Below are 110455 nucleotides of genomic sequence, written 5' to 3'. Positions count from 1 at the left end.
TCGAAGGAGCCCGCACCAACGGCTGGAAACAAGCACTCGGAGCCCTCGCCCTCAACTACCCCGACCGCATCAACCCCTACCTGTAAACCCGCCACATACACAGAAATCTTGACAAGCTCTCATCGGTGCCGTTGGCTGCCGGACCGCCCGCGTCGACGGGATCGCAGGACTCGCGCGCATCGACGACATCCTGGCGCGCGACGACGTGGACTACCACGCCACCTCCGGCGGGCTTGGTGGCTGCATCGCAGTTCTCCGATTCGCAGAGGCACGGCAGTCGATCCCAGCCGAACGCCATGGCAGATAAAGCAGACCCGCGGCGTTGATCGATCGTCCTCGGATCCCGGCCACACACCGTGTGCGCCAACGCATCGGCCCGCTTGTCGATCGCCTCACCGTCGGGGGCCGGCACCGTCGCAGTCACGTAAGCCACGCCGTTGGCCGAGTCCGTGGTCACATCGACATGCGTGCCGCGGCAAGCAGATTCCGTGCGTCGCACAGCGTACGGGTCGTGCTCCAACACCAGAGCGTCAATGTCCTGCTCAGACTTCTCCCGCGATTTGGCACCCCACGTGAGCAGCAGTTCGGCCAACTCCGCGTCAACCGTTTCAAGCGCGCCGGGATCCTTCACCAGCATCGTGCGCGAGCAGATGGTATGCACCAATTTGTAGGAGATAAGACCTTGCGCGAACACCTTCGCGACCTGTGGCAGGCGTTCTCGCAGGGCTACCGCGTCGGTCAGCAGCCCGCTGGCCGCGCCACTGGTCACCTCGTGGGCCGCGCCGATCCGCGCGCACACCGAAGACCAGTTGTCGAAGCGCCACTGCTCACGCTGCGCCGACCCGGACTGCGCGTAGGCAGCCTCGAGCATGTCCGCCATGTGTCCGAGCCGAGCCGCGCAGGCGGCGTTCTCCAGCCGCGCACAGGCACGGAGCCCCTCATCAGAGGTGCGGGCCCTCGCCACAGCCGTCAGAATTTCATCGAACACACTTTCGAATCTAACTGGCCGCGTACCTGGCCGCCATGCCGTTCTGTCGACCTGGGGATGGATTCGGCTTTGTGAATAATTAGCTGCGATCCCAGGCGTGGGAGACCCGGCCGGCCGCCTGTATCGCTGTCGTGAAATCGCAGTCCGCCCAGTCGTCATCGTCGTTGTCGTCACGTCGGACCGGTTGCTCCGGTGGGCGCACCGCGCGAGCTTTCCGCACCGCCCGCGGCCCCTTCGACGGCCACCAGTTCGCATCGCCGATCAGCACGCACGCCGCAGGTACCGTCACAGTCCGCACCACGAACGTGTCCAGCAGTAACCCGACCCCGATGACGAAGCCCATCTGCACGATCGTGCTGATGCTGCTCACGGTCAGCGCCAGCATGGACGCCGCGAAGATCAGCCCTGCCGACGTGATCACGCCGCCCGTCGCGCCGACTGTCCGGATGACGCCGGTACGCACGCCCTTACCCGCCTCGTCCCTGATCCGCGAAATCAGCAGCAGGTTGTAGTCGGCACCGACGGCCACCAGGACCAGGAACGCCAATCCCGGCACACTCCAATGCAATTCCTCACCGAGGATGAACTGGAACAGGATCACGCCGATGCCGAGCGCCGAACCGTACGACAGGATCACCGTGGCCACCAGGTACAGCGGCGCGACGATCGCCCGGAGCAGCAGCGCCAGAATGACGAACACGACGACAAGCGTGGAGATCATGATGAAGCGACTGTCGGCGGAATAGTACTGCCGAACATCCGCGTTCACCGCGGAGAAGCCGACCATCGAGATCTCGGCGTTGGCCAAAGCCGTATTCGGGCGCGCACTTTCAGCAGCGGCGATGATGTCGGACACCTGATCCATCGCGTCACGGCCGAACGGATTCAGCGCGGTCTGCACCAGATACCGCACGGTGCGGCCGTCCTCTGACACGAACAGCTTGGCCGCCTTCTCGAACTCCTGCTGCGTCAGGACCTCAGGCGGAATGTAGAACCCGGACATCGGTGGTTCCGCCGCGTCGGTACGCATCGCGAGCAGGAAGGACGACGCCTGGTTCAGCCCGCCGCCCAGCTGCCGGGTCTGGTCGACGAGCAGCTGGACGCCCTCGGCGAGCTGACGGCTCGAGTCTGCAAGGGTGTTCGCACCTTCGAGCATGGTGTCCAGTTGCTTCTGCACCCCGCCCGGTTCCGCGATGCCGAGATCGCGGGCAGCTTGCGTTGCCGCAGTGAGGTTTTCACCGATGCCGCGCAGCGCCTCCGACACCGAGTCCGTACCGTCGGTGGTCTGCAGTTGGCGGGCCAGCTCGGCCATCCGGTCGAGCGCGATGTCATCGCGCGCAGCCGCCAGGCGCTGCAGCTCTGCGCGGGCCTTCACGCAGGCTGCGTCCAGGTTGCATGTCAGGCTGGTGTTGAGGCCGTTGACGACGGGCGTGGCCCAGGCATAGAGGTCTTTGACACGGGTGACGTTCTCGCTCAGCGCATCACCGAGAGAGCGCATGTTGCCGACCAGGCTGGCCGTCTTGTCGATCTCCTCAAGCGTCTTCGTGCCGCCGAATCGGGTCGACATGTCGTCGAGCGCCCCGGCCAGCCCACGCACACTGCCCAGCGCACCCACCACGCCGTTGCGGATCTCGTTGAGAACGTCGGCGAGCTGGCCTGCGCCGTCACTGAGCGTGTGCAGGTTACCGTCATTGTCGTTGATGAGCGTCGACGCCTCGCGCAGTTTCCCTCCGACCTCACCCGCCTGATACGTCGCGCGGGCCTGCTCGAGCGTCTCCCCCGACGGACGGGTGATCCCACGGACCATGTCGATGTCCGGCACCTGCGCGATGCGGCCGGCCATCTGCTCCATGTCAGCCAGCGCCTTCGGCGTGCGCAGATCCTGGTCCGGCGAATGAACCAGGATGAACTGCTGCAGCGTCGTGCTGATCGGGAAATGCCGGTTCATCGCCTCGTATCCGAGGTTGCTCTGGGCGTCGTCGGGCAGGGACTGGCGGTCGTCGAAGTTGTAGTTCATGAACACCACACACGAGGCCAGCCCGCCGAGCAGCAGCAGGCTCGCCATCAGGTGTGCGACGGGCTTGCGCACGATGTTGATGCCGGAGCGGCGCCAGAATTGGCGAGTGAGTTCCTGTTTGCGTGGCTTGATCCACCCGCGCCGGCCGGCCAGCACGATGAACGCGGGCAGCAGCGTGATCGACGCCAGGAAGCCGATCGCGATCGTGATCGCCAGCGCCGGTCCGATGGTCGAGAAGACTCCGAGGGTCGCAAAGGACAGAGCGAGGAACGTCAGCGCCACGGTTCCCGCCGACCCGGCGATCACTTCGCCGATGGATCGCAGCGCCTCCACGAGTGCGTCATCCGACTTCAAGCCCGATCTTACGAGCTCCTGATATCGGCTGAAAAGAAAGACGGCGTAGTCGATTCCGGCGCCCATCATCATGCCCGTCATCAGCACCATGGTCTGCGGGCCTAGGCCGAGACCGAGCTCGCCGAGGGCCGCCACGATCTGCTGCGCGATCACCAGGGAGACCCCGATGGTGAGCAACGGGATGATCATCGCCACCAGATTCCGGTACACGACGATGAGGATCAGCAGGACCGTGATCACCGTCGAGATCTCGATGATGATCTGGTCTCGCGCGCCGATCGCGTTGATGTCCTCGAACGTGGCCGCCGCACCGACGAGGTTCGCCGTGAGCGTGGTGTTCGCCGTGGCGTCTTTGACCAGTGTGGCGACCTGGCGGTAGGCCTCCTGACCCGACGGCGCACCCATCGATCCGGTCATGCTGACCGGGAGATTCCACGCTTTGCCGTCCTCGCTCGACATCACCTGCCGCAGTTCAGGGGTCGCGATGAAATCCTGAACGGACTCGACGTTGGCAGTGTCGGCCTTCAGATCGTCGACGACGGTGCGGTAGACGGCTTCGTCGGCAGGCGTCAGCCCGTTCTCGTTGCTGAGGATGACGACGGCGACGTTGCCGGACCCGGCTTCCCCGAACGCCGTCTCCATCTTCTGGCTCGCGATGAAGACCGGCGAGTCCTCCGGCAGGAACGGCGGCGGGTTCTTCTGTGCGACAAGGCCCAACGGTGGCACCGTGAGGAACAACAGTATCGCGACGGCAACCCAGGCTACGATCACGACGACGGGGTGGCGGACGATCGCCCGGCCCAGCGCCGGAAGGCCCCCGTGCTCAGGCACTTCGGACTCCAGGGAAGGACGACACGTGAGGTTCGCGGTGGCCGTCCACGGGACCCGGGGCGACGTCGAGCCCGCAGCCGCCGTCTCCCTCGAGTTGCTCCGCCGCGGTCACGAGGTGCGAATGGCGGTGCCGCCCAACCTCGTGTCGTTCGTCGATGGCGTCGGGCTCGGCCCCTCGGTCGCTTACGGGGTCGATTCGCAGCAGCAGCTGGAGGCGGATGTCTTCCGTGAGCCGTTCCGGATCCGGCATCCCCTCACGGCGCTGCGCGACGTCCGCGACTACATGACGGACGGCTGGACGGAGATGAGCCGAACACTTGTCGCCCTGTCTGACGACGCGGACCTGATCCTGACGGGCACCACCTATCAGGAGCTGGCCGCCAATGTCGCCGAACACCAGGGCATTCCGCTCGCCGCCCTGCACTATTTCCCGTTCCGCGCCAACACCCATGTCCTGCCGGTCCCACTGCCGGCGCCAGTGGTCCGCGCAATCTGGCCGGCGGTCGAATCCGGACACTGGCGAGTGATCCGCCCCGCCGAGGATGCCCAGCGTCACGAACTCGGTCTGCCGAAGTCCCGGGTACGGGCGATCCGCCGCATGATCGACGACGGCGCCCTCGAAATCCAGGCCTACGACCCGCAGCTCTTCCCCGGTCTCGCCGACCAATGGGCCGGGCAGAGGCCCCTCACCGGCGCGATGACGTTGAGGCTCAACACCGGCACCGACGCAGAAACGTCGGCCTGGATCGACGCCGGTTCCGCACCGATCTATTTTGGCTTCGGCAGCATGCCCGTCGAATCGCCGGCCGCTGCGGTGCAGATGATCTCGGCGGTGTGCGCGGAGCTGGGTGAGCGCGCGCTGATCTGCTCGGGCGTCTGGGATCTCGACGAGACAGCGCCCGCCGAGCATGTCAGGGTGGTGCCTGCGGTGAATCATGCGGAGGTGTTCCCACGGTGCGGTGCCGTCGTCCACCACGGTGGCGCAGGCACCACCGCAGCCGGATTACGCGCGGGCGCACCGACTTTCGTGCTGTGGATCGGCGCCGAACAGCCGGTCTGGGCGGCATGCGTCAAGCGGCTGGGGGTGGGCACCTCGCAGCGCTTCACGTCGGTGACTGCCGATTCACTGCGCGCCGGGCTTCGTAGGGTGCTGATGCCGGCGGCAGCGCAACGCGCCCGCGAGCTGGCCGCACGCATGGCGACGCCCGAGCAGAGTGTTTCCGCCGCAGCTGATCTCCTCGAAGCTTCGGCGGTGAAAGGTCGAATCCCGGTCAAAGCACCTCGCCGGTGATGCCGAACTCGGCCAGAACGGTGGCGGCCAGTTCACGCAGGCGGGGCTTCGTGTTGGTCGCACCCGGTTGGTAGGCCGTGACACCGATGACCATGTTGCCGCCGCACCGGCCCGCCACGAGCACCAGCTGCCCACCCCGCTCGATCTCCGACCGGCGGACGTTCTGGTCCACCGCCCGAAGGTAGCCGTGTTCGGCGACGGTCCCGTCGATCTGGAAACCGATCTCGGGCAGTTCGCCCACGCTGGAGCAGGACACCGGGAGGGGGCCGAACACCGTCGCGCCCATCCCCCTGACCGCCCGCTTCGGGACGAAGGGCGTCAACGGCTGCAACGCGAACGTCTCGTCGGGGTTCGTACGCAATGTGGCGACGGCGTCACGGATCGCGGCGCGCGCCTCCGTCAGGCTGGCCGCCGCACCCACCGGGTCGACGTTGACGCCGGCGAACCGCAGCGCGTTGGCCCTGGTGTCATCGAGCGTCCGGTCGGACAGTGCGAACACGAGGTCCACCGAGCCGTCCGCCCGGCAGCGTTCCATGCGGCGGGCGAGCCCGGCGGAGAAACCGGCGAACAGCGAATGACTGTTACCCCCGAGCTTTTCGGCTCCGCGATCCCACTCGTCGAGCGCGACCACCACGGAGACGGTGGGCACCACGACGATTTCTTCCGAAGAGCCCACCGAAGCCCTCCGGGACGTTCTCGGCGACGGGTTCTCTCCGGTTCGCTTGCGCGCCAGCCGGACCGCAGCCACGACGGCGCGGCCCGCCAGTTTCAGCCCGCGTAGCGCCTCACGCGCGTCCTCGGAGATGGCCTGCCGGCGCGTGCGCGCGTGTGCCGGCTGGTAGCCGAAATGGCGCACGGACCCGGTGATCGCTTCGACCAGCGTCTGCGCCAGGCCGAGGCCGTCGGTCAGACAGTGCGATGCGACGAGCGTCACGGCCGATGTGCCGTCGGCCATCGGCAGCACGCCGAGGTGCCAGCCCGGGCCCACCTCGGGATCCACCGGCACCTGTGACCGTTCGTCGAGCCAGTCGCTCAACGCCGACGGTGGCCGCTCGTCGGCGATATCGATGTCGCACGCGGGCCCGGTCGATGAGATCCACCGGTGCCGGCCGAACGGAAGCGGCGAACGCTCGATCCGCCTGCCCGCCAGTCCATAACCGAAGTTCTCGTGGAACCGCTTGAGCCCGATGTGGTCCAACGGGTGCTCGTACACCCAGGCGAGCTGCACCACCTGACCCTGCCCCGTCGCACGCAGGGACAGGTGGGTGGCCTGGTCGATGTAGGAGAGCCGGTCGGCACGCATGTCAGACGACCACGCCGGTGAGTTCGAAATCGGACAGCGTGCGCTCGACACGCTCCTGCAGCCCGGCCCTCGTGTTCGGAACTCCTGCCGCGTAGCCGACAACGGCGAGCGAGATCCGGCCGCCGACACGCGCGCTCACGATCGTGAGCAGGCCGTGCCGCTGCTCGAGTACCCGACGCGTGACGTGCTGATCGACACCGCGCATCAGCACGTACTCGGCGTCACTGCCGTCGAGCCGGGCGATGTCGGCCGACACGTCACCCATGTTGGAACAGGACACGGGATGCTCGCCGAAGCTGAACGCCATCTCGGCGCCGCGCCTGACCGCCTTCCTCGGCATGAACGGAATCAGTGGCAGCAGCTGTTCGGCGTCCTCGGGCACCTCGCCCAGAGTCGTGAGCGTTCGCCTGATCTCGGCACGCGCACCGGAGAGATCGCGGCACACCACGGCGGGATCGATGCGCACGCTGGCCAATTGCACGGCATTGGCCCGGGTGTCCTCGGCGTCGGTGCGGTCGTTGATCGGAATGATCAGCGGCACTTTCCCGTCCGCGGCGCGACGGTCCATCGCGGCGGCCAACCGAGCGCAGAAGCCGGCGAGCAGCGAATAGGTGTTGCCTCCGAGCGCTTCTGCGCGCGCATCCCAGTCGGCGAGATCGACGAAGACCGACAGCGACGGCACCGCGACATGGCGGGTGTCGTCGAATGCTTTTCCGGCGTCCCGGTTCTTCGGTCCCGACCCCGGCTGCCGGTCCCTCAAGCGCCGGCGCGCGATGCGCCCGGCGGCGGCCAGAGTGCGTTTCACCTCACCGAAGTCACTTCTGCTCTGACGCAGGTCCTCGACGACAGCGCGACGGCGCGAGCGCGAACGCGGCGGCGGGTACCCGAAGTCACGGACTTCACCGGCGATGGCGTCGAGGATCGTCGCGACGGCTCCGCCACCGTCGCTGATGCAGTGCGACATGGTCAGGCACACGGCGGTCGAACCGTCTGTCATCGGCAGTACCCCGAGATGCCAGCTGGGCCCCCACTCCGGATCGACCGGCACGACCGCCCTTTCGTCGAGCCAGTCCCCGAGATCGGCACGCGGCCTCGGCTGCGCCTCGATGTCCACATCGGCGGGAGGCCGGACCGATCCGACCCACCGGTGGCGGCCGAACGGCACGGCAGACCGCTCGATGCAGCGGCCCCACAGTCCGTTGCCGAAGTCGCGGTGAAAACGCCGCACCGCGTCGAGGTCGATCGGATGCTCGTAGAGCCATATGCATTGCATCGCCGCGGCCTGGCCGGTGGCCCGCAGACCCAGATACATGGCCTGATCGACGTAGTCGAGCACCGCCACGTCAGGTCCTCACGGACAGCGCCCGCGAATGGCCGGCGGGCCGGGTGTTCTCCGCTTCGGCGGCGATCCGGGCGTAGATCTGTTTGAGGACGTTGAGGTAGCGCTGCACCGATTCACGGGCGACGGGGTTGTCGGGGAACGCGACGGTGATGACCGTCTCCCGCTCCGTCCGGTTCACCCACATTCCGACCTGGTCGGCGGACCTGCTGTCGCAGTACACCTTTCCGTTCAGCCGCTCCCACTCCGCGATGATCGCCGGCGACAGCGGGGGCAGACCTGCGTCGAGGTAGGACACCATCTGGACGCCGGGCCCCGCGCCGCGCAGGCCGAATCGGCCGTCGGCCAGTTCGAGTACCCGGTCGAACGGCACATGCGCGAGATCGATACCGGCGTCGAAGGACGCCTGGGCGCTGCGTGCGGTGGCGCCGAAAGAGCCTGCGCCCACCGGCACTGTGAACGGCACCAGGCCGGTGAACCAACCTGTGGTCATGAACTCGGCAGGGGTGCTGCGCGTCGTCGTCGGGGTGATGCCGTAAAAGACGGGGGCCCCGGTGAACTCGTGATCGGCCAGCGCGGCGCAGGCGAGCACTCCCCCGCTGAACCGGACTCCTTCGGTGGTGCAGACCGCGTCGAAACGCCTGCTCTGCTTGGCATCGAGCAGTTGCGTCACGATCATGTCGCCGCCGCACGGGACCGACGGGTCACCCAGCGGCAGCGGGAACTGCGGCAGGGCACCGTCATTGCGCTCGGCGAAGGCGATCCAGTCCTTGACCTCGGGCGACTCCAGGGTCAGCGCGGCCGTGTAACGGCGCTGCTTGACGCAGAAGTCGTCGTAACTGCCGGGTTCCTGCAGCGCGATCGGCGCCCCGCCGTTGACGAGCGTGAGGTACATCATGTGGATCTCGACGAGCACCACGCACATGAACAACGCGTCCGTGTGCACGTGGTCGACGCTGATGTAGAACGTGAAGTGGTCCCTGCGCTGGATGATCCCGAAAGTGAAGCAGTCCCACTGCAGCGGGTCCGGGGTGTTCAGGACGTGTGAACGCCATTGCGCCGCAGTCATGTCGCCGTGGTCGTTCGGCACGAACTTCAGATCTCGCGGACTCTTCAGCGTGTGGCGGACGACCTCGTCGTCGGCGGTCAGCTCGAACCTGCTGTGGTAGGTGTCGTGGCGTCGCAGGTAGGCGTTCAGGACGTGCGACATCGCCCGCTGATCGCACTGGCCGGGCATGTCCCATGTGGGGGTGTTCAGTCGCGCCATCCCGGCGCCGGCGGCCTGCCGCCTGCGGAACGTCCGGATGTGCTGTTGCTGTTGGTAACTCACCGGAACATGGCTGACCGGCGCGTCACGCATCTTGGCGCTCGACGCGGGCGATGGATGCCAGGACACCACGCGGCCCGGTTCGCCCACCCAGTCATGAATCGACCTCAACGCCACCATCAGTGCGCACCCCCGTCCACGAGCAGTTCTTCGGTGAGCACCGATGCCAGGTTCTCGGCGAGGGCACGCACAGTGGTGATGTCTGTCGTCGCGACCCGCACACCCGTCTCGGCCTCGATCCTGGTCCGGACCTCCAGTACGCCAAGGGAATCCAGGCCGTACTCGGCGATCGGACGGTCCGGGTCGACGGTGCGGCGCAGGATGACGCCGATCTGGTCGACGATGAGGCGCCGCAGCCGTCCGCCCCACTCCTCGGGCGCCAACGTGCGCAGTTCGAGCAGGAAGGCGCTGCCCTGCGATCGGGTGTCGCCGAGCGAGCGGAACGCTTCGGCGAACTTGCTGTGCTGTGCGAATTCGGTGAGCCACGGAACACCCGCGATCGGGGCGTAACCGGTGTAGCCGCGGTTGAGCCTCAGCAGGGATTCGAGAGCGAACGCGCCGTCACGGGGCGCGATGGCCATTGCGGCGTTCTGCGCGACGGCTTGTCCCCTGCCGATCTCGGCCCAGGCGCCCCACGCGATCGTGTTGGCGGGCAGTCCGTGCGCTCGGCGCCAGTGGGCGAACGCGTCGAGCCAGCTGTTGGCCGCCGCATAGGCGCCTTGACCGGGTGAGCCCACCATCGCCGCCGCCGACGAGAACATGCAGAACCAGTCCAGCGGTTGACCCACCGTGGCGTCGTGCAGATTCCACGCCCCGGTGACCTTCGGCGCCCAGCATCGCGAGATCAGGTTGTCGGTGATGTTGGCCAGGGCGGCGTCTTCGACGACGGCCGCCGCGTGCAGCACGCCGCGCACCGGCCGCCCGCTCGACGTGGCCACGGCGACAGCACGTTCCGCCGCGTCGGCGTCGCTGATGTCACCCAGGCAGACCTCCACCTCGGCGCCGCTGCGCCGGATCCGGTCGATGGCGGCGAGCGCCTCGGCACCGGGCGCTGACCGCCCGGTCAGCACGATGCGGCCGCAGCCCAGGTCGGCGAGCTTTTCGGCGATGTACAGGCCGAGCCCGCCCATGCCGCCGCTGATGATGTAGGCACCGTCGTTGCGGAAGGCCACGGCCTGCTGCGGGGGCACCACCACGCGACTGTCGCCTTCGCGGGGCACGTCGACGACGAGCTTGCCGGTGTGTTCGGCCGCCCCCATCGCCCTGATCGCCGTCGCCGCGTCGGTCAACGGGTAGTGGGTCGTCTCCGGGAGAGGCAGATCGCCCGCTGCGATCTTGTCGAACACCGTCGCGAGGACCCGCCGCACCACGTCGGGTCTCGTCAGCGTCAGCAGAGCCAGGTCCACAGCGAAGAAAGACAGGTTGCGACGGAACGCGTAGAGCCCGATCTTGTTGTCGCCGTAGATGTCCCGTTTACCCAGCTCGACAAAGCGGCCGCCGAACGACAGCAGCTCCAGGCCTGCCTGCTGCGCGGCACCCGGAAGCGAGTTGAGCACGATGTCGACTCCGTATCCGTCGGTGTCGCGGCGGATCTGGTCGGCGAACTCGACGGATCGCGAATCGTAGACATGGTCGATTCCCATGCTGCGCAGAAGCTCTCGACGCTCCGCACTTCCCGCCGTGGCGAAGATCTGGGCGCCCGCCGCCCGCGCGATGGCGATGGCGGCCTGTCCCACACCGCCGGTCGCCGAGTGGATGAGAACCTTGTCGGCCGACGAGATCCTGGCCAGGTCGTGGAGGCTGTACCACGCGGTGGCATGGGCGCTCGGGACGGCGGCGGCGCGGTCCTCGGTCAGGCCGGCGGGCAGCGTGACGGCCAGGTCCGCGTCGCAATTGACGAAGGTGGCCCACGCGCCGTCGGCGGTGATCCCCGCAACGCGGTCGCCCATCTGATGCGTGGTGACGCCGGGTCCCACCCGCGTGACGACACCGGCGAAGTCGCCTCCGAGCTCGGGCATTCTGCCTTCGAAGCTCGGGTATCGACCGTAGGCGACGAGCACGTCGGCGAAGTTCAGGTTCGACGCCGACACGCTCACCTCGATCTGGCCCGGGCCGGGTGCGGTGCGGTCGACGGCGACGAGCTCGAGCGACTGCAGGTCGCCGGGTTTGCGGATGCGCAGGCGCATTCCGTCGGAGTCGTGCTTGACGGTGGTGACGTAGCGGTCGTCGGGACGCACCGGACTGGGGTTGAGCCTCGCCACATACCAGCCGCCGTCGCGCCAGGCGGTCTCGTCTTCGTCCGAGCCGGTCATCAATTGTGCTGCGATGAGGTCGATCTCGGTGTGATCGTCGACATCGATCTGGGTGGCCCGCAGACCGGGGTGTTCGACGCCGAGCACCCGCATCAGCCCGCGCACACCGGCCTGGTCGAGGTTCACCTCGTCGTCGGGGGTGACGGACTGCGCGTTCGAGGTGAGCGCATACATCCGGGGCGGGGCACCGGCGATGTCGGCGACGCAGCGCCCGACGTCGACCAGACGGGACACCGCCTCGGCGCCGTGGCCGGAGACGACGGCGACGACACCGGTGATCGCCTGGTGCGCAATGTCTTCCACCGGCCATGTCGCGATGCTCACGTCGGCACCACGACCACGCAGCGCCGACGCCAGGTCACCGGACCTCTCGTCGGTCGACCGCGACGTGCTGATCACGAGCCAGCGGCCGTCCCCCGCACCGTGTACGTCGGGCAGTTCCTCGCGATGCCAGTCGATGCCGAGCAGCCGGTCGTTGAAGGTCCGCTCCTGCCGAGCCGATGCCGACCTCCCGGTGCCCAACTGCAGCCCGGTCAGCGACATCAGGACGACGCCGGACTCGTCGAGGATGTCGAGGTTCGCCTCGACTCCCGACGTGGTCACGGTGGTGACAGCGATGTGGCAATAGCGCGCGGAACGCGCCGATCCCCACAACCGCACCTGGCGAACACCCAGGGGCAGCATCAGGATTCCGGTCGAGTCGGCCTGAAGGTTGGGGTGGGCGCCGACGGCCTGGAAGCAGGCGTCCAGCAGTGCCGGCTGGATGCCGTAGGCGCCCTGCTGGGACCGCAACGAGCCGGGCAACGCGACCTCGGCGAGCACCGAGGTTCCCTCGTTGCTCGTGTGGACGGCGTCCAGCCCCGCGAAGGCGGGACCGTACTGGACTCCGCGCTCGTCGAACCAGGTGCGCAACGCGGGCCCGTCGATCGTGTGCGGGTGGGCTGTCAGCAGCGCCGGGATGTCGAGCGGCGCCGGCTGGAACACGTCGCCGGCCTGCGCGAGCGTCGCGGCCGCGTGGCGCACGCGCTCTCCCTCAATGAGGGTGTGGACCGTGAACTGCGCGGCGGAGGGCGCATTGCGAACCGCCGAGGACGCAATCGTGGTGGCCCCGTCGAGCAACAGCGCGGCCTCGAAGCTGACATCGCGGACCTCGGCTGCCTCGCCGAGCACCGCACGGGCCGCCGCGACGGCCATCTCGCAGAACGCAGCCGCGGGATACGCCGCGACGTGATGGATCTGGTGATCGGCCAGCCACGGATGGCTGTCGGTGCCGACATCGGCCTGCCAGGCGTGGTGCTCGGGATCCTCGGCGATCCGGACGTGCGCTCCGAGCAGTGGGTGCGCGGCGGTGATCGCCCCGACGACCTGCCGCGGGGTTTCTCGGTCCAGCATCAGCTGCCGGTGTGTCCACACCGGCAACGGAGCGTCGACCAATCGTCCGTGTGGGTAGAGCGCCGAGAAGTCGATCGCGGCGCCGGCACCGTAGAGGTCGGCGAGCACCTCGCGCAGGCCGTGCGGCAGTTCCTGTCCGCGACGCATCGTCGCCAACGCGACCGCCGTCACGTCCAGGCTCTTGGCGTTCTGGTCGACGGCGTGGATCAGCAGCGGGTGGGGGGACAGTTCGGCGAAGACGCGATGCCCATCCTCGAGCGCGGCCTGCACCGCTGCGGCGAAGCGCACCGCATGACGCAGGTTGTCGGCCCAGTAGTAGGCGTCGTAGTCGGCCGGCTCTCGCGGATCGTAAAGCGTCGCAGAGTAATACGGGAGCAACGGCTCGGCGGGCTCCAGATCTTCGAGCGCATCGGTGAGTTCGTCGAGAATCGGATCGACCTGCGGGGAATGCGACGCGACTTCGACGGCCACCTCCCTGGCCATGATCCCGCGTGCTTCCCATTCACCGACGAGGGTGGTGATCGTCGACCGCGCGCCGCCGATCACCGCCGACTGCGGTGACGCGATGACCGAGAGCACGACGTCGCCGGCGCCGCGGGCTGCGAGCTCTGAAAGCACCTGCTGGGCAGGCAGTTCGACCGAAGCCATGGCGCCGCCGGTTTCGTCCCCGTCGGCGATTCTCTGCATCAGCCGAGACCGCCGGCAGATGACCTTGACGCCGTCTTCGAGGGTGTGGGCTCCGGAGATCACCGCGGCGGCCACCTCCCCCATGGAATGCCCGATCACCGCAGCGGGGCGAACCCCGTAGGCGGCCAACGTGCGCGCGAGCGCCACCTGCAACGCGAACACCGTGGGCTGGACGCGATCGATACCGGCGACCGCCTCGGCCGCCGACAGCGCCTCGGTCACCGAGAAACCGGACTCCGCGGCGATCAGCGGTTCGATCTCGGCGAGCGCGGCGGCGAAAACAGGTTCGGAGGCGATGAGCGCTTCACCCATCGACGCCCACTGGGAACCCTGGCCGGAGAAGACCCAGACCGGGCCACGATCGGAGCCCGGCGCCGTCGCCTGGGGCGCCGTGTCACCGGAGGCGATGCCGCGCAGGGCGGTCACGAGTTCCTCTGTCGTGCCGGCGAGCACAGCCGTGCGGACGGTGCGGTGCGCGCGTCGACGGCCCAGCGTGTAGGCGAGGTCGCGCACATCGAGGCCGCTCTGAGCGTCGACCCAGTCGGCGAGCTGAGAAGCCGTGCTGCACAGCGCTTCTGGCGATGTCGCCGACAGGGGAACGAGCCACGGGCCCGCGGCCGTCGCAACATCTTGTTCGGAAATCGCCTGCGCCGGCGCCTGTTCGAGCACGATGTGGACGTTGGTGCCGGACAGCCCGTAGGAAGACACCGCCGCCCGCCTGGGGTGATCGCCCGCCTGCGGCCACGACGTCACCTCCTGCGGGACGAATAGAGCGGTGTCGATCTGCGCGGTCTCGTCGGACAGCTTGCGGAAGTGCAGGTTCGGCGGCACCTCGCCGTGGCCGAGCGCCAGCACCGCCTTCATGAGACCGACGACGCCCGACGCGGACTGCGAATGGCCGAAGTTGGTTTTCGCGGAGCCGAGCGCACAGGGCGCCTCGGTGCCGTAGACGTCGGCGAGGCTGGCGTACTCGATGGGGTCGCCGACGGAAGTCCCCGTGCCGTGCGCCTCGACATAGCCGACTGTGGCGGGGTCGATCCCCGCCGCGTCGAGAGCCGTGCGGTAGACCGCGGTCTGCGCGGTCTGCGACGGGGTGGCGATGTTGACGGTGCGGCCGTCCTGGTTGGTCGCCGTTCCCCGCACGACGCCCAGCACCCGGTCACCGTCGCGCAGCGCGTCGGGCAGTCGCTTGAACAGCAGCATCACGGCGGCTTCGCCCGAGACGAATCCGTCGGCGTCGGCGTCGAAAGCGCGGCAGCGGCCGGTGGCCGACAACATGCCCTGCGCCGAACCGGAGGACAGCTTGCGCGGTTCGAGCAGGATGTTGACGCCGCCGGCCAGCGCGAGCGAGCTCTCGCCGTCGTGCAGGCTCCGGCAGGCCATGTGCACCGCGAGAAGTCCCGAGGAGCATGCGGAATCGACGGTGCACGCCGGGCCGTGCGCGCCCAGGTGGAAGGCGATGCGGCCGGAGGCCAGCCCGTAGTTGCTTCCGGTGAAGCCGTAGGGACCGGCGATCGCGTCCGCGTCGGCGGTGACCAGTTGGTAGTCGTTGTGTGTCATCCCGACGAAGACGCCGGTTCGGGTGCCCGCGAGCGTCGCGGGGTCGATGCCCGCATGTTCGATCGCTTCCCACGACGATTCGAGCAGCAGGCGGTGCTGCGGGTCGATCGCGGTGGCTTCGCGCTCGGAGATGCCGAAGAACTCGGCATCGAAGCCGGCGACGTCGTCGAGGAATCCGCCCCATTTGGAGACCGATCGTCCGGGCACACCGGGTTCGGGGTCGTAGTACTCGTCGGCGTCCCAGCGGTCGACGGGAACCTCGGTGACCAGGTCCGCCCCGCGGAGCAATGATTCCCACAGTCGCTGCGGCGACTCGATACCGCCAGGTAGTCGGCACCCCATCCCGATCACGGCGATGGGGGTCAAAGACCTCTCGACCACGAAGTTCCCTACCTCTTCCACGCGCTGGTTCAGGCCTCGCCCTTACGGCATCGCGAACCTACGGCAAAGTCAATTCGAGGAAAGTTAGCACAGGCTAAGCGAACATGCGAGTGGTCCGCCCATCACGGTGCGCACCACACGGGATTCTTGAATAAAATTGCGCGACAACGAGTTACGGCGAATCCGCACGACGCGTCCGACTCGGCGACATTCGCCTAACACCGTCGGTTCGCGATCCGCCGGCGGACGGTCAGCAAATCAGGCCCCCGACTGGCCCCATCGTCAAGCGCCTGCGACGCAGCACATTAACCGGTCCCGGCACTTCTGTGGGGGCTACCTTTCGCCCCGCTGATTGTCGGAGTTAGGTTAACCTACGCTAAGGTGCGTTCCGGTCGGCGGTGGTGCCGACCGTAGTCCCCAGGTCACTCGCGATAGGACGTCCCCATGCGCCGGATCACGATCGCCGGCCTCCTGGTCACCGCCGGAACCCTCGCCGTGGTCGCCGCCCGGACGCGGCGCCGCCCCGAAGACCACCCGGACGTCGGTGTGCCGGGGGTCGCGACCTCCGCGACCGTTCCTGCCGAGCGCCCCCTCGAACACGCTTCCGTGGCGGCCCACTTCGAGGCGACCGCACGCAGCCGCGCCGATCGGGTGGCGCTGCGCTTCCCTGCCCGTTCCGTCACCTACGGCGAACTGCTCGCCGCAGCGCACGACGCCGCCCGAGGGGCCACCACACCACGCAGCACGTTCCCTTGCGCGGCTCTCGTCGCCGGCTCGCTCACCCCCGCGACGGTCGCGGCGATCCTCGGCCTGTTCGCACGCGGCACGACCGTCGTGCCTCTCGACGCGGAGATGCCCGTCAACCGCATCGAGAAGATCGCCGCCATCCTCACCGAACACGGCTACCAGGCCACGCCGATGGACGTGCCGCCGGACATTCCACGTACCGCTGCGGTCGCACTCGCCGACCTTCCCGAGCTGTGCCTGGGCGCCACCGCCGATGACGTCACCAGCATCCAGTTCACGTCGGGTTCGACCGGCACGCCGAAAGCGGTGCTGCACACCAACGGTCTCTGGCTCGCCGACGCGCAACTGCTCAACGACCGGTTCGGACTCGCAGACGGTCGCACCGTCGCGTTGTGTATGCCGATCAGCTTCGCCGGCGGCCTCAACGTCCTCCTCGGTTCACTGATCGGAGGCGCCGAGATCATCGGTGTCGATCCACGCGAGTTCACCGCCGTGGAGGCGTTCGACCACATCCGCACCTCGCGTGCACAGGTCATCACGTGCACGCCGTCGTTCGTCGATGCGCTCCACCACGCGGCTGGGGGCGCGACAGCACCGCATGTCGAGCGCATCGTCACCACCGGCGAACCGATCCAGGCACGGCACGTGAAGCTCGCCAGGCAGATCGCCCCGAACGCGATCGTCACCAACTGGGTCGGATCGACGGAGACCCTGGCCATCGCCAGCCACGACATCCCGCCGGCGGCACCCTTGCCGCGAGGCATCGTCCCCGTCGGAATTCCCGCCCCGCACAAGAGGATCGAGATCAGCGGGGCCGGGACCGTGTCGATCACGTCCCGCTATCTCGGACGCGGATACCTCGACAGCTCGGCGTCGACCGCGACGTTCACCGACAACGGCGACGCCACCACGACGTACTCCGGCGGCGACGTCGGACGTTGGGACGACCACGGAAACCTGGTGTTCTCCGGCCGCGCTGACAACACCGTCAAGATCCGCGGCTATCTCGTGGAGCCGGCCGAGATCGAAGCGACGCTGGCCTCCTACGACGATGTCCGCGAAGTCGCCGTCATCGCTGCACAGAACGCGGTCGCCGCACCCGACCTCGCCGCGTACGTCGCCCCGAGTGCGACGTCGCGCACACCGTCGGTCGCCGAACTGCGTATCCGACTGCACCGGGACCTACCCCCGTGGATGGTGCCCGCCCACATCGAGATCCTGACCGCGCTGCCCCGCAACGACCGCGGCAAGGTCGACCGGATGGCCCTGCCGCAGCCCCGCCGCATTCCTTTCCAATCACCCTGCGGTGCAGATGAATCCGCGGTAGCCAAGCTGTGGGCCGACGTGCTCCGCGTCGAATCGGTAGGCCGCGACGACAGCTTCTACGCGCTCGGCGGTGATTCGCTGTCGGTGGCTCAGATGCTCGTCGAACTGCGGGCGTCGCACGGGGTCGCGCTGCAGCCGTCCGATCTCGCCGGCTCCCCCACCGTCGCCGAGTTCGCCCGACGGCTCGGGAGCGGACGGCCGACGGCAGCCGACTTCAACCCGACCACGGTCACGTTGCGCCCGACGTCGGCCGACACGGTCGGCGCGCCACTGTTCTGTTTCACCGGGGCCGGCGCATCGGCGCTGTGCTTCGTCCCGCTCGCGCAGCGGGTCGGTCCCGACACCGCGGTGTACGCGTTCGAGCCCAGCGGGCTGAACAAGGGCGCGTTCCCCGACTGGTCCATCTCGCGTGCGGTGCAACGGCACAAGGCCGATCTGCGCCGCATCCAGCCGCAGGGCCCCTACACCGTGATCGGCCATTCGCTCGGAGCTCACATCGCGCTGGAGACGGCCCGCCAACTCGAAGCCGAGGGCGAGACGGTGGAACTGGTTGTGATGCTGGACCCGTGGCTGTCCCCGCGGGTGGCGCGCGACGTCCCGGGTGCCACCGTCACGCTGCAGACCGACGACGCGAACGGGTTCAGGACGTGGTGGGAACGGCAGAAGACGGTTCCGCTGGCCGGCCTGTTCTCGTCCGATTACGACCGGAAGACCCGTGCCGTGGAGGAAGTCGGGATGATCGCCGGCTACCGCCACCGGCCTCGGCAGTGGAGCGGACGCACGTTGTTGATACTGAGCCATCTGAACACCGACGACCCGCGGTTATGGCCCCGGATCCTGACCGGCGACGTGCAGTCACAGGTGCTCGACTGCGACCACCACTCGATGGTGCGGGCACCTCACATCGACACGGTGGTCGAGTCGATCATGGGGTCTCGCGCATGTCGTCGGTGAAGACCGGCGCCCGCTTGTCCTTCCTCGCCGCGACAGCTTCCTCGAAATTGCTTGTCAGCAGCCGGATGTAGAGCTGGCCGAGGCCTTCGGCCTGCATGTGCGCCTCCAGCGAGCCCGCGTCCAGGCCGCTCCACAGTGTGCGCTTGGTCAATTCGGTGCCGGGGCGCGAGAACGCGGCGATGCGTTCGGCGATGGCGTAGCTCGCGTCCAGTAGTTCCTCGGGCGGCACGCACCGCGACACCAACCCGATGCGCTCGGCTTCGGCCGCGTCGACATCACGCCCGGTGAGCATGATCTCGAACGCGCGCGACGAGCCGATCGCCCGCGGCAGCAGGTAGCTCAGCCCCAACTCACTGGCAGTCAGGCCGTTGTTGATCCCCGCCGCACGGAAGTAGGCCTCCGTCGAGGCGACACGGATGTCGGCGGCCAGCGCCAAACAGAGGCCGCCGCCGATGGCCGCACCGTTGACCGCGGCAATGACCGGCTGATGCATCTTGCGGAACGCGAGGATGACGTCGTCGAGGACCTCCATCGACCGCAGCCCGAACGTCGGCCGGGTCAGACCGGCGACGTGAGGCACCGAGCCCGCCGATTTGTGATCGGCCCCGGACGAGAACCCGCTGCCGGCGCCGGTCAGCACGACGGCGCGTACCTCGTTGTCGTAGGTGAGCTCGTCGAGAGCTGCCTTCAGCGGCACCATGACGTCGAACGCCATCGAGTTCATCCGCTCGGGACGGTTCAACGTCACGAGTGCGACATGCGGACGAGGGCGGTCGACGAGCACAAATCCCGTGGCTTCGGTCACGGGATGCACGTTAGCCGGTCAGGACTGACCGTCCTCCTGCGACGCGATGGCCGCGTCGACGTCGAAATCCTTGACCTGCTGGATGAGGTCTTCCAAGGCCGCCGGCGGCAGCGCACCCGCCTGGTTGAACACCAGCTTGCCCTTCTTGAACGCCATCAGCGTCGGGATGGAGCGGATGTCGGCCGCGGCGGCGAGCTGCTGCTCGGCCTCGGTGTCGACCTTCGCGTAGAACACGTCGGGATGCTTCTCCGACGACGCCGAGAAGGTCGGCGCGAACGCACGACACGGACCGCACCACGACGCCCAGAAATCCACCAGAACGATGTCGTTGTCGTTGATGGTGTCGTTGAACTGTTCGGCGGTGATGTCTTGGGTAGCCACGTGTACCTCAACGCTTCGTCGGTCGGCTGTGTTCCTCTGGTTCCTGTCTACAGATCGTAGGCCTTCACCCAATCGACCTTCATCTGCGCCGAGAATGGCTTCGACGGATCCGGATCGCCGTTCCACGGGTTGCCGACCGCGACGTTGAGGATCAGATAGTGGTCCCAGGCGCCGGAGAACGGCGTCCAGTTGCCGCCGAGCGCCTCATACTGCGCCTTGGTGATCTGACCCATTTCGACGCCGTCGACGTGCCAGACGATCCGGTCGGCGTGCCAGTCGATGCCGTACTCGTGAAAGCCCTGCGACACGTCGACGCCGAGGTCGGCACCGATGTTGTGCAACTTGACGTCGACGGTGTTGTTGGCCGCCGACGGGCCGTGGATGTTGCCACTCCAGGCCCCCGCCGAGGCCGGGGTACCCAAGGTCGGGATCTCGACGATGTCGATCTCACCCTGGCGGGGCCAGTCGAATTCATGCCCGGGTTCCAGTCCGACTGACCAGAACGCCGGGAGCACACCCTTGGTGACAGGCATCTGGATGCGGGCCACGATGCGCTGGCCGACACCGAACGACTGCTTGCCCATCGTCACGATGCGGGCCGACGTGTAGTTGTTCGGCGAGCCCAAGTTGTCGGGCGTGGCTTCTCTGCGCGCATCGATGACGAGGTTGCCGTCGGCGTCGATGTAGACGTTGTCGCCATCGGTGTAGTACTGATTTTCGCCGGCCGACTGCCCCCAGCGACCAGTCTGGAAGCCCCAGTACTTCATCGCCTCGGCCATGCTGGAGAAGTTGGTCTCCCACAACAGTTTCGGACCCGACGGCTGCTCCGGCTCGTTGGGCTCCTCCGGCTCGGTCGGATTCTCGGGCTCCGGGATCACGACGTTGCGGTAGATCTCCGCGCGTCTGGTCAGCCAACGGGTTTCGGTCGACTTGGACACCTTGATGTCCAGCCAGTTGGTGCCCATCTTGCTGCTGCGAATGCCCCACGAATAGAGCATGTCGACGATCATCGAGCCGAGCGTCACCTTGGTGCTGGTGGCGGCGGCGACCAGGACCGGATCCGTCGCCGGGGCGGTAGCGGCCGCGCGCAACGCGACGGGCGCGGTGGCGATGTCGGCGGCGGGTTCCTGCTCTGACTTCGGGGTGGCCGTCTCCGTGTTCGAGGGCGTGGTGTTCGAGGGCTTGGCCGCATGACGTCCGTATAAGTCCGCCGTGTCGTCGTCGGGGTCCTCGGCAGCCTCGTCGGCGACGGTGTCTTCCTCGACACTGACTCCGTCGGTGTCCTTGTCGTCTGCCTCGGTGTCGTCCGCGGTATCGGTTTCGGTGTCGTCCGTGTCAGACGCCGACTCGGCGGCCTCGTCCTTCGTGGCGTCCTTCTCGGCATTGCGGCTGGCCTTCGTCGCCGGCGCGTCCGACGACGCCGATGTCGATGCTCCTGAGGCACCCGAATCATCGGTACTCGCCGATGCGGTCGCCGTGCCCGTCATCACCGCAGCGCCAAGCCCAGCCGCCATGACCGAACCCGCCAACCAGTGTTTGCCGCTCCCCGTGCGCTTCCCCTTGCGCCGACGCTTATGCATAACAAAGCCCATTTCTCGTACAGGTGTCTCGAAAACGAAGTCGAGAAAGAATGTGTATTCGATCGATTCGCAGCCTCCGAGCGAACCAATCGAACAGTGGGACGCGGCGCTTGATTTACCGCGCAACATGCGAGCTAGAAGCTAGTAAGACACGACCTCTGCCAACTCCCCTCGGTCGACGCGATGTGCACAGCAAACGTTAGCGAACCGCCCAGATCCGCGCGAGCCATTACTGCAAATATTTTTCGGGTAAGAATTTGCCGTTCATAAACAACATGTTCCGGACGTATTTAATGGTGCGGAGTGCGCATTTTCAGCGTAAGAAAAATTGTTCGCCAGGTGTCCACGCAGGGGGGTACAGAACCGATGAATCCCTGATGCCCCAACAGTTTTCGCGCGCAGAGGACCCGCGAGCGCGCAAGCGGAAAAATAGCCGATAGCGCGTGGAGCAACTCAGTGGCTCTGCGCGGCCGCCCGATCCGCGTTCGCCAGCAGGTCACGCTGGCGCCTCGGCCACCAGAACACCTCGACGAGCAACGCCGCGAGATAGACCGCCGAGGCGATGAGATTGCCCCACGAGCCGAAGAACCCGTCCCACACCGCGGTGCCGATTGCCACCACGAGAACGACGGCGACGACCCACCGCAGCATCCGAGAGTCCCCCGCCGCGGTGTGCAGTCCGCGCGCGTACGCCGCGACCGACTGTGCCAGACGCTCGTCGCCAACCGGTTCGCCCGACCGAGCCGCGTCGACGACCGCGACCCGCTCGCCGCCGGAAAGCTCCACCGAGTTGGGCCAGTACTTTGTCATGCGCCGCGCCATCCAGGTGCCGTAGAAGGCGCCGACGACCACCAGGACGATGACACCGGTGATCCAGAAGCCGGAATCCAGCCACGCCAGGACGCCGAGACACCCGCCCGCAGAGCCACCGAGGACCACGGCGCGGACAGCGAAGCCGTAGCGCCACACCGGTGCCGGGATCGTGACCACAGCGCGACGGTGGCTAGACGGTGAAGCCGAGCGCCCTCAACTGTTCGCGACCGTCATCGGTGATCTTGTCCGGGCCCCACGGCGGATTCCACACCCAGTTGATCTTGATGTCTTGGACCAAGCTGGCACCGACCAGGGCAGTGCGGGTCTGGTCTTCGATGACGTCGGTCAGCGGGCATGCAGCCGATGTCAGTGTCATGTCGATCAGCGCCACCTGGCCGGAGTCGCTGCTCTCCAGATTGATGCCGTAGACCAGACCGAGGTCGACGACGTTGATGCCGAGTTCAGGATCGACGACGTCGCGCATCGCCTCTTCGACATCGGCGAGCAGTTCGTCATTCGGGACTGCCGTATCACTCATCAGTTCTCCTCTGAATTCTCGGGCCCGTGGGCCTCCGCGAGCGCTGCTTTGAACGCCGTCCACCCCAGCAGCGCGCACTTCACCCGCGCCGGGTACTTCGACACTCCCGCGAAGGCGATGCCGTCGCCGAGAACGTCCTCATCTCCGTCGATCTTCCCGCGCGACGACACCATCTCCGAGAATGCCGCGACCGTCTTGAGGGCATCCCCGACCGTCTGGCCGATCACCTGATCGGTGAGCACCGATGTCGCGGCCTGACTGATGGAGCATCCCTGGCCGTCGTACGAGATGTCGGTGACCGTGTCGCCGTCGTCGGACAGCGAGACGCGCAACGTCACCTCGTCACCGCAGGTGGGGTTGACGTGGTGCACCTCGGCGGCAAACGGCTCACGCAGCCCCCGGTGATGCGGGTGCTTGTAGTGGTCCAGGATCACTTCCTGGTAGATCTGCTCCAGCCGCACTAGTCCCGCCCGAAGAACTCGACGGCGCGACGCACACCGGCGACGAGCCGGTCCACTTCCTCGACCGTGTTGTAGACCGCGAACGACGCCCGCGCGGTGGCGGCGATCCCGAACCGCCGGTGCAGCGGCCACGCGCAATGGTGGCCCACCCGCACGGCGACACCTTCGTCGTCGAGAACCTGTCCCACATCGTGGGCGTGGACACCGTCCACGACGAACGACACCGGCGAGCCACGGTGGCCCATCGAGGTCGGCCCGATGATCCGGACGCCCTCGATCTCGGACAGCCCGGCCAGCGCCGCGGCGACCAACTCCTGCTCGTGCTCTTCCACCGCAGCCATCCCGATCGCATCCAGATACCTTGCGGCAGCTGCCAATCCGACAACCTGCGACGTCATCGGGGTGCCGGCCTCGAAGCGCTGCGGGGCGGGCGCGAAGGTCGTGGCCTCCATCGTGACGGTCTCGATCATCGACCCACCGGTCAGGAACGGGGGCAGCGCGGCCAGCAATTCACGGCGCCCGTAGAGCACACCGATACCGGTCGGCCCAAGCATCTTGTGGCCCGAGAACGCCGCGAAGTCGACGTCGAGTGCATGGAAGTCCACCGGCTGGTGCGGCACGGACTGGCAGGCGTCCAGCAGCACGAGCGCGCCGACGGCTTTGGCCCTGGCGACCAACTCGGCCACCGGCGCGACTGCGCCCGTCACATTCGAATGATGGCTGAAAGCAACGACTTTCACGCGGTCATCGAGCTGGAGCGAATCGAGATCGATCCGTCCGGCTTCGGGCCCCTCGGAAACAACGCCGTACCACTTCAGCGTCGCCCCGGTACGCAGGGCGAGCTCCTGCCACGGCACCAGGTTCGCATGATGCTCGAGCTCGGTGGTGACGATGACGTCGCCCGGACCGATCGCGTTCTCGAACCGCTTGTCCCCCAGCGCATACGCCACCAGGTTGATCGCCTCGGTGGCGTTCTTGGTGAACACCAGCTCGTCGGAGTCGGCACCGACGAACGACGCGATGTCCTCGCGGCCCTGTTCGTAGGCGTCGGTCGACTCCTCCATCAGCTGATGCGCGCCACGGTGCACTGCGCCGTTGGAGTTCAGCAGGAACTCCCGCTCGGCGTCGAGCACGGCCAGCGGCTTCTGTGATGTCGCCCCGGAGTCCAGATACGCCAGCTGGTTTCCGCCGCGCATCACCCGGCTCAGAATCGGGAAGTCGGCCCTGATGGCCGTCAGGTCGAGCGTGCGTGCGGCCGTCATGTCAGGCTCCTGCGGCGGCAGCCTGCGTGAAGCGCTCGTAGCCGTTCTCTTCGAGTTCGTCGGCCAGCTCGGGGCCGCCGGATTCGATGATCCGGCCGCCGACGAACACGTGAACGAACTGCGGCTTGATGTAGCGCAGGATCCGCGTGTAGTGGGTGATCAGCAGCACGCCACCGTCTTCGGCGTCCTTGTAGCGGTTCACGCCCTCGCTGACGACACGCAGCGCGTCGACGTCCAGACCGGAGTCGGTCTCGTCGAGGATGGCGATCTTCGGCTTCAGCAGACCGAGCTGCAGGATCTCGTGGCGCTTCTTCTCACCGCCCGAGAAGCCCTCGTTGACACTGCGTTCGCCGAACGACGGGTCGATGTCCAGGTCGGTCATCGCACCCTTGACTTCTTTGACCCAGTGCCGCAGCTTGGGCGCCTCGCCGCGGACCGCGGTGGCCGCCGTGCGAAGGAAGTTCGACATCGACACGCCGGGCACCTCGACGGGGTACTGCATCGCGAGGAACAGGCCGGCGCGAGCACGCTCGTCGATGCTCATCTCCAGCACATCCTCGCCGTCAAGCGTGATCGAACCGGAGGTGACGGTGTACTTGGGATGGCCGGCGATCGCGTAGGACAGCGTCGACTTGCCGGACCCGTTGGGGCCCATGACCGCATGCGTCTCCCCCGACTTCACAGTCAGGTTCACGCCTTTGAGGATGGGCACCTCGTCACCCTCGGGGGTGAAGACGGAGGCGTGCAGGTCCTTGATTTCCAGTGTGGTCATGTCAGTGGGTTCTCGCTTCAGTGATTGCTAGTTCTCGTTCGATGGCTTCGGTGAGGCGTTCACGCACGGCGGGGACGGCGATCTTCGCGATGATCTCGTTGAAGAAGCCGCGCACCACCAGGCGTCGGGCCACATCCTCGGGGATGCCGCGTGCACGCAGATAGAAGAGTTGTTCATCGTCGAAACGCCCTGTGGCACTGGCGTGCCCGGCGCCGGCGATCTCGCCCGTCTCGATCTCAAGGTTGGGCACCGAGTCGGCGCGAGCGCCGTCGGTCAGCACCAGATTGCGGTTCACCTCGAAGGTGTCGGTACCGGTCGCCTCGGCCCGGATCAACACGTCGCCGATCCACACGGTGTGCGCATCGGGTTTCTTGGATTCCGGATCACCTTGCAGCGCACCCTTGTACAGCACATCGGACTTGCAGTTGGGCTGTGAGTGATCGACCAGCAGTCGCGCCTCGAAATGCTGTCCGTCGTCGGCGAAGTACGTGCCGAGCATCTGGGCGTCGCCGCCGGGCCCGTCGTAGCGCACCGCGGCCGTCGTGCGGACCACGTCGCCGCCGAGGGTCACGTTGACATGTCCGAGGACCGCGTCCTTGCCCAGCCTGGCGTGGTGGGAGCTGACGTGCACCGTGTCATCGGCCCAGTCGGCGATCCAGATGACGCCGACGCCGGCCGAGTCGCCGACGATGATCTCGACGTTGTCGGCGTAGATGCCGCTGCCGCGCAGGTCCACGACGATGATCGCCCGCGAGAGTTCCTCGACCCGGATCTGCAGGTGCCCGTAGGCGACCGCACCTTCACCAGGACCGTCGATGATGATCTCGATGGGTTCGGCGATCTCGGTGTCACGCGCAACGGTGACGATGGTCGCCGACTCGAATGACGAAAATGCCTGCGCAGCAACGCGGTCGGAGGGCACGCCGGCCTGTCCGAGCCGCTGGTCGCCGCGCTGCACCGTCTCAACGGTGACGCCGGGACCTTCGCTGACGGTGACGGCGGCGCTGCCACTGGGCTGTGCCGAACCGTCGTGGAGCCCACGCAGCCGCTTCAACGGGGTGAAGCGCCACAGTTCGTCGCGGCCGCCGGGCACCTCGAAGGCGTTCACGTCGAAGGACGAAAAGAGCTCGCCCTTGTTTTTGATGATCCCTTCGGCAGCCTCAGTCAAATTCGAAACCACTGTTATCCGACCGCGCCTTCCATCTGCAGCTCGATCAGCCGGTTGAGCTCCAACGCGTACTCCATCGGGAGTTCCTTGGCGATCGGCTCGACGAAGCCGCGGACCACCATGGCCATCGCCTCGTCCTCGGTCATGCCGCGGCTCATCAGATAGAACATCTGGTCCTCGCTGACCTTCGACACGGTGGCCTCGTGGCCCATCGTGACGTCGTCCTCACGGATGTCAACGTACGGGTACGTGTCGGAGCGGCTCACCGTATCGACAAGCAGCGCATCGCATTTCACGCTCGACTTGCTGCCGTGTGCACCCTTGTTGACCTGAACCAGGCCACGGTAGGACGCGCGGCCACCGCCGCGGGCCACCGACTTGGAGATGATGTTGCTCGAGGTGTTGGGCGCCAGGTGCAGCATCTTGGCGCCGGTGTCCTGGTGCTGCCCCTCGCCGGCGAACGCCACTGAGAGCACCTCGCCCTTGGCGTACTCACCGGTCATCCACACGGCCGGGTACTTCATCGTGACCTTCGAGCCGATGTTGCCGTCGACCCATTCCATCGTGGCGCCGGCTTCGGCCCGGGCACGCTTGGTGACCAGGTTGAAGACGTTGTTCGACCAGTTCTGGATCGTCGTGTAGCGGCAACGGCCGCCCGGCTTGACGATGATCTCGACGACGGCGCTGTGCAGCGAGTCGCTCTTGTAGATCGGCGCGGTGCAGCCTTCGACGTAGTGCACGTAGGCGTCCTCGTCGACGATGATCAGCGTGCGCTCGAACTGGCCCATGTTCTCGGTGTTGATCCGGAAGTAGGCCTGCAGCGGGATGTCGACGTGCACACCCTTGGGGACGTAGATGAACGACCCACCCGACCACACCGCGGTGTTGAGCGCCGAGAACTTGTTGTCGCCCGCGGGGATCACGGTGCCGAAGTACTCCTTGAACAGCTCCGGATGCTCCTTGAGCGCCGTATCAGTATCGAGGAACACGACGCCCTGAGCCTCGAGATCCTCGCGGATCGAGTGGTAGACGACCTCGGACTCGTACTGCGCGGCGACACCGGACACCAGGCGCTGCTTCTCCGCCTCGGGGATGCCCAGTTTGTCGTAGGTGTTCTTGATGTCGGCGGGCAGGTCGTCCCAGGTGGCGGCCTGCTTCTCGCTGGAGCGCACGAAGTACTTGATGTTGTCGAAATCGATGCCGTCGAGGTCGGACCCCCAGTTCGGCATCGGCTTCTTGTCGAACGTGCGCAGCGCCTTCAGACGGATGTCGAGCATCCACTCGGGCTCGCTCTTCTTCGCCGAGATGTCGCGGACCACGGCTTCGGACAGCCCCCGCTGCGCGCTGGCCCCTGCGACGTCGGAGTCAGCCCAGCCATAGCCGTACTTGCCCAGGGAGGCAATGGTCTCCTCCTGGGTCAGCGCTTCTGGCTTGACCTCCGGTGTGAGTGTCATTGCGACACACTCCTTTTGCTTTTGTGGTGGCCTCCGGCACGGGCTGTGCGCCGAAGGGTTATCGCTGTTTCGCTATCGCTCGGCCGGCACGAGCGGGACGTGGGTGGTACACGCACAGTCACCGTTGACGATGGTCGCCAGCCTTTGCACGTGGGTACCCAGTACTTCGGCCATCGCCTGCTGCTCGGCCTCGCACAATTCGGGAAACTGCTCGGCGACGTGCGACACCGGACAGTGATGCTGACAGATCTGGACACCACGGAGCGGACCGCCCACCCTGGTCGTGGTGGTGGCGTACCCCGCATCGGTGAGCGCGTCGGCGATGCGGTCGGCCGCGGCCTCGACATCATCTCCGGACGGCTCCTCGCTGACGGGTTCCACGCCGGCGAGGATGGCGTCGATACGACGACGCGCGAAGGTACGGATGGCGTCGTCGCCGCCGAGCTCACGCAGCTGTCGCATGGCAGCCGAGGCCAGGTCGTCGTAGGTGTGCTCCAGTTTGGCCCGGCCCGCAGCGGTGAGTTGGTAGCGCTTGGCGGGCCTGCCGCGGCCTTCCTGCTGCCACGCTGCGGCGGCATTGGCCTGCGCCTCACCCGCGTCGATCAGGGCGTCGAGATGCCTGCGCACGCCTGCGGCGGACAGCCCGAGGCATTCGCCGATATGGCTTGCCGTCGTCGGACCGGATTCCAGGAGCAATTGGACGATCACCTTGCGGGTGTGCCCCTGCGTGTCACCGTCGACCGCATGGGACGGCGCCGGAGACGGCGCGTCGGAGCTGTGCGAACGGATTTTCACAACACCAGTGTGACGCAATTCCACAACCGGGTCCAGCAAGGGCACCCTTAGCAGTCCCGTCGGGATAATCACACGATCGTCCACCAATTCGGGGAATAGGCGACCGCTACGCTGCCTTCGTGGCAGCCCGCCAGCACTCCCTCAGCTCGACGATCGCCGGTCTGCACGGCGACGAGCGAACGGTCGGCAGCCCCCTGCGCCCCGCCGAGCTCGTCGCGATGCACCGAACACGCCTGTTCGGGGCCACCGGGACGGTGCTGATGGCGATCGGCGCGCTGGGCGCCGGCGCCCGGCCGGTCGTCCAGGACCCGACATTCGGCGTCCGGCTTCTCAATCTGCCGTCACGGATCGCGACGGTGTCGCTGACGATGACGACGACGGGCGCGGTCATGATGGCGCTCGCGTGGCTGATGCTGGGCCGGTTCGCGCTCGGGAAGCGCAAGATGACGCGCAGCCAACTGGACCGCACGCTGCTGCTGTGGGCATTACCGCTGCTCATCGCACCGCCGATGTACAGCAAGGACGTCTACTCCTATCTGGCGCAGAGCGAGATCTCGCTGCAGGGCAACGACCCATACCTGGTCGGCCCCGCGCCGGGGCTCGGCCTTGATCATGTGTTCACGCTGTCGGTGCCGAGCATGTGGCGGGAGACGCCGGCGCCCTACGGACCGCTGTTCCTGTGGATAGGGCGCGGCATATCGCAGCTCACCGGCGAAAACATCGTCGAGGCGGTGCTGTTCCACCGGCTCGTGGTGCTGCTCGGCGTCGGGATGATCGTGTGGGCCACCCCGCGGCTCGCCCGCCGCTGCGGCGTGGCCGAGGTCAGTGCGCTGTGGCTGGGTGCCGCCAACCCACTGCTGTTCATGCACCTGGTCGCCGGCATCCACAACGAGGCCCTGATGATCGGCCTGATGCTGGTCGGCACCGAATTCGCGCTGCGTGCCATCGATGCCGCCACACCGCTGGTCCCCCGCCCGCTGGCGCGACCGCAGGACCGCGAGCGATGGGGGGGCTGGTACCCGCTGGCGATGCTCGTCACGGGCACCGTGCTCATCACGCTGTCGTCCCAGGTCAAGCTGCCGTCACTACTGGCCCTCGGGTTCGTGGCGATGGCGCTGGCCTGTCGGTGGGGCGGAACGGTCAAGGCATTCCTCATCTCCAGCCTGTCGCTCGGGTCCATCGCGCTGGCCGTCATGGCGCTCGTCGGGTGGGTCAGTGGCCTCGGCTTCGGGTGGCTGTTCACCCTCGGCACCGCCAACGTCGTCCGCAGCTGGATGTCTCTGCCGACCCTGCTGGCCCTCGGCACCGGGCAGGTCGGAATCCTGCTCGGCCTGGGCGACCACACCACCGCAGTGCTCGCACTGACCCGTGCGATCGGCGTCAGCCTCATCACGGTGATCGTGCTGTGGCTGCTCTTCGCCGTGTTGCGCGGGCGGCTGCATCCCGTCGGCGGCCTCGGCGTCGCGCTGGGCGCCACCCTGCTGCTCTTCCCCGTCGTCCAACCCTGGTACGTGCTGTGGGCGATCATCCCGCTGGCGGCATGGGCGACGCGGCCGCGCTTCCGCGCCGCAGCGATCGCCGTGACCCTCGTGGTCGGGATCTTCGGACCGACCGCCAACGGCGACAGGTTCGCGATCTTCCAGATCGCGCTGGCGACGGCCGCGAGCCTCGTCATCCTGCTGACGCTTGTGGCGATCACCTATCGCTGGCTGCCCTGGCGGCCGGTGCCCGACGAGGAGGCGGTACGACCGAGCGCGAAGCCAGACGCCTACGCTGAGTCCCCGTGACGTCCGTACCTCCAGGCAGTCCCCCGGTGTTGCTGCGTGGGGTCAGCAAACGGTACGGGTCGACGACGGCCGTCGCGGAGCTCGATCTCGACGTACAGACCGCCGAGGTGTTCGCACTGCTCGGCCCCAACGGCGCGGGCAAAACGACGACCGTCGAGATGTGCGAAGGCTTCTTCAAGCCCGATTCCGGCTCGATCCGGATCCTGGGGCTCGATCCGGTGGCCGACAACGCCGAGGTCCGTGCCCGCACCGGCGTCATGCTGCAGGGTGGCGGCGCCTATCCGGCAGCCCGGGCGGGCGAGATGCTCGACCTGGTCGCCTCCTACGCCGCCGACCCACTCGACCCGCAGTGGCTGCTGGACACGCTGGGCTTGACCGACGCCGCGCGGACCACCTACCGGCGCCTCTCCGGCGGCCAGCAGCAGCGCCTCGCGCTGGCCTGCGCCGTCGTCGGGCGTCCCGAGCTGGTGTTTCTCGACGAGCCCACCGCGGGCATGGACGCCCACGCCCGCATCGTCGTGTGGGAGCTCATCGACGCGCTGCGCCGCGACGGGGTGACAGTGGTGCTGACCACGCATCAGCTCACCGAAGCCGAGGAACTCGCCGACCGGATCCTGATCATCGACCACGGCGCGGCCGTGGCCACCGGGACGCCCGCCGAGTTGATGCGCAGCGGGGCCGAGAACCAATTGCGTTTCCGCGCACCGCGAATGCTCGATCTGTCACTGCTCGTGTCAGCGCTGCCCGAGGCCTACCGCGCGTCGGAGACGGCCCCGGGTGAATACCTCGTCGAAGGCCACATCGACCCCCAGGTCCTGGCCACGGTCACGGCGTGGTGCGCGCGCCTCGACGTGCTGGCCACCGACATGAGGGTCGAGCAGCGCAGCCTCGAGGACGTGTTCCTCGACCTGACCGGACGGGAGCTCCGCAGATGAGCACCGAGAACCGTTTCGCCCCGGGCACTTTCACGCCCGATCCGCGCCCCGCCGCGGTGTCGAAGATGCTGACCGCGCAGTTCGGCCTGGAGTTGCGTCTGCTGTTGCGCAACGGCGAACAGCTGCTGCTGACGATGTTCATCCCGATCACGCTGCTGGTCGGCCTGACGCTGCTGCCGCTGGGATCGTTCGGCCCGAACCGGGCGGCGACGTTCGTCCCCGCCATCATGGCGCTGGCCGTCATCTCGACCGCGTTCACCGGGCAGGCGATCGCCGTCGCGTTCGACCGTCGCTACGGCGCCCTCAAGCGGCTCGGAGCGACGGCGCTTCCCGTGTGGGGCATCATCGCCGGCAAGTCACTCGCGGTGGTCGCCGTCGTCTTCCTGCAGTCGATCCTGTTCGGCGCCATCGGTTTTGCGCTGGGCTGGCGTCCACCTCTGGCGGGTCTGGCTCTCGGTGCGGTGATCATCGCGCTGGGCACAGCGGTGTTCGCCGCGCTCGGACTGCTCCTCGGGGGAACCCTGCGCGCCGAGATCGTGCTCGCCGTCGCCAACCTGCTGTGGTTCGTGTTCGCTGGACTCGGCGCCCTCACGCTCGAGGGCGGGATGGTGCCGACGGCCGTGCAGTGGGTGGCACGCCTGACCCCGTCGGGGGCGCTCACCGAAGCCCTGTCGCGCGCGATGACGTTGTCAATGGACTGGTTCGGCCTCGCGACTCTGGCCGTGTGGGGTGCCGTCGCCGCCCTGGGCGCCCTGCGCTGGTTCAGGTTCACCTGAGTCATCCTGCGCACTGAGCTGCGGCAGCAGGTATTCCAGCTGACCGACTTCCTCGATGTTGTGCTTGACCCACGCGTGAGCCTTTGCGTCCGAGAACCGCCGCTGCAGGATTCGGTTGATCGGCGACAACAGAGCCGACCGCACCCCGAGATCCATCACCGTGACGTAGTGAGCGCCCTCGGCGCCCGCGGACCACGTGTGCTCAAGCTGGAAGACCGGGATGCCGGCCACCCGAAGCACCAGCCGAATGCCGGTGTCGTCGAGCTTTTCGACGCGAGCCACCTCGTCGACCGTGAATTCCGGTCGCGCACCGAATGCCTCGACCATGTGGAAGCGGGCGCCCTCCGCCGCTCCGCCTGTCGGCGCGGGCCGGGCGAGCTCCCACAGGATGTGGTCGATCGGATGCCAGGCGTGATAGCGGTCGACGACCTGGCCGCCGTACCGCATCGTGCCGCCGAGATGAGTGAACCAGTCGAGAAGCATCGCCGGCGTCACACCGGCGAGCGGGCGGTGGTCGATCGTGATGCGCCTGCGGCCGCGGGGGCACTCGGTGATCCGCACGGTCGCGGAGTCGACCGCCCGGAGCGGATACAGCACCGGCAGGGTCATTGCAGTGGTCATTTCAGCCTCCAAGATACGTTTGCGTTTCTTATACCGGAACTGTAAGAGTAGTGCGTTAAGATACGCAAGCGTTTCTTTGCGTTGAGAGAGGGATCACATGGGCAGGCGTCGCGGAGCTGAACTGGACACCGCAATCCGGGCAGCGGTGCTGGAACTGCTCGGCGAGCACGGCCCGGACGGCGTCACGATGGAAGCGGTCGCTGCCGCCGCCCGCACCAGCAAGCCGGTCCTCTACCGGCGCTGGCCGGACCGGAAGGCGCTGCTGCGCGACACCCTCATCAGTGTCGCCACCGCTTCCCTGCCCACCCCCGCCACCGGGACCTTCCGCGGCGACATGCTCGCGGTGCTGCGCGGGTGGGCCATGCTGTTCACCGGCGAAAGCGGGCCGTTGATGAAGTCCGTGATCATGGCCGTGGCGCGCGACCCCGAGCTGGAATCAACCTTCCGGACCGACGTGCTCGGCATGCGCAAGACAGAGATGACCGCGATCTTCGCGCGGGGCGTCGAACGTGGCGAGGTCCGCGAGGACGTACCGATCGAGATCGCTCGCGAGCTCTGCCAGAGCGTGCTGTGGCACCGATTGCTGATCACCGGCGACCCGATCACAGACGACCTGGTGATTCAGCTCGTCGACGACATCCTGATCCCCCTCACCCAAGCCCCTACTACGGCCGGTAGTTAACAAGCCTCTACCATCGGAAAATGCCCGTCGGACGACTATTCCTGCGGATCGTCGATCTGCTGCCCGAGCCGAGCCTCCGGGTGCAGCGCATCGTCGCGGCGGCCGTGATCCTGACCCAGGGCGGCATCGCCGTCACCGGAGCCATCGTGCGCGTCACCGCGTCCGGCCTGGGCTGCCCCACCTGGCCCCAATGCTTCCCCGGCAGCTTCACCCCCGTCCCGCACCCCGAGGTCGCGGGCATCCACCAGGCCGTCGAGTTCGGCAACCGGATGCTGACGTTCCTGGTCGTGCTCACCGCGGCAGCGGCCGTCATCGTCGTCACCCGGGCCCGCCGCCGCCGTGAGGTGATCGGCTACGCCTGGCTGATGCCCGCGTCGACGGTGGCGCAGGCCGTGATCGGCGGGATCACGGTGCTTACCGGGCTGCTGTGGTGGACGGTTGCCATCCACCTTCTGGTCTCGATGGCCATGGTGTGGCTCTCGGTGCTGCTGTACGTCAAGATCGGTGAGCCCGACAGCGGCACGCCCCGAGCCGTGGTTCCGAAAGCGCTGCGGCAGTTGACCATTCTGTCGGCCGTGACGCTCTCGGCCGTTCTGGTCACCGGAACGATGGTCACCGGCGCCGGCCCACACGCCGGCGACAAGAGCCTCGACCGGCCTGTCCCGCGGCTGCAGATCGAGATCACCACGCTGGTGCACATGCACTCGTCGCTGCTGGTCGCCTACCTGGCGCTGCTCGTCGCCCTCGGGTTCGCGTTGGTGGCGGTGCACGCGCCGCGCCCGGTCATGCGCAGGCTCGGGGTTCTCGTCGCCCTGGTCGCGGCGCAAGGCACGCTCGGCGCCATCCAGTTCTTCACCGGGGTGCCCGAGGCGCTGGTGGCGCTCCACGTCGCGGGCGCGGGTGCCTGTACGGCGGCGACGGCTGCGCTATGGGGTTCGATGCGAGAACGGACCCAGGCCGAGGCGCTCGAGCGCTGACTCGACGCCGAGCGCGAACCGGCGCTGGGCGTGCTGTCTGTCTGCATCGCCCAGTTGCCGCCACCCCAGTGACGGCTCGACGAGTTCGAGTTCGAGAAGGACGGGATTGTCGGCCCCGCCGATGACGTCGACGCGCGCATACAGCAGATCGGCGACGGCGATATCCAGGCGGGCCGCAGCGGCCGCCAGCGCCTGACGCCCGACGTCCCACAGCTCGAAATCCGGCTCGGCCGGTTCGAGGCGCTCTTCGGCGAAAGTGCCCGATTCATCGAACATCGGCGCCCGCCCCGGCGGAGGCAGCATCGGCGCCTTGGTGAAGGCGTGCGACTGCTGCCCACCGAGGAAGACCAGCGCCGTCTCGCCGTCGCCAACACGCGCGTCGTAGGGCTGCACCATCACCGTCCGCCCGGCCGCCTGCAACGATTCGGCATGGGTACGTGCCTCGTCTGGATGGGAGAAACGAAGCGCGCCAACCGAACCCGCACCCACGGATGGCTTCACGACGACCTCGCCGGCCGGGATGCGCACGGGCTCCCCCGGCGCGAAAAACTCGGTCGGCACCACCGGCACGCCGGCCTCCGCCAGATCGCGGACGTACAGCTTGTCGGTGTTCCACGCGACGACCTCGGGCGCGTTCACCAGCACCGGCACCTGCCGGGTCCAGTCCAGGAAGTCGTCGAGGCGTTCGGTGTAGTCCCAGGTGGCGCGCAGGATCACCAGGTCGGCCTGCAGCGTCGCGGGGTCGTCCCACGGCAGCCACCGGGCGTGCAGGCCGCGGCCACGCAACGCGTCGACAAGGCCGGCGTCGTCGCCATCACCCTCGGGTAGCGCCCGGCAGCCCGCCAGCACGATGCGGGGATGGAAAACGTCGGGGCGGGCCAGTTTCATGACTAGCCGATTTTACCGATCAGGGCATGATGGCCTCATGCGCGTCATCGAAGTCGCCGAGACCGGCGGACCCGAAGTCCTGTCCTTGATCGAGAAGCCTGCGCCCGAGCCCGGCCCCGGGCAGGTGCTCATCAGAGCCGAGGCCATCGGCGTGAACTTCATCGACACGTACTTCCGGTCCGGGCAGTACCCCCGCTCGACTCCGTTCGTCGTGGGCACCGAGGTGTGCGGAATCATCGAGGCCGTCGGCGACGACGTTGCGGCGCTCACTGTCGGAGACCGGGTGGTCACCGACAAGGCACTCGGCGCCTACGCCGAATATTCTTTGGCTCCAGCCGATTTCGTTGCCTACGTCCCGGAGGGTGTGGCACCCGAAGTGGCAGCTTCGGCGCTGTTGAAGGGGATGACGGCGCACTACCTGATCAAGTCGACCTATCCGGTGCAGCAGGGCGACGCCGTGCTGGTCCACGCCGGCGCGGGCGGCGTCGGATTGATCCTCACCCAATGGGCCACCAGCCTCGCCGCCTCGGTGATCACCACCGTGTCGACGCCGGACAAGGCGGAGTTGTCGCGCCACGCGGGCGCTGTCGAGGTGCTCGACTACCCCGACGACCCGAAGGCGTTCGGCGACCGGATCCGGGACTTGACCGACGGCCACGGCGTCGCCGCGGTGTTCGACGGGGTTGGGGCGTCGACGTTCGAAGCCAGCCTGGCAAGTCTGGCCGTGCGCGGCACGCTGGCTCTGTTCGGTGCCGCGAGCGGCCCGGTGCCCCCGATCGACCCGCAGCGCCTCAACACCGCCGGTTCCGTGTTTCTGACCCGGCCCAACCTGGCGCACCACACCCGGACACCGGACGAATTCTCCTGGCGGGCAGGCGAACTGCTGACCGCGATCGCCGATGGCACCTTGAATGTGACCGTGAGCCACCGGTATGCACTGCACGAGGCCGAGCAGGCCCACCGCGATCTGCAGGGCCGCAAGACCGTCGGATCGGTCGTCCTGGTCCCCTAGTGATCGTGGGCCCCAATTCCTGTGAACTCTCTGATAGGAATTAGCTGCGTTTGGCTGTCCGAGACGGTTGCGCGCGGTCTGGTTTCTGACTCTGAAGGGAATTCCCATGGCAAGGCGGGCCACGTCGGGCGAACGCTCGATGGCAATTCGTACGTACCTGATTGTCGGCGTGGCAGCGGGCGCCACCAGTGCGGCGATGGCTGGTATCGGCGCGTTGGCGCTGACTGACGTCGATTCGGTGGCCCCGGAAAGCCATGCGGTGCAGCTGGTCTCAAACGAAGAGGCCCTTCTCCTGCTCAACCTCGGCGGCGGCAGCGACCGGCGTGACGAGGCTCTTGCGGTGCAGGCAACCCGAGCTTCGGCCGACGCTAACCCGCTGTACCGGCCGATCATCGGACCCGGCGGATGGCTCATCGGCGACGGACTCGACGCAGTCGAGGGCTGCGAAGGTGCCGCCTGCAACGGCGGCGCCGGCGGGTTGCTCGGCGGCAACGGCGGCGCGGGCCTCAACGGCGGCTCGGGAGGTGCGGCCGGCCTCCTCTTCGGCAACGGTGGTCGCGGCGGCGACGGTGTCGCGGCCGTCTACAACGACCAGGGTGAGCTGGTCTCGGCTGCCGGCACCGGAGGGTTCGGCGGAGGCGCGGGCCTGTTCGGCCGCGCAGGCGACGGCGGTACCGGCGGCGCGGACATCAATGAAAGCAGCTTCACGGGTACGGACGCCGCCCGCAACGATGCGGTCGGCGGTGCCGGCGGAATTGGCGGCAGGGCCGTCCTCGGAACGGCGGGCAAAGCAGGCGCCGGCGGCTACGCCTATTCGGAGAACGGCAACGCCACCGGTGGCGCAGGCGGCGTCGGCGGAGCCAACTTCTTCGGTGTGGGTGGCGACGGCGGCGACGGTGGCGAGGGCGAAGCCTCCGCCGCGGGCACCGTCGCGACCGGCGGCGCGGGCGGCCTGGGCGGACCCGCCTGGGGCAACAACGCCGGCAACGGTGGAGCGGGTGGCTACGGCGAAGCGTTCGGCGAGGCCGATGCCCAAGGTGGCGCCGGCGGAGCGGGTGGGTCGACCAACATCGGAAACGGCGGCAAGGGCGGCGAAGGCGGCGAGGCCGTATCGCTCGACGGTGACGCGACCGGCGGCGAGGGTGGCGCGGGCGGATACACCAACGGTGTGGGCAGCGGCGGTGACGGTGGGCGCGGCGGTGACGCCTCCGGTAACGGAAACGCCAAGGGCGGCAACGGCGGCGACGGCGGCAAGGGCGGGGACGTCCGGGGTGACGGTGGCCGCGGCGGTGACGGCGGCGACGGATCGATCGAACCCGGTGGCAGCGGTACCGCCGCGGGCGGCGACGGGGGTGCCGGCGGTGCAGGCGGGCCCGGCGGCACCGACGGCGCCTCGGGAGACAGCGGATCCGGGACTCAGGGAGCCTCTGAGTCGGACTGACCGATCGGCTGCGCCGACGGAAACGTCCACGGCCCGTTCAGAATTTCGGGCCGTGGGCGGTACAGCCGGACCAGGTAATTCCAGCCCGGCGTGATCGGCAGACAGTTGGGCACCGAGTCGTCGCAGCCACCGAACCGGATGGTCACCGCGCCGTCGGCATCCGGAACCGCGGTGATGTTGTTGAGCGAGTACGCGTTCGCCGGATTCGGCGTGAAGTACCCGTCGGCGTTGTAGACGGTGACCGACCAGAAGCCGTCGACGGGGACGTCGCTCACGGTCAGCTTGTGCACGGTCTGCCCGTCGTTGTCGTCCGGTGTGACCGGCAGATACAGCGCTTCGCGCTCGGGATTGCCGCCCCACGCCGCGGCGGCACCGATCAGCCGTCGCACCGGGTCGACGGCGCCCTCGGCGCCGAACATTCCCCTGGTGTCGGGCAGCGTCGCGAACAACGTCACCAGGGCGTCGCGCACCGCCTTCTGACTGTGGGGATCCCAGTCCGGGACGTCGAACGAACCGCGGCCCGCCTGCTCGACGACGACGCCGTCCTGCAGTGCGTGCACTGCGGTGAGATCGGCGGGGTCGTTCGGGTCGACGAGCGTGCGCAGCGCGAGCATCACGTAGCGGGTCCCGATGTCTTCGCGGCTGAACGTGTGCGGGCCCGCGGCATAGCTGAACTCGGGGACGTAGTGATCCTGCGTGATCACCTGCATCGAGCGGTACCGGGAGCCGGCGTCGGGCAGCGTGACGCTGACCGGTCCCGCGTCCAGATCGAAGACGGCCGCGGAGTACAGCGTGTCGCGGTTCTGCCGCACCACGAGTTGCGCGTCGATCGGCCCGAGATCATGGAAGTGGACGAACTGTCCGAGCACTCCGCCTCTGAGGATGTTGCCGAAGTACAGGTCCGTTTCGGCGCGGATGAAATTGTCCGGCGAGACGTGGATGGTCATGGCCGGACGTCGCTGGTCAGACGTGCAGCAGTGTCGGCAGAGCCAGGGCCGAGTCGACGGCGAGCGCGAGGAACACCACAGCCAGGTAGTTGTTCGACTGCAGGAACAGCCGCAGCGGTTTCACCGGCTCACCCCGGCGCACGCCGGCGTAGAGCTGGTGGGCCATCACGAGGAACCAGGTTCCGGCGAGGATCGCCACCGACATGTAGAGCCAGCCGGTCGTCAGCGCGAGAGCCAGCGTGGCGATCACGGTCAGCCAGGTGTACACCAAAATCTGCTTGGTGACCTGCAGCTCGGTCGCGACCACGGGCAGCATCGGAACACCGGCCGCCTCGTAATCCTCCTTGTAGCGCATCGCCAGCGCCCAGGTGTGTGGCGGCGTCCAGAAGAAGATGATCGCGAACATGACCAGCGCGGGCCACTGGATGGTTCCGGTCACCGCGGACCAGCCGATCATCACCGGCATGCAGCCGGCCGCCCCGCCCCACACCACGTTCTGCGACGTGCGTCGCTTGAGCAACAGCGTGTAGACCAGCACGTAGAACGCGATGGTGGCGCCGGCCAGATGCGCCGACAACATGTTCGTCGTCCACCAGAGCCAGAAGAACGACGCGACCGACAGCGTCAGGCCGAACACCAGAGCGTGGCTGCGCGGCACCGTCGCGCGGGCCAGGGCCCGGCGCTCGGTGCGCTTCATCTTCTTGTCGATGTCGGCATCGGCGACGCAGTTCAGCGTGTTGGCGCCCGCCGCCGCCAGCAGGCCGCCGACCAGTGTGTTCAGTATCAGCAGGGGGTCGACCGTGCCGCGGTTCGCCAGGAGCATCGCCGGGATCGTGGTGACGAGAAGCAGCTCGATGACGCGGGGCTTGGTCAGGCCGATGTAGCCCATCAGCCGGGTGCGGAATCCGATCGGACCCTCGGTGGCATCGCCGACGAGGTGGCCTTCGCGAATTCTCACGCAACCAACTCCTTACCAACACCTTCAGCACCGACGCGCGTCTACTACAGAGGATGGTAGACCGCCGGTGCCGGTGTCTGAAAATGCAGGGTCTGTTCACCTGGAGACCGGGATGACCTCTGCGTCGCCCAGGCGTTCACCACTAGGGTGGTTGCAGCGGATTGACAGTCGCACCAACACTGCCCGCCGAGCCAAGGAGCGCCCTTCGTGACCACGATCGAAGAGATCAATTCCCTCACCCGGCCCAACCACCCTGAAGACTGGACGGACCTCGATTCCCGCGCGGTCGACACCGTGCGTGTGCTGGCCGCCGACGCCGTGCAGAAGGTCGGAAACGGCCATCCCGGCACCGCGATGAGCCTCGCCCCACTGGCCTACACGCTGTTCCAGCGGCAGATGCGCCACGACCCCAACGACGTTCACTGGCTCGGCCGGGACCGCTTCATCCTGTCCTGCGGTCACTCCAGCCTGACGCTGTACATCCAGCTGTATCTCGGCGGCTTCGGCCTTGAGCTCTCCGACATCGAGTCGCTGCGGACGTTCAAGTCCAAGACCCCCGGACACCCCGAGTTCCGTCACACCAAGGGCGTCGAGATCACCACCGGCCCCCTCGGCCAGGGTCTGGCCTCGGCGGTGGGCATGGCGATGGCGGCACGTTACGAGCGCGGCCTGTTCGATCCGGACGCCCCGCCCGGGGAGAGCCCCTTCGATCACTTCATCTATGTGATCGCCTCCGACGGTGACATCGAGGAGGGCGTCACCAGCGAGGCGTCCTCGTTGGCCGGCACCCAGCAGCTCGGCAACCTCATCGTCTTCTACGACAAGAACCACATTTCCATCGAGCACGACACCGACATCGCCCTGTCCGAGGACGTCGCGGCCCGCTATCGCGCCTACGGCTGGCATGTCCAGGAGGTCGAGGGCGGCGAAAACGTCGTCGGTATCGAGCAGGCGATCGCCGAAGCCAAGAAGGTCACGGACAAGCCGTCGTTCATCGCGGTGCGCACGATCATCGGCTATCCCGCGCCCACGAAGATGAACACCGGCGGGGTGCACGGCTCGGCACTGGGAGACGAAGAAGTCGCCGCGACCAAAAAGGTTCTCGGGTTCGACCCCGACAAGAAATTCGAGGTCAGCGACGAGGTCATCGCCCACACCCGCAGCCTGCAGGCCCGCGGCCAGGAAGCCCACGAGAAGTGGCAGCCGGCATTCGACGCGTGGGCCGAGCGCGAGCCCGAGCGCAAGAAGCTGCTCGACCGGCTGCTGGCCCAGGAACTGCCCGAGGGCTGGGACGCCGACATCACCGTATGGGAGCCGGGCTCCAAGGCCGTCGCCACGCGCGCGGCGTTCGGTCAGGTGCTCAACGACGTCGCCCCCAAACTGCCCGAGCTGTGGGGCGGTTCGGCCGACCTGGCGGGCTCCAACAACACCACCATCAAGGGCGTGAACTCGTTTGGGCCGCCGTCGATTTCGACGGAGGACTTCACCGCCGACTGGTACGGCCGGGTGCTGCACTTCGGCATCCGCGAGCATGCGATGGGGTCAATCCTGTCGGGCATCGTGCTGCACGGCCCCACCCGCGCCTTCGGCGGGACGTTCCTGCAGTTCTCGGACTACATGCGTCCCGCGGTGCGTCTGGCGTCGCTGATGGACATCGACACGATCTACATCTGGACCCACGACTCGATCGGTCTCGGAGAGGACGGCCCGACCCACCAGCCGATCGAGCACCTCGCGGCGTTGCGGGCCATCCCGAACCTGTCGGTCGTCCGTCCGGGCGATCCGAACGAGACCGCGTACGCGTGGAAGAGCATCGTCGCCCGCGGCAACGGCAGCGGCCCGGTCGGTTTCATCCTGACCCGGCAGGGAATCCCCGTGCTCGAGGGCACCGACGCCGCAGGTGTCGCCCGAGGCGGATATGTCCTCGGCGGAGGTGACTCCACAGGCGCCGACGTCATCCTCATCGGAACAGGCTCGGAGCTGCAGTTGGCGGTCGAAGCGAAGAAGTTGTTGGCAGAGAAGAACATCACCGCCGCGGTGGTGTCGATGCCCTGCGTCGAATGGTTCGAATCGCAGCCCAAGGAATACCGCGACAGCGTGCTCCCGCCCGGGGTGTCCGCAAGGGTCGCCGTCGAGGCGGCAGTGGCACAGAGTTGGTACAAGCTCGTCGGCGACACCGGCGAGATCATCTCCATCGAGCACTATGGCGAATCCGCCGACGACAAGACGCTGTTCCGCGAGTTCGGATTCACCCCCGAGGCAGTGGTGGCCGCGGCCGAACGCACCATCGCAAACTGACCGTCAACCCACACGAAGGGCAACCATCATGACCCAGAACGAGAATCTGGCCGCACTGTCCAGAGCCGGCGTATCCGTCTGGCTCGACGATCTGTCCCGTGAGCGTCTGCAGACCGGCAACCTGCAGGAGCTCATCGACACCAAGAGCATCGTCGGGGTCACGACGAACCCGTCGATCTTCCAGGCCGCGCTGTCGAAGGGCGATGCCTACGACGCGCAGATCAAGGAACTCGCCGAGCGGGGCGCCGACGTCGACGCGACGATCCGCACCGTCACCACCGACGACGTCCGCAACGCCTGCGACGTGTTCGCCAAGATCTACGAGCAGTCCGGCGGCGTCGACGGCCGGGTGTCCATCGAGGTCGACCCGCGTCTGGCGCACGACACCGACAAGACGATCCTGCAGGCCATCGAGCTGTGGAAGATCGTCGATCGCCCCAACCTGCTGATCAAGATCCCGGCCACCGAGGCGGGCGTGCCCGCCATCGCTTCCGTTCTGGCCGAAGGCATCTCGGTGAACGTGACGCTGATCTTCTCCGTCGAGCGCTACCGCTTGGTGATGGACGCCTACCTGCAGGGCCTGGAGAAGGCGAAGGAGGCCGGTCACGATCTCTCCCGGATCCACTCCGTCGCTTCGTTCTTCGTGTCCCGCGTCGACACCGAGATCGACAAGCGGCTCGAAGATCTCGGAAGCGAAGACGCGCTGGCGCTGCGCGGCAAGGCGGGCGTCGCCAACGCCCGCCTGGCGTACGCCGCTTACGAGGAGATCTTCCTCGGTGGCGATCGGTTCTCCGCGCTGAAAGACGCAGGCGCACGAGTGCAGCGCCCACTGTGGGCATCCACCGGCGTCAAGAATCCGGACTACTCGGACACCCTCTACGTCACTGAGCTGGTGGCCCCGAACACCGTGAACACCATGCCGGAGAAGACGCTAGACGCGGTTGCCGATCACGGCGTAATCACCGGTGACACCGTCACCGGCCGCTCGTCCGAAGCGCAGGAGATCTTCGACCAGCTCGCTGCAGTCGGCATCGATCTGACCGACGTGTTCGTGGTGCTGGAGAACGAGGGCGTGGAGAAGTTCGAGAAGTCCTGGCACGAGCTGCTGGAAGCCACCCAGGGTCAACTCGACGACAAGAAGTGACCCGGTAGAACATGACCGAGCCGTGGCGTAACCCGTTGCGGGACAAGCGCGACAAGCGCATGCCCCGCATCGCGGGTCCGTGCAGTGTGGTCATCTTCGGTGTCACCGGAGATCTGGCCCGCAAGAAGCTGATGCCGGCGATCTACGACCTCGCCAACCGGGGCCTGCTGCCTCCGTCGTTCGCGCTGGTCGGGTTCGCCCGGCGCGATTGGGCCGACGAGGACTTCGGGCAGGTGGTGTACGAGGCCGTCAAGCAGCACGCCCGCACGCCGTTCCGGCAGGAAGTGTGGGATCGCCTCGCCGAAGGTTTCCGTTTCGTCCAGGGGTCGTTCGACGACGAAGCCGGATTCGCCCGCCTGGCCGAGACGTTGGACAAACTCGACGCCGAACGCGGCACGGGTGGCAATCACGCGTTCTACCTGTCCATTCCGCCGAAGGCATTTCCGCAGGTGCTCGAACAGCTGTCGAAGACCGGACTGGCGAAGAAGGCCGACGGGCACTGGAGCCGCGTGGTCATCGAGAAGCCGTTCGGTCACGACCTCAAGAGCGCCGAAGAGCTCAACGCCATCGTCAACGAGGTGTTCCCCGAGTCGTCGGTCTTCCGGATCGACCACTATCTGGGCAAGGAGACGGTGCAGAACATCCTGGCGCTGCGGTTCGCCAACGAACTGTTCGAACCGGTGTGGAATTCGCACTACGTCGACAGCGTGCAGATCACGATGGCCGAGGACATCGGGCTGGGTGGGCGAGGCGGCTACTACGACGGGGTCGGCGCCGCCCGCGACGTCATCCAGAACCACCTGTTGCAGCTGCTGGCACTCACCGCCATGGAGGAACCGGTCAGCTTCTCCCCCGATGAGCTGCAGGCCGAGAAGATCAAGGTGCTCTCGGCCAGCCGACTCGCTGAACCATTGGATGAGACCACGGCCCGCGGTCAGTACACCGCCGGTTGGCAGGGCGGCGAGCGTGTGGTCGGGCTTCTCGAGGAGGAAGGTTTCTCGTCGAACTCGACCACCGAGACGTTCGCGGCGATCACCGTCGACGTCGACACCCGCCGCTGGGCTGGCGTCCCGTTCTATCTGCGCACCGGAAAACGCCTCGGCCGCAGGGTCACCGAGATCGCGCTGATCTTCAACCGGGCACCGCATCTGCCGTTCGACGCGACGATGACCGAGGAACTCGGGCAGAACGCGTTGGTGATCCGGGTACAACCCGATGAGGGCATCACGTTGCGCTTCGGTTCCAAGGTGCCCGGGAATCAGATGGAAGTCCGCGACGTCAGCATGGACTTCTCGTACGGCTCGGCATTCGCCGAGGAGTCGCCCGAGGCCTACGAGCGCCTAATTCTGGACGTCCTGCTGGGTGAGCCGTCGCTGTTTCCGGTCAACGAAGAGGTCGAGCTGGCCTGGAAAATCCTTGATCCCGCGCTGGAATACTGGGCATCCCACGGAAAGCCCGACCCCTATGAGGCTGGCGGCTGGGGCCCGGATTCGGCGTTCGAGATGCTGCGCCGTACCGGCCGGGAATGGAGACGCCCGTGATCATCGATATGCCGGACACGGACACCGGGGCCATCAACAAGAGAATTCAGGCGCTGCGCGAAGAGGGTGGGGCCATCACGCTCGGTCGTGTCCTCACGCTGGTCATCGCACCGGACACCGAAGCCGTCCTCGAAGAGTCCATCGACGCCGCCAACGCGGCCAGCCGCGAGCATCCATGTCGCGTCATCGTGGTCGCCCCCGGCGATCGTCGTGCGGATAAGGCGCGGTTGGACGCACAACTCAGGGTCGGCAGCGATGCCGGCGCCAACGAGGTTGTCGTGTTGAGACTTTCGGGTCCGCTGGCCAACCATGCCAGCAGCGTGGTGATGCCGTTCCTGCTGCCCGACACCCCCGTAGTCACCTGGTGGCCCGATGTCGCTCCCCCGGTTCCAGCGCAGGACCCGCTGGGCAAGCTGGCGCTGCGCCGAATCACCGATGCCACCAATGGCACCGATCCGCTCGAGTCGATCAAGGGCCGGCTGGAGGGCTATACGCCGGGCGACACCGACCTGGCGTGGAGCCGAATCACGTACTGGCGTGCGCTGCTTGCCGCGGCAGTGGACGAGCCGCCCCATGAACCGATCAGCTCGGCGCTTGTGTCGGGCCTTGCCACCGAACCCGCACTCGACGTCCTGGCGGGCTGGCTTGCCAGCCGGATCGACGGGCCGGTGCGGCGCGCCGTCGGCGAGCTGAAAGTCGAGCTCGTGCGCGACAGTGAGACGATCGTGTTGAGTCGCCCACAGGAGGGGGTCACCGCGAAGATCACCCGTGATGCGAAGCCCGACGCGTTGGTTCCGTTGGCCCGCAGGGAAACTCGCGAATGTCTGGCTGAGGACATGCGTCGCCTCGATGCCGACGAGATCTACTTCGAGGCGCTCAAGGGAATTGAGAAGGTGGAATACGTATGACGGTGACGATCGAGAAGTATTCCGACACTGCGGCTTTGGTCGCCGCGGCCGGAGACCGACTGGTCGGCGTCATCACGACGGCGATCGAGGCACGGAACGAGGCGACGATCGTTCTGACCGGTGGCGGCACCGGGATCGGCCTGTTGAAGCGGGTCGGTGAACGCAGCGGTGAGATCGACTGGTCGAAGGTTCACATCTACTGGGGCGACGAAAGGTTCGTCCCGGCCGACGACGACGAACGCAACGAGAAGCAGGCTCGTGAAGCCCTGCTGGACCATGTCGGCATCCCGGAAGAGAACGTCCACGTGATGGCCGCAAGCGACGGCGAATTCGGCGACGACCTCGACGCCGCTGCAGAGGGCTACGCACAGCTGTTGGAGGAGACCTTCGTCGGTGCGACGACGGAGTTCGACGTGCATCTGCTGGGCATGGGCGGCGAGGGTCACATCAATTCGTTGTTTCCGCACACCGCGGCCGTTCAGGAAACCGAACGGCTGGTTGTCGGCGTGACGGACTCCCCCAAGCCGCCGCCGCGGCGAATCACGTTGACGTTGCCTGCGATCGCGCGCTCGCGCGAGGTCTGGCTGGTGGTGTCCGGCGAGGCGAAGGCCGACGCGGTGGCTGCGGCGATCGGCGGCGCCAAGCCTGTGGACGTGCCGGCCGCAGGCGCCACCGGCAGCGAGGCCACGGTCTGGCTTCTCGACGAGGAGGCAGCCTCAAAGCTGCCGTGACACACCGGAAGTCTTGAGGAGCACCGCGACGACGGCCGCGGCGACCAGTAGAGCGGGAACGTCTCCGAGAAGGTGCCCGCGCTGGTGGGGACTGGCCAAGGCCTGCACCGCCATGATCGCGGCGTGGACGGCGCTGGACCACACCGCGAACCAGATCAGGCTGATGTGAGCCTCGGGCCACCGTGACGCGTTGATCAGAAAGGCGCCGAGCACGACGTAGACGCCGACGATCATCATGAAGTAGTCGGATTCGTAGGGCGCGCCGTGGTGCCACGACCAGCCCGATGGCCAGACGACGGACAGCGGATACAGCAGGATCATCGCGGCGCCGGCAACGGCCAGTGCGATGCGGAGAAGTCGATAACTGGTCGCTGAGGTCATGGCGCTTCCAGTGTGCGCTCAGAGCGCCGATCCGGGCGATTTATCGATCTGAATGCACACCAGATGCCGTGGGTCATACTGGCGCAATGGCAGACAAAGGCGGCAGACCGGTCAGGACCGGGCCCGAGCGCATCCGCAAGCTCGCGCAGGCGGCCCTCAACGCCGACGTCACCGTCGAGCAGGTCGACACGATCCTTGAGGGCCTGAGCGAGACGCTCGAAGATCTCAACCACTCGACCGGCAACCTGGATGCCACGCTGGAGCGCTTCAACGGCACCATCAGCCAGATCAACGAGCTCGCACCGCGCCTCATCGCCGTCGTCGACAGAATGGAGGGCATCGTCGCCCGCGTGGAGCGCATCGTCGGCCTCGGCGAATCAGTGATCTTACCGATCGCCGCCACCGAACAGGCGATTCGCGGTGCGGTCGAGCGGGTGCGCCGCACCGCCGGGCTTTGACCGCAGCCCCGGTACCCGTACCTCCGTCGGCACCCGAAACCGGCTTGCCGTGGGATGTCACCGTCGGCGATGCCGTCGCCGCGATCCACGAGGCCCGAACCACCCACGGGGACACCTTCGCCGTGCACAGCGGCGACGACCGCTACCTGTTCACGTTCTCCCCCGCCGGTGTCGAATCGTTCTATGCCCTACCGGAGGAATCGGCGAGCAAGGGCCTCGCTGATTTCCTGATGCTCAAACGCAAGCTGCCCGACGAGATCTTCGACGGCAGAAGGACGCTGCCGACGTCGCTGTTCCGCAAGGACGACGTTGCGTCCTACCTGACCAACCTCGCCGCGGCCCTGGAATCGACCGGCACCGAACTCGGCGCAGAGGGCACGACCGACCTGTTCGCGTTGACGCGACGCCTCGGGCACCGGATGGGCCTGGCCTCGTGGGCGGGGCCGGGGTGCGCCGACGGCGACGCGTTCGAGAGGCTGGTCAGGGACTTCGACGCTCTCGACGGCTCGGACGCGTTCGTACACCCCGACGCGATGGCCCAGGTCGCCGCCACGGGCAAGCGGGTCGAGCGCGAGGCGCTGGATGACATCGTCGACGTTGTCGGAGCGTCGGTCGCCGCACATGACGGTGGCCTGTTCGGTCGGATCGTCGACGCGTGGGCCGACGAATCCGGTGACCGCCGGCTACGCGGCATCGCGCTGGACGTGGCCCTCATCCACAACGCTTCGATGTCGAATCTGATGGCCGCGCTGGGCTGGGCCGTGGTCGATCTGCTGCGGCACCCCGACGATCGCGCCCGCGTCGCGGCGGGAGACACCGACTGGGCGCAGAAGTGCGCGCTGGAGAGCATTCGGCTGGCGCAGCGCTCCATCATGGCGCGCACGGTGCTCCGACCCGTGGACCTCGACACCGGCGACGTCACCTACCGGGTGCCCGCAGGGTGGACCATCGCGACGCTGCTGCCGCTGTTGAACACGTCCGCCACGCCGGGCCTGGAGCACTGGGAGCCGGACCGATGGTCGGGCTACCGCCTCAAGGACCGCGACCAGCTCCCGTCACCGATGCTGGTCACCGCGTTCGGCCACGGGAAGCATTCCTGTCCCGCGCAGCCGTTCTCGCTGACCGCGATGACGACCGCGATGGCCTACCTGCTGAGCCGTTACGACATGACACCTGGCTGGGATGCCCACCCGCAGCCGGTGCCCGCCCAGATCGGCGGCGTCGCACGCGCAGCCGGCCCGTGCCCTATCCGCTATTGCGCAGCGCCGTAGCCAGTCCGCTCATCGTCAGCAGAATGCCGCGCTGGACCAGTTCGTCCTCGTCCCCGGAGCGATAGCGCCGCAACAACTCCACTTGCAGATGGTTCAGCGGCTCCAGGTACGGGAAACGGTTGAACACCGAGCGGGCCAGCGACGGGTTGTCGGCCAGCAGGTCGTCCTGCCCGGTGATCAGCTTGTGCATCCGGATGGTGCGGGCGTGCTCGTCGACGATCTTGTCGAACACGCGGCTCCGCAGCGCCTCATCCTCGACCAGCTCCGAATAGCGCGCGGCCAGACCGAGATCCGACTTCGACAGCACCTGTGCCATGTTGGACAGCACCGTCGCGAAGAACGGCCAGCGCCGGTACAGGTCCTGCAGCACTTCGAGTCGGCCGTCCTCTTCGGCGATCCATTCCTCGAAGGCGGTGCCGGTGCCGTACCAGCCCGGCAGCATGACGCGTGACTGGCTCCAGGCCAGCACCCATGGGATCGCCCGCAGATCCGAGATCGACGTGGTCGGTTTGCGCGACGTCGGCCTGCTGCCGATGTTGAGCGCACCGATCTCGCTGACCGGGGTGGACGCCTTGAAATACTCGACGAATCCCGGTGTCTCGTGGACCAATTCGGCGTACGCGCGCTGCGCGCGGGCGGCGAGATCGTCGAGCACCTCGTACGCGGGTTCCGCTGCGTCGCCCAACCCCTCGACGTCGAGCAACGTGCCCTCCAGCGTCGCGGCCAGCAGCGTCTCCAGGTTGCGGTGCGCGATCCGCGGTTCGGCGTACTTGGCGGCGATGACCTCGCCCTGCTCGGTGATGCGCAGCGATCCCTGCACCGCGCCCGGTGGCTGCGCCAGGATCGCGTCGTAGCTCGGTCCGCCGCCGCGGCCGACGGTGCCGCCGCGACCGTGAAAGAGCCGCAACCGGATTCCGGTCTTGCGGGACGTCTCCACCAGGTCGAGCTCGGCGCGGTAGAGCGCCCAGTTCGCGGCCAGGTAGCCGCCGTCCTTGTTGGAGTCCGAGTAGCCGAGCATGACCTCCTGGCTGTCACCGCGAGCGGTGATGACCGCCCGGTACAGCGGAAGGTCAAGCGCTGCTTCGAGAATCGACGAACCGCGCTGCAGGTCGTCGATGGTCTCGAACAACGGGACGACGCCGACGGGCGCATACGGGTGCTCCGATGACGCGTCCAGCAGTCCGGCTTCCTTCAGCAGGATCGCCGCTTCGAGCATGTCGGAGACCGACTGGCACATCGAGATGATGTAGTTCGGCACTGCCTGCGGCCCGAACACGTGAACCGCCCGCGCCGCGGCGAAGACGATGTCGAGTTCTTTCCGGGCCAGCTCGGACAGCTCGGCGCCAGTGCCGATCAGCGGCCGGCGCGTACCCAGCTCGGCGGCCAGGATCTCGACTCGTTCATCCTCGCTCAGCGATGCGTAGTCGGCATGCACACCCGCCCACGCCAGCAGCTCGGCGATGACCTCCTCGTGCACATCGGAGTTCTGCCGCATGTCCAGCCCGGACAAGTGAAAACCGAAGACGCGCACAGCTTCTCGCAGTCGCGCCAGCCTGTCGTCGGCAAGCGCTGCGCTGCCGTTGGCACGCAGCGACTCATCGACGACGTCCAGATCGTCGAGCAGTTCCCCGGGCGCCAGATACGGGTCCATCCCGAGATCGAGTTCGTGCTCGGGTTGGCGGTCCAGGATGGTCTGCGCGGTGGCGGTCAAGCGCGCGTGCACGACGCGCAGCGCACGGCGATACGGTTCGTCCGCGCGGGCCGGCTCGTTGCACGCGTCGGCGAGGGCGGCCAGCTCGTCGCTGATGTGGACCAGCCGCACCGACATCGAGAGCTCCTGCTCGAGCGCGGTGAGCTCGGTGAAGTAGTGCGTGAACGCGGTGTAGGCCGCCTGGCCGGTGGCCAGCCGCACGACTTCAGCGGTCACGTTGGGGTTGCCGTCCCGATCGCCGCCGATCCACGAACCCGGTCGCAGGATCGGCTCCTCCAGCAGGTCGGCATCTGGCCAGCGCTGCTGCAGCGCCGCCCGCACTTCGGCGTTCACCTGCGGGATCACCTCGAAGAACGCGGCCGGGTAGTACCGCAGCCCGGTCTCGATCTCATCCTGGATCTTCAACCGCGACAACCGGATCAGGGCGGTCTGCCACAGCGTCAGGATGTGGCGACGCAGTTCGGCGTCGACGTCGCGGCCGTCGGCGGTCTCGCTGTGCCCGTGCAGCCGCATCCGCATCAGCTCGGTGATGCGGTGCTGCGTGTCGAACACGGTTCGGCGTCGCGTCTCCGTCGGGTGCGCCGTGATCACCGGGGACACCAGCGCGCCGCGCAGGGCATCGGCAACGGTTTCGGCAGGCAACTCCGCGTCGTCGAGCTTCAGATAGGTGGCAGCGAGCCTGCTGTCCTGCGGCGGCTCCCCCGCGGCTTCGTGGATCCTGCGCCTGCGCTCACGGTGGATGTCCTCGGCCACGTTGGCCAGCAGGGCGAAGTGGGTGAACGCCCGGATCACCGGGATCGCGAGATGGACGTCGACACCTTCGAACAACTTCGCGACGTCGGCGCGGTCGATCTCGGAGCGCCGAACCCGAAACGCCTCCACACGTGCGCGCTCGACGAGGTCGAACACCTCGTCACCGTTCTGCTCACGGACCGTGTCACCGAGAATCGCGCCGAGCAGCCGAATGTCCTCCCGCATCGGTTCGGTCGCCTCCCGGCCTACTTGGGTGCGCTGCACCGCTCCGATCGGTTCGAGGTCGGGGGAAGCCATTGGCCAATTATCCGGGTTGCCTGACGGGCCCGCAGAGCGAGGCCCACAGGGCAGGATGAGCCCTGTGACTGGCACGCTGTTCATCGCCCGCAAGGTCATCACGATGGATGCAGACCATCCGGAGACGACGGCGGTCCTGGTCACCGACGGGCGCATCACGGCAGTCGACGAGGCCGGTGAACTCACCGAGCACTCCGTCGCGCAGATCGACACCACGTTCGCTGACGCCGTCCTGATGCCGGGCCTGATCGACCAGCACCTCCACCCAGTCCTCGGAGCGACGACGCTGGTCACCGAGGTGATCGCGACCGAGGATTGGGACCTGCCGGGCCGGTTCTGTCCGGCCGCGCGGTCACGGGACGAGTACCGGTCGCGGCTGACGGCGGCGGAGGCGGCTCTTGCGCCCGGCGAATGGCTGTTCAGCTGGGGGTACCACAAGCTGTGGCACGGCGACCTCGACCGGACCGTGCTCGACGGCATCAGTACCGTGCGGCCCATCGCGGTGTGGCAGCGCAGCTGCCACGAATGGTTCCTGAACTCGGCGGCGATCGCCGCGCTCGGCATCACGGCGGGCGGCCCGATGGTCGACCTCGATGCCGGCCACTGGTGGGAGACCGGGATGAACCAGCTGCTGCCGTCGCTGTCCCCGCACTTCTTGACCGACGAGCGGATCGCGCTGGGTCTGCGTCAGATGGTCGCCTATCTGCGCGGCAACGGGGTCACGGCGTTCAACGAGCCCGGCATCATGTGGGACCTCGAACCGTGGCCGCTGTATCAGCAGATCCTCGGCGCCGAGGAGACGCCGATGCTGTCGACGTTCCTTATGGACGCGCGCAGCCAGGCCGACTCCGGGATGGCGCCCGAGGATGCAGTGGCCGACGCGGAACGGCAGGTGGCCGGTGCCTGCGAGGGAAAGGTGCGGCTGCTGCCCAAGCAGGTGAAGCTGTTCGCCGACGGCGCGATCATCAGCCAGTTGATGCAGATGCGCGAGCCGTACCTCGACGATGATGGCCACCCCGACCTGTGCCACCACGGCGAGTGGATGATGCAGCCGGACACCTTCCGGGCCTTTGCGCGGGTCTACTGGAATGCGGGCTGGCAGTTACACATACACGTCAACGGGGATGCCGCGCTGGACCTGGTCCTCGACACGATCGAATCCTGTATGGCCGAGCACCACCGGGAAGATCACCGCACCGTCATCGTGCACTTCGCCAATTCGACCGAGGAGCAGATCGACCGGATCGCCCGGCTCGGCGCGATCGTCTCGGCGAATTCGTACTACCCCGTCGGTTTCGCAGATAAGTACGCCGAACACGGTCTTGGACGGAAGCGCGCCGACGCGATGGTGCGGGCTGCCTCAGTGCTTCGGCGCGGAATCCCGCTGTCGTTCCACTCGGACCTGCCGATGGGGCCCGCGGCGCCGTTGACGCTCGCCTGGTGCGGCGTGAATCGTCTGACACCGAGCGGACGGGTGGCCGGGCCCGAGCAACGCATCTCAGTGCACGACGCACTGCGGGCCGTCACGATCGAAGCCGCCTATTCGTGGCGCATGGAGCATGAGCTGGGCAGCATCACGCCGGGGAAAGCCGCGAACTTCACGGTGCTGGCCGAGGATCCGTACGCTGTCGAACCGGCGCGACTGAACCAGGTCGACATTCTCGGGACGGTCTACGAGGGAAGCTGGTTCCCTAGACCCCGTATTTGATGGAGAGCGCCATACCGACGATCGAGACGATCCAGATACCGGTCACGAACAGCGTCAAACGGTCGAGGTTCTTCTCGACGACGGTGGAGCCGGACAGGCTGGACTGGACGCCGCCACCGAACAGGCTGGACAGGCCGCCGCCCTTGGCGCGGTGCAGCAGAACCAGGAGCACAACCAGAACACTGGTCACGACCAGGGTGATCTGCAGAGCCAATTGCATGGGAGCTAGGTTATCAGGCTCACGGCAGCGGCTGATGTGCCGTTCACGGCAGCGGCCCGCCCGCGGCGATCGCCGACAGCGTCGCGAACTGTTCGCCGTCCAGCGACGCCCCGCCGACCAGCGCGCCGTCCACATCACCCTGGCCGACGATCTCGCCGACGTTCTTGGCGTTGACCGACCCGCCGTAGAGCACGCGGACGCCGGCGGCGATGTCAGCGGATGCCAGGTTCGCCAGCTCGTCGCGGATGGCCTTGCACACTTCCTGCGCGTCGGCGGCGCTGGCGACGCGGCCGGTACCGATCGCCCAGACGGGCTCGTAGGCGATGACGGACTGGCCGATCTGCTCGGCCGACAGACCTGCCAGCGAGGCCCGCAGCGAGTTCACGTTGAACTCGACATGGTTGCCTGCCTCGCGCACCTCGAGCTGTTCCCCGATGCAGATGATCGGCGACAGACCGTGCCTGAGCGCGGCGAGCGCCTTTGCGGCGACCAGCGCGTCGTCCTCGTGGTGATAGGTCCGCCGCTCGGAGTGGCCGACCACCGCGAACGTGCAGCCCAGCTTCGCCAGGAACGCGCCGCTGATCTCACCCGTGTAGGCGCCCGAGTCGTGCTGCGACACGTCCTGCGCGCCGTAGGTGAGCCGCAGCTTGTCGCCGTCGACGAGCGTCTGCACGCTGCGCAGATCGGTGAACGGCGGGATGACCGTCACGTCGACCCGGTCGAAGTACTTGTCCGGCAACGAGAATGCGATCTTCTGAACCAGCGCGATCGCCTCGAAATGGTTCAGGTTCATCTTCCAGTTGCCGGCGATCAGCGGCTTACGTGCCATCAGGACTCCAGTACGTCGATGCCGGGCAGGGTCTTGCCCTCAAGGTATTCCAGCGACGCGCCGCCACCGGTGGAAATGTGCGAGAAACCGTCCTCGGGCAGGCCGAGCTGGCGAACCGCCGCGGCCGAGTCGCCGCCGCCGACGACGCTGAACGCGCCCTTACCGGTAGCGCCGATGATGGCCTCGGCAATCCCCTTGGTGCCCGCGGCGAACGCCGGGAACTCGAACACGCCCATCGGGCCGTTCCAGAAGATCGTCTTCGCATTCGACAGCAGCGCGCTGAACCGCTTGACCGACTCGGGGCCGATGTCGAGGCCCATCTTGTCCGCCGGGATCTTGTCGGCGGCCACGGTCTCCGGCGGGGAGTCGGCCGCGAACTTCTCGGCGACCACGATGTCGACGGGCAGATGCAGCACGTCGCCGTAGTCGTCGAGCAGCTTGTGGCAGGTCTCGATCATGCTCTCTTCGAGCAGCGAGCTGCCCACCGAAAGACCTTGTGCAGCAAGGAACGTGAAGCACATCCCGCCACCGATGACGAGGCTGTCAGCTTTGGTCGCAAGGCTCTCGATGACGGCGAGCTTGTCCGAGACCTTCGACCCGCCGAGCACCACCGCATACGGCCGCTCCGTGGATTCGGTCAGCTGCGCCAGCACCTTGATCTCGGTGTCGACCAGCGTGCCCGCGTAGTGCGGCAGCAGCGTCGCGACGTCGTAGACCGACGCCTGCTTGCGGTGCACCACACCGAACCCGTCACTGACGAATGCGCCGTCCTCTCCGACGAGTTCGACCAGCGCCTTGGCCAGCTTGAGGCGTTCGGCGTCGTCCTTGCTGGTCTCCCGCGGATCGAAGCGGATGTTCTCCAGCAGCAGGATGTCGCCATCCGTCAGCCCTTCGGCGCGCGCGAGCGCGTCGCTGCCGACGACATCCCTGGCCAGCTGCACATGCCGTCCGAGCTTGTCCCCGAGCGCCTTTGCGACCGGCGCCAGCGAGAACTTGGGATCCGGCTCACCCTTCGGCCTCCCGAGGTGCGCGGTGACGACGACCTTCGCGCCGGCGTCACTCAATGCCTTCAACGTCGGCACCGAGGCGATGATGCGGCCGGGATCGGTGATGGTGTTCCCGTCGAGCGGGACGTTCAGGTCGGAGCGCACCAGGACGCCCCGTCCCGAAACTCCCTCTGCGAGCAGGTCTTCGAGGGATTTGATGCCCATCGCTACAGCGACTTGCCGACCAGGCCGACCAGGTCGACGAGGCGGTTGGAGTATCCCCACTCGTTGTCGTACCAAGAGACGACCTTGGCCTGGTTGTCGATGACCTTGGTCAGGCCGGAGTCGAACAGCGAGCTGTGCGGATCGGTGACGATGTCGCTCGACACGATCGGTGCGTCGTAGTACTTCAGGATGCCCTTGAGAGGCCCGTCGGCGGCGGCCTTCATCGCGGCGTTGATTTCGTCGACGGTGCCGGGCTTGGCCAGCTCGGCGGTGAGGTCGGTGACCGAACCCGTGGGGATCGGCACGCGCAGCGCGTAGCCGTCGAGCTTGCCCTTCAGCTCGGGCAGCACCAGGCCGATGGCCTTGGCCGCACCCGTGGAGGTCGGGACGATGTTGATCGCGGCGGCGCGGGCGCGGCGTAGATCGCCGTGCGGGCCGTCCTGCAGGTTCTGGTCCTGGGTGTAAGCGTGGATCGTCGTCATCAGGCCCTTGACGATGCCGAATTCGTCGTTGAGGACCTTGGCCAGCGGGCCGAGGCAGTTCGTGGTGCACGACGCGTTGGAGATGATGTTCTGGCTGCCGTCGTACTTGTCGTCGTTGACGCCGAGCACGATCGTGATGTCCTCGTCGCTGGCGGGCGCCGAGATGATGACCTTCTTGGCGCCGGCGTCGAGGTGGCCCTGGGCCTTGTCGCGCTTGGTGAAGATGCCCGTCGATTCGACGACGACGTCGACACCGAGGTCACCCCAGGGCAGCGCCGCCGGGCCTTCCTTGACCTCGAGCGCCTTGATCTTGGTGTCGCCGACGACGATGGTGTCCTCGCCTTCGAGGCTGACGTCGTAGGGCAGGCGGCCCAGGATCGAGTCGAACTTCAGCAGATGCGCCAACGTCGCGTTGGAGGTCAGGTCGTTGACCGCGATGATCTCGATATCGGTGTTCTTGCCCGCGGCCTTCTGCGCATCCAATGCACGGAAGAAGTTGCGCCCGATACGGCCGAAGCCGTTCACGCCTACCCGGATCGTCACGTCTGTCTCCTCATAGCTTGATCTCTATAGGTCGATCTCTGCGAACTGCTCGGCGACAAGCCTAGTGGTTGACCTCAAGGCCGCGCGCGGTCGCCCCACTGCAGCTAGAGCAATCCCGAGCTCTGGTCGACGTACGGATTGCCGAGCCATTTTCGCCGGAGCCGCTGGAAGGTGCCGTCCTCTTCGAGTTCGGCCTGCGCGACCTGCAGACGGGCGAGAAGCTGCTGGTCAGATTGTTTGACGGCGATCGCGATGTCCTCGACGGACAAACCCCGCTGGACGACCTCCACGCCGGGCACCGCTTTGACCAGTTCGGCGAGCGCCGGGGCGAGTTTGATGACGACGTCGCAACCGCCGGTGACCAGGTCGGCGATCGCGGTGCTGACCGCGCCGTAGTCGTAGACGCGGACGTGTTCGGCCTTGCCGTCGGCCACCAGCTGTTCGGCGAGCGGCCTGCTGGTGTTGCCGCGCTGCACACCGATCGTCAGGCCTGCCAGGTCGTCGACGGACCGCACCTCAGGCAGCCGCGACGTGTCCACCGCGAGGCCCTGCCCCGCGATCACGTACGGCGGCAGAAACGCCGCGCGCTGCTGCCGCTCCGGAGTGACGGTGGTGCCCGCGATGACGCAGTCGTAGTCGCCCGCGTCGAGTCGGTCGAAGATGCCGTCGAAGTCGGCGCCGTCATAGGCGACGAACTCGGCCTGCTCCCCGATCGCGCCGGCCAGGGCGGTCATCACGTCGATGTCGAGACCGCCCTGACCGGGCATAGCGTTGAACGGCGGATCCGGGTAGGCCACACCGACCCGTAAATCACTCATGAGGCCACGGTAGAGGTCTACTGTCCCGCCCGTGGACGACCTTGCGGATGCCGAACCTCCGCCGCGATCGGCACACACGGCGCCGATGGCGTTCCTGGCGCGGCTGGGCGCAGCGATGATCGCGGCGAACTACCCCATCGGCATGGTGCGGCGGGCGCTGTCGGCCGCGGCCGACAGGTACGGCGTGTCGCGCGAGATGCTGATCCTGCCCAACTACATCCAGCTCGGCGGCGGCGACCATGCCGAGGGCACCACGTTGCGGGTCGAGAGTGCGGAGCGCGACCTGCGCTTCGACCAGACGTTTCCGCTGTCCGCGCTTGCGGAGAAGGCCGAGCGCGGCGAGATCACCGCCGAGGAGGGGCTCGCTGAGCTCGACCGCATCGACGCGATGCGGCCGCGGTTCTCGGCGTGGGCATTCGTCCTGGGTTACACGTTGCAGAGCGCGGCGTTCGCGCTGATCCTGCAGCCGAATGTGATCGCGTTGCTCGCCGCGGTAACCCTCGGATTCGGCGTCGGGCTGCTCGGCCTGTTCGCGCGGCGCAGCGAGGCGCTGACGCAGCTGCTGCCTGTCGTCGCCGCGTTCCTGGTGGCGCTCAGCGCATTCCTGCTGGGCCGCTGGCTGCACCTGGGCGAGGGCAGTTTGCGGGCGCTGGCACCGGTGCTCGTGATGTTCCTGCCCGGTACCGCCATCACGCTGGCCGTCATCGAGCTCAGCGGGCGCGACATGATCGCGGGTTCCGCCCGACTGATCGCCGGCGGAATTCGGCTGGCGCAGCTTGCCTTTGGCATTTTGATCGCCACCCAGGTGGTCGGCCTGTCCACCGACGAGCTCAGCGTGGCGTCGGTGGACCGGTTCGGCCCGTGGTCGCCGTGGCTGGGATGTGCCCTCTACGCGGTCGGACTCTTCCTCTACCACGGCCCACCCACCCGCTTCATGCCGTGGATGCTGGTGATCCTGTTCGTCTCCTACTCGGGCCAGGTGCTGGCCAACGCCGGGCTGGGCAGCTACGCGAGCGGTTTCGGCGGAGGGCTGGCGCTGACGCTGTGCGCCCTGGTGATCGCACGCCGGCCGAACACGCCGTCGGCGGCGACGCTGCTGTTGCCGGGGTTCTGGCTTCTGGTGCCCGGTTCGCTCGGATTCATCGGCGTCACCGAGCTGATCGGCAACGACAGCGGCGGCGCCGTCGCCGTCACGCTCATCTCGATGATGTCGATCGCCCTCGGAATCCAGGCGGGACTCCTGGTGTGGGAGGCAATCCTGCAGTTGAGGTCGAGGTTTCAGCGGATACTCCCCTCATGAGCGACTGGGTGATTCCGGCGATCACCGCTTCCGCGAGCCTGCTCGGCACGACGGTTGGCGGGCTCGCGACCTACTGGACCGCGAAGAAGACGCATGAGCGTCAGAGCGTGCAGGAGGAGGACAGGCAAAGGTTCGACCTGCTGCGTGATGCGACGATCCGATTCGTCGCCGCGATGACCGAGATCTCGGTGGCCAGCGCCGGCCTCAAGCAGATCTCCGACGAATGGGCCGAGCTGACGCACAAGCTGGCCCATACCGAAGACCACGGCGAGTTCGTCGAGATGGCGCGAGAAGTCGACCCGACGATCCCCGACAACCTGAACCGCCTGGCGGTGATGTTCCGGGTCGTGCGCGTCACCGGGCTGCTCGAAGAGGACATCAAGCGCGCCATCACGCTGCTCACCGAACTGCGGCTGGTGGCACCCAGCGATATCGCCGACAGCGCACAGCGCGTGATCTATACCGCGTTCGCGCAGGAGATCACCAGTGCACTGGCAGCGGACAAGCGCAACGCGGCGACCGATGCCTTCAACCAGTCGATCAACGACTTCGTCAACCGGGTCCGCCGCTACATGCACGTCGAGGACCACGAGTTCGATCCGATCGACCGCAAGGCGCTCGACAACCTGTTCTAAGGTCAGGCGTCCTCGAGCAGATCGGGCGTCACCGCCGACTCGGTGTCGGGAATACCGTCCTGCTTGGCCTTGCGGTCGGCCATCGAAAGCAGGCGCCGAATACGGCCTGCCACAGCATCTTTGGTCATCGGCGGGTCAGCGAGGCGGCCGAGTTCCTCCAGCGAGGCCTGCCGGTGGGCGACGCGGAGGCTGCCCGCGGCCGCGAGATGGTCGGGCACGGTGTCACCGAGGATCTCTAGCGCGCGCTCGACCCGGGCGGCCGCGGCCACCGCAGCTCGCGCCGACCGGCGCAGGTTGGCGTCGTCGAAGTTGGCGAGCCGATTCGCGGTGGCGCGCACCTCGCGGCGCATGCGCCGTTCCTCCCAGGTGAGCCGCGTGTCCTGGGCACCCATCCGGGTCAGCAGAGCACCGATCGCCTCACCGTCACGAACCACGACGCGATCGCTGCCACGCACCTCGCGCGCCTTGGCGCTGACGCCGAGCCTGCGCGCCGCGCCGACCAGCGCCAGCGCCGCCTCCGGTCCGGGGCAGCTCACCTCCAGCGCCGACGATCGCCCGGGCTCGGTGAGCGAGCCGTGCGCCAAAAACGCTCCACGCCAAGCAGCTTCGGCGTCCGCGACGCTGCCACCGACAACTTGCGCGGGCAACCCGCGCACCGGGCGGCCCCGCAGGTCGAGCAGGCCGGTCTGACGGGCCAGGGCTTCTCCGTCCTTGGCGACCCGGACCACGTAGCGCGTGCTCTTGCGGATGCCGCTGGCCGACAACACGTGCACCACCGCGTTGTAGCCGTACAGGTCGTAGATGTCTTTGCGGAGGCGACGCGCGATGATGCCCAGGTCCACCTCGGCCTCGACGACGACCCGCCCGGAGACGATGTGCAGTCCCCCGGCGAAACGCAGCAGCGATGCCACCTCGGCGCGACGCGCACTCACCGAGTTGACCACCAACCGGCTGAGTTCATCCTTGACCTCGGCTGTCATCGCCACGGGTCGTCACCTCTCGGTCCGTTCGCTGTCGGGGCGGGGTTCGCTGTTGGAGCAGGGGGCGCGACGCCTCGCCTGCGGACCCCCTCCAGAGCGGCGGCCAACCTCGCCGGGTCATGTAAAGGTGTACCAGGTCTGGATACGTCAGCAAACTCAACGTGAGCATCGAGAATTGTGGCAGTCCGTCGCAGCTGTTCGCGCTCGCGATCGCTGGGGACCCGCGCCGAGTCCACGATGATGTCGTGCACCGTGAAACCCGGTGCGTGCTGCGCAAGTACGTGAATGTGGCGTTCGACGGAGAAGCCCGCCGTCTCGCCGGGTTCAGCTACCAGATTCAGCACGAGGGCGCGCCGCGCAGGCGTCGCCTGCAGGGCCTCGACCAGTTGCGGCACCAGCACGTGCGGGATGACGCTGGTGAACCAGGAGCCGGGCCCGAGGACGATGAGGTCGGCATTCATGATCGCGTCGATCGCCTGGCGCGTCGCGGGTGGATCGGCCGGCAGCAGCCGCACCCTGCGGACCTTGCCGACCGTCGTGGCGATCGCGACCTGACCGCGGATCGCCCGGCTGACACGTGGGTCGGAGTCCAGTCCGACGACGTCGGCCTCGATGCTCAGCCCGACGGGGCACATCGGTAGGACCCGGCCTTTGACGCCGAGAACCCGGCCCAACTCGTCGAGCGCGGCGACCGGGTCGGCGAGCACCTCGTTGAGTCCGGCCAGGATCAGGTTGCCGATCGGGTGACCCGCCAGCGCCCCGCTACCGCCGAAGCGATGCTGGATGATGGTCGCCCACAGCCGACCGTGAGGACTGTCGGAAGCCAACGCCGCCAACGCCATTCGAAGATCTCCGGGCGGCACGACGTCGAGCTCGCTGCGCAGACGGCCCGATGATCCGCCGTCGTCGGCGACCGTGACGATCGCGGTGACATGCGGCGTGAGCCGACGCGCCGCAGACAGCGTGGCATACAGGCCGTGCCCGCCGCCGAGTGCAACGATGCGGGTCATTCGCGACCCAGATCCCGGTGCAGCACCCGCACCGTCAGCGCCGCGTCCTGCAGTCTCTCGGCGAGCGCTTCTGCCATCGCCACGCTGCGGTGTTTACCGCCCGTGCATCCGATGGCGACCGTCATGTAGCGCTTCCCCTCCCGGCGGTATCCGTCGATCACGACGTCCAACAGCTGATGGTAGGAGTCCAGGAACTCCAGTGCGCCGGGTTGGCCGAGCACGTAGTCGCGAACCTCGGCGTGCTGGCCGGTGTGCGGGCGCAGGCTGTCCACCCAGTGCGGGTTGGGCAGGAATCGGACGTCCATCACCGTGTCGGCGTCCATCGGCAGACCGTACTTGTAACCGAAGGATTCGACGGTCACATTCGTGTGCGCGACGGTCTCCGCGGCGAAGGCCCGTTCGATGCTCTCGCGCAACCCGTGCACCGACAGCGACGACGTGTCGATCACCAGGTCGGCAGACGCCCGCACCGGTGCCAGCATCGCGCGTTCTGCCGCAATACCTTCGGCCAGAGTCTGGTTGCCCTGCAGCGGATGGCTGCGGCGGTTCTGTTCGTAGCGACGGACCAGGATGTCGTCGGACGCCTCGAGGAACAGCACCCGAGGCACGATGTTGCGAGTCGCCAATTCGGTGCGCACCCAATCGAGGTCGCCGGTGAAGCCCCGCGAACGCACATCCATGACGGCGGCGAGTTGGGTGATCCGCGATCCCGCAGCCAGGCCGAGGTCGACCATCTGGGCGATCAGCTCCGGCGGAAGGTTGTCGGCCACATACCAGCCGAGGTCTTCCAGGACCTTGGCTGCGGTCCCCCGGCCGGCACCGGACAAACCGGTGACCAGGACGACGTCTATTCCGTTGTCGAGTTCATCACCGTTGTCGAGTTCATGGTTGTCGCCGGCGCCCCCACGCAATTCCTCGTGCATCCCCTGATCCGTCATCCTGAAACTTTCGTCTGATCATCGCCGATAACGTCGGCGGACGCTTCGGTTTCGACGCCGAGCGCTTCCAGCACCGCCCGCGCCGTCGCGGCGCCGATGCCGGGTACCGAGGTGATCTCGTCGACGGAGGCCTGCTTCAGCCGCGCCAGCGAGCCGAAGTGTGTCACAAGCGCCTTCCGCCGGTGCTCCCCCAGCCCTCGCACCGAGTCCAGCGCCGAGGCGGTCATCCGCTTGGATCGCTTGCTGCGGTGGAAGCTGATCGCGAACCGGTGAGCCTCGTCGCGCACCCGCTGCAGCAGGTAAAGCCCGTCGCTGTTGCGGGGGAAGATCAGCGGGTCCACCTCGGAGGGCACCCACACCTCTTCCAGTCGCTTCGCCAGGCCGATCACCGCGACATCGGTGACACCCATGTCGTCGAGGACGGCCTGGGCGGCGTTGACCTGCGGGGCGCCGCCGTCGACCACGAACAGGTTGGGTGGGTAGGCGAACTTTCTGGGCCTACCGTCCTCGTTCGTGGGTTCTGCGGGCTCTTCGATGTCGCGCAGGTGCCGGTAAAAGCGGCGCCGGGTGACCTCGGCGATCGAGGCGACGTCGTCGGACCTGCCATCACCGGCGGCTTCCTTGATCGCGTAGTGCCGGTAGTCGGACTTGCGCGGCAAGCCGTCCTCGAACACCACCAGCGAGGCGACGACATCGGTGCCCTGCACGTGGCTGATGTCGACACACTCAATGCGCAGCGGGGCATCCTCCAGGCCCAGTGCATCCTGAATGCTCTGCAGCGCAGCGCTTCTCGCGGTGAAATCGCCGGCCCGCTTGAGCTTGTGCTGGTTCAGTGCGCCCTCGGCGTTGCGCTTGACCGTCTCCGCGAGGGCGCGCTTGTCGCCGCGCTGCGGCACCCGCACCGTCACCCGCGACCCGCGCAGTTGGGACAGCCACGTCTCCAGTTCCTGCGCGGTGTCGGGCAGGACGGGGACCAGGACCTGCTTGGGCACCGGGTTTGTCGCTTCGTCGGCGGCACCGCCCAACTCGGCCTGGTCGCCATAGAACTGCGTCAAGAATTGTTCGACGAGATACTCCAGCGTGGATTCCCCTGGTTCACCGGACTTTTCGATGACCCACCCGCGCTGGCCGCGAACCCGGCCGCCGCGCACGTGGAACACCTGGACAGCGGCTTCCAACTCGTCGTCGGCGAAGGCCACAACGTCGGCGTCGGTGCCGTCGCCGAACACGACGGTCTGTTTCTCCATCGCGCGCTTCATCGCGCCGATGTTGTCGCGCAACCGGGCCGCCCGCTCGAAGTCCAGCTCCTCGGCGGCCGCGTTCATCTGGTGTTCCATCTCACGGATCAGGCGATCCGTCTTGCCCGCGAGGAAGTCGCAGAAATCCAGCACGATCCGGCGGTGTTCCTCGGCGCTGACTCGTCCGACGCACGGCGCCGAACACTTGTCGATGTAGCCGAGCAGACAGGGCCTACCAATCTGGCTGTGCCGCTTGAAGACTCCATTCGAGCAGGTGCGCGCCGGGAACACCCGGGTCAGCAGGTCCAGCGTCTCGCGGATCGCCCAGGCATGCGAGTACGGCCCGAAGTAGCGCACCCCTTTGCGGCGCGGGCCCCGGTACACCTTGAGCCTCGGGTACTCCTCGTTGAGGGTGACCGCCAGCACCGGGTAGGACTTGTCGTCGCGGTAGCGGATGTTGAACCGCGGATCGAATTCCTTGATCCAGTTGTATTCGAGCTGCAGCGCCTCGACCTCGGTGCCGACGACCGTCCACTCCACGCTGGCCGCGGTCATCACCATCTGGCGCGTCCGCGGGGCCAGCCCCGAGAGATCGGCGAAGTACGAGTTCAGCCTGCTGCGCAGACTCTTCGCTTTACCGACGTAGATGACGCGGCCGTGCGGGTCGCGGAAACGGTAGACGCCCGGCTCGACGGGTATGGACCCGGGAGCGGGTCGGTACGTCGCTGGATCGGGCACCGTCCCAGGTTACTGCTGGGCTCCGACGGGGTAGAGCCACTACCGTGGCAGTGATGCGGGCCACCCGCCAGTTGATCGCACCCATTCTGGGACTCGTGCTGATCGTGGCGTCGTGCGCCTCGAAACCCGACACGATGATCGCCCGATCGGGACCGTGCGAGATCGTCACCAACGGCAGCCCCGACTCGAAGGAACAGGGCCGCGACGACGAGTCCGCACCCGAGACGGCCACCGGGTTCCGCACCGACATGACGGCCGTCCACACGCAGACGTTCGCCGTTGCCACCGCGAATCCGCTGTCCACCCAGGCCGCGTGCGAAGTGCTGAGCAACGGGGGCAGCGCGGCGGACGCGCTCGTCACCGCGCAAGCGGTGCTCGGCCTCGTCGAACCGCAGTCGTCGGGTATCGGCGGCGGCGGATTCCTCCTCTACTACGACGCCTCGTCCGGCGCCGTGCAGGCCTTCGACGGCCGGGAGGTCGCACCCGCCGCGGCGACCGAGAACTACCTGCGGTGGATCTCGGACACCGACCGCACCGAGCCCACGCCGGACGCCCGCTCCTCCGGCCGCTCTATCGGCGTGCCCGGCATCGTGCGGATGCTGGCCGACGTGCACGCCCAGCACGGCACGACACCGTGGCGCGACCTGTTCACGCCTGCCGTCACGCTCGCCGACGACGGGTTCGACATCAGCCCACGACTGGCCGCGGCGATCGAGGACGCCGCACCGAAGCTGCGCATCGACGAGGAGGCGGCCGCCTACTTCCTCGACCCCGACGGCAGCCCGAAAACCACAGAGACCAAACTCACCAACCCCGCTTACGCAAAGACCCTGGGCGCCATCGCAACTGACCCCAACGCCTTCTACACCGGCCCGATCGCGCAGAACATCGTTGCCGAGGCCGCCGACGTCTCCGGCGGGCGCACCCCGAGCCTGATGACGGTCGACGACCTCGCGGGCTACACCGCCAAGCTGCGCGAACCGCTGTGCATGCCGTACCGCGGCAAGGAGATCTGCGGGATGCCACCGCCATCGTCGGGCGGTATCGCGGTCGCGGCCACGCTCGGCATGCTCGAACACTTCCCGATGAACGAGCACAAGCCCACCGACGTCGACCGCAACGGTGGACGTCCGGCCGTCATGGGCGTGCACCTGATCTCCGAAGCCGAGCGGCTGGCATACGCCGACAGGGACCGCTACGTCGCCGACACCGATTTCGTTGCGCTGCCGGGCGGTTCGCCCGAGACCCTCCTCGGCAGTGACTACCTGGCCGGCCGGGCGGCACTCATCTCCCCCGACCGGACGATGGGGACGGCGAAACCCGGCGAGTTCGGGCCGCCGGCCGCGCCGGTCGCCCCGCCGCCCGAACACGGCACCAGCCACATCAGCGTCGTCGACAAACAGGGCAACGCCGCATCGCTGACGACGACCATCGAGTCCGCGTTCGGGTCGTTCCACATGGTCGACGGTTTCCTGCTGAACAACCAGCTGACCGATTTCTCCGCCGAACCGGTGGGGCCCGACGGGGTTCCCGTCGCCAACCGGGTGGAACCGAACAAGCGCCCGAGAAGCACGATGGCGCCGACACTGGTCTTCGAATCCGGCGCGCCGGGGACACCGCGTCAGCTCTACGCCGTCGCCGGTTCACCCGGCGGGGGCACGATCATCCAGTTCGTCGTCAAAACCCTGGTGGGAATGCTCGATTGGGGCCTCGATCCGCAGCAGGCGGTGTCGATGGTCGACTTCGGCGCCGACAATTCACCGGAAACCAATGTGGGAGGCGAACATCCGGTGATCGACACGTCGGATGACGGCAGCAACGACCCGCTGGTGCAGGGACTCCGCGAGTTGGGTCACAAGGTCGACCTGGCCGATCAGTCGAGCGGACTGTCCGCGATCGTGCGGGCCGCACCCGGGTGGACCGGTGGCGCCGACCCCCGCCGCGAGGGCGCGGTCATGGGCGATGCGAAGTGATTCCGGGCTGCTGACTCTGGTAGCGCCGAAGGAGCGTGCGCACCTGATCCATCGACTCGACTGCGCGCGCCTTGTCGACAGCCTGGATCGCCATCACGGCGACATATTCGTCGTCGGGAAGGTCCAGCCGTGCCCAGCGCGCCCCTTCGTGGAACGAGACGTCGACGACTTCGTCCCACGGAAAAAGCCGGTAGGTGAACAGATTTCGCACCGCGACACCCGACGGGCCGACGCGCAGCCGGGGCCGTGCGAACAAGGACACGAAGATTCCGATGACGACCCCGACCATCGCGATCGCGACCTGGTCCCAAGTCCGGAACACGACTCCGGTCGAGCCGATCTTCAGCAGGAAGCCGACCACGATGTGCGCGGCGATGATCAAAGCCGCTGCACCCCAGGCGAAATACGGCGTCAGGTGCGGTTTGACCACGAGTTCCCACTCGCGCTGCGCACTCATGAGTTCAGCGAACGCAGCGTCAACGCAGTCGACAGCGCCGCAGCGGCCGCCTGAGCGCCCTTGTCCTCGGCGGAATTCGGCAGCCCGGCGCGGTCCAGCGCCTGATGTTCGGAATTGGTGGTCAGCACGCCGTTGGCGACCGGTGTCGACTCATCGAGCGACACCCGGGTCAACCCCTGCGTGACGGCGTCGCACACATAGTCGAAATGCGGTGTCTCGCCGCGGATCACCACACCCAACGCCACCACCGCGTCATGGGTCCGGGCCAAGGCCTGGGCGACGACCGGAATCTCGATCGCGCCGAGCACCCGGACGACGGTCGGGGCGGCGATCCCCGCGTCGGCCGCCGTCTTCTTGGCGCCGTCGAGCAGCGCGTCGCAGATCGTCGTGTGCCATGTGCTCGCCACGATGCCCAGCGTGACGTCCTTGGCGTCGAGCTCCGGCAGGTCGGGAACGCCGGTTCCGCTCATTTCTCCGCTCCGCTACGGGCACTCATACCGCGCCGCCGAACTCGCCGGGCACAGCCTCGTCGAAGTCTTCGAGACCGACGAGATCGTGCCCCATCCGGTCGCGCTTGGTCATCAGGTATCGGATGTTCTCCGCGTTGGCCCGCACCGGAAGCGGCACGCGCTCGATGATGTGCAGCCCGTAGCCGTCGAGACCGACCCGCTTGGCGGGGTTGTTGGTCAGCAGACGCATCGACCGCACACCGAGATCGACGAGGATCTGGGCGCCGATGCCGTAGTCGCGGGCGTCTGCGGGCAGCCCCAGCTTCAGGTTGGCGTCGACGGTGTCGTCGCCGGCGTCCTGTAATTGGTAGGCCTGCAGCTTGTGCATCAGTCCGATACCGCGGCCTTCGTGGCCGCGCATGTAGAGCACGACGCCGCGCCCCTCGCGCGCCACCATCGCCAGGGCCGCGTCCAGCTGCGGGCCGCAGTCGCAGCGCCGCGAACCGAACACGTCGCCGGTGAGGCATTCCGAGTGCACGCGCACCAGCACGTCGTGGCCGTCGCTGTGCGGGCCGGACAGCTCGCCCTTGACCAGCGCGACGTGTTCGACGTCCTCGTAGATGCTGGTGTAGCCGACCGCGCGGAACTCGCCGTGCCGGGTCGGGATGCGGGCCTCGGCGACGCGGGCGATGTGCTTCTCGTGCTTGCGCCGCCACTCGATCAGATCGGCGATCGAGATCAGCGCCAGATCGTGCTCGTCGGCAAAGATGCGCAGCTCATCGGTCTGCGCCATCTCGCCTTCGTCCTTCTGGCTGACGATCTCGCAGATCGCGCCCGCCGGCTGCAATCCTGCGAGCCGGGCCAGGTCGACGGCAGCCTCGGTGTGACCCGGCCTGCGCAGCACTCCGCCGTCCTTGGCGCGCAACGGAACCACGTGACCCGGCTTGGTGAAGTCGTCGGCAACCGCGTCCGGATCGGCGAGCAGACGCATGGTCTTCGCTCGGTCCGACGCCGAAATGCCCGTTCCGACATCCTTTTTCGCGTCCACCGTGACCGTATAGGCGGTGCCGTGCTTGTCCTGGTTGACCGCGTACATCGGCAGCAGGCCGAGCTTGTCGCAGATCTCCCCGTCCAACGGCACACACAGGTAGCCCGACGTGTAGCGGACCATGAACGCCACAAGTTCCGGCGTCGCCTTCTCGGCGGCGAAGATCAGGTCGCCCTCGTTCTCACGATCCTCGTCGTCGATGACGACCACGGCCTTGCCTGCGGCGATGTCGGCCACAGCGCGCTCGACCGAATCCAGCCTCGTCATCCTCACCACCCTTGCCGGTGCCGGCCACGCCGGAACCACGTGTCAATACCCACCAGTATGAACCACGCAAGGATGCCGGTTATTGCCCGCCGGTCAGGCCTTGTCCCCGAGTAACCGCTCCACGTATTTCGCGATGACATCGACCTCGAGGTTGACCGGCGACCCGACCTCCGCTTGCCCCAGCGTGGTCATCTGCAGCGTCGTCGGGATCAGCGAGACCTCGAACCAGTCGGGGCCGAGCCCAGAGACCGTCAACGAAATCCCGTCGACGGTGATCGAGCCCTTCTCCACCACGTAGCGCGACAACGCGATCGGCAGCGAGATCCGCACCACTTCCCAGTTTTCGGACGGCGACCGCGAGATCACGAACCCGGTGTCGTCGACGTGGCCCTGCACGATGTGACCGCCCAGCCGGCTGTTGAGGGCCGCGGCGCGTTCCAGATTCACCCGCGATCCGACGTCGACCTTGGCCAGGCTGGAGCGCTCGAGCGTCTCGGCCATCACATCGGCGCTGAACGATCCGTCGGCGAGGACGTCGACGACTGTCAGACAGACACCGTTGACCGCGATCGAATCCCCATGGCCCGCATCGGCAGTCACCACCGGTCCGCGGATGACGAACCGAGCGGCATCCGCCAGCTCCTCCTTGCCGACGACTTCGCCCAGCTCTTCGACGATTCCGGTGAACACGTCGTCCAGCCTAGAGCGTCTTCTCACCGAAGTACGTGGCCACCGGGTTGTCGTTGAAGTTGCCGATCGGGACGTAGCCCTCCGACGTGTAGAGGTCGACTGCGTGGCCCTGGCGTGGGCCCGAATCGAGCCGCACCACCGAATATCCCAAGGCGCGGGCGGCATCCTCCAGGGCCGACAACAACGCCCGGGCCAGCCCCTGCCGTCGCGCGGCGGGCACCACATACATGCGCTTGATCTCGCACGCCCCATCGGGCAACCGTTTAACACCGCCCCCGCAAACCGCGACCCCGTCGCGGTAGCCGACGACGAACGTCCCACCCGGGGGCGAGAACTCGGTCACCCCGGCCTTCGGCATGTTCGGTGCGTTCAGGTCGAGGCCGATGTCGGCATACAACTCGTCGATCTCGGCAACCATCGCCGCGACCATGCCGGCGGCATCGGGGTGTTCCATCGAGACTTGCCGAAAGTCCAGCTCAACGGCCATGTCTCCACAAATACCCCGGCACCGGGGCACACGTCCACATATGTAGACCCTCTACGATGCAGGCATGCAGACCCGCCTGTTGGCGATCTTCGCCGCCCTTATCGCCGTCGTCGCCCTCGCCGCAGGGTGCTCCGGGTCGTCGTCCGACGACTCCGGCAAGGATTTGCCCGACGCCACGACCCTTCTCAAGGAGTCCAGCGAGACCACCAGGGCACAGACCAGCGCCCACCTCAAGCTCTCCGTCCAGGGTCAGATCCCCGAATTGCCGGTGGAGACACTCGAAGGCGACCTGACCCAGGCGCCCGCCGTCGCCGCGAAGGGCACCGCGAACATCATCTTCCTGGGCCAACGACTCAACGACGTGGCCTTCGTCGTCTCCGACGGCGACCTGTGGGCCTCCATCACGTCCGGCGGCGCCATGTCGAACTTCGGACCGGCCGCCGACGTCTACGACGTGGCTGCGATCCTGAACCCCGACGTCGGGCTCGCGAACCTGCTCACCGCCTTCTCCAATCCGACGGCTGACGGCCGCGAGACGGTCGAGGGAACCAAGACCGTCCGCATCAACGGCGAAGTCAGTGCCGACGCGGTCAACAAGATCGCCCCGCAGATCGGCGCCACCGGGCCGGTACCCGGCACCGCGTGGGTCGCCGAAGAGGGCGACCACGTCCTCATGCAGGCCCGGCTGGAACCCTCCCCCGGCAACAGCGTCACGATGACGCTGTCGAAGTGGGGCGAGCCGGTCACCGTCGACAAACCTGCTGCCTGATGCACGCAGCTCCAGCCGCCGTCCAGGGCACCACCAACCGCTGGATGGCCATCGGTGCGGGCAGCCTCGCCGTGATGCTCGGCGCGCTCGACACCTACGTGGTGATCTCGGTCATCCGCGACATCATGAGCGATGTCGGCATCGGCATCAACGAGATCCAGCGAGTGACGCCGATCATCACGAGCTACCTGCTGGGCTACATCGCGGCGATGCCTCTGCTGGGTCGCGCATCGGACAAGTTCGGCCGCAAGATCCTGATCCAGGCCAGCTTGGCCACCTTCGCCATCGGGTCGGTGATCACGGCGATGTCCACCGATCTCGTCCTGATGGTCATCGGCCGAGCCGTGCAGGGCGCCGCCAGCGGCGCGCTCCTTCCGGTCACCCTGGCCCTGGCCGCGGATCTCTGGGTGAGTCGCAACCGGGCGGCCGTCCTCGGCGGGGTCGGCGCGGCCCAGGAACTCGGCAGCGTCCTCGGCCCGCTGTACGGAGTCGCTCTCGTCGCACTGTTCAGCCACTGGCAGGCGGTTTTCTGGGTCAATGTGCCGCTGGCCGCCATTGCGATGGTGATGATCCACTTCAGCCTGCCCGGCCGGGCCAAGGACGCGCCGACCGAGAAGGTCGACGTGGTGGGCGGCCTCCTGCTGGCTTTGGCGCTCGGACTTGCCGTCGTGGGTCTCTACAACCAAACCCCCGACGGCAAGCAGGTGCTGCCGAGCTACGGCCTCCCGGTGCTGCTTGGCGCCGCGGTCGCCGCGGTCGCCTTCTTCGTCTGGGAGAAGTTCGCCTCGACTCGTCTGATCGAGCCGGCCGGGGTGCGGTTCACGCCGTTCCTTGCGGGCTTGGGCGCATCACTGTGCGCGGGTGCCGCGCTGATGGTGACCCTGGTCAACATCGAGCTGTTCGCCCAGGGGGTCCTCGGCAAGGAGCAGAGCGAAGCCGTCTTCATGCTGCTCTGGTTCCTCGGCGCCCTGCCGATCGGTGCGCTGATCGGCGGCTGGCTGGCCACCCGGATCGGTGACCGCATCGTCGTGTTCACCGGCCTCCTCATCGCGGCCGGCGGCTACTGGCTGATCTCACACTGGACCATCGACGTGCTGGCCGACCACCACGACCTGGGCTTCGTGCAACTCCCCACGTTCGACACCGACCTCGCCATCGCCGGCCTCGGGCTCGGCCTGGTCATCGGCCCGCTGACCTCGGCAACCCTGCGCGTGGTACCTGCCGCTCAGCACGGGATCGCGTCCGCGTCGGTGGTCGTCGCCCGCATGATCGGCATGCTCATCGGAATCGCGTCGCTGTCCGCGTGGGGCCTGTACCGGTTCAACCAGTACCTCGCCATGCCGTCGACAGGCGCAGACTGTCCCGCAGGCAACACGTTGACGGAACGCTTGGCCGCCGAAGCGTGTCGCGTGCGGGAGGCCTACGTGCTGCAGTACGGGGAGATCTTCACCATCACGGCCATCGTGTGCGCGGTCGGCGCCGTTTTGGGTCTGGTCATCGCGGCCAGAAATCAGCACGCCGACGAGCCGACGCCCACCTTGGAGGATCAGCAGCGCTCGAGCCCGCGACCCATCAGCTGAGGGTCGTCGGCCGGTGCGGCGGCGTCGTCTGAGGTCAGTCCTCGCCAGGTATCACGAAGAAAATCAGTGATTGTGCTGGGCTGGACCGGACTGTGACTGAGCCAGTCCTGCAGTGCAGTCATGCTCGGTGTCCTTTGCTCGTGCTCACCATGCGCAACTCATCGGTGAAGGCGCGAATTCCCTGCCGACTTTACCGACTCACCGCGACCACGCCGTCGTGCGCCGCGCCGCGCACGGGTGTGAGCCCGAGCACTCGAGCGCGTCAGGCGGGAACGAGGCTGAGCAGCACATCGGGGCCGACGGGCGTGACGCCGTCGAAGCGCCACCGCTGCGCCTGGGCAATGCTGAGCACGCCGACGTCGTCGACGGCCGTGATCGGTCCGCCCAGCAACATCGGGGCCACATAGGCCACAATCCTGTCGATCACCCCGGCCCGCAGAAACGCGCCCGCGAGGGTGGGCCCGCCTTCCAGCAGGATGTCGGTGCGGTCGGACATCGCCTTGATGACCTCGTGCGGATCCCGCGTCCGGATCACCATGGTGCGCGAATCGTCGTTGAGAACCGTTGCATCAGGGGAGATTTCACGCATCCCGACGACCACGCGCAGCGGCTGCTGATCGGCCAGGCTGCCGTCGGCAAGCCGTGCCGTCAGCGCCGGGTCGTCGACGAAAACCGTTCCCGTACCGACGATGATCGCATCGGCTGCTGCCCTCTTGCGGTGCACGTCGGCGCGCGCCGCCTCGCTGGTGATCCACTGGCTCGACCCGTCCGCGGCGGCGCTGCGGCCATCCACGCTCGTCGCGAATTTCCATGTCACATGCGGCATTCCGGTGCGCTGCTTGTGCAGCCACTCCCGCAAGGGCCCACCGGAGACGGTGTCGGCGCCGACACCGGCGTGGACCTTCACACCCGATTCGGCGAGCCGTCCGCCACCACCGGCCGCCACCCGGTTGGGGTCCGCGACGGCGTAGGCGACCTCGGCGACTCCGGCCGCCAGAAGTGCGTCGACACACGGTGGGGTGCGGCCGAAATGGTTGCAGGGCTCCAACGTGACCACCGCGGTGCCGCCGACGGCGCGCTCCCCCGCTCGTCGCAGGGCCAGCACCTCGGCGTGCGGGCCACCCGGCGGGTCCGTCGCGCCGACACCGGCGACGTCGCCGTCACGGTCCAGGATCACCGCTCCTACAGGCGGATTGGGATACGTCCGACCTTTCACCCGCTCGGACTGCTCCACGGCCAGCGCCATGGCGGCCTCAAGGTTCATAACGCCAGATGCTTGGACGCCGATGCGGCCTGCTTGCGCAGCGCCTGAACGGCCACCGCGGGATCTTCGGCGCTGTAGACCGCCGAACCGGCAACGAAGCAGTCGACGCCGGCCTCGGCTGCGGCTTCGATCGTGTCGGCATTGATGCCGCCGTCGATCTCGACGACGATGCTCAGCTCGCCGGAGTCGACGAGCCTGCGCGCGATCCCGACTTTCGGAAGCACCTCGGCGATGAACTTCTGCCCGCCGAAGCCCGGCTCGACCGACATGACCAGCAGCGTGTCGAACTCGCGAAGGATCTCCAGATACGGCTCCAGCGGCGTGCCCGGCTTGACCGACAGCCCCGCTTTTGCCCCTGCGGCGCGGATGTCGCGCGCCACCGCCACCGGATTGTCGGTGGCCTCGGCGTGGATCGTCACGTTGTAGGCGCCCGCCTCCGCGTAGGGCGGCGCCCACCGCTCGGGGTCCTCGATCATCAGATGGCAGTCCATCGGGATGTTCGTCACCTTGAGCAGCGACTCCACCACCGGCAGCCCAAGGGTCAGATTCGGCACGAAGTGGTTGTCCATGACGTCGACGTGCAGCCAGTCGGCGCCCTCGACGGCCGCAGTCTCGTCGGCCAGCCTCGCGAAGTCGGCGGCCAGGATCGACGGTGCGATGAGCGGTGCGGGCATGGCGTCAGCCTATCGGGGCCCGTCGACCCGCAGGGCAGCGGCGAACATCGCGTCGGTGCCGTGCCTGTGCGGCCAGAGCTGGACAGACGGACCGTCGCCGGTGTCGGTCGCAGGCTCGAACAACTCGCGGGTGTCCAGCGCGGTCACCGGATGTTTGCGCAGCGCGTCGGCGACGACGCCCGTCGTCTCGGCCAGATGCGGCGAGCAGGTCGCATACACCACGACGCCGCCGGGTCGCGTCAGCCGGATCGCCGAGGCCAGCAGTTCCCGCTGCAACTTGGCCAGCTGCGGCACATCGCCGGGCTGGCGGCGCCAGCGCGCCTCGGGCCTGCGGCGCAGCGCGCCCAGACCGGTGCAGGGCGCGTCGACGAGGACCCGGTCGAACCCCGGATCCAGACCGGGCTCGCGCCCGTCGACCCGGACCACCTCGACGGGCAGTCCCGCAGTGTTCTGCTCGACGAGTTCGGCGCGCCGCGGCGCCGGCTCGACCGCGGTGACGGACGCCCCGACCGACTGGCCGAGTGCACCCAGCAGCGCCGCCTTGCCGCCGGGTCCGGCACACAGGTCGAGCCACCGCCCACCGTCGGCGCCGTCCAGCGGCGCCTGGGTCAGCGCGCGCGCCACCAGCTGGCTGCCCTCGTCCTGGACGAGCGCATTGCCGTCGCGCACCGCGGTGAGCTCACCGGGATCACCCTCGCCGAGATACACGGCGTACGGCGAGAAGCGGCCGACCGTTCCGCCGACCTGCGCGGCCAGCTCTTCCGCGGTGAGCGCACCCGGCCTGGCGACCAGATGCACCTCGGGGCGGGAATCGTCGCTGGCGAGCAGGTCACGCAGTTCACCCGCGCGGGCACCCAACGCGTCGGCGAAGGATTGCGCCACCCACCGGGGGTGGGCGTGGACGAACGCCAGATGCCCGACGGGATCGGTGGCGACGGGCGGGACGAGTTCCGCCACCCACGACGCCTCGTCGCGGCGCGCAATCGTGCGCAACACTCCGTTGACGAAACCTGCTCGGGCCGTGTCGAATTCGAGACCGGCCTGCTCGACGGTGGTCGACACGGCGGCGTGGTCGTCGACGCGGGTCCTCAGCACCTGGTACGCGCCGAGCCGCAGCAGGTCCAGCAGAACGGGGTCGATGCGATCGGCCGGCCGGCCGGCCGCCGCGACGATGACTGCGTCGAGAAGCCCGCGGGCGCGGCACGTCCCGTAGGTCAGTTCGGTGGCGAAAGCGGCGTCCAGGCCGGAGATCCCGCGCTCCCGAAGGAGTGCGGGCAGCGCCAGGTTGGCGTACGCGTCGCGCTCGGAGACCGCCCGCAGCACATCGAAGGCCGCCTGCCGGGCCGGATCGAGCTTCTTGCGCCTTACCGGGCGCTTCTTGTCGGGTCGGGTCACGAGGCAAGTCCCTCCGGATGTGCTCCCCTGGCCCAGTCCGCGGCGTTCATCGGCTTCTTTCCGGGCGCCTGCACGGTGCCGAGTAGCACCGCGTCCGTTGCGGTGCCGATGTGCACCTGCTTCTTGTCTGTCCGGATCTCGCCTGGTGCAAGATCTTTCGGGCCGTCATCCGGCACTGTCACCGCACCGACCTTGATGCGCTGCTCGCCGATCATCGTCCACGCACCCGGATTCGGTGTCACGGACCGGATGCGCCGATCCACTACGTGCGCGGGCAGCTCCCACCGAATCCGGGCGTCCTCGACGGTGACTTTCGGCGCGATGCTGACGCCTTCCGTTCGCTGCGGTACCGCGGTCAGCGACCCGTCTTCGATGCCGTCCATGGTCGCCTCCAGCAGTCCGGCACCCGACACCGACAGCCGGCCGAGAAGGTCGCCCGCGGTGTCGGTGGGCCGGATGGTTTCGGTCACCACACCGAAGACCGGGCCGGAATCGAGGCTGAGCTCGATCTGGAATGTCGTCGCGCCCGTCACCTCGTCACCGGCGGCCAGCGCGGCCTGCACCGGCGCCGCACCACGCCAAGCGGGCAGCACCGAGAAGTGCAGGTTGACCCAGCCGTGCGTAGGCACCGTGAGAAGTTCGTCGCGCAGCAGCGCACCGTAGGCCACCACGGCGCAGCAGTCCGGGGCCAGCGCGGCGAGCTCCGCGACGAACTCCGCCGAATTCGGCTTGGCAGGCTTCAGAACGGGGATGCCGTGCTCGTCCGCCAGTTGCGCCACCGGAGACGGGGCGGGTTTGCCTCGGCGGCCTGCCGCCGCATCCGGGCGGGTCAGCACCGCGACGACCTCATGTCGCGGTGAATCGATCAACCGTTGCAGGGACGGCAGGGCGGGCTCCGGTGTGCCGGCGAAGACGAGACGCACCGCGCCAGTCTAGGGAGCCGAGTCCTGCGGGCCTCAGCGCGGCGTCTGGTAGTAGTCCTTCTCGGCGACTCCGGCCAGCGGCGCGACGAACATCCACGGGATGGTGGTGAGCTGGCGATTGAGCGTTGCGACCGCGTCGTTGTAGTACTGCCGCGCGAACGCCAGCTTGTCCTCGGTATCGGCCAGATTGCGCTGCAGGTCCAGGAAGTTGTTCGACGAGTTCAGTTGCGGATAGCTCTGGCCCAGCGCCATCAGCGGTGCCAGCGCCGAATCGAGCTGCTTCTCCGCGGCACTTCGTTCGGCGACCGATGTGCCGCTGGTCGCCGACGTGAGCGCCGCACGCGCGTTCGTGACGTGATCGAGGATGCCCTTCTCGTGCGTGGCGAATGTCTGCACGGTGTGCACGAGGCTCGGAATCAGCGATGCTCGCCGCGTCAGCTCGACGTCGATACCCGACAGGGCCTCGGCCACCCGGACATCGGCCGAACGAATCTTGTTGTAGCCGAGCACGAATCCGATGAGCACCAGCACCGCCAGCACCAGGACGAGAACGAGCAGAAACCTCACCATGATCCACCTCCTCCTCCGCCGCCCCCGCCGCCTCCGCCACCGCTGCTGAAGCTGCTGCCGCCGCTGCTGCCCGACGACGAGGACGACGCTGCCTGCGAGGCGGTGTAGGCACCGATCGACGACGACAACGCCGATTCGAAGCTGTCGAAACCGGAACCGCCCGACCCGTCCGAGAATGTCGACTGAGACCCTGACGTGTGCGACGGTGTGTACCAATACGGTTGCGGTGCAACGGTACCGGTGTACGCCTCGTACTTCTTGGCCCACAGCGCCGCGACCCCCGCGGCGACGGCGAACGGAACGTAGGCGACATAGAGGTCTTTGCGCGCCGCGAAGTCGAACCGTGTCTCGGCCGAGTCGGTGGACAGCAGCCGGTGGAAACCGCCCACGCGAGACCACAATTCACGCCCTGCGGCGGTGCGCCGGGTGCCCACGCCGTCGCGCCACGAGCCCGCCGAGAACAGGAAGAACGCCGCGAACGGCAGCGCCCACATCGTGGTCGGGAATCCCCAGCGGAAGAATCCGCAGACCATCAGGATGAACGCGGCTGCGTTGACAGCGCGCAGCCACAACTCCTTCTTGCGAGGGACCAGCAGATTCGACTCGACGGCCCACTTCTCGACGGCCTTGGCCATGTCCGCCTTGGCCTTGCTGAGCTTCTCGCCGGACTTGACGGTCTTCTTCGCCTCGAACTCCGAACCCTTGTTGATCACCTTCAACCGGGACGCCACCGCGATACTGACCGGGTCGATGTCACCCCAGGCTCCGGGTTCCGCCGTGCTCACAACGGTCCAGTGCTTGTCGCTGACCTGATTCAGCTGGATGAGGCCACGGTCGGCGAGGTAGAACAGCGTGGCCGTCAGGCCGTTCTTGGAGACGGACTCGGTGCGGATGTACTCGGCCTGTACGGGGCCGACGCCCGGAGGCGGGGCGTACTGCAGCGGGAATCCCGGCGAGCGCTCCAGCACGCTGCGGAACCACAGCAGCGCTGCGGCGCCGAACAGCACGGTCAGCCCGCCCACCCACAGGACGCCGATCGTCGACTGCCCGAGCACCCGGTCCCAGGTATAGGGCCACGGCAGTTGCACCTGCGGCGGGGCCGGCACGTCGACGCCTGCACGGACCGTGACGGGTGTGCGGGGCGGCAGGTCGACGGCACTGAACTCGACGCGGTTGCCGTCGACGGACAGGTTCGCGCACGCCGAGCCGACGCCGAAACCGACTGAGCACTGCGCCCTGCCGACCTCGCCCGGCATGGTCAGCGTGACGTCCGCGCGGTCGATGCGGTTGTTCCAGGCCGGGGCGATGACGTTCCAGTAGAAGACGCTGGGCGATGGCCCCTGTCCGGTCGATTCGGCGAACGTGCGGTCAGCGCCCAAGGTTCCGGGGTCCAGAACCCCGGGGATCGAGTACCGGATCACGAAGACGTGGGTGCCGTCGCTCAGGTACCGGTCGGGGTCGCCGATCTTGGCCACCCGGAATCGCCTGCCGTCCTCCCACAACATCTGATAGGACACCGGTTCGCCGTCGAGCAGAATCGACTCGATCGCCGGCTTCTGTCGGAGGTGGGGATTGTTCTGGTTGGCCACATCCCAGTAGCGGAAAATCCCGTGGCGGTCGGTGCTGTAGAAGGCGGTCGTGATCGTCTCGACGGCATCCATGTCACCGTCGGCGTCGACGACCATGTTCACGTCATAGTCGGTGATGACGACGGGATCGTCGATCTCGGCGGGACCGTCCGACCCGAAGCGGAACATGACGGGCCACAGCACGCCGAACGCGATCAAGATCAACGGAATCAGCGCTTTGAGCACCCGCCCCGCCGTCATGGGCATCACCCTATGTGCAATGGGTCGATCTGGATGCGAACCGGCTCCTGGTCGTGGCGCGCACTCTGCACCGACGTCGCGCGACGCAGCGCGGCGGCAAGCTCGAGTCCCTTGTCGCGCGGTACGCGCACGAGCATTCGGCTGACCGCCGCGTCGGCCTCCATCCCTGCCGGTCTGCGCGCCCCGACGGGCAGGTCGACGGGTCCGAGGATGTCGGCGCCGACCGGCAGGGTCGCGGCGTCGAGCAGGGCATGCACCGCGGCGGGCGCGCCGTCCACGGCCGCCATGTGCGCGGCGGGCGGCAACCCCACTTCCGCGCGAGCCTCGAGTTCCTCGTCGGCGTGGCCGACGGGATCCCACCGGATCAGGGCCTGCACCGTCGGGATCGCGGACTCCGCGACCACCGCGACCACTCCGCCGTCGGCGCGACTGCGGACCAGCGCGGCCGCCGCCATCCAGCGGCGCAGCGTGTCCTCCGACGCGCGAAGGTCCTGACGCCCCAACAACGCCCAACTGTCCAGCAGCAGCGCGGCGCCGTAACCACCGGCGGCCGCGGGCTCGACCCCCGGCGTCGCGACGACGACCGCGGCGCGCTGCGGTACGGAGGCGACCACGTCCTCGCCTCCGGAGGTGATGACCCGCGCACCGGGGAACGCTCTGCCGAGTTCCTCGGCGGTGCGGCGCGCCCCGACGACGACGGCGCGCACCGCGTCCGACCCGCAGCGGGCGCAGCGCAACGCCAATTCCTCTCGGCCACACCATCGGCACACCGCACCCGGGGCGTCACGGCCCGGCAGGGACAGCGGCCCGGTGCAATGCCTGCACCGGGCGACGGTGCGACATTTGGCGCAGGAGAGAGCAGGCACGTAACCGCGACGCGGCACCTGCACGAGGACAGGCGCGTCGGCCCGAAGTGCTGCGCGGGCTGCGTCGAGGGCGACCGTCGGCAGCCGCGCGGTCCGTGCCGCCGCATCGCGCTCATGGGCGTAGGCGCTGTCCTCTAGCGCGATCACCCGCGGCGCATGCGCGCGCACCGTCTGCCTGGTCGCGGTCAGATCGTGCGCCCAGCCGCTGCGGACCAGCGCCTGGGCTTCGGCGGTGCGCGCGTAGCCGCCGATCATCGCCGCACAGCGCAGCTGGTGGGCGCGCAGCATCGCGACTTCCCTCGCGTGCGGATACGGGGCGCGCGGCTCGGCGAGCGAATCGTCGCCGTCATCCCACATGATCACCAGTCCGAGGTCGGCGACCGGAGCGAAAACCGCACTGCGCGTGCCGATCACGAACCGCGCTTCGCCCCGCAGCACCGACAGCCAGCGCCGGTACCGCTCGGACGGGCCGAGCCCCGCCGACAGCGCCACCACCCTGTCGTCGTCGACGTGGCCGATGGCTGCGCCATGCAGCAGGTCGACGTCACGCTGGTCTGGGACGACGGCGAGCACCCCACGTCCCGAGTTCACCATGACGGCGGCCGCTTCGGCGAGTCGTTGTGCCCACGATTCGCCGGGAAGCGCCTGCCACACTGCGCGGGCGGCTCGCGCCTCGTTGAGCGCCGCGATGAACTGCGGTCCCCCGCTGTAGGCCGCCCACGCGGTGGTGTCGACGTTCCGCGGAGCCATCGGATCAAGAGGTTTGGGAACGCGCTTCTCGACGGTCGCGTGGCGGGGCGGCACCGCCAGGCGCAGCACGTCGGCGCGGGTACCGGCATAGCGGGCGGTCACCGCGTCGACCAACCTGCGGACGTCGTGGGTCAGCACGCATTCCGCCGACACCACCTTCTCCAGCCAGCCGAGCTTGCCGACGTGATCTGTGTCCGAACGCCTTTCGAGCACAAAGGCGTCGACGAGCCTGCCGTGGAACCGGACCTTGACGCGCACTCCCGGCTGGGCATCGTCGGACTGCTCTGCTGCGACCAGATAATCGAACTCGCGGTCCAGATGCGGCACCGTGAGCATCGGCAGCACCCGCGCGATCGGCTCGTGTTCGGCTGCCTGCCGGGTAGTTGTCACGTTCGCCTGAACAGCAGTCCGGCCGTGATGAGAAGCAGCGACGTGGCGTAAGCCCACCAGATCGGCACCGCAAGGACCTCAGAACCCAGAACGAACTTGCTGATGCCGATCATCGCGTCGGAGACGGCGAAACACAGTGCGCCCAATGCGGTCCACGGAGTGGGCAGGTCGGCGAGCAACGCGACGCACACCATGGCACCAAGGACACCGATGTAGACGGTGACCGGCAGCGCCATGCCCTGCTCGAGCAGCTTCGGCCAGAACCACACCAGCAGCGCAACGCACGCGACGACCATGGTCGCGACACCCACCAGACGCCTCGGCGTTCGCCTCGCGAGTGGCAGCAGAGCGGCGAGGAAACAGAGGTGGGCGACCAGAAAAGCTGCCAGCCCCAACACGAATGACGGCGCCCACCATGGCATCGCGAGGAGATAGTCGCCCGCCGCAGAGAAGAGCAGCGCCGCGACCAGCCAGAAACGCTCGCGCGCGATGTGGTGTGTGAGCGCGGCACCCGCCAGAAGAACGGCAGCGCCGGCTTTGACCGCCGGCTGCAACGCGAACTGCCCCGTCAGCTCCGCGCCCGCCGGCACTCGTGTCGCGGTTACGATCAGAAACGCGCCATAGGCAGCCGCGACGACCGCAGCGGCCGTCCACAGCGTGCGAGTCACGAAGAGAACTTACTAAATTCATCAGATCGAGCTGGGGGGCTGCTCTGATAGGTTCACAGACAATGCACAGAAATCGTCGGAGCCGAGAAGCTGGCACCGTCCGGGTGGCGACACTCGATGTGCAGCACAGCTACCGGCGTTCGGCGGTCATCGTCGGGCCTGTGGATGTCCCTCCCCTCGACGAGCTCACCGCCCGCTTCGCCGCGATGGCCGAAGCCGGGCCCGAGGCCAGGGTGGGACTGCAACCGTCGACCACGACGACGCGGTGGCGGTACGACCCCGGCCTCGCCGGTGACGTGTTCGAGACCACGACGCGGCCGCCGGGTGAGGAGCCCATCGCGCTGCTGACCGCGTTGCGCCAGACCCCGGGCAATGGCATTCGGATCCTGGTCGGGGGCGACTACCTGGCGATCGACTTCAGCCATGGCCTCGGCGAGGTCCCACTGCTCGATCTGCTCATCGGGGTCCTGCTCGGCGCGGTGGATCCGCGCGACGCCGCCGTGTGGGCACCGTACCGGCATCGCGCCTCACCGCTGCTCACCGCAGGGCTGCGCGCGATCGGCCTCGGACCGCAGCGGCTCGTGCCGCTGTGGCGTCAGCACCGCCGCAACAGCTCACTGCCCGCCGAGACGGCGCCTTCCGCCAACGCCGACATCGCCCCGTCACCGGCCACCCGGGTCACCCATATTCCGGCCGACACCGTCGATGAGCTTCGCCGGCAACGGAATTCGGCGCTCCCCGACGTCAACATGTTCGCGATCTACACCCACGCCCTGCACAGCGCCTTCGCCGCCGCCGGTTTCGACGTCGACCCGACCGTGACCGTCCCGTTCGACGTTCGGCGCTATCTGCCGAAAGATTTCAGCACTCTCGCGTCGTTTTCTGCCGGACTCGATTTCCGGTTGGACCACGAATCCGGTCCGCGTCGGCTGCAGACAGAGATGGCACGGGCCGCGCAGATGGCACGCCCGGTCGCGAACCTGATGGCAGCGACGCTGAAGACCCGGATGGCGATGCGGACCGGCCGGCAACCGCAGTGGCTGGTTCCCGACCACCCCCGCTTGCATCTGCTGCACTCCAGCCTCGGCACCGTTCCACACAGACCGTGGACGTTCAGTGATCCCGCGCGTGCCGGCATCATGGTGGCCAGCGATCCGGTCAGTCCCGGAGGGGTGACCGTCACGTCGGCATCGGCGATGGGCTCGATGTGGCTGACTGCGGAGTTCCACGACACCCTGTTCGATGCCGGAAAGATCGGCGCCGCACTGGATTCCGTACCGACACAAGTCTCGCAGCTGCTCGGCAGGTGACGGCCGCGACTAGGGTTGGCCGTCCCGATTCTCCGGCGCCAGTTCGTCGTTGACGCTGCGCCACACCTTGGTCTCGCCCTCGTCGTAGATCAACTCCCACTGGGGTTGCTGACGTAGGGCCTCTTGTACGACTTCGACGGCATCGGCGCGGAAGTCGCCGTAGTACCGGATCGCCTTGGTGGATTGCTCGCTGAAGATGACGTAGACGATGTAGCTGCCTTCAGTCATCTCCGTGTTGAGCGTCTTGAGGTCTTCTTCGTTGGGGAACGTCGCTTTCCGTTCGGCGAGGTTCGGATCGGACGGATCCCACAGGTCATAGCTCACGGGTTCGTCGAAATACGGGTTGAACAAGGTGAGGTCGACGTAGCCGGCGTTGAGCCGCGTCGGCATGCCCCCGAGGCGCAGCAAGACGACGCGGGTACGCAGGTCAGCGTCCCTGGTGAGAGTCTCCATCAGATCGATCTGGGATCGCGTCTCGAAGACCAAGGGCCACAGCGCCACGTAACCGTGCAGCCCCGCCACCGACGCGCCGGTCATGCCGAGGGCTGCTGCCGTGCGGACAGGCAGGCGGGCCCGGCCTCTGACACCGTCGATCGCCTTGACCACCGCGGGGGCGATCAGCAGCGCACACCCGAGAATCGAGTACAGGTACACCCGGAAGATCGCCTCACCGCCGTAGCTCTGCCCCAGCAGGAGACCGAATGAGCTGAACGCCGCGATGAACAGCGTCAGGACAGGCCGCTTGCGACGCCACATCCATATGGCGCACACAAAGGCGGTGACCACCACGACCACCGTGAGACTGCGCACCACCGCCGCCGTGAAGTCCCTTGCGGGCAACCCGGACGTGACGACATTGGTGGTCGCATTCTCTATCGGGCTCCCACCCGAGAACAGGCCATACGGCGCAACGGCTTCCAGGTTGAGCAGCAGGTAGCAGACCGCGATCAGCACCATCACGAGCGCCACCCACCGAGGTCTGGCGCGTTTGAACAGACACAGCAGAACCACCGCTCCCATCGCCCAGAACGGGGTCAGCTGGTGGGTCGGCACGGTCGCGGCGAACACGGGGATGGCCAGGATCCCGCAGTTCCTGCTGCGCGGCGAGGCCAGAAGCAGCGCGAACATGCCGAACACCAGCACAATCGTCCAGGCCTGCGGCGAGAAGTAGTCCTGCCCAACCCAGTTCACGATCTCGGCGATGAAGGCTGCGGTCAGAGCGGTGCGGCGAGACCTGGAGATGGCACGGGCCGCCGTGTACACGGTCAGCGCGATCAACACGTGCATCGCCGGTGCGAAGACATGGGCGACCGTCATGGCCGCGATACCGGTCACGTCGCAGAACCAGGCCCACGTGGTGAAGAACGCCGCCCACTGCGCGTAGATGTCGGTGCCGTCGGGCTGGATACGGCCGTACACCATGATGTAGTCGACGACGGCCAGATGCTTGTAGGTCCAGTCATAGAGCGGGACTTCGGTGGCGACCACCGTCGTCACGCGAGCGACGATGATCGCGACCATCACCGCCACCGCGGCGGGGACGATCCTTCGATTCCGGATCGCGACCAAGAATGCCCACGTGCACAACACGATGGAAACGGCAAGCAGCGGACCGGTTTTCGAGAACAGCAGTCCGTAATAGCTCGCATCGGCACCGGGCAGTCCGGGGACCGCAAACAACCAGATCCCGACGGCCAGCGCACTGAGGATCAACGAGAAGTGCCGGCGCACAAAACTTTTGCGCAGCCACGGATGTTCACCGATGCGGCGCCAATGCCAGTGGCGCGCCGCCGCCAGGATGCTGTCGCGTCGCTGGTAGTACCACCACACGCTGCTGCCCCCGACACCCACAACCTGCACCCAGAGGATGAGCATGGGATTCCAGCGGTAAGACCACATCGCAGTGATCGCCACCAGCGTGACGATGGCCATCCCGAGCACCGGAAGCGTCGAGAGAAGGACCCGTCGCGGGATACGAACCCAGGTCAGCACCGCCGCCCCGGGCCCGATCGCGATGAACACCGCGAGCGCGATCGCGCGCACGCTGCTCGGCAGCGGCATCAGCGCGACGGCGCCCGCCGCGGCGCCGACCCCGGCGAGGTCGACCATGCGCACGGGCAGGATCGGGATCCGGCGCCGACTCGGCGGCTTGCGGTGCGCGGGTGGTTTCCGGTGCGCGGGAGGTTTGGTCCGCTGCGGCGTATTTCGGCGCGAAGATCCGGTCGCTCGATGGCGCGCGAGTCCCGGCATTGCCGGTCCCCGTTCGAGCGTCACCGTCATCGGCGACGTTTCAGCGCGTTGTTGCGCGCCTGCTGCCGCTTGCCTTGCCACAAGGCTCTGGGGCCCGCGAGGACGGCCAGCACCTCGATGCGGCCCACCGACGACGGGACGTCGTCACCCAGCCCGCGGGGAATTCGATTCGGCGACGCCATCGCGCCGTAATCGGCACCTGCGCGCAGTGACGACCCGAAGCGGCGCCGGATGACGTGTGCCGCCAGTCTGCGGTGCTCGGAGTTCAGCACGACCTTGGTCAGCCACGCGCCGAGGCCCAATCCGTACCCGCGGGCCTGCTTCAACAGCGCCTCGTTGTCGCTGCGATGCCGGTGCCACACGATCGCGGCCGGTTCGGTCGCCAGCACGTCGCCCGCGGCGAGCACCCTGAAGAATATGTCGAGATCCTCGCCGCCCTGGGATGCGGTCCCCGCGCCGAGCGCCTCATCGAACCCGCCGAGCTCGAGGATCCGGTCACGCTGAACCGCGAAATTGGCCCCAGTCCCGAATCGGCCGACCTGAAACGGGAACAGCGGTTGATCGGCGGGAGGAGCCGCCATGCTGTACACCCGGGGCTTCAGGGATCCCGCCCACGAGACCCGCTGATCGAAGTAGGCCTGTGCGGCGGTTCGCAATTCACCGCTGGGGACAAGACCCGACACACAGGTGACGAAAGGGGCGCGCGAGAAACCGCGGGCGATGTGTCGCAGCCACAACGGATCGACGACCACATCGTCGTCGGTGAACGCCACCACGTCGTGACGGGCTGCCCGAAGCCCGGTATTCCTGGCGGTCGACAGCCCCGGCACAGGTTCGGCCACCAGGCGCACTCTCGGATCGGCGAGATCCCGCACCACCTGGGCGGTGGCGTCGGTACGCGCGGCGTTGTCGACGACGACGACCTCGAAGTCGGGATAGTCCAGCGCCAGGATCGAGCGCACTGCGTCGAGGGCCTGGTCGGGTCGGTCTCGTGTGCACAGCACCACCGAGATCGGCGGCAGTGGGCCCTCCGGGGGCGGCTCGTGGGCCACGCTGCACACCGGAATCGGCAGCCGCACAACGCCTTTGTAAATGGGGGCCTCGACGAACGCGACGGGCGTGCCGAGGTGGCGGACCAGCACGCGCGCCTGATGGTAACCACCGGCATGCCGCGCTTCGAACTCGATCTCCTTACCGGAGTCGGGTGCGCAGTCGTCGACGTCGAGCATTCCGATCCAGACCGCATGCGGCCACGTCGACTCTGCCTGCAGAGGCATGGCCGGCTCGAGCGAGATCAGTGGCGTCACAACGCCGTCACCCGGACCCAGTCGACCAGCATGGTGGACGGATTCGGGGTGGACGGGTCGGGCGGTCCCGGCCAGTCTCCGCCCACGGCGACGTTGAGCAGCAGGAAGAACGGGGCGTCGAACACCCAGCGGCTGCCGGGTTCCAGATCGGCGGGGGTGACGGTGAACAACGTCAGCTCGTCGATACCGGTGACGATTCGCCCGGGCGTGCGCTCCACCCAGTAGGTGTGAAACTCGCCGGCCAGCGGGAACGGCGCGGGCCCGGATGCCGAGACCTGCTCTCCCCGTTCAGAGTCCGCACTCGGGGCGTGGACTCCGGTGTGGAACTCCGGGGCCAGGTTGAGGGTTTCGATCACGTCGATCTCGCCGGCCTCGGGCCAGCTGACCTCGTCGATGTTGCTCCCCAGCAGCCAGAAGGCCGGATGCAGGCCGGCTCCGGCCGGCAGCTTGATGCGGGCTTCGGCACGTCCCGAGGTGAAGTCGAACGTGCCCTTGGTCGTGATGCGCGCCGACGTGATCTGATCCAGGGAGCTTCCCCGGGCGGAGATGGCCAGATGTCCTGAACCGTCGAGGCTGGCGTTGTCCGGATCGTCTGTGTAGGTCTGCATCTCGTTGTTGCCCCAGCCGCCACCGCCGGTCTCGAAATGCCATTGGGGTGACGGCGATGTGCCGGCAGGCCCGTCGAAGTCGTCGGAGAACAACACGCGCGGACCGGTCGGTTCGGCCCGACCGACCGTCGGCGGCATGCTGCATCCGGTCAGCGCGACGACGCAGAGCGCCACGGCGAAGCGACGGATCATCGCGTTGCCCCGGCGAGGTTGCGGCCCGCTGCGTGACGGCCGCGCCGTGGTGGCGTCCGTATCCCCGCGGTTCCGAGCGCGATGACGGCGATCAGGATGCCGTACACGGCCATGCGTTGCGCACCGCCGGGACCGAACACGGTCTGCCCACCCACGAAAGCCAGGAACCCGACCATGCTCACGGCTCCGGCGATGACGGCAACGCCCCGACGCTCGACGGTCATCTTGGTCGCCGATCCCATGGCGATGAACAGAATGCTTACCGATCCCAGCGACATGAACGTGACCAGCGCCGTGGTGTTCAGCGTGTAGTCGACCTGGTTGGTGAAGATGCCGCAGGCGTAGAGGCCCAGCCCCGAACCCATCAGCAGCACCGCGTGGCCGGGGTCGGTCACCTGCTGCACGAGGAAGCTCGCGGCAACGATGGTGATCGCGAGGCCCGTGACCAGCAGACTGACGTTCATCAGCGGGTAGAGCTCGCTGCAGGGCCAGTCACCCGCCGGACCGCAGTACGCCACCCCGAGGGGGCTCAACAGATCCTCTCGGTAACTGTAGTTCCCCCGCCAGGTCGCCGACACGATCCACTCCGCGACGAAGTACAGCAATGTCATCAGCGATACCCACCCGGTCACCCGGGGGTTGACGAGCCAGCCCGAGGCTGTACCCATCACCGAATCTCGGGCGTTCGCAGGGTTTGAGTGCGGCCGACGACATAACCGGCGGCGGTGACGAAGAGTCCCGCGACGATGGCCATGACGCGGGATGGATGACGACGTGCGTGCCACATCCCCGACGGCAGCGTCCTCGTCGTGTAGGCCCGTTCGCTTTCCAGCGAGGACTGCTGCCCGCACAGCTGCGTGAGGATGGCCTTGCTGCGGCCCTCGTGAAAGCAGCGCTGCATGAAGTAGGACACGGTGGCCCGGTCATGCGGCACCTCGTGCGTGACCGCGAAGGCGGTCCGACGCACGATGTGTGAGTGTGGGTTGCTACGTACGAGTTCGATGCCCATCATCGTCTCTTCACAACCCGTCGGGAGCGTGCCGACACGCCCGAGACGATCACTGAATCCGCCAATGTCGGCCAGATGTTCGCGCCGAACGGCCATCGCGGCGCCGATGGGGTTGCGAATCGGGGCCCCGTCGGACGGTAGCCCTCGGTAATCGCAACCCACGACCCAACCGAATTCCGGCGGGAACCAGGTTGGCCGAGAGCCCGAGTGCCAGTACGGGTGGACCGCTCCCCCCATCGCGGTGATTCCGTCGTCGACAAACGTGGAACGCACGCTCCCGAGCGCATCCGGCAGCAGCGCCGCATCGTCGTCCAGGAAGACCACGACATCACCGGAGGCCGTCTCGAGGCCGGTGTTGCGGGCACCGGAGAGACCGCGGCGATGAGCGTTGGCGACAACCGTGAGTCGATCGCCGTAATCGGCGCACAGATCGTGGAAGAGATCTTCGTTGCCGTCGACGACGAGGATCAGTTCGTCACCGGAGGCGAGCTGACGAAGCGCGGCGTCGGCGCCTGCAGCCAGGCTCCGGCGACGTCGTTCGGTGTAACAACAGATGACGACGCTCAGTGATGGTGCGGTGGGGTACGGCTGGTCGTGCGAGGTGAAACGGGCAGACACTATGCCCAGCCGGCGACCGCGGCGGTGCGCCCCGCCCGGTGCTCGCGACGCTCGCGACTGATGGTGCGCAACACCCTGAGACCGTCGGTGACCGCATTGAGGTTGCTGCGGCCGTAGATGCGCCTGCCTTCGAAGCTGCCCACCTCGTCGATGGCCCAGCCCTGTCGGGCGGCACGGACGTTGATCACGGTCTCGATCTCGAATCCGTCGCCCCATTGCGGCTCGGAGAGTTCGATCGCCGGCAGGTCGAGGCCTTCGAGGTTGCGACGCCAGAACGCGTTGTAGCCGTAGCACAGGTCACTGAACTCGGTTTTGAACAGCCAGTTGACCAGCCCGTTGAGCCCTTTGTTGCCCAGCCGCCGGAAGTGCGTGATGTCGTCGCTGCCGCCGCCACGCGAGAAGCGACTGCCCTTCGCGAGGTCTGCACCGGCCACGAGGGCCGCGACGAACAGCGGGATCTCGGCGGGATCGGTCGAGCCGTCGCCGTCGATCATGACGATGATGTCTCCGGTGGCGGCGAGGAAGCCGCATGCCAGCGCGTTGCCTTTACCAGCCCTGGTCTGTTCGATCACGGTGGCCTCCGGCCACAGCTGACGAGCGACGTCGGCGGTGCCGTCGGTCGAGCCGCCGTCGATGACGACAATCTGGTCGACGGGCGGCATCCGCTTGGCCACGTAAGGCAGATTCCGCGCCTCGTTCCGTGTCGGCAGGACGACAGTGACGGTCGGCGCGTGGCTCGACGCGGACCCAGATTCGTGGACATCGTCGCTGTAGGAGTCGGAATAGCCGTTGAGTTCGGACCGCGCGGGCAACAGCGCCTCGGGTGCTACATCCGTCACGTCGCGAATCTCCTTCTCGCACTAATGCCGGCGCCGAGGCCCCGAAAGACCGTCGCAGCGTCCTGACGCTGTCGTCAAAAATAAAACATACCGTAACTGGACAGAACGTTAGCGAACACCGGCAACTTATGACAGGGTGAATGTCCACCATATGACCAGCATCACATGTTTGGCACACCTAAGTAATATTCAGTGGCGTAACCGGACATGTGGCAAGGCCCCGTCCGCCGCTCTTCGAAACAGCCTGAGCCGCTGGATAGAACCCATCTTTGCACTGTAAAAGAGTCAGGAACCGCCACAAGGCAGGCCCGATTCGGCGGCCGTCCAGGATCCGGTTCGCCAGCCAACGACGTGGGCACAACCGGTATAGCGAAACTCGTTGCAATCGAAATCGACAACATTCGCGCATTTTTAGCAACGCCGCTCGCCGTATCCACAAATGCACGATGGCGTCAAACTTTGGCGCGGCTGCCGATCACCGACGAGGGGAGGACTGCGTGAACCGGTGCGTCAGGGCTGCGTGAGCGGGGGCAACCGGACGTCCCCCATGACCGCGTGATGATCGGAGCCGGGCAGGTCAACACGCACAAATGACAGCGGCGTGGCACCCCGGGCGAGGATCTTGTCGATGCCGAGCACCGCGGGGAACCACTGGTCGGCGGGATACGTGGCGACGATCCCCGAGCCGAGGTACTCGCCGGCATCCACCAGATCCGCGCCGTCGCGGGCGCCGACATTCAGCAGGTGGCGGTAACGCTCGTGGTCGTACGTCGAGTTGAAATCGGCTCCGACGATCAGGGGTCCCCGCTCCTCGGCGAGAATCGCGCCGATTCGGTCCAGTTCCGCCGCCCATCTCCACGCAGGCTCGGGGTACGGCGGCAGCGGATGCAGCGCATAGACCGTCACCGGCACCGCGCCGGGCACCTGGATCGTCGCGCGCAGATTGTGATGTTCGAGCCCGGTCAGGGCCGCGGTATCTGTGAGTGGGTATCGCGAGTAGATGCCTTCGCCGCTGCCGCCGTAATCGGCGCGCACGTAGGAGTACGGCAGCCACTCACGCAGCCCGGCCGCGGCGAGTTTGTCCACCGCGGGCCCGGTCAGCTCCGCCACGGTCAGCACGTCGACACCGCTGCCGCGGACCCGGTCCACCAGCGCAGACGGGTCGGCTTCACCCAGCCGGAGATTGGCCTGCAGAATCCGCAGAGTGGGAGCCTCCCCGGAGGCGGTCGGCTGCTCGCCGATGAAGAGCGGCAGTTGGGATGCCACACCGACCACCACGATCGCGACGGCGGCCAGCACCGCGAACCACATCCGCGCCGCGGCGAGGATCACCGCGGACAGGACGGCGAGCACGACGAAAAGTGGGGTGAACGACGCCAACAACGTCACGACAGTGCTGACCGGCCCGAAGAAATGGGCGGCCACACCCATCCCGGCGCTTACTGCCGAGACGATCCCCGCGATTCCGGTGAACGTGCGAAGGCGGCTGCGAAGTCGTGACGGTGACGCGTCGGTCGTGGTGGGTGTCAGGCCATCCGTCACGCAGACAATTGTGGCCGACTCTCGTCAGCACGCGCCACGACAGCGCGGGCGGAGCGCAGCGCAGCACGCGCCCGCACACCAGCCGGGGCGTTCCACTCGGTCGGCGCCTCGACGCTCGCCGGCACCGTGGGCAACGCCCGCAGCATCGACACCAGGTCGATGCTTCCCTCACCCGGGAAGAGCCGGGCATTGCGCCCCTGGTGGCGCAGTTCGTCGATCGACGTCGGCCGGGGCAGCACCGCATCGCAGATCTGGACATAGCGCGTCCACTCCCCCGGCATGGCGCGCAGGTCATCCGGTGTGGCCAGCGCGCGGTCGTAATGGATCGCATCCACCAGCACACCGACGTCCGCACCGGCACAGCGGCGCAGAATCAGCGTCGCCTCGTCCAGGCAGCGGACGTCCGTCCACGGCATCGGCTCTAGATTGGGCGTCATACCGAAACCCTCGGCGAACGCGGAGAGTTCGGCCAGATTGTCGGCGAGCCGTGCATGGTCGGGGTCGTTGCCGGTCACCAGGATCTGGGAAGCCCCGAGGTAGGCACCGGTCTCCAGGAAGGCTCCGAAGTGATCCCGCACCTTGGTGTCGGGGCGCAGCCGCAACACCTCGATGTCCAAGAGGAACAACCCGGTGTCGTCGAGACGCTGTCGGGTCTCGCGGATCATCGGCGTCGAACCGATGGTCGGGCGCAACAACTCCTCTTCGGTGGCCCGGATGAGCCGCAGGCCGACACCGTCGAAGCCGGCGTCGGCGGCGCACGCGACCAGTTCGGGAGGACTCAGTTCCAGAACCGTCAACGGGGCCAACGAGATCGGCCGGTGGCCGGACGGAGACCTCACGAGCGATCCTCTCTTCCTGCAGTCGGGTCGATTGTCGAGGAAAGGCGCCAGCCATAGGGGGCTACGTCTGTGAGGGGACCGTGCGTACGGTGATGGCCATGGCAGCGATTGATCCCGTGCTGGAGAAGGTTCTCGAGGTTGTTCCGTTCCAGCTGACGACCGACGGTGGGCCCGAAGAGGCCAGACGGCGCTTCAACGAACTCCCGCGCAGCCCGATACATCCCGAGGTCGAGGCGCACGACCGTGTCATCGACGGACCCGCGGGCCCGCTCACGCTGCGCATCTACCGCCCGCCGTCCGACCAAACCGTGCTTCCCGCTGTCGTGTTCATCCACGGCGGCGGCTGGACCGTCGGCGACCTCGACACCTATGACGGCGCGGCCCGCATCCACGCTGTCGGCGCCGGTGCCGTCGTCGTGTCAGTCGACTACCGGCTCGCGCCCGAGCACCCCTTCCCCGCTGCCGTCGACGACGTCTGGGCCGCTACGCAGTGGGTTGCGCAGAACGCCGGCGACATCGGCGCCGACCCGGCGCGGCTGGCGGTCGCCGGGGATTCCGCGGGCGGGAACCTGGCCGCGGTGGTCGCACAGTCGGCCCGTGATGCCGGCATCGCCCTGCGCTTCCAGCTGCTCTGGTATCCGTCGACGACGTTCGACACGTCACTGCCGTCGTTCGCCGCGAATGCGCACGCGCCGATCCTCGACCTCGCGTCCTGCAAGGGCTTCAGCCGTTGGTACATCGGCGATCTCAACATGACGGACGCCCCGATCGCGCTGGTGCCTGCGCGGGGTGATCTGTCGGGTTTGCCGCCGGCCTATATCGCGGTCGCGGGCCACGACCCACTGCGCGACGACGGCGCCCGGTACGCCGAGTTGCTGGTCGCCGCCGGGGTCCCGGTCGAACTCCACAACGCCGAATCCCTCGTGCACGGCTACCTCGGTTACGCGGGAATCGTGCCCGCCGCAACAGAAGCCACGGAACGTGCGGTCAGGGCGCTGCGGGACGCGTTAGCCTGAGGCCGGAGGTGCCTCATGGCTACACCTGACTTTGACACCGTGATCGTCGGTGCCGGCTTCTCCGGTATCGGCACCGCGATCCAGCTCGACCGGGCCGGCTTGTCCGACTACCTGATCGTCGAGGCCGGCGATGAGCCCGGCGGCACGTGGTACTGGAACACCTATCCGGGTATCGCGGTGGACATCCCGTCGTTCTCCTACCAGTTCTCGTTCGAGCAGAGCACCGAATGGTCGCGCACGTATGCGCACGGGAACGAGCTGAAGTCCTACGCCGCGCACTGCGTCGACAAATATGGTCTGCGGTCGAAGATCCGTTTCGCCACGGTGATCCGTACCGCGGAATTCGATGGTAAGCAAGGTCTTTGGCGCCTGACATGTGAAACCGGCGGTGACAGGGACATCGTGACGGCACGGTTCCTGGTCAATGCCAGCGGCGCGCTGACCGTGCCGAATCTGCCGGACATCCCCGGCGTCGAATCCTTCGCCGGGGCCACTGTCCACACCGCCCGGTGGGATCACGACCTGGAGCTGAGCGGTAAGCGCGTCGCGATCATCGGGACCGGCGCGTCGGCGGTTCAGGTGATCCCGGAGATCGCGCCGATCGTCGCGCACCTCAGCGTTTTTCAGCGCACACCGATCTGGTGTTTTCCGAAGTTCGACATCCCGCTGTCGAAGACGGCGAGGGCGATGATGCGCCTGCCGTTCGGGCAGACGCTGCAGCGGTTCGTCAGCCAGGCCTACGTGGAGCTGACGTTCCCGCTGGCCGCGCAATACTTCACGGTCAACCCGATGGCGAAGCGGATGGGCTCGCTCGGCGAGGCGTATCTGCGCAAGCAGGTCGACGACCCCGAGCTGCGGGACAAGCTGACCCCGCGTTACGCGGTCGGCTGCAAACGTCCGGGATTCCACAACACCTATCTGTCGACGTTCAACCGCGACAACGTCGCGTTGGTGACCGAGCCCATCGACAGGATCACCGCGTCCGGGGTGGCGACCACGGATGACGTCCTGCACGAGGCCGACGTGCTGATCCTGGCGACGGGCTTCAAAGTGCTTGACACCGACAATGTTCCGACGTTCTCGGTGGTCGGACCCGACGGCAACTCGCTCGCCAAGTTCTGGACGGAGAACCGGCTGCAGGCATACGAGGGCGTCAGCGTGCCGGGCTTCCCCAACTTCTTCACGGTGTTCGGGCCGTACGGCTACGTCGGCTCGTCGTACTTCGCACTGATCGAGACGCAGACCCGGCACATCGTGCGGTGTCTGGAGACCGCGCGCAGCCGGGGTGCCACGCGCATCGAGGTTCGGCCGGAGGCCAACGAACGGTATTTCGCGGAGATGATGCGCAAGCGGCACCGGCAGATCTTCTGGCAGGACAGCTGCCGGCTGGCCAACAGCTATTACTTCGACCAGCACGGCGATGTGCCGCTGCGCCCGGCCAGCACGGTCGAGGCGGCCTGGCGCAGTCGCCGGTTCCCGATCGACGACTACTCGTTCGCGTCTTAGGGGCGCAGCTCTGCGCAGGAGGCCAGTGGGTCGGCCAGCTGATAGGGGTCATCGGCCTTGAGCGGCAACGCTTTCGGCGAGACCGGTAGACCTCCCTGTGCGGTGAGCCGGTCGGCGAGGTCACGCCGGACCCACAGTCCGTCCGTGCGCGAGGTCCGCACCACCTCGACGTAGTCGGCGGCCAGCCGCGGGTCGTCGATCAGGCCGGTGGTGTCCGACCATTCGTGGTGGGTCTCGATGAACTCAGGGCGCGCCGCGAAGACGTCGTCGCGCAGGCCCGCCGCGTCGCCCGCTGCCCAGCGGCGCGCGAGCGGCGCGTCCGCCAGTCCCCCGAGGTCGATGATCGTCAGATCGCTCACCAACGCGGTGCCGCCGATGTCGGGCGTCGCGATCGTCGCGTCCCCGAGGCCCAGCGCGTCGGCGTATTCGTTGACGGTCCATCCGGCGTACGAGGCGACGGCACACATCGGCACTGTCGGATCGGCCCGGAAAGTCAGGGCCGAGTGCGCGAGCACCGGCGCGGCGATCACCACCGCCGCCGCGCTTGCGATCCACACCCGCCGTCGCTCCCGGGCGTCGGCACCGGCGAGGACCTGCGCCCCGGACACCGCGATGATCAGCGCACCGATCGCCCAGATGGGCGTCGCGAACCGGCGCTGCCCCATCCAGTCGCCCTCGAGGATCGCGAAGGCGAGCGCCGCCAGGCCGAAGACGATGAGCAGGGCCAGAAGCCCGGAGGTGTCGACGGACTTGCGGCGCAGCACGATCACGACGAACACCGTCCCCAGTAGCGCAGGCGTGACACCTGTGAACAGGACCAGTTCGAAGGGCCGGGCGATGCCGATCAGATCCGGCAGGCCTTGCGCCTTCGCGATCGCGGTGTTGGGCACGAACTCGCCGAACGTCGCGTAGCGCCACACCAGGAAAGCGCCGAGGGGAACCGCGAAAGCCGCCGTTCCGATAGCCACGTACCGCAGCTTGTCGGAACGCGGCGCCCGCGCCAGCAGCAGCGCCGCAAGCGGATACGCCAGCAGGTAGATCATCCCGTCGGGACGTGTCAGACCGGCGACCGCCGCGACAAGACCACAGATCAGCGCCGTTCTGGTGGTCAGCAGCCTCCCCTCGGCCACCGTGGTCGCGATGCATGCGGCAAGCCACCCGACCGACGCCGCCAGCAGCGAGTTCTCCAGGCCGGAGAAGCACCAGATGACGAACGACGGGATGGCCGCGGTAATCGCGCCCGCGACGATCGTCACGGTCACCGGCGACCGCGTCAGGGCCTTGGCGACGCGGTAGAACGCGGCGTAGAGCACGGCGCACATGACCAGGGCGAGCAACTTCGGGAACAGCACTTGGTCGGGGACGCCGAACAGGGTGCCGTGGTCGAACATCTGGAGCTTGTCGCCGGCCAGCAGCAACGCCAGCCACGCCGGGTTGGAATATCCCTCCACCGTCTCGGCGCCGGGCTGCAGCACGGGGCCGAGTCCGGCGCCGATCGACCGAACGTAGGCGAACGTGATGGCGGCGTCGTCGATGATCCAGCGCCCGTAGACGAGCGCGTGCAGACCGACGAGAAGCGTCGGGGTGCCCACCGCCATGACAGGCGCCCACCGCGACGCCTGTGCGCGCCGAGTGACCAGCGTTTGCTCGTTGACCATGTCCACCCGCATCTGAATGCTCATACCGCACGCATGCGTGCAGAAGAGATTTCCTGGACTATAACTCAGCCCAGCAAAGGGTGGCGAACGGTCAGATCATCCCAGCGGTGAGGTCAGACCGAGGCCTTGAGATCCTCGACCTTGTTCAGCTGCTCCCACGGCAACTCGATGTCGGTGCGTCCGAAGTGGCCGTAGGCCGCGGTCTGCGCATAGATCGGCTGCAGCAGGTTCAGATCTCGGACGATGGCGCCGGGTCGCAGGTCGAAGACGCTGGTGATGGCCTTCTCGATGCGTCCGGGATCGACGGTCTCGGTGCCGAACGTCTCGACGAACAGACCGACCGGTGCGGCCTTGCCGATGGCGTAGGCGACCTGCACCTCGACGCGTTCGGCGAGGCCCGCGGCGACGACGTTCTTGGCCACCCAGCGCATCGCGTACGCGGCCGAGCGGTCCACCTTCGACGGGTCCTTGCCCGAGAAGGCGCCGCCGCCGTGGCGGGCCCAGCCGCCGTAGGTGTCGACGATGATCTTGCGGCCGGTCAGACCGGCGTCGCCCATGGGGCCGCCGACGACGAACTTGCCGGTCGGGTTGACCAACAGGCGGAAGTCAGAGGTGTCCATGGTGTCGTGGGCCAGGTCGGCCAGCACCGTGTTGACGACCTTCTCCCGGATGTCGGGAGCCAGCGTCCCTTCGAGATCGATGCCGGCGGCGTGCTGGGTGGAGAGCACGACGGTGTCCAGCCGGACCGGAGTCACACCGTCGTACTGCACGGTGACCTGCGTCTTACCGTCCGGACGCAGGTAGTCGACGACGCCGTCCTTGCGGACCTTGGTGAGCTGGCGGGACAGCCGGTGCGCCAGCGCGATCGGCAGCGGCATCAGCTCGGGGGTGTCCTTGATCGCGTACCCGAACATCAGGCCCTGATCGCCGGCGCCCTGCAGGTCGAGCGGATCGGCGGCGCCCTCGACGCGGGTCTCGTGCGCGGTGTCGACGCCCTGGGCGATATCGGGCGACTGCGCGCCGATGCCGATGTTCACACCGCAGGTCTCGTAGTCGAAGCCCTTGTCGGAGTGGTCGTAGCCGATCTCCCTGATCCGGTCGCGAACGATCAGCGGGATGTCGGCGAACGCCTCCTTGGCTGTGGTGGTCACCTCGCCGACGACGTGCACCTGGCCCGTGGTCACCAGCGTCTCGACGGCGACGCGGGACTTGGGGTCGCTGGCGAGCAGGGCATCCAGCACCGAGTCGCTGATGGCGTCGCAGATCTTGTCGGGGTGCCCTTCGGTCACCGACTCACTGGTAAACAGCCGAGCTTGGCTCACGTTCGATCCCTTTCCACTCAAGCGCGCCTGAGATGATTAGTCCGTCAACTTATACCTGTCACAGTGGCACGCGACTTCGGCGCCTCTAGCACCCAAGCGTGTCCCCCCGCCGCGCGCAACCTTTACACGCATGCTGACGTTTGCGGCTTGTCGCCTCTACCCGGCACGGGTGTGCAGGAAAGCCGCGATCGCGTCCACAATACGGCTAGCGATGACGGTCTTCGACCCGTGCTCCAGTGCTGTCTCCGTACCGTCGGCCGACAGCAGCCAGCCGTCGTTGTGATCGACCTCGAAGGCGCGGTTCTCCCCGACGGCGTTGACGACGAGAAGATCGCATCCTTTGCGCTTCAACTTGGCCCTCGCGTGGAAGAGGACGTCCCCGTTGGCGTCGCCTGTCTCGGCGGCGAACCCGACGATCGCGGCCATGTTCGGCAGCTGTCCGTCGTCGCGGGCCCGGACTGCGCCGGCGAGCACGTCGTCGTTGCGGATCAGTTCGATGGCAGGGTCCGTAGTGGTGTCGGGGCCCTTCTTGATCTTGCTTGTCGCCGGGTGCGCGGGCCGGAAGTCGGCGACGGCGGCGGCCATCACGAGGACGTTGGCGTCCGGGGCGTGCTTGGAGACGGCGTCGCGCAGTTGGGTCGCCGAACCGACGTGCGTGACATGCACGCCCGCGGGGTCGATGAGGCCCGCCGTATTGCCCGCGATCAACGTCACCTCGGCGCCGCGCTGGGCAAGGACCCGGGCCATCGCGTAGCCCTGCTTCCCCGAGCTTCTGTTGCCGATGAAGCGCACCGGGTCGATCGGTTCGCGGGTGCCGCCCGCGGTGACGAGGACCTTGACGCCCGCGAGGTCGTACGGGAGCGCGTCGTTGCGGGCGAGCAGCAGCTGCGCCAGCGTCGTGATCTCCTCGGCTTCGGGCAGACGTCCCGGTCCGGTGTCGGCGCCCGTGAGCCGGCCCGACGCGGGTTCCATGACGATCGCGCCGCGGTTGCGCAGCGTCGCCACGTTGTCGACAGTCGCCGGGTGGAGCCACATCTCGGTGTGCATCGCCGGGGCGAACAGGACCGGACATCGCGCGGTCAGCAGCGTCGCTGTCAGCAGATCGTCGGCACGCCCGACGACTGCGCGCGCGAGCAGGTCGGCCGTGGCGGGGGCGACGACGACAAGGTCGGCGGCCTGGCCGAAGCGGACGTGGGGCACCTCGTGTACGTCCTCGAAAACCCCGGTGTGCACCGGGTTTCCGGACAGGGCCTCAAAGGTCGCGGCACCGACGAATTTCAGCGCGGATTCGGTCGGGACGACGCGGACCGAATGACCGGCCTCGGTGAGCTGCCGGACCACCGTCGCGGCCTTGTAGGCGGCGATGCCACCGGCGACGCCGACGATGATCTGCTTGGCAGCCACCGTTGTGCCTGGACTACTCGCCCTCGGAGTGCTCGAGGAGGTCGCCGTGGATCTCCCGCATCGCGATGGAGAGGGGCTTTTCCTGCAGGCCGGGCTCGACCAGCGGGCCGACGTATTCGAGGATGCCGTCACCGAGCTGGTTGTAGTAGTCGTTGATCTGACGAGCACGCTTGGCGGCGTAGATGACCAGCGCGTACTTGCTCGACGCGCGGTCGAGCAACTCGTCGATGGGCGGGTTGGTGATGCCCAGCGGAGTGTCGTATGCGCTCGCGGCGGACGGATCGATGTCGACCGGGGTCAAAGGGGTGCTCACGTAGAGGTTCTCCTGAAAAAGATCTGAAAATTAGGGCTGATCGCGCAGCGGCGGCGCGTGGGCCACCAGCAAGGATACCAATTCCGCGCAGGCAGACTCCAATTGACTGTTGACGACCACCTTGTCGAAGTCCCCTTGGGCGGCCAGTTCGGCCTTCGCCGTCTCCAGACGGCGGGCCATCGCCTCGGGCGTCTCGGTGCCGCGACCGGTCAGGCGGCTCTCCAGCGCCTCCCAGCTCGGCGGGGCGAGAAAGACCGACGTGGCTTCCGGCATCGCCTGCTTGACCGCGCGCGCCCCGGCGAGATCGACCTCGATCAGAACCGGGTGACCCGCGGAAGCTGCGGTGCGGACAGGCGCGGCGGGAGTCCCGGATCGGTGGAGCCCACCGTGGATTTCCGCCCACTCCAGCAGGGCGCCGTCATCGATGAGCTGCTGAAACTGTTCTGCCGTCACAAAGGAGTAGTCCACGCCGTCGACTTCGCCGGGGCGCGGTGCCCGCGTCGTGACGGACACGCTGAAGTAGAGGTCCGTGACGTGCTCGCGCAAGCACCGGACGACAGTGGACTTCCCGACGGCAGAGGGGCCGGACAACACCAGGACCACGGCCCCGGAGGCGCTGTCCGGCCCTCTACCTTCGCTCACAACCTCTCTTAGGAGGTGAAGTCGAACTTTTCGAGAAGGGCCTTGCGCTGACGATCGCCCAGGCCGCGCAGGCGGCGGGTGGGAGCGATCTCCAGTTCGGTCATGATTTCCTGAGCCTTGACCTTGCCGACCTTGGGCAGTGCCTCCAGAAGTGCGGAGACCTTCATCTTGCCCAAGACCTCATCGGTCTCGGCGTCGGTCAGGACCTGCTTGAGGTTGGTGCCGCCGCGCTTGAGCCGATCTTTGAGCTCGGCTCGCGCTCGACGTGCGGCAGCAGCCTTCTCCAACGCTGCCGCGCGCTGTTCGTCGGTCAACTGGGGAAGGGCCACGGGTGTTCCTCCGTCTCGTCACCATCAACTGATTTGTCTCGGCTGGTAGAGGCAGAACCAGAACCAGCCAGCGTGGACGACCGTACCCACGGTCGCTGACGAAAGCTAACCCCACCCCCCTGTCATCGCGCCAAAAGCCCAGCGTGTAGGGCGCACCGCCCTCACGTCACGGGCCTCGCGCCCGGAAAGCTGCCGCGCTGCCCGAAGCACGCAGCGTCCTCTAAAGCGCCTGCGTATCCGTGGTTTCGCAGAATTTCGGCCGCGACGGCGCGGCACCCGGCGGCGCCGACGCACCGCACAGCCGGGGGACGCACTCGGCCGACCTGAGAATTTTGGCTGGTCATCGCGTGTCGGGCGTGTCGCGGTAACGCATCGGCCGGGTAACGACGCGCGTTCAGGCCAGGTAGGCGACCGCGTCCCGCAGGCGCTCGGCGGCGTCGCGTACCGCTGAGAGGTCCGGTCCGGCCCGCAACACCTCGCGCGAGACGGCGGGCAGCAGCTGCCCCGGTCTGGCCCCTCCCAGGCCTGCCAGCGCGTCGGGACGGCCCCCCTGGGCGCCGACGCCCGGCACCAGCACCGGACCGTTGAGTGCACTGACGTCGGGGGGGTCGGTCAGCGTCGCGCCGACGACCACGCCTACGGAGCCCGGCCACCCGGGCTGATTGATCGCGGCGGCAGCATCGACCATCGACTGGGCGACGGTGCGCCCGCCCGATTCGGCGCGCTGAACCGTAGCGCCCTCGGGGTTCGACGTCGCCGCGAGGACGAAGACGCCGCGGCCGCGGTCCGCCGCGACGTCGAGGAGCGGCTGCAGCGATCCGAAGCCCAGATACGGCGACGCCGTCACCGCGTCACATGCCAGCGGCGAGTCGCCGGCCCATGCGGCCGCATAGGCCGCCATGGTCGAGCCGATGTCGCCGCGTTTGGCATCGGCGAGGACCAGGACACCGGCGTCACGCAACCCCGCGATGGTGCGCTCCAGCACCGCGAAGCCCGCCGACCCGTACGCCTCGAAGAACGCGACCTGTGGTTTGACGATCGCAAAGCCCTCGAAGGCGGCCACGCAGATGTCGCTGAAACGGGCCAGACCGTCGGCGTCGACGCCGAGCCCCCACGCTTGGAGCAACTCCGGGTGCGGGTCGATGCCCAGGCACAGCGGCCCGCGTTGGGCGACGGCGCCCGCAAGCCGCTCACCGAACCCGCCCACGGTCACGACCCCAGCGCGCTGTGCAGTTCCTGGAGCGACATCACGCCGATGTCGCCGCGGATACCGGCCTCGATGCCCTGCACGGCCGCCGACGCGCCCTGCACGGTCGTCACGCACGGAATGTTCATCGACACTGCGGCCGAGCGGATCTCGTACCCGTCGATGCGCGGCCCCGAGTTGCCGTACGGGGTGTTGAAGACCATGTCGACCTGACCGGCTTTGATCGCGTCGACCGCCGACAGCTCCGGCCGCTCCGGACTGGGTTCCTCGAAATGCTTGCGCACCTCGTCGCACGGAATTCCGTTGCGCCGCAGCATCTCCGCGGTTCCCTCGGTAGCCAGGATCTTGAATCCGAGATCGGCCAAACGCTTGACCGGGAAGACGAGTGAGCGCTTGTCCCGGTTGGCCACCGACACGAACACGGTGCCTTGGGCGGGCAGCGAGCCGTACGCCGCGGTCTGGCTCTTGGCGAACGAGCTGCCGAAATCGTGGGCGATGCCCATGACTTCGCCCGTCGACTTCATCTCAGGGCCGAGCAGCGAATCGATCTGCGACCCGTCCGACTTGCGGAAACGATGGAAGGGCAGCACAGCTTCTTTCACCGCCACCGGTGCGTTGCGGGCCGTTGTGGCGCCGTCGCCCGCCGCGGCGAGCACGCCTTCTTCACGGAGCTGCGCGATGGTGGCGCCGAGCATGACGCGCGCGCAGGCCTTGGCGAGCGGGATCGCGGTGGCCTTGGAGACGAAGGGCACGGTGCGGCTGGCGCGCGGGTTGGCCTCCAGGACGTAGAGGACGTCGTCTTTGAGCGCGTACTGCACGTTGAGCAGGCCGACGACCCCGATCCCGAATGCGATGGCCTCGGTGGCGCGGCGTACCGACTCGATGTCGCTGCGCCCCAGCGTCACCGGTGGCAGGGCACACGCGGAGTCCCCGGAGTGGATACCGGCCTCCTCGATGTGTTCCATCACGCCGCCGATGTACACCTCGCTGCCGTCGCACAACGCGTCGACGTCGATCTCGATCGCGTCTTCGAGGAAGCGGTCGACGAGCACCGGGTGCTCGGGGGAGAGCTGCGTGGCCCGCTCGATGTAGCCGCGCAGGTTCTCCTCGTCGTAGACGATCTCCATCCCGCGCCCGCCCAGGACATAGGACGGCCGCACCAGCACCGGGTAGCCGATGTCGGCGGCGATCCGCTTGGCCTGGTCGAAGCTGATCGCGGTGCCGAATCGCGGCGCGGGCAGTCCTGCCGTGGTGAGCACCTCACCGAACCGTCCGCGGTCCTCCGCGAGGTCGATGGCCTCCGGCTTGGTCCCGACGATCGGCACGCCGGCTTTTTCCAGCCGCTCGGCGAGCCCCAGCGGGGTCTGCCCGCCGAGTTGCACGATGACGCCGACAACGCCCGGACCGCCTGCGCCCGATGCCTGTTCGGCGTAATAGACCTCCAGCACGTCCTCGAACGTCAGCGGTTCGAAGTACAGCCGGTCGGCGGTGTCGTAGTCGGTGGACACCGTCTCCGGATTGCAGTTGATCATCACCGTCTCGAAGCCGGCCGCGCTGAGCGTCGTCGCGGCGTGCACACAGCTGTAGTCGAATTCGATGCCCTGCCCGATGCGGTTGGGGCCCGATCCGAGGATCAGGACCTTGGGCCGCTGCGCCTGCGGGGCGACCTCGGTCTCGGCCGCGGGGTCGAGCTCGTAGCTGCTGTAGTGGTAAGGCGTCCTGGCCTCGAATTCGGCGGCGCACGTGTCGACGGTCTTGTAGACGGGATGGATGCCGAGCCGCTGCCGCAGCGAGCGCACGCCCATCTCCCCCGCCAACTCTGGCCTCAGGGCGGCGATCTGGCGATCCGACAGTCCGCTGTGCTTGCTGCGGCGCAGCAGTTCGGCCTCCAGGACCGGCGCGTCGATCAGCTCGGAGCGCAGGTCGACGAGCCCGGCGATCTGCTCGACGAACCACGGGTCGACACCGGAGGCCTCGGCCACGTTCTCCACCGTCGCGCCCAGGCGCAGCGCGTATTCGATGTCGTAGAGCCGCCCGTCGGTCGCCGTGCGCAGCCGGGTCAGCACGTCGTCGACGTCGCCTTCAGGGTCATCGCCCGTCCAGAAGCCCGCCCGGCTGGTCTCCAGTGAGCGCATCACCTTGCCGAGCGCCTCGATGAAGTTGCGGCCCAGCGACATCGCCTCGCCGACCGATTTCATCGTCGTGGTCAGCGTGGTGTCGGCGCCGGGGAACTTCTCGAAGGCGAACCGGGGCGCCTTGACGACCACATAGTCCAGTGTGGGCTCGAAACAGGCCGGCGTCTCTTTGGTGATGTCGTTGACGATCTCGTCGAGCGTGTAGCCGATGGCCAGCTTGGCGGCGATCTTGGCGATCGGGAAGCCGGTGGCTTTGGACGCCAGCGCGCTGGATCGCGAGACGCGCGGGTTCATCTCGATGACGATGAGCCGTCCGTCTTTCGGGTTCACCGCGAACTGGATGTTGCAGCCGCCGGTGTCGACGCCGACCTCGCGCAGGATGTCGATGCCGAGGGTGCGCATCTTCTGGTACTCGCGGTCGGTCAGCGTCATCGCGGGGGCGACGGTCACCGAGTCGCCGGTGTGCACGCCCATCGGGTCGAAGTTCTCGATCGAGCAGACGACGACCACGTTGTCGTGGTGGTCCCGCATCAGCTCGAGTTCGTATTCCTTCCATCCGTAGATGGATTCCTCGATCAGCACGTTGGCCGTCGGCGACGCGGCCAGACCCTCGCCGGCCATCCGCTCGACGTCCTCGACCGAGTACGCCATGCCCGAGCCGAGACCGCCCATCGTGAAGCTTGGCCGGACGACGACGGGCAGGCCGACGTCGGCGACGGTCTCGCGGACCTCGTCCATCGTGAAACAGACACGGGATTTCGCTGATTCGCCGCCGACCTTGGCGACGATGTCCTTGAACTTCTGCCGGTCCTCGCCGCGCTGGATGGCGTCGAAGTCGGCGCCGATCATCTCGACGCCGTACTTCTCGAGGATGCCCGCCTCGTAGAGATTGACCGCGGTGTTCAGTGCGGTCTGACCGCCGAGGGTGGCCAGCAGCGCGTCGATCTTGTTGCCGCGTTCGGCTTGCTGGGCGATGACCTTCTCGACGAAGTCGACGGTGATCGGCTCGACGTAGGTGTGGTCGGCGAACTCGGGGTCGGTCATGATCGTCGCCGGGTTCGAGTTGACGAGGCTGACCTGAAGTCCTTCGGACCGCAGCACACGGCAGGCCTGCGTACCCGAGTAGTCGAACTCGCAGGCCTGGCCGATGATGATCGGGCCCGACCCGATCACCAGGACGTGGTTGAGATCTGAGCGACGCGGCATCTGCTACTTCTCCCCTGCCATCAGGTCGACGAACTGGTCGAACAGGTACTCCGCATCACGCGGACCGGCGGCTGCTTCCGGGTGGTACTGCACCGAGAACGCACGCCCGTCGGCCAGCCGAACGCCTTCCACCACACCGTCGTTGGCGCAGGTGTGGCTGACCTCGGCACTGCCGAAGGGGGTGTCGAACGTCTGACCGGCCTCCCCTTCGAGCGCGAAGCCGTGATTCTGGGCGGTGATCGCGACCCGGCCCGTCGCGTGATCCATCACCGGGATGTTGATGCCCCGGTGGCCGAACACCATCTTGTAGGTCGACAACCCCAGGGCCCGGCCCAGGATCTGGTTGCCGAAACAGATGCCGAACAGCGGAATTCCCGCCGAGAGCACCTCCCGGGTGACACCGACGACGTGGTCGGCGGTCGCGGGGTCGCCGGGTCCGTTCGACAGGAACACACCGTCAGGTTTCAGCGCTGCGATCTGCTCGAATGTGGCCGCCGACGGCAGCACGACGCTGCGCACACCTCGTTTGGCGAAGTTGCGGGGCGTGTTCGTCTTGATACCCAGGTCCAGAGCGACGACGGTGAAACGCTGCTGCCCTTCGGGTTTCACCTCGTAATCGGCGTCGGTGCTGACCTGGCCGGCCAGGTCGGCGCCGAGCATCGCGACCTGTCCGCGGACGCGGGCGACCAACTCGTCTGCGGGGGCCTGCGCCGTCGCGCCGCTGAACACACCGGCCTTCATCGAGCCGCGGCTGCGTAGGTGGCGCACCACCGCGCGAGTGTCGATACCCGCGATGCCGACGACGCCCTGGCGCTGCAGCTCCTCGTCGAGGGTTCCGGTGGCGCGCCAACTCGACGCACGCGGGGACGGATCGCGCACGGCGTACCCCGCCACCCAGATCTTGTCGCCGCGGCTCTCGCTGTCCTCGCGGTTCCAGCCCGTGTTGCCGATCTGCGGCGCGGTGGCGACCACGATCTGGCGGTGGTAGCTCGGATCGGTGAGCGTCTCCTGATAGCCGGACATACCCGTCGAGAACACGACCTCGCCGAGCGTTTCGCCGACCGCGCCGAACGGCGTGCCCGCAAAGATCCTTCCGTCCTCGAGAACCAGGACGGCTTGTTGTGTCGTCATGCGACCTCCTCGGGAATCCACTTCAGATAGTCACGACGGTCGTCGGCGCGAAAGCCGGTGTCGATCTCGACGCCCGACGGGAGCCGCCAACGGATCGCCAGGATGCCCTCGTGGGTGAGGGCCTTGCCTGCAAGGTTCTTCTCGGTGCGGATCTCGGCGATGGTGTCGTCGGGGATCCAGATCGGCCCGGCGCCGGTGCGCTGCAACATGATTCCTTCGGGATAGCGGGTCAGGACGGCCTTCGCGCGGAACCCGAGGTCGCCGGCGGCGACCCTGTCGTTCCAGTGCGGCACCAGGGTGCTGCCCACGTAGAGGCCCTTGGTCGCCGGGACGAGCGCCGGGCCGACGGTGTCGGGCAGCGATGGCAGGGTGCCGACGATCTGCGCCTGCCGCTCGACGCGGTGGCGCCAGCCTCGCATCATCGCGTTGATCAGCACCGCGATCAGCAGCACGAGCACGCCGGCCATGACGAGGGAGGCGACGAGAGTCGGGGTGTTCACGCGCCGGCCTTTCCGTCCCTGGCGGTGATCCTGCCGCGCAGCATCGTCACTGTGACGGTCGCGGGCAGCTCCATGTCCTCGTAGGGCGTGTTGTCCGATCGGCTGGCCAGGGTCGGTCCGGTGACGGTCCACCTGGTGTCGGGATCGACGACGGTGAGGTTGGCGGGCTCCCCGACCTCCAGGGGACGACCCTGATCCGGCAGGCCGACGATGCGGGCCGGCGCCTCACTCATCACGCGGGCGACGTCACGCCAGGTAAGCAGTCCCGGATTCACCATGGTCTCGACGACCACGGACAGTGCGGTCTGCAGGCCGAGCATGCCCGGGCGCGCGTTCGCGAATTCGCACATCTTCTCGTGGGCGGCGTGTGGCGCGTGATCTGTTGCCACGCAATCGATCACACCGTCAGCGAGCGCCTGCCGCAGCGCGACCGCGTCGCTGGCCTCCCGCAGCGGTGGGTTGACGCGGTTGCGACCGTCGTAGGTCTGCAACCGGGTGTCGTCGAGCAGCAGGTGGTGCGGGGTCACCTCGGCGGTGATCGAGATCCCCTGCTCCTTGGCCCACCGCACGAGTTCGACGCTGCCCGCCGTCGAGGCGTGGCAGATGTGCACGCGGGCGCCGGCGTCGCGGGCGAGCAGGGCGTCGCGGGCGACGATCGACTCCTCGGCGGCGCGGGGCCAGCCGGCGAGCCCGAGCTTGGCGGCATTCGGGCCTTCGTGCGCGACGGCACCCACGGTGAGCCGGGGCTCCTCCGCATGCTGGGCGATCAGCACGCCGAGGCCCGAGGCGTATTCGAGCGCGCGCCGCATGATCAGCGGATCGTCCACGCAGACACCGTCATCGGAGAACATCCGAACCTGCCCGGCGCCCGCCGCCATCAGGCCCATCTCGGTGAGCTGCTTGCCTCCGAGACCGACGGTCACCGCGCCGACCGGGTGCACATCGACAAGGCCGACTTCTTGACCGCGGTGCCACACGTGGTCGGTGACCACTGCGGTGTCGGCCACCGGGTCGGTGTTGGCCATCGCGAAAACCGCGGTGTATCCACCGAGAGCCGCTGCGGCAGAGCCGGTTTCGATGTCCTCGGCGTACTCGCGACCGGGCTCGCGAAGATGCGTGTGGAGGTCGACGAAGCCGGGCAGCAGGATCTGTCCCGAGCAGTCGATGACGTCTGTGTTTTCTGACGAGCTGACGCTCTCGCCGATCTCGGCGATCTGACCGTCGCTCACCAGTACGTCGACCGGTTCGCCCTCGCCGTAGAGAAGAACGGACTTCAACAGCACGCTCATGCGCTGATCGCTTCCTGCTCGGATCCGACGAGGAGGTGGAACAGCACCGCCATCCGGACGTGGACACCGTTGGAAACCTGTTGCAGCACCGCTGATTGCCCAGAGTCCGCCACCGAGTACGCGATCTCCATACCGCGCAGCATCGGCCCGGGGTGTAGCACCACCGCATGGTCGGCCAGCCGCGCCTGCCGCTTCTCGGACAGTCCGTAGCGCACCGAGTACTCGCGCGACGACGGGAAGAATCCGCCGTTCATGCGCTCGGCCTGTACCCGCAGCATCAGCACGGCGTCGGCCAGCGGGAGCTCCGCGTCGAGTTCGTGAGACACCGTGACGGGCCAGTCCGCCACGCCGACGGGCAGCAGCGTGGGCGGCGCAACGAGGACGACCTCGGCGCCGAGTGTGTGCAGCAGCGAGACGTTGGACCGTGCGACGCGGCTGTGCAGGACGTCGCCGACGATGACGACACGCTTGCCTTCGACGGAACCCAGACGCTGACGGATCGTCAGCGCATCGAGCAATGCCTGCGTGGGGTGTTCGTGCATGCCGTCGCCTGCGTTGATGACCGACGGACCGCCGAGCTCGTCGTGGGTCCACGCCGCGAGCTGTTGCGGCGCTCCCGACGCGGGATGCCGGATGATCAGCGCATCGGCGCCGGCGGCGCGCAGGGTCAGCGCTGTGTCTCGCAGCGACTCCCCTTTGGAGACAGACGATCCCGAGGCGCTGACATTGATGACGTCGGCGCTCATCCACTTGCCGGCCACTTCGAACGACACCCGCGTGCGGGTGGAGTTCTCGTAGAACATCGTGATGATGGTGCGGCCTCGCAGGGTGGGCAGCTTCTTGACCTCACGGCCCACCAGCGCCTCCCGGAACCGGTCGGCGTTGTCGAGGATCGCGATGGCGTCGTCGCGGCTCAGATCGGCCGCGGTCAACAGATGCTTCACCTTTGCGGACCTCCCGTCGGTGCAATGCGAACGCCGTCGTGGCCGTCGTTCTCCGTCAACCGCACCTTCACGTTCTCGCTGCGGGACGTCGGCACGTTCTTGCCGACGTAGTCGGCGCGGATCGGAAGCTCACGGTGTCCGCGGTCGACCAGGACGGCGAGCTGAACGATCCTCGGCCTGCCCAGGTCGCGGAGTGCGTCGAGAGCGGAACGGACCGAGCGGCCGGTGTAGAGGACGTCGTCGACGAGGACGACGAGCGCACCGTCGATGCCGCCTTCGGGGATCGACGTCGCCGCGAGCGCCCTGGGCGGCTTGCTCATCAGGTCGTCGCGATAGAGCGTGGTGTCCAGCGCTCCGGTGGCGACCTCGGTGCCGCTGAAGTCGGCGATGTTGCGGGCCAGCCGATCGGCGAGGGTGACACCGCGTGTCGGGATGCCCAGCAGAATGACGGGGAGACCATCGGGACCGTCGAGCGCGGTCTTCTCGATGATCTGGTGGGCGATGCGGGCGATCGTTCGACTGACGTCCGCTGCGGACATCAATTCCCGGTCGGAACCGGTCTGGTCAGGCGCGCCCACGAGTAGGCCGGACCTCCTTCTCCGCCTCACGGGACGGATCGTTAAAGGATGTCGGAAAACTGCGGGGAGCTTAGCAGGTGGTGCTGGGCCATCGCGATTGCGCGCTGCCCTAGTCTGGCGCGATGAATCTCGACCGCAACAAGGCGTCCGTCGTCGACGCGATCGACGCCGGACTGCTCGCCGGAGCCGTGACGCTGGTGTGGCACGCCGGCGAGGTGCGTCAGGTCAACGAACTCGGCTATCGCGATGTCGACGCACGGCTGCCGATGCAGCGGGACACCATTTTCCGTATCGCGTCCATGACCAAGCCGGTCACGGTGGCCGCGGCGATGACGCTGATTGAAGAGGGGAAGCTCTCGCTGAACGACCGGGTGGCGACATGGCTGCCCGAGCTCGCGGACATGCGCGTGCTGGCCGAACCCCGCGGGCCGTTGGACCGCACCGTTCCCGCGCAGCGTCACATCACGATCGATGATCTGATGACGCACCGAAGCGGTCTCGCGTACATGTTCTCGGTCCTCGGCCCCCTGTCGGACGCCTACCGCAAACTCCCGACCCGCCAGGATCAGGACAAGTGGCTGTCCGAGCTCGCGGCATTGCCGTTGGTCCATCAGCCGGGCGCACGCTTGACCTACAGCCACGCCACCGACGTGCTCGGGATCGCGTTGTCGCGCATCGAGGGAAAACCGTTGAGTGACGTGCTCCGCGAACGGATCCTCGGCCCGCTGGGTATGTCGGACACCGGCTTCAGCGTCGGCACTCAGGGCAGACGTCGTGCCGCGACGATGTATCAGCTGGACAAGGACAACACACTGCGTCACGACGTGATGGGTCCGGCGCCGATCGTCGATCCCCCGTTCTGCACGGGCGGAGCGGGATTGTGGTCGACGGTCGACGATTATCTGGCGTTCGCGAGGATGTTGTTGGCCGGCGGAACTCTCGACGGCGTGCGAGTGCTGTCCGAGGAGTCGGTCGTCGCGATGCGCACCGATCGGCTCACCGATGAGCAGAAGCGGCACGATTTCCTGGGCGCGCCGTTCTGGATCGGCCGCGGCTTCGGGCTGAACCTGTCGGTGGTCACCGATCCGGCGAAGTCGCGTCAGCTGTTCGGTCCGGGCGGATTGGGGTCCTTCTCCTGGCCGGGCGCCTACGGAACGTGGTGGCAGGCAGATCCTTCCGCTGACGTCATCCTGATCTATCTGATCCAGAACTTGCCGAATCTGACGGCGGATGCGGCCGCTGCCGTGGCGGGCAACACGTCGCTGGCCAAGTTGCAGACGGCACAGCCGAAGTTTGTCCGCGCCACGTATCAGGGCCTGGAGCTCTAGGACCCGAACTTGTCGGCGCTGGGGTGTAGGGTCGGTTTTGTGATCGAACATTTGTTCGAAGTAGATCCGGAGGCGTCCGAGAGGGACCTGCGGATCCTCGTCGAACACCTCGAGGAGCTGAAGTCGAAAGCTGCGGTCGCGCAAGCCCGGGCGACCGCGTTGTGGGCAGCCAAGCGTGCCGCGGCCGAGCAGGCCGCCGGGCTGGCGGCCAAGAAGCGTGGGAAAGGGCTGGCGTCGGAGATTGCGTTGGCTCGCCATGAGGGCGTGTCAGATGGTTTGTGTAGCTGTGGCTCCTAGTGAATGGAGCAGTATCGATGGATGTGAGCACTGACGAGCCGATGTCGGGGGCTGACGCCGTAGAGGCGTTGAAGTCCGCGGG

The 110455-nt window shown here is 67.5% G+C and carries 92 protein-coding genes and 1 pseudogene; 27 read left to right on the top strand and 66 right to left on the bottom strand.

From position 1 onward, the window contains the following. Nucleotides 1-76 precede the first annotated feature (76 nt). Both P9A17_RS30750 and P9A17_RS30745 read right to left on the bottom strand, forming a co-directional pair. The gene (locus tag P9A17_RS30750; protein WP_278042585.1) at nucleotides 77-988 is read right to left on the bottom strand and encodes a DUF222 domain-containing protein; all 912 of its coding nucleotides are present in this window, start codon (nucleotides 986-988) and stop codon (nucleotides 77-79) included. 79 nt (nucleotides 989-1067) lie between these two features. Further along, complete coding sequence (locus P9A17_RS30745) at nucleotides 1068-4190, bottom strand: RND family transporter (protein WP_278042584.1); 3123 nt, start codon at nucleotides 4188-4190, stop codon at nucleotides 1068-1070. A 25-nt stretch (nucleotides 4191-4215) separates the two neighbouring features. On the opposite strand from P9A17_RS30745, the gene P9A17_RS30740 reads away from it, so the two are divergent. Continuing rightward, nucleotides 4216-5481: a glycosyltransferase gene (locus tag P9A17_RS30740; RefSeq protein WP_278042583.1), complete on the top strand. Its 1266-nt coding sequence runs from the start codon at nucleotides 4216-4218 to the stop codon at nucleotides 5479-5481. Here P9A17_RS30740 and P9A17_RS30735 read toward each other — a convergent pair. The 4 genes from P9A17_RS30735 to pks2 are packed head-to-tail and all read right to left on the bottom strand — an operon-like array spanning nucleotide 5462 to nucleotide 15782. Next, complete coding sequence (locus P9A17_RS30735) at nucleotides 5462-6784, bottom strand: hypothetical protein (RefSeq protein ID WP_278042582.1); 1323 nt, start codon at nucleotides 6782-6784, stop codon at nucleotides 5462-5464. The two genes, P9A17_RS30740 and P9A17_RS30735, sit on opposite strands and share 20 nt — an antisense overlap. A gap of 1 nt (nucleotide 6785) precedes the next feature. After that, a complete protein-coding gene (locus P9A17_RS30730; protein ID WP_278042581.1) occupies nucleotides 6786-8126 on the bottom strand; it encodes a hypothetical protein in 1341 nt (446 codons plus the stop codon). Between the two features lies 1 nt (nucleotide 8127). Then, on the bottom strand, nucleotides 8128-9570 hold the full coding sequence (locus tag P9A17_RS30725; RefSeq protein ID WP_278042580.1) for a condensation domain-containing protein: 1443 nt from the start codon (nucleotides 9568-9570) through the stop codon (nucleotides 8128-8130). Then, complete coding sequence (pks2, locus tag P9A17_RS30720; protein ID WP_278042579.1) at nucleotides 9570-15782, bottom strand: sulfolipid-1 biosynthesis phthioceranic/hydroxyphthioceranic acid synthase; 6213 nt, start codon at nucleotides 15780-15782, stop codon at nucleotides 9570-9572. Before pks2 ends, P9A17_RS30725 begins: the two co-directional genes overlap by 1 nt. A 444-nt stretch (nucleotides 15783-16226) precedes the next feature. Between pks2 and P9A17_RS30715 the strand changes: the two genes are divergently transcribed. Further along, nucleotides 16227-18809: an alpha/beta fold hydrolase gene (locus P9A17_RS30715; RefSeq protein WP_278042578.1), complete on the top strand. Its 2583-nt coding sequence runs from the start codon at nucleotides 16227-16229 to the stop codon at nucleotides 18807-18809. Here P9A17_RS30715 and P9A17_RS30710 read toward each other — a convergent pair. The 11 genes from P9A17_RS30710 to P9A17_RS30660 all read right to left on the bottom strand — a co-directional run bounded on the left by P9A17_RS30710 (nucleotide 18781) and on the right by P9A17_RS30660 (nucleotide 28910). Beyond that, nucleotides 18781-19623: an enoyl-CoA hydratase gene (locus tag P9A17_RS30710; RefSeq protein ID WP_278042577.1), complete on the bottom strand. Its 843-nt coding sequence runs from the start codon at nucleotides 19621-19623 to the stop codon at nucleotides 18781-18783. The two genes, P9A17_RS30715 and P9A17_RS30710, sit on opposite strands and share 29 nt — an antisense overlap. A 9-nt stretch (nucleotides 19624-19632) precedes the next feature. After that, nucleotides 19633-19995 (bottom strand): thioredoxin, encoded by a 363-nt coding sequence (gene trxA / locus P9A17_RS30705; protein ID WP_278042576.1) that lies wholly within the window; start codon nucleotides 19993-19995, stop codon nucleotides 19633-19635. A gap of 47 nt (nucleotides 19996-20042) precedes the next feature. Then, nucleotides 20043-21509 (bottom strand): glycoside hydrolase family 16 protein, encoded by a 1467-nt coding sequence (locus P9A17_RS30700; protein ID WP_278042575.1) that lies wholly within the window; start codon nucleotides 21507-21509, stop codon nucleotides 20043-20045. Nucleotides 21510-22028: 519 nt separating this feature from the next. Next, on the bottom strand, nucleotides 22029-22565 hold the full coding sequence (locus P9A17_RS30695; RefSeq protein ID WP_278042574.1) for a hypothetical protein: 537 nt from the start codon (nucleotides 22563-22565) through the stop codon (nucleotides 22029-22031). Nucleotides 22566-22578: 13 nt separating this feature from the next. Then, entirely contained in the window at nucleotides 22579-22926 is a 348-nt protein-coding gene (locus P9A17_RS30690; RefSeq protein WP_278042573.1) for a metal-sulfur cluster assembly factor, read from the bottom strand. Further along, a complete protein-coding gene (gene sufU, locus P9A17_RS30685; RefSeq protein WP_278042572.1) occupies nucleotides 22926-23387 on the bottom strand; it encodes a Fe-S cluster assembly sulfur transfer protein SufU in 462 nt (153 codons plus the stop codon). Before sufU ends, P9A17_RS30690 begins: the two co-directional genes overlap by 1 nt. Then, nucleotides 23387-24649: a cysteine desulfurase gene (locus P9A17_RS30680; protein WP_278042571.1), complete on the bottom strand. Its 1263-nt coding sequence runs from the start codon at nucleotides 24647-24649 to the stop codon at nucleotides 23387-23389. Before P9A17_RS30680 ends, sufU begins: the two co-directional genes overlap by 1 nt. Nucleotide 24650: 1 nt before the next feature. Further along, nucleotides 24651-25421, bottom strand: coding sequence for a Fe-S cluster assembly ATPase SufC (gene sufC, locus P9A17_RS30675; RefSeq protein WP_278042570.1), 771 nt, complete (start codon nucleotides 25419-25421; stop codon nucleotides 24651-24653). A 1-nt stretch (nucleotide 25422) separates the two neighbouring features. Beyond that, a complete protein-coding gene (gene sufD / locus P9A17_RS30670; protein WP_278042569.1) occupies nucleotides 25423-26601 on the bottom strand; it encodes a Fe-S cluster assembly protein SufD in 1179 nt (392 codons plus the stop codon). A 2-nt stretch (nucleotides 26602-26603) separates the two neighbouring features. After that, complete coding sequence (sufB, locus tag P9A17_RS30665) at nucleotides 26604-28043, bottom strand: Fe-S cluster assembly protein SufB (protein WP_278042568.1); 1440 nt, start codon at nucleotides 28041-28043, stop codon at nucleotides 26604-26606. A 72-nt stretch (nucleotides 28044-28115) separates the two neighbouring features. Then, entirely contained in the window at nucleotides 28116-28910 is a 795-nt protein-coding gene (locus tag P9A17_RS30660; RefSeq protein ID WP_278042591.1) for a metalloregulator ArsR/SmtB family transcription factor, read from the bottom strand. A 47-nt stretch (nucleotides 28911-28957) separates the two neighbouring features. Here P9A17_RS30660 and mptB point away from each other — a divergent pair, with 47 nt between their 5' ends. The 3 genes from mptB to P9A17_RS30645 are packed head-to-tail and all read left to right on the top strand — an operon-like array spanning nucleotide 28958 to nucleotide 32336. Further along, entirely contained in the window at nucleotides 28958-30625 is a 1668-nt protein-coding gene (gene mptB, locus P9A17_RS30655; protein WP_278042567.1) for a polyprenol phosphomannose-dependent alpha 1,6 mannosyltransferase MptB, read from the top strand. Beyond that, complete coding sequence (locus tag P9A17_RS30650) at nucleotides 30622-31560, top strand: ABC transporter ATP-binding protein (RefSeq protein ID WP_278042566.1); 939 nt, start codon at nucleotides 30622-30624, stop codon at nucleotides 31558-31560. The genes mptB and P9A17_RS30650 overlap by 4 nt, the downstream gene beginning before the upstream one ends. Further along, nucleotides 31557-32336: an ABC transporter permease gene (locus P9A17_RS30645; protein WP_278042565.1), complete on the top strand. Its 780-nt coding sequence runs from the start codon at nucleotides 31557-31559 to the stop codon at nucleotides 32334-32336. The genes P9A17_RS30650 and P9A17_RS30645 overlap by 4 nt, the downstream gene beginning before the upstream one ends. Here P9A17_RS30645 and P9A17_RS30640 read toward each other — a convergent pair. Further along, nucleotides 32250-32945 carry a hypothetical protein gene (locus tag P9A17_RS30640; RefSeq protein ID WP_278042590.1) on the bottom strand — a complete coding sequence of 232 codons (696 nt, stop codon included), beginning with the start codon at nucleotides 32943-32945 and terminating at the stop codon, nucleotides 32250-32252. The genes P9A17_RS30645 and P9A17_RS30640 overlap by 87 nt on opposite strands. Nucleotides 32946-33054: 109 nt before the next feature. Between P9A17_RS30640 and P9A17_RS30635 the strand changes: the two genes are divergently transcribed. Together P9A17_RS30635 and P9A17_RS30630 are read left to right on the top strand one after the other, a co-directional pair. Continuing rightward, nucleotides 33055-33639, top strand: coding sequence for a TetR/AcrR family transcriptional regulator (locus tag P9A17_RS30635; protein WP_278042564.1), 585 nt, complete (start codon nucleotides 33055-33057; stop codon nucleotides 33637-33639). Between the two features lie 20 nt (nucleotides 33640-33659). Further along, nucleotides 33660-34616, top strand: coding sequence for a heme A synthase (locus P9A17_RS30630; protein WP_278042563.1), 957 nt, complete (start codon nucleotides 33660-33662; stop codon nucleotides 34614-34616). On the opposite strand, the gene P9A17_RS30625 is transcribed toward P9A17_RS30630, so the two are convergent. Next, complete coding sequence (locus P9A17_RS30625; RefSeq protein ID WP_278042562.1) at nucleotides 34566-35504, bottom strand: hypothetical protein; 939 nt, start codon at nucleotides 35502-35504, stop codon at nucleotides 34566-34568. The two genes, P9A17_RS30630 and P9A17_RS30625, sit on opposite strands and share 51 nt — an antisense overlap. Nucleotides 35505-35541: 37 nt before the next feature. Between P9A17_RS30625 and P9A17_RS30620 the strand changes: the two genes are divergently transcribed. Next, complete coding sequence (locus P9A17_RS30620) at nucleotides 35542-36516, top strand: quinone oxidoreductase (RefSeq protein ID WP_278042561.1); 975 nt, start codon at nucleotides 35542-35544, stop codon at nucleotides 36514-36516. A 106-nt stretch (nucleotides 36517-36622) separates the two neighbouring features. Beyond that, nucleotides 36623-37957, top strand: coding sequence for a hypothetical protein (locus P9A17_RS30615; RefSeq protein ID WP_278042560.1), 1335 nt, complete (start codon nucleotides 36623-36625; stop codon nucleotides 37955-37957). Here P9A17_RS30615 and P9A17_RS30610 read toward each other — a convergent pair. Together P9A17_RS30610 and P9A17_RS30605 are read right to left on the bottom strand one after the other, a co-directional pair. Continuing rightward, nucleotides 37933-38904, bottom strand: coding sequence for a DUF1254 domain-containing protein (locus tag P9A17_RS30610; protein ID WP_278042559.1), 972 nt, complete (start codon nucleotides 38902-38904; stop codon nucleotides 37933-37935). The genes P9A17_RS30615 and P9A17_RS30610 overlap by 25 nt on opposite strands. Before the next feature lie 16 nt (nucleotides 38905-38920). Beyond that, nucleotides 38921-39814: a heme o synthase gene (locus P9A17_RS30605; RefSeq protein WP_278042589.1), complete on the bottom strand. Its 894-nt coding sequence runs from the start codon at nucleotides 39812-39814 to the stop codon at nucleotides 38921-38923. Nucleotides 39815-40069: 255 nt separating this feature from the next. Here P9A17_RS30605 and tkt point away from each other — a divergent pair, with 255 nt between their 5' ends. From tkt to pgl, 5 genes are read left to right on the top strand one after another with little or no spacing between them, the layout of a single operon-like run. Then, the gene (gene tkt / locus P9A17_RS30600) at nucleotides 40070-42160 is read left to right on the top strand and encodes a transketolase (protein WP_278042558.1); all 2091 of its coding nucleotides are present in this window, start codon (nucleotides 40070-40072) and stop codon (nucleotides 42158-42160) included. Between the two features lie 25 nt (nucleotides 42161-42185). Then, entirely contained in the window at nucleotides 42186-43304 is a 1119-nt protein-coding gene (gene tal / locus P9A17_RS30595; protein WP_278042588.1) for a transaldolase, read from the top strand. Between the two features lie 11 nt (nucleotides 43305-43315). Then, nucleotides 43316-44845: a glucose-6-phosphate dehydrogenase gene (gene zwf / locus P9A17_RS30590; RefSeq protein ID WP_278042557.1), complete on the top strand. Its 1530-nt coding sequence runs from the start codon at nucleotides 43316-43318 to the stop codon at nucleotides 44843-44845. After that, nucleotides 44842-45753 (top strand): glucose-6-phosphate dehydrogenase assembly protein OpcA, encoded by a 912-nt coding sequence (gene opcA, locus P9A17_RS30585; protein ID WP_278042556.1) that lies wholly within the window; start codon nucleotides 44842-44844, stop codon nucleotides 45751-45753. The genes zwf and opcA overlap by 4 nt, the downstream gene beginning before the upstream one ends. Next, entirely contained in the window at nucleotides 45750-46484 is a 735-nt protein-coding gene (pgl, locus tag P9A17_RS30580; protein WP_278042555.1) for a 6-phosphogluconolactonase, read from the top strand. Before opcA ends, pgl begins: the two co-directional genes overlap by 4 nt. On the opposite strand, the gene P9A17_RS30575 is transcribed toward pgl, so the two are convergent. After that, entirely contained in the window at nucleotides 46470-46865 is a 396-nt protein-coding gene (locus P9A17_RS30575; protein ID WP_278042554.1) for a DUF6632 domain-containing protein, read from the bottom strand. The two genes, pgl and P9A17_RS30575, sit on opposite strands and share 15 nt — an antisense overlap. 86 nt (nucleotides 46866-46951) lie before the next feature. Here P9A17_RS30575 and P9A17_RS30570 point away from each other — a divergent pair, with 86 nt between their 5' ends. Together P9A17_RS30570 and P9A17_RS30565 are read left to right on the top strand one after the other, a co-directional pair. Further along, nucleotides 46952-47323 carry an ATPase gene (locus tag P9A17_RS30570; RefSeq protein WP_278042553.1) on the top strand — a complete coding sequence of 124 codons (372 nt, stop codon included), beginning with the start codon at nucleotides 46952-46954 and terminating at the stop codon, nucleotides 47321-47323. Continuing rightward, entirely contained in the window at nucleotides 47320-48594 is a 1275-nt protein-coding gene (locus P9A17_RS30565) for a cytochrome P450 (protein ID WP_278042552.1), read from the top strand. Before P9A17_RS30570 ends, P9A17_RS30565 begins: the two co-directional genes overlap by 4 nt. Here P9A17_RS30565 and ppc read toward each other — a convergent pair. Beyond that, nucleotides 48569-51355 (bottom strand): phosphoenolpyruvate carboxylase, encoded by a 2787-nt coding sequence (gene ppc / locus P9A17_RS30560; RefSeq protein WP_278042551.1) that lies wholly within the window; start codon nucleotides 51353-51355, stop codon nucleotides 48569-48571. The genes P9A17_RS30565 and ppc overlap by 26 nt on opposite strands. Before the next feature lie 64 nt (nucleotides 51356-51419). Here ppc and P9A17_RS30555 point away from each other — a divergent pair, with 64 nt between their 5' ends. Continuing rightward, entirely contained in the window at nucleotides 51420-53063 is a 1644-nt protein-coding gene (locus P9A17_RS30555) for an amidohydrolase (protein WP_278042550.1), read from the top strand. On the opposite strand, the gene secG is transcribed toward P9A17_RS30555, so the two are convergent. The 5 genes from secG to P9A17_RS30530 form a co-directional block, all read right to left on the bottom strand. Further along, nucleotides 53047-53283: a preprotein translocase subunit SecG gene (secG, locus tag P9A17_RS30550; RefSeq protein ID WP_278042548.1), complete on the bottom strand. Its 237-nt coding sequence runs from the start codon at nucleotides 53281-53283 to the stop codon at nucleotides 53047-53049. The genes P9A17_RS30555 and secG overlap by 17 nt on opposite strands. A gap of 43 nt (nucleotides 53284-53326) precedes the next feature. Beyond that, nucleotides 53327-54112 (bottom strand): triose-phosphate isomerase, encoded by a 786-nt coding sequence (gene tpiA / locus P9A17_RS30545; RefSeq protein WP_278042546.1) that lies wholly within the window; start codon nucleotides 54110-54112, stop codon nucleotides 53327-53329. Then, nucleotides 54112-55323 (bottom strand): phosphoglycerate kinase, encoded by a 1212-nt coding sequence (locus P9A17_RS30540; protein ID WP_278042545.1) that lies wholly within the window; start codon nucleotides 55321-55323, stop codon nucleotides 54112-54114. Before P9A17_RS30540 ends, tpiA begins: the two co-directional genes overlap by 1 nt. 2 nt (nucleotides 55324-55325) lie before the next feature. After that, nucleotides 55326-56348: a type I glyceraldehyde-3-phosphate dehydrogenase gene (gap, locus tag P9A17_RS30535; RefSeq protein WP_278042544.1), complete on the bottom strand. Its 1023-nt coding sequence runs from the start codon at nucleotides 56346-56348 to the stop codon at nucleotides 55326-55328. A gap of 104 nt (nucleotides 56349-56452) precedes the next feature. Beyond that, a complete protein-coding gene (locus tag P9A17_RS30530; protein ID WP_278042543.1) occupies nucleotides 56453-57166 on the bottom strand; it encodes an ABC transporter substrate-binding protein in 714 nt (237 codons plus the stop codon). Nucleotides 57167-57197: 31 nt separating this feature from the next. On the opposite strand from P9A17_RS30530, the gene P9A17_RS30525 reads away from it, so the two are divergent. Further along, entirely contained in the window at nucleotides 57198-58466 is a 1269-nt protein-coding gene (locus P9A17_RS30525; RefSeq protein ID WP_278042542.1) for a threonine/serine exporter family protein, read from the top strand. Further along, nucleotides 58463-59101: a hypothetical protein gene (locus P9A17_RS30520; protein ID WP_278042541.1), complete on the top strand. Its 639-nt coding sequence runs from the start codon at nucleotides 58463-58465 to the stop codon at nucleotides 59099-59101. Before P9A17_RS30525 ends, P9A17_RS30520 begins: the two co-directional genes overlap by 4 nt. A gap of 2 nt (nucleotides 59102-59103) precedes the next feature. On the opposite strand, the gene whiA is transcribed toward P9A17_RS30520, so the two are convergent. Genes whiA through uvrC form a run of 4 tightly spaced genes read right to left on the bottom strand, consistent with a single transcriptional unit; the run spans nucleotide 59104 to nucleotide 64005 of the window. Beyond that, complete coding sequence (whiA, locus tag P9A17_RS30515) at nucleotides 59104-60081, bottom strand: DNA-binding protein WhiA (RefSeq protein ID WP_085980881.1); 978 nt, start codon at nucleotides 60079-60081, stop codon at nucleotides 59104-59106. After that, nucleotides 60078-61091, bottom strand: a complete 1014-nt coding sequence (gene yvcK / locus P9A17_RS30510) for a uridine diphosphate-N-acetylglucosamine-binding protein YvcK (protein WP_278042540.1) — start codon at nucleotides 61089-61091, stop codon at nucleotides 60078-60080. The genes whiA and yvcK overlap by 4 nt, the downstream gene beginning before the upstream one ends. After that, nucleotides 61088-62029, bottom strand: a complete 942-nt coding sequence (gene rapZ / locus P9A17_RS30505; RefSeq protein ID WP_278042539.1) for an RNase adapter RapZ — start codon at nucleotides 62027-62029, stop codon at nucleotides 61088-61090. The genes yvcK and rapZ overlap by 4 nt, the downstream gene beginning before the upstream one ends. Then, nucleotides 62026-64005, bottom strand: coding sequence for an excinuclease ABC subunit UvrC (gene uvrC, locus P9A17_RS30500; protein WP_278042538.1), 1980 nt, complete (start codon nucleotides 64003-64005; stop codon nucleotides 62026-62028). The genes rapZ and uvrC overlap by 4 nt, the downstream gene beginning before the upstream one ends. Nucleotides 64006-64058: 53 nt before the next feature. Between uvrC and P9A17_RS30495 the strand changes: the two genes are divergently transcribed. Next, nucleotides 64059-65978, top strand: a complete 1920-nt coding sequence (locus tag P9A17_RS30495; RefSeq protein ID WP_278042537.1) for a gamma-glutamyltransferase family protein — start codon at nucleotides 64059-64061, stop codon at nucleotides 65976-65978. Here the strand turns inward: P9A17_RS30495 and P9A17_RS30490 are convergent. The 5 genes from P9A17_RS30490 to P9A17_RS30470 all read right to left on the bottom strand — a co-directional run bounded on the left by P9A17_RS30490 (nucleotide 65959) and on the right by P9A17_RS30470 (nucleotide 69376). After that, nucleotides 65959-66435 carry a PH domain-containing protein gene (locus tag P9A17_RS30490; RefSeq protein ID WP_278042535.1) on the bottom strand — a complete coding sequence of 159 codons (477 nt, stop codon included), beginning with the start codon at nucleotides 66433-66435 and terminating at the stop codon, nucleotides 65959-65961. The two genes, P9A17_RS30495 and P9A17_RS30490, sit on opposite strands and share 20 nt — an antisense overlap. Continuing rightward, the gene (gene ribH / locus P9A17_RS30485) at nucleotides 66432-66905 is read right to left on the bottom strand and encodes a 6,7-dimethyl-8-ribityllumazine synthase (protein WP_278042534.1); all 474 of its coding nucleotides are present in this window, start codon (nucleotides 66903-66905) and stop codon (nucleotides 66432-66434) included. The genes P9A17_RS30490 and ribH overlap by 4 nt, the downstream gene beginning before the upstream one ends. A gap of 22 nt (nucleotides 66906-66927) precedes the next feature. After that, nucleotides 66928-68199, bottom strand: coding sequence for a bifunctional 3,4-dihydroxy-2-butanone-4-phosphate synthase/GTP cyclohydrolase II (locus P9A17_RS30480; RefSeq protein ID WP_278042533.1), 1272 nt, complete (start codon nucleotides 68197-68199; stop codon nucleotides 66928-66930). Nucleotides 68200-68292: 93 nt separating this feature from the next. Continuing rightward, the gene (locus tag P9A17_RS30475) at nucleotides 68293-68889 is read right to left on the bottom strand and encodes a riboflavin synthase (protein ID WP_278042532.1); all 597 of its coding nucleotides are present in this window, start codon (nucleotides 68887-68889) and stop codon (nucleotides 68293-68295) included. Between the two features lie 10 nt (nucleotides 68890-68899). Next, a complete protein-coding gene (locus P9A17_RS30470) occupies nucleotides 68900-69376 on the bottom strand; it encodes a GNAT family N-acetyltransferase (RefSeq protein ID WP_278042531.1) in 477 nt (158 codons plus the stop codon). Between the two features lie 64 nt (nucleotides 69377-69440). On the opposite strand from P9A17_RS30470, the gene P9A17_RS30465 reads away from it, so the two are divergent. Both P9A17_RS30465 and P9A17_RS30460 read left to right on the top strand, forming a co-directional pair. Beyond that, the gene (locus tag P9A17_RS30465; protein WP_278042530.1) at nucleotides 69441-70145 is read left to right on the top strand and encodes an LppX_LprAFG lipoprotein; all 705 of its coding nucleotides are present in this window, start codon (nucleotides 69441-69443) and stop codon (nucleotides 70143-70145) included. Continuing rightward, entirely contained in the window at nucleotides 70145-71725 is a 1581-nt protein-coding gene (locus tag P9A17_RS30460; protein WP_278042529.1) for an MFS transporter, read from the top strand. Before P9A17_RS30465 ends, P9A17_RS30460 begins: the two co-directional genes overlap by 1 nt. A gap of 262 nt (nucleotides 71726-71987) precedes the next feature. Here the strand turns inward: P9A17_RS30460 and ribD are convergent, their stop codons facing one another. Genes ribD through P9A17_RS30420 form a run of 8 tightly spaced genes read right to left on the bottom strand, consistent with a single transcriptional unit; the run spans nucleotide 71988 to nucleotide 81054 of the window. Then, nucleotides 71988-72989 carry a bifunctional diaminohydroxyphosphoribosylaminopyrimidine deaminase/5-amino-6-(5-phosphoribosylamino)uracil reductase RibD gene (gene ribD, locus P9A17_RS30455; protein ID WP_278042528.1) on the bottom strand — a complete coding sequence of 334 codons (1002 nt, stop codon included), beginning with the start codon at nucleotides 72987-72989 and terminating at the stop codon, nucleotides 71988-71990. After that, nucleotides 72986-73663 carry a ribulose-phosphate 3-epimerase gene (gene rpe / locus P9A17_RS30450; protein WP_278042527.1) on the bottom strand — a complete coding sequence of 226 codons (678 nt, stop codon included), beginning with the start codon at nucleotides 73661-73663 and terminating at the stop codon, nucleotides 72986-72988. Before rpe ends, ribD begins: the two co-directional genes overlap by 4 nt. Before the next feature lie 9 nt (nucleotides 73664-73672). Beyond that, on the bottom strand, nucleotides 73673-75058 hold the full coding sequence (locus P9A17_RS30445; protein WP_278042526.1) for an rRNA small subunit methyltransferase B: 1386 nt from the start codon (nucleotides 75056-75058) through the stop codon (nucleotides 73673-73675). After that, nucleotides 75055-75981: a methionyl-tRNA formyltransferase gene (gene fmt, locus P9A17_RS30440; protein ID WP_278042525.1), complete on the bottom strand. Its 927-nt coding sequence runs from the start codon at nucleotides 75979-75981 to the stop codon at nucleotides 75055-75057. The genes P9A17_RS30445 and fmt overlap by 4 nt, the downstream gene beginning before the upstream one ends. 33 nt (nucleotides 75982-76014) lie before the next feature. After that, a complete protein-coding gene (locus P9A17_RS30435; protein ID WP_278042524.1) occupies nucleotides 76015-76551 on the bottom strand; it encodes a LemA family protein in 537 nt (178 codons plus the stop codon). After that, complete coding sequence (locus P9A17_RS30430) at nucleotides 76545-78380, bottom strand: DUF2207 domain-containing protein (RefSeq protein ID WP_278042523.1); 1836 nt, start codon at nucleotides 78378-78380, stop codon at nucleotides 76545-76547. Before P9A17_RS30430 ends, P9A17_RS30435 begins: the two co-directional genes overlap by 7 nt. Nucleotides 78381-78385: 5 nt before the next feature. Beyond that, complete coding sequence (locus P9A17_RS30425; RefSeq protein WP_278042522.1) at nucleotides 78386-80386, bottom strand: primosomal protein N'; 2001 nt, start codon at nucleotides 80384-80386, stop codon at nucleotides 78386-78388. After that, nucleotides 80383-81054: a lysoplasmalogenase gene (locus tag P9A17_RS30420; RefSeq protein WP_278042521.1), complete on the bottom strand. Its 672-nt coding sequence runs from the start codon at nucleotides 81052-81054 to the stop codon at nucleotides 80383-80385. Before P9A17_RS30420 ends, P9A17_RS30425 begins: the two co-directional genes overlap by 4 nt. 104 nt (nucleotides 81055-81158) lie before the next feature. Between P9A17_RS30420 and P9A17_RS30415 the strand changes: the two genes are divergently transcribed. Continuing rightward, nucleotides 81159-82364 carry a hypothetical protein gene (locus P9A17_RS30415; protein ID WP_278042520.1) on the top strand — a complete coding sequence of 402 codons (1206 nt, stop codon included), beginning with the start codon at nucleotides 81159-81161 and terminating at the stop codon, nucleotides 82362-82364. A gap of 9 nt (nucleotides 82365-82373) precedes the next feature. Here P9A17_RS30415 and P9A17_RS30410 read toward each other — a convergent pair whose 3' ends face one another. The 8 genes from P9A17_RS30410 to P9A17_RS30375 all read right to left on the bottom strand — a co-directional run bounded on the left by P9A17_RS30410 (nucleotide 82374) and on the right by P9A17_RS30375 (nucleotide 91568). After that, entirely contained in the window at nucleotides 82374-84614 is a 2241-nt protein-coding gene (locus tag P9A17_RS30410) for a hypothetical protein (RefSeq protein ID WP_278042519.1), read from the bottom strand. 26 nt (nucleotides 84615-84640) lie between these two features. Next, complete coding sequence (locus P9A17_RS30405; protein WP_278042518.1) at nucleotides 84641-85891, bottom strand: glycosyltransferase; 1251 nt, start codon at nucleotides 85889-85891, stop codon at nucleotides 84641-84643. Between the two features lie 26 nt (nucleotides 85892-85917). Then, the gene (locus P9A17_RS30400) at nucleotides 85918-86721 is read right to left on the bottom strand and encodes a glycoside hydrolase family 16 protein (protein ID WP_278042517.1); all 804 of its coding nucleotides are present in this window, start codon (nucleotides 86719-86721) and stop codon (nucleotides 85918-85920) included. Next, nucleotides 86718-87389: a hypothetical protein gene (locus P9A17_RS30395; RefSeq protein WP_278042516.1), complete on the bottom strand. Its 672-nt coding sequence runs from the start codon at nucleotides 87387-87389 to the stop codon at nucleotides 86718-86720. The genes P9A17_RS30400 and P9A17_RS30395 overlap by 4 nt, the downstream gene beginning before the upstream one ends. Further along, nucleotides 87389-88348 (bottom strand): glycosyltransferase family 2 protein, encoded by a 960-nt coding sequence (locus P9A17_RS30390; protein WP_278042515.1) that lies wholly within the window; start codon nucleotides 88346-88348, stop codon nucleotides 87389-87391. The genes P9A17_RS30395 and P9A17_RS30390 overlap by 1 nt, the downstream gene beginning before the upstream one ends. Then, nucleotides 88348-89187 (bottom strand): glycosyltransferase family 2 protein, encoded by an 840-nt coding sequence (locus P9A17_RS30385; protein ID WP_278042514.1) that lies wholly within the window; start codon nucleotides 89185-89187, stop codon nucleotides 88348-88350. Before P9A17_RS30385 ends, P9A17_RS30390 begins: the two co-directional genes overlap by 1 nt. A 510-nt stretch (nucleotides 89188-89697) precedes the next feature. Then, complete coding sequence (locus P9A17_RS30380; protein WP_278042513.1) at nucleotides 89698-90729, bottom strand: endonuclease/exonuclease/phosphatase family protein; 1032 nt, start codon at nucleotides 90727-90729, stop codon at nucleotides 89698-89700. Beyond that, nucleotides 90726-91568, bottom strand: coding sequence for a sugar phosphate isomerase/epimerase (locus tag P9A17_RS30375; RefSeq protein WP_278042512.1), 843 nt, complete (start codon nucleotides 91566-91568; stop codon nucleotides 90726-90728). Before P9A17_RS30375 ends, P9A17_RS30380 begins: the two co-directional genes overlap by 4 nt. A 92-nt stretch (nucleotides 91569-91660) precedes the next feature. Between P9A17_RS30375 and P9A17_RS30370 the strand changes: the two genes are divergently transcribed. Both P9A17_RS30370 and P9A17_RS30365 read left to right on the top strand, forming a co-directional pair. Further along, nucleotides 91661-92584: an alpha/beta hydrolase gene (locus P9A17_RS30370; protein WP_278042587.1), complete on the top strand. Its 924-nt coding sequence runs from the start codon at nucleotides 91661-91663 to the stop codon at nucleotides 92582-92584. Nucleotides 92585-92599: 15 nt separating this feature from the next. Continuing rightward, nucleotides 92600-94090, top strand: coding sequence for an NAD(P)/FAD-dependent oxidoreductase (locus tag P9A17_RS30365; protein WP_278042511.1), 1491 nt, complete (start codon nucleotides 92600-92602; stop codon nucleotides 94088-94090). On the opposite strand, the gene P9A17_RS30360 is transcribed toward P9A17_RS30365, so the two are convergent. The 13 genes from P9A17_RS30360 to pyrR all read right to left on the bottom strand — a co-directional run bounded on the left by P9A17_RS30360 (nucleotide 94087) and on the right by pyrR (nucleotide 108748). Then, nucleotides 94087-95772 carry a hypothetical protein gene (locus P9A17_RS30360; RefSeq protein WP_278042510.1) on the bottom strand — a complete coding sequence of 562 codons (1686 nt, stop codon included), beginning with the start codon at nucleotides 95770-95772 and terminating at the stop codon, nucleotides 94087-94089. The two genes, P9A17_RS30365 and P9A17_RS30360, sit on opposite strands and share 4 nt — an antisense overlap. Before the next feature lie 89 nt (nucleotides 95773-95861). After that, entirely contained in the window at nucleotides 95862-97070 is a 1209-nt protein-coding gene (gene metK / locus P9A17_RS30355) for a methionine adenosyltransferase (RefSeq protein ID WP_278042509.1), read from the bottom strand. Between the two features lie 156 nt (nucleotides 97071-97226). Beyond that, nucleotides 97227-98474, bottom strand: a complete 1248-nt coding sequence (gene coaBC / locus P9A17_RS30350) for a bifunctional phosphopantothenoylcysteine decarboxylase/phosphopantothenate--cysteine ligase CoaBC (RefSeq protein ID WP_278042508.1) — start codon at nucleotides 98472-98474, stop codon at nucleotides 97227-97229. 13 nt (nucleotides 98475-98487) lie between these two features. Then, a complete protein-coding gene (rpoZ, locus tag P9A17_RS30345) occupies nucleotides 98488-98787 on the bottom strand; it encodes a DNA-directed RNA polymerase subunit omega (RefSeq protein WP_278042507.1) in 300 nt (99 codons plus the stop codon). A 30-nt stretch (nucleotides 98788-98817) separates the two neighbouring features. Continuing rightward, the gene (gmk, locus tag P9A17_RS30340) at nucleotides 98818-99429 is read right to left on the bottom strand and encodes a guanylate kinase (RefSeq protein WP_278042506.1); all 612 of its coding nucleotides are present in this window, start codon (nucleotides 99427-99429) and stop codon (nucleotides 98818-98820) included. Nucleotides 99430-99437: 8 nt separating this feature from the next. Continuing rightward, a complete protein-coding gene (gene mihF / locus P9A17_RS30335; protein ID WP_278042505.1) occupies nucleotides 99438-99758 on the bottom strand; it encodes an integration host factor, actinobacterial type in 321 nt (106 codons plus the stop codon). 394 nt (nucleotides 99759-100152) lie between these two features. Next, nucleotides 100153-100965, bottom strand: coding sequence for an orotidine-5'-phosphate decarboxylase (pyrF, locus tag P9A17_RS30330; RefSeq protein ID WP_278042586.1), 813 nt, complete (start codon nucleotides 100963-100965; stop codon nucleotides 100153-100155). A 2-nt stretch (nucleotides 100966-100967) separates the two neighbouring features. Then, entirely contained in the window at nucleotides 100968-104306 is a 3339-nt protein-coding gene (gene carB, locus P9A17_RS30325) for a carbamoyl-phosphate synthase large subunit (RefSeq protein WP_278042504.1), read from the bottom strand. Between the two features lie 3 nt (nucleotides 104307-104309). Then, a complete protein-coding gene (carA, locus tag P9A17_RS30320) occupies nucleotides 104310-105437 on the bottom strand; it encodes a glutamine-hydrolyzing carbamoyl-phosphate synthase small subunit (protein ID WP_278042503.1) in 1128 nt (375 codons plus the stop codon). Next, nucleotides 105434-105937, bottom strand: a complete 504-nt coding sequence (locus P9A17_RS30315; RefSeq protein ID WP_278042502.1) for a transporter — start codon at nucleotides 105935-105937, stop codon at nucleotides 105434-105436. Before P9A17_RS30315 ends, carA begins: the two co-directional genes overlap by 4 nt. Next, complete coding sequence (locus P9A17_RS30310; protein ID WP_278042501.1) at nucleotides 105934-107226, bottom strand: dihydroorotase; 1293 nt, start codon at nucleotides 107224-107226, stop codon at nucleotides 105934-105936. Before P9A17_RS30310 ends, P9A17_RS30315 begins: the two co-directional genes overlap by 4 nt. Continuing rightward, nucleotides 107223-108170: an aspartate carbamoyltransferase catalytic subunit gene (locus P9A17_RS30305; RefSeq protein ID WP_278042500.1), complete on the bottom strand. Its 948-nt coding sequence runs from the start codon at nucleotides 108168-108170 to the stop codon at nucleotides 107223-107225. The genes P9A17_RS30310 and P9A17_RS30305 overlap by 4 nt, the downstream gene beginning before the upstream one ends. Further along, nucleotides 108167-108748, bottom strand: a complete 582-nt coding sequence (gene pyrR / locus P9A17_RS30300) for a bifunctional pyr operon transcriptional regulator/uracil phosphoribosyltransferase PyrR (RefSeq protein WP_278042499.1) — start codon at nucleotides 108746-108748, stop codon at nucleotides 108167-108169. The genes P9A17_RS30305 and pyrR overlap by 4 nt, the downstream gene beginning before the upstream one ends. Before the next feature lie 122 nt (nucleotides 108749-108870). Here pyrR and P9A17_RS30295 point away from each other — a divergent pair, with 122 nt between their 5' ends. Further along, the gene (locus tag P9A17_RS30295) at nucleotides 108871-110076 is read left to right on the top strand and encodes a serine hydrolase domain-containing protein (protein WP_278042498.1); all 1206 of its coding nucleotides are present in this window, start codon (nucleotides 108871-108873) and stop codon (nucleotides 110074-110076) included. 39 nt (nucleotides 110077-110115) lie between these two features. Then, a pseudogene (locus tag P9A17_RS30290) lies at nucleotides 110116-110337 on the top strand (HNH endonuclease); the annotation flags it as partial. Nucleotides 110338-110455: the final 118 nt, after the last annotated feature.

Origin of the sequence: Mycobacterium sp. 236(2023), assembly GCF_029623955.1 — a bacterium.
In the GTDB taxonomy this organism is placed as follows: Bacteria; Actinomycetota; Actinomycetes; order Mycobacteriales; family Mycobacteriaceae; genus Mycobacterium.
The sequence above is the reverse complement of the archived record's forward strand: the minus strand, read 5'-3'. Positions and strand labels throughout refer to the sequence as shown.

What these genes read in the sequence shown, in the direction of transcription:
- P9A17_RS30735 (WP_278042582.1), bottom strand. Translation starts at nt 6,784, where the DNA reads ATGCGTGCCGACCGGCTCTCCTACATCGACCAGGCCACCCACCTGTCC.
- P9A17_RS30725 (WP_278042580.1), bottom strand. Translation starts at nt 9,570, where the DNA reads ATGGTGGCGTTGAGGTCGATTCATGACTGGGTGGGCGAACCGGGCCGC.
- P9A17_RS30715 (WP_278042578.1), top strand. Translation starts at nt 16,227, where the DNA reads ATGCGCCGGATCACGATCGCCGGCCTCCTGGTCACCGCCGGAACCCTC.
- P9A17_RS30700 (WP_278042575.1), bottom strand. Translation starts at nt 21,509, where the DNA reads ATGGCGGCTGGGCTTGGCGCTGCGGTGATGACGGGCACGGCGACCGCA.
- P9A17_RS30690 (WP_278042573.1), bottom strand. Translation starts at nt 22,926, where the DNA reads ATGAGTGATACGGCAGTCCCGAATGACGAACTGCTCGCCGATGTCGAA.
- P9A17_RS30680 (WP_278042571.1), bottom strand. Translation starts at nt 24,649, where the DNA reads ATGACGGCCGCACGCACGCTCGACCTGACGGCCATCAGGGCCGACTTC.
- sufC (WP_278042570.1), bottom strand. Translation starts at nt 25,421, where the DNA reads ATGACCACACTGGAAATCAAGGACCTGCACGCCTCCGTCTTCACCCCC.
- sufB (WP_278042568.1), bottom strand. Translation starts at nt 28,043, where the DNA reads ATGACACTCACACCGGAGGTCAAGCCAGAAGCGCTGACCCAGGAGGAG.
- P9A17_RS30645 (WP_278042565.1), top strand. Translation starts at nt 31,557, where the DNA reads ATGAGCACCGAGAACCGTTTCGCCCCGGGCACTTTCACGCCCGATCCG.
- P9A17_RS30640 (WP_278042590.1), bottom strand. Translation starts at nt 32,945, where the DNA reads ATGACCCTGCCGGTGCTGTATCCGCTCCGGGCGGTCGACTCCGCGACC.
- P9A17_RS30635 (WP_278042564.1), top strand. Translation starts at nt 33,055, where the DNA reads ATGGGCAGGCGTCGCGGAGCTGAACTGGACACCGCAATCCGGGCAGCG.
- P9A17_RS30630 (WP_278042563.1), top strand. Translation starts at nt 33,660, where the DNA reads ATGCCCGTCGGACGACTATTCCTGCGGATCGTCGATCTGCTGCCCGAG.
- P9A17_RS30625 (WP_278042562.1), bottom strand. Translation starts at nt 35,504, where the DNA reads ATGAAACTGGCCCGCCCCGACGTTTTCCATCCCCGCATCGTGCTGGCG.
- P9A17_RS30620 (WP_278042561.1), top strand. Translation starts at nt 35,542, where the DNA reads ATGCGCGTCATCGAAGTCGCCGAGACCGGCGGACCCGAAGTCCTGTCC.
- P9A17_RS30615 (WP_278042560.1), top strand. Translation starts at nt 36,623, where the DNA reads ATGGCAAGGCGGGCCACGTCGGGCGAACGCTCGATGGCAATTCGTACG.
- P9A17_RS30610 (WP_278042559.1), bottom strand. Translation starts at nt 38,904, where the DNA reads ATGACCATCCACGTCTCGCCGGACAATTTCATCCGCGCCGAAACGGAC.
- zwf (WP_278042557.1), top strand. Translation starts at nt 43,316, where the DNA reads ATGACCGAGCCGTGGCGTAACCCGTTGCGGGACAAGCGCGACAAGCGC.
- pgl (WP_278042555.1), top strand. Translation starts at nt 45,750, where the DNA reads ATGACGGTGACGATCGAGAAGTATTCCGACACTGCGGCTTTGGTCGCC.
- P9A17_RS30575 (WP_278042554.1), bottom strand. Translation starts at nt 46,865, where the DNA reads ATGACCTCAGCGACCAGTTATCGACTTCTCCGCATCGCACTGGCCGTT.
- P9A17_RS30570 (WP_278042553.1), top strand. Translation starts at nt 46,952, where the DNA reads ATGGCAGACAAAGGCGGCAGACCGGTCAGGACCGGGCCCGAGCGCATC.
- ppc (WP_278042551.1), bottom strand. Translation starts at nt 51,355, where the DNA reads ATGGCTTCCCCCGACCTCGAACCGATCGGAGCGGTGCAGCGCACCCAA.
- secG (WP_278042548.1), bottom strand. Translation starts at nt 53,283, where the DNA reads ATGCAATTGGCTCTGCAGATCACCCTGGTCGTGACCAGTGTTCTGGTT.
- tpiA (WP_278042546.1), bottom strand. Translation starts at nt 54,112, where the DNA reads ATGGCACGTAAGCCGCTGATCGCCGGCAACTGGAAGATGAACCTGAAC.
- P9A17_RS30540 (WP_278042545.1), bottom strand. Translation starts at nt 55,323, where the DNA reads ATGGGCATCAAATCCCTCGAAGACCTGCTCGCAGAGGGAGTTTCGGGA.
- P9A17_RS30530 (WP_278042543.1), bottom strand. Translation starts at nt 57,166, where the DNA reads ATGAGTGATTTACGGGTCGGTGTGGCCTACCCGGATCCGCCGTTCAAC.
- P9A17_RS30520 (WP_278042541.1), top strand. Translation starts at nt 58,463, where the DNA reads ATGAGCGACTGGGTGATTCCGGCGATCACCGCTTCCGCGAGCCTGCTC.
- whiA (WP_085980881.1), bottom strand. Translation starts at nt 60,081, where the DNA reads ATGACAGCCGAGGTCAAGGATGAACTCAGCCGGTTGGTGGTCAACTCG.
- yvcK (WP_278042540.1), bottom strand. Translation starts at nt 61,091, where the DNA reads ATGACCCGCATCGTTGCACTCGGCGGCGGGCACGGCCTGTATGCCACG.
- rapZ (WP_278042539.1), bottom strand. Translation starts at nt 62,029, where the DNA reads ATGACGGATCAGGGGATGCACGAGGAATTGCGTGGGGGCGCCGGCGAC.
- P9A17_RS30495 (WP_278042537.1), top strand. Translation starts at nt 64,059, where the DNA reads ATGCGGGCCACCCGCCAGTTGATCGCACCCATTCTGGGACTCGTGCTG.
- P9A17_RS30490 (WP_278042535.1), bottom strand. Translation starts at nt 66,435, where the DNA reads ATGAGTGCGCAGCGCGAGTGGGAACTCGTGGTCAAACCGCACCTGACG.
- ribH (WP_278042534.1), bottom strand. Translation starts at nt 66,905, where the DNA reads ATGAGCGGAACCGGCGTTCCCGACCTGCCGGAGCTCGACGCCAAGGAC.
- P9A17_RS30480 (WP_278042533.1), bottom strand. Translation starts at nt 68,199, where the DNA reads ATGACGAGGCTGGATTCGGTCGAGCGCGCTGTGGCCGACATCGCCGCA.
- P9A17_RS30470 (WP_278042531.1), bottom strand. Translation starts at nt 69,376, where the DNA reads ATGGCCGTTGAGCTGGACTTTCGGCAAGTCTCGATGGAACACCCCGAT.
- P9A17_RS30465 (WP_278042530.1), top strand. Translation starts at nt 69,441, where the DNA reads ATGCAGACCCGCCTGTTGGCGATCTTCGCCGCCCTTATCGCCGTCGTC.
- P9A17_RS30460 (WP_278042529.1), top strand. Translation starts at nt 70,145, where the DNA reads ATGCACGCAGCTCCAGCCGCCGTCCAGGGCACCACCAACCGCTGGATG.
- ribD (WP_278042528.1), bottom strand. Translation starts at nt 72,989, where the DNA reads ATGAACCTTGAGGCCGCCATGGCGCTGGCCGTGGAGCAGTCCGAGCGG.
- rpe (WP_278042527.1), bottom strand. Translation starts at nt 73,663, where the DNA reads ATGCCCGCACCGCTCATCGCACCGTCGATCCTGGCCGCCGACTTCGCG.
- P9A17_RS30435 (WP_278042524.1), bottom strand. Translation starts at nt 76,551, where the DNA reads ATGGTGAGGTTTCTGCTCGTTCTCGTCCTGGTGCTGGCGGTGCTGGTG.
- P9A17_RS30430 (WP_278042523.1), bottom strand. Translation starts at nt 78,380, where the DNA reads ATGACGGCGGGGCGGGTGCTCAAAGCGCTGATTCCGTTGATCTTGATC.
- P9A17_RS30410 (WP_278042519.1), bottom strand. Translation starts at nt 84,614, where the DNA reads ATGCCGGGACTCGCGCGCCATCGAGCGACCGGATCTTCGCGCCGAAAT.
- P9A17_RS30405 (WP_278042518.1), bottom strand. Translation starts at nt 85,891, where the DNA reads ATGCCTCTGCAGGCAGAGTCGACGTGGCCGCATGCGGTCTGGATCGGA.
- P9A17_RS30400 (WP_278042517.1), bottom strand. Translation starts at nt 86,721, where the DNA reads ATGATCCGTCGCTTCGCCGTGGCGCTCTGCGTCGTCGCGCTGACCGGA.
- P9A17_RS30395 (WP_278042516.1), bottom strand. Translation starts at nt 87,389, where the DNA reads ATGGGTACAGCCTCGGGCTGGCTCGTCAACCCCCGGGTGACCGGGTGG.
- P9A17_RS30370 (WP_278042587.1), top strand. Translation starts at nt 91,661, where the DNA reads ATGGCCATGGCAGCGATTGATCCCGTGCTGGAGAAGGTTCTCGAGGTT.
- P9A17_RS30365 (WP_278042511.1), top strand. Translation starts at nt 92,600, where the DNA reads ATGGCTACACCTGACTTTGACACCGTGATCGTCGGTGCCGGCTTCTCC.
- P9A17_RS30360 (WP_278042510.1), bottom strand. Translation starts at nt 95,772, where the DNA reads ATGAGCATTCAGATGCGGGTGGACATGGTCAACGAGCAAACGCTGGTC.
- carB (WP_278042504.1), bottom strand. Translation starts at nt 104,306, where the DNA reads ATGCCGCGTCGCTCAGATCTCAACCACGTCCTGGTGATCGGGTCGGGC.
- carA (WP_278042503.1), bottom strand. Translation starts at nt 105,437, where the DNA reads ATGACGACACAACAAGCCGTCCTGGTTCTCGAGGACGGAAGGATCTTT.
- P9A17_RS30310 (WP_278042501.1), bottom strand. Translation starts at nt 107,226, where the DNA reads ATGAGCGTGCTGTTGAAGTCCGTTCTTCTCTACGGCGAGGGCGAACCG.
- P9A17_RS30295 (WP_278042498.1), top strand. Translation starts at nt 108,871, where the DNA reads ATGAATCTCGACCGCAACAAGGCGTCCGTCGTCGACGCGATCGACGCC.